A 115,343-nucleotide genomic window follows, 5' to 3' on the forward strand; every position below is an offset into this window, starting at 1 on the left:
CCGCAATGAAAGCAATTGAGGAGACCTATCAAGCAATTGGCTACCACGTGATCACGTCAAAAGCAGAAGGCGAAGATCTATTGGAACTTCAACGGTACTTTCCTGAGCGGATCACCGTATTTATGGGACAATCCGGTGCTGGAAAGTCGACATTGCTGAATCGGATCGTCCCAGAATTGGCATTGGAAACAGGAGTGATCTCAGAATCTCTCGGGCGGGGGAAACATACGACCCGTCATGTGGAGCTCTTGCCGATTTGTGATGGATTGGTTGCCGATACACCAGGATTTAGTTCGATCGACTTTTTGGAAATCGAAGCGGTGGAGTTACCCAAACTATTTCCTGACTTTTTAGCGGTAGCTGCCAACTGTCGTTTTAGGGAATGTAGGCACCTTAATGAACCTGATTGTGCAGTTAAGCAGGGGGTTGCAGCAAATGAGATTGCCGAGACTCGTTATAAGAATTACGTGCAATTTTTAGAAGAGATTGAAAACCGACGTCCGGTTTATAAAAAGAAGAAAAAGTGAGGGAAAAGCATGATAAAACTAGCACCATCTATTTTAAGTGCCGATTTTGCAAATCTTCAAAGAGACATTGAGCTGGTAGAGCGCCATGGCGCAGATTATATTCACGTAGACGTGATGGACGGTCATTTCGTCCCTAATATTACCTTAGGCCCAAACATCGTTAAAGCGATTCGCCCAGTTACCAAACTGCCGTTGGATGTTCACCTAATGATCACCGAACCAGAAAAGTATATACATGCCTTCGCAGAAGCTGGGGCAGATATCATTGGGATCCACGCGGAAGCAACACCTCATATCCATCGTGCGATCCAAATGATTGTGGCAGAAAATGTCAAAGCAGAAATCGTCATCAACCCAGGCACACCAGTATCAGCCATTGAACATGTTTTATCCATGTGTGATCAAGTGTTAGTCATGACGGTCAATCCAGGGTTTGGTGGGCAATCCTTTATTGAAGAATCACTAGAAAAAATTGCGGTACTGGCTGCTTTAAAAGAAGAAAAAGGCTACCATTATGATATCGAGGTAGATGGCGGGATCGTTCCTGAGACAGCCAAACGTTGCCTGGAAGCAGGTGCAAATGTCTTCGTAGCAGGAAGCTATATTTACGATGCCGATGAACCTGCAGCACAAATCAGAGCCTTGAAAGAAGCTTTGCAATAAATGAAGATTTTGTTAGTAGCAGGGGGGCGCCCTGAAAATTGGCCACCGCTGATGACGTATGACAAATACATTGGGATTGATCGCGGGGCATTGTTTTTGCTTCAGCACCAACGGCCAGTCAATCTAGCAATCGGTGATTTCGACTCTTTGACCGCAGGCGAACTGCAAGCAGTCAAACAACAAGTCAACACAGTGATCCAAGCCCCTGCTGAAAAAGATGATACAGATACCCAATTGGCATTGGTGGAGACGTTGCGTCGCTATCCAGAAGCGCAAATCGACTTGATTGGTGCAACAGGAGGACGTCTCGACCATCTTTTAGCCAATCTATGGCTGCCTTTAGAAGATCGGTTTCGTCCATTTGCCCCAAATCTGCGTTTTTTAGATCGTCAAAATGTCGTTCAGTTCTTTTTACCAGGCACCTATCAATTAGAAAAAGAACCCGAGATGCAGTATTTAGCGTATTGCTGTTTGACGCCGGTAACAGATTTGACGTTGACAGGTAGCAAGTATTTATTAGAAAACGTCCAAGTGCCGTACCCAACTTCTTATGCCAGCAATGAATTTCTGACACAAACAGCAGGTTTTTCCTTTAGCAGCGGGATGATAGCAGTCATTCAAAGTTGTGATTAAGAGACGGAACGTCTCTTTTTTTTGTTGAAAATTTCAGAAACTTAATTACAAAAAAAACATTAAGACGGTCAACTTAGCTTTTGTTTGCAGGGTATTAATGGTAAAATTGGAATTACAGTTTGGAATTATTTGAGGTGTCTTTGTGAAAAAGTTTAATCCTAATAAAAATATTATCATCACATTGATTATTGTGATTTTAGTTGTCACCGTATTAAGCGTGACGATCGCCCGCAGAGCTGCGGGAAACTCCACCAATGTTGTGCAATCAACGGTCAATGACTCCGTTGGCTTTATCGATAAAGTGATTACGGCGCCTTTTCGTTGGATCGAAAATGGGGCGAATTCAGTCAAAAACTTGTTTGTGACGTATGAAGAAAATGAACGTTTAAAAGAGAAATTGGACAGTTTTGATGAATTGGAACAAGCGAAGGACAATGCGCAAAGAGAAATAGATGCCTTGAAAGAAGAGCTAGAGCTGAATGCGACCTTGACGAATTATGAACGGATCTCCGCCAATGTCATCAATCGGTCACCTGATACTTGGCAAGATATGCTGATCGTGGATCGAGGCTCAAGAGACGGCGTTGAGGTCAACATGGCGGTCATGTCGCAAAAAGGCTTGATTGGTCGTGTGATAGAAGTCAATGCAGCTTCTTCTAAAATTGAACTTTTGACTTCTGAAAACCAGAATTCTAACCACTATCCGGTTCGGATCAGCGGCGAAGATGGGTCAAACTTTGGGATTCTAAGTAGTTACGATCAAAAAGAACGTTCCTTGGTCATTACCCAGTTGACAGGGGACAATGAGCTGAAGGAAGGCGATGTCGTGCAGACCTCTGGATTAGGCGGAAACTCGCCTGCCGACTTAGCGATCGGAACAGTGATCCGTACCACCAAAGATGAGTTTGGTCTTGATACCCAAGTGTTTGTAAAACCGTATGCCCAAATGTATGATATTCAAGCAGTAACGATTATCAAACGCTTGGCAGGTGAGGAATAGCCATGAAAAAGCATGACTACATCAAATACCTGGCAGCGGGCGTCTTCTTTTTGATGATGTTGGCAGATGGACAACTGACGCGTTTTTTAGAAAAATGGACCCAAGACAATTATATCGCCAGTGCGCATCTTTTATTGATCGCCCTTTTATGTGGCGCGAAGTATTTGCCGAAAAACTTTTTGATCACCACGGCGCTTGTGATCGGCTGCCTCTATGACGTGTATTATGTCGGTGTGATCGGCATCTACACGGTGGCGTTTCCCTTGATCGTGTGGATCATGTATATTTTGCAAAATACGCTTTATCAAAATGTATTTACCATGTTTTTCGGAATGATCATCTTTGTTACAAGCTTAGAAGTTGTGACGTTGGGCGTCCAGTTGCTATTTAAGATCGCATCAGTTAGCACGTCATTCTTTGTTTCCCGCTTTCTAGCACCAACGCTTTTATTGAACATCATTTTGTTTATCCTTTTAGTCGTTCCATTCATGAAGCTATTCAAAGACGAATAGCTTCATTTTTTTTGCGTTTGACTGTATAAAAATAACAGCGATTGAAATGTTTTTGTAATATTCCTTTTATCTCTCTGACATACGGCTGTGTTACAATCACACTATCGTGAAGGACTTTAGGTATTCTTAAGCATTTATACATAAAAAAACCATATTAGGGGAAGCAACAGCCGGAGGAATGAAGAGTGAAAAAGCGAATTTTATCTTTATTGTTAGTAAGTTCAATTGTTCTTACTTCTGCAGCAGCACCGACACTTGTCTTTGCATCAGATTTTGACAATAAAATTGAAGAAAAAAATAAAGAGATCTCTGACTTGCAAAACCAGCAAGCGAGCATCCAGTCACAAGTAGCAGCACTTGAAAGCGACGTGGCTGCAATCAATGAAAAAGCCCAAACTTTGTTGCAACAACAAGGTGATTTGCGTGCGGATTCTGAAAAGTTGAAGCAAGAAATTGCTGATTTGAAAGTCAGGATCGAAAAGCGTGAAGAAGCGATCCAAAAACAAGCCCGTGACGTTCAAGTCAATGGACAAAGCACGAACTTTATTGATGCAGTATTAGAAGCTGACTCTTTAACAGATGCTATTGGCCGTGTGCAAGCAATGACGACGATCGTCAATGCTAACAAAGATCTTGTGGATCAACAAAAGGCAGACCAAGAAGCAGTTGAAGCGAAGAAAGCAGAAAACGACGATAAATTGGCAGAAATCGCAGCGAACCAATTTGAGCTAGAAACACAATTAGGGGATCTACAAGCCAAACAAGCCGATTTAAATGTTTTACAAGCGGAATTGGCTGTTCAACAAGCATCTAAAGAAGATGAAAAAGCTGATTTAGAAAAACAAAAAGAAGAATACGAAGCAGAACAAGCACGCATCGCTGCAGAAGAAGCGGCGGCAGCAGCCGCTCGTGAACAAGCAGCACAAGAAGCAGCGGCTCAAGAAGCGGCAGCAGCTGAAGCAGCTACTCAGGAAGCAGCAGCGTCTAGTGAATCTTCAACGTCAAATTCAACAACACCAAGCGCTACAACAAATTCTAGTTCTACGACTAATAACACACAAGGAGATTCATCACAAGGTGGCGATTCAACAAATACGACACCATCGACTCCTGCCAACAATAACAATAGCAATAACAACCAAGGATCGAACAATAGCGGCAATGGTGCAAGCAATACTCCTGCACCCGCACAAACGGTCAACGGTTCAGCAATCGTAGCAGAAGCAATGAAATACATTGGTACTCCTTATGTATGGGGTGGTACGACACCAGACGGCTTTGACTGTTCTGGCTTTACACAATATGTATTTGCTAAAGTTGGGATCTCATTACCACGGGTAACTTACGCACAAGAATTTTCTGGTACGGTGATTTCGATCAATGAAGCAAAAGCTGGTGACTTGTTATTCTGGGGTAGCCGCGGAAGCACACACCACGTGGCGATCGCTATGGGTAACGGACAATACGTTCATGCACCAACACCAGGTCAAAATGTTTCTGTTAGCAGTTACTCTTATTACTCACCAGATTTCGCGGTACGCGTAAACTAAATCAATTGAAGCTATTTCAAAAGCTGGCGTTTTACGTCAGCTTTTTTTGATTTCTGTTTTAAAAAACGTATGCTTTTTTTGTTTTCAGTCTTGCCAGAACATCTTATAATAGAGAAGAGAAAGGAAGCGGATAAAATGAACAAGACCTCGTCTTCCAGAGAAAAAATGATAACGGTTAAGTTTTATACGAATTATCTTTCTCGCATGATGATGCCGAATTTAAGTATTTTTATTGCGTGGATGCTGATTTCATTCCTGCTGCCTTTTTTCTCAGTCGATCAACAAGTGATCCAGCAAATGGAACAAGGGGTCTTGACTGTGCTGCTGCCCCTCATGATCGCCTATACAGGTGGGCAGATGTTGGCGCCTGAACGAGGTGGGGTCGTAGGAGCAGTGGCGATCTTAGGGGCTATTCTCGCAACGGATATTCCCCAGGTCTTTGGGGCGATGCTTCTGGGACCGCTAGCGGGCTGGCTATTGTACCGCAGTGATTCGATCGTGAGCAAAGTCAAAAGTGGCTATGAGATGCTGGTGCGCAATTTTATTGCAGGTGCGTTTGGCGGACTCCTCTTTTTAGGAAGTTACTTCCTATTGGCGCCGCTTTTTAATTGGTTCAGTCTCGGCAGCTATCAGCTGGTTGATTATTTTGTTCAGCAAAACGTCTTGCCCTTTATCCATATCATTGTAGAACCATTGAAGGTTTTGTTTTTTAATAATATTGTCAACCATGGTCTATTTACACCGCTAGGGATCGAAGCAGCGGCACTCAATGGTCAGTCGGTTTTATTTTTGATCGAGGCCAACCCCGGTCCAGGATTAGGGGTCTTAGCGGCGTATCTTTTTTTTGGTTCAAAGCGAAACCGAACGAATGCCGCAGCATCCGTTTTTGTGCAGGCTATTGGTGGGATTCATGAAGTGTATTTCCCGTTTGTTCTGCTCGATCCTTGGGTGTTGCTCGGTCCGATCGTTGGTGGTTTCAGTGGCACGCTGATCTTCCAATTTTTAGGGGTAGGCTTAAGAGCGCCTGCGTCTCCGGGCTCGATCTTAGCGATTTTACTCAATACACCGCCGTCTATGATCCTAGGTGTCTTAGCTGGGATTGTCGTCAGTACGGTCGTATCGTTTGCGATCGCTAGTGTGCTGTTAAAACGGAAGTCCAATACAGAAAATGAGGAGCGTAAGATGCCGAAAATGAAGAAAGTCACGGAGATCGTCGTGGCCTGTGACGCAGGGATGGGGTCCAGTGCGATTGGTGCCAGCATACTAAAAAAACAGTTACAAGAAGCCCAGCTAACGTTTCCTGTCCGCTATCAATCGATTTATCGTGTGATCGATGATCCCGCGCTTTTGGTGATCACCCAACGGGAATTAGCAGCTATTGCCCAAAAGCAGACACCACACGCACAGCATTATGTGTTAGATAATTTTTTGGCGGCTGATGAGTATGCCCCGCTGATCCTAGAATTACAAAGAAGAGAACAGGATCCGCAAAAATCGCTGCAAACCGAGGCAGCAAGTTCGTTAGGATTTTCAACGATCATCTTTTTGTATACTGGAAAAAAACGCGGTTCACAAACGATGGCAGTGGAGATACTAAGCAAAATGGCCCGCCAACAAGCGCTGTCTTTGACCATCAAAAAAATGGCGTATGAAGGACAAGCTCTTGACCCTACGGCAATCTATATCCTCCCGAAAGAACTTGCAGAAAAGTGCCTGATCCCAGATGTTCCTTTGCTGGTGGTGGATGATTTATTGACGACAGATGCGTATCGTCAGTTACTGACAGAAGGAGTCGACTATGTTTTTGACCAATCGTGAAACACTTTTATTAACGGAATTGATGAATAGTACCGGTCCAGTTTCTTTAGATCGCATGATGCAAGTCTTAAAAGTCAGTAAACGAACGGTGTACCGTGAACTGGCTAATTTAGAAAAATCGCTGGAAACAGTAGGAGCTACCTTAGAGAAGGTCGGTCGTGGTCATTTCCAAATTTTTGCATCAGAAACGAGCATTCGCCAATTGCAAGAAGCCATTATGGCAGATACCGATCAAGAATTCGCGGCTAGTGAGCGACAACATCGTATTTTGCTGCAACTGACTACCGCCACGAAGCCTGTATCTAGTCATTTCTTCTTGGATCGCTACCAAATCAGCAATACGACGTTTTTTTCAGATATCAAACAGCTAGAAGAAAGTCTCGCACGGCTGCCGTTAAGGATCGTGCGCAATCAAGGGTATGAGATCGAAGGCTCCGAAAAATATCGGCGGTTGATCACAGCCAATACACTAGTGATGGAGATCAATGAGTACCAATTTTTCCATTTACTGGAAACCGATGATGAAGCCCCGTTTATTTTTCAATTTCTGTCCCGTGACCATCTATTGCTAGCCCAGCGGCTGATTCGAGAAACCATCGAGCCGCAGTTCAAGGAACTTAGTGACCGCAAATTGGCGTTTATCGTCTTGATGCTGGCGCTAGCCATGGATCGGGTAGCTTTGGGCTACACGGTGGAAGAAGAGACGTACCCGAGTCAGATCAACAAAGACTTGCTGAAGGTGGCGAAAAAGATTTTTGCTCAGATCGCCGAAAAGACGAAACTGCTTTATTCCATCAACGAAATCGTCTTTTTTGCCGTGTTACTAGGTGATTTTGCTAATTCCTTTGATCGTGATTTTTTTGATGACAATTTTGATACTGACTTGGCTTATCGTGTGAAACGCTTGATCGAATTGGTCAGTGAGCAAACGGAAGTGGCGTTTTATGAAGATACGAACTTGTATAAAATGCTGCTGACCCATATCTCAGGAGTGATGACGCGGGCTATTTTAGAAGAAGATCATTTGAACAACCCTATCCTAGAAAAAATCATGAACCAGTATGTCGAGATCGCCAGCGGGATTCGCAATCATCTGCCGCAGGTCTTTCCGCAGCAGCAGTTCTCGGAAGAAGAAATCGCCTATATGGTCCTGCATTTTGCCAATTCGTTGGAAAAAAATCCGAAAGTGTTAGAAGTCAATATTGCAGGGATCTCTCCTAGCGGATTAGCCTCCATCAGTTTATTAGAGATGCAGCTGCGGAAACATTTTCCCTTTATCAATCAAATCACCTTCTTTCGAGTGGGAGATGTCAAACGGGAAAATATCGAGGAGACCTATGACTTGGTGATCTCGACTTCCTTGCTGCCAGGGTATCAAGGAGAGTACAAACTCGTTTCACCGATCCTGCTAGAAGAAGATATTCAAGAGTTGAAGAAGGCCTTCCAAGCCATTAGTCAGAAAAAACGTTCCGCAAAAAAAGCACCCTCTGCTTTGGTCAAAGAGGAATCCTATGAAGCGGTCTTGGCTTTTATCGAAGCCATTAACCAGCTATTGGCGCTGTTTCAAGTGCAAGCCATTGATAACCCAGCGGACTTGGAAGAAACGTTGCAGCTGGTGCTGACGTCTTTTGATGAACATGTTGTTTTGGATCGTGAGAAAGTCGTTGATCGTCTCTTACGGCGCTACTTCCAAGCGCCAGTGGGCATTCCTGACACTCACTTTGCTTTGTTTCACGCGGCGAGCTCGGCGATCCTGCAACCAGTTTTTCGTATTTTCGACTTGAAACAACCTTTGCCCCTTTTAGCGATGGATAAAAAAGAAATCGCTGTTACCCGTTTATTAGTCATGCTTGCGCCGTATCCTATCAATGAAACAAGCTCTCAGATGTTAGGAAAAATCAGTGGTTCGATCATTATGAATGATCTAAATACGGAGATTTTTAATTCGGGTAATGATTCGATTATTTATCAGTTGCTCTCTTCGCTCTTGATTGAAGAAGTAAAACAATAGGAGGGATCAGCGATGTATATTCCACAGGAGAGGATTTTGTTGGATCAACACTTTACCGATGCCACAGAGGCCCTGAAAAAAATTGGCGAGTACTTAGTCAACCAGGAGATCGTTTCCTTCCCCTATGTCAAAAGCCTTTTGCGGCGCCATCAAAAAGCAGGTGTTTACATCGGCAACTTTGTGGCATTGCCCCATGCGGAAGAAGAAGCCCAGCAATGGATCAAGGAAGAAGGACTCTTTTTGATCCAAGTGCCTGATGGCGTTGACTTCGGCACGAAGGAGCAGCCCAAAATCGCTACGATCCTTTTCGTAGTCGTCCTAAAAGAGCAGCAATTAGCTGTTTTGCAAGAAATCGCCTTTTTTTGTTCTGATATGCAGAATGTTCGGGCGCTTAGTGATGCCGAATCGGTTGAAGAGATCCAACAGATTTTGCTGGCAGAAGAATAAGCGATCAGCAGCAGGCTGGCTTGCAACAAGAGCAGCGAACGAAATACATGAATGAGCTGCCTCCGTGTACTTGCTCTTTCTACCTTGTGTAGAAGGAGTGAGTACACGTTTTTTTTTTGCGTTTTGGCAAAATCCAAAAAAATGCTCCACGTGAAACATAACAAAAATAAGCGAGTGCAGGGGCTGCTCGCCTTTTTTTGTTCTATCCGTTTGGCTACAAGTTTTGGCACAGTTTTTTGTGCCAAAGTACGACTTTCGAGCTTTTTGGGAAGCGCCTACAATAAGGGTGTAAGCAGACGAGAGGAGAGAAAAAAATGGAACAGACACAAAAAGTAGCCAAATCATCAGTCAAAGCAAAAGTTCAAAAATTAGGCAGTACGTTGTCGAGTATGGTGATGCCGAATATCGGCGCATTGATTGCATGGGGTGTATTAACGGCATTATTTATTCCAGATGGGTATTTACCAAATGAAGCCTTTGCAACGATGGTCGGTCCAATGCTAACGTATTTGATCCCAATCTTGATCGGGTATACTGGCGGGAAAGTGATTGCTGGTGACCGCGGAGCCGTGGTTGGGGCGATCGCAACGATGGGGGTCATCGTCGGAACGGATATCCCAATGCTATTGGGTGCAATGATCATGGGTCCTTTAGGCGGTTGGGTCATCAAGAAATTTGACGAGATCTTCCAAGACAAAGTTCGCGCTGGCTTTGAAATGTTGGTCAACAACTTTTCATCAGGTTTGATCGGTTTTGCTTTAGCATTACTGGGCTTTGTAGCAATCGGGCCAGTTGTTAACACCTTGACAGAAGCAATGGCAGCAGGGGTCGAAGTAATCGTCAATGCCCACTTGATTCCATTAGCCAATATCTTTATTGAACCAGCAAAAATCTTATTCTTAAACAATGCTATCAACCATGGAATTTTGACACCACTAGGCACTGAGCAAGTCAGCGAATTTGGGAAATCGATTCTTTACTTGTTAGAAGCCAATCCTGGACCTGGTTTAGGAGTCTTGCTAGCCTTCACTTTCTTCGGAAAAGGAGCAGCGAAATCTTCGGCACCTGGAGCGATCATCATTCACTTTATCGGTGGGATCCATGAGATCTACTTCCCATACGTCATGATGAAACCATTGATGTTCTTAGCAGTGATTGCCGGCGGTGTATCAGGAAGCTTTACCTTCCAATTGCTAGGTGCAGGCTTACGGGCACCTGCTTCACCAGGTTCGATCATTGCGATCTTAGCAATGACGCCATTCAACTCGGTGATGAGTGTCGTTTCTGTCTTAGCGGGAATTGCCGTAGGAGCAGGCGTATCCTTTATCGTCGCTGCCGCGATCTTGAAAGCAGATGCGAAGGATACGGTGGATAATTTTGAAGAAAAAGTACAACAAACGCAAGCAGCAAAACTCAGCTCAAAAGGCTTGGCGGCTCAACCAATGACTGGCATCAATCGTATCATCTTCGCATGTGATGCAGGCATGGGTTCCAGTGCTATGGGGGCATCGATCTTACGTAAAAAAGTCAAAGAAGCGGGTCTTCCACAAAATGTCTCGAATTCCGCCATCAACAATTTGACGGACGATGCCAATACGCTGGTCGTCACTCAAGAAGAATTGCAAGAACGTGCCAAACAAAAAGCGCCAAATGCGACCTTTGTCGCGGTTGAAAATTTCCTGAACTCTCCACGGTACGATGAAATCGTAGCCACATTGTCAGGGACTAAGACAACGGGGGAGTCAGCAAAAAAGTCTGAAGCAGGCAACCAGGTAGATGTTCCTTCCGCCAATGACCTTAAGCAAGTCAGCGAAATCATTTTGGCCCACGATGATCGCAAAGGTTCGGCAACGATGGCTCAGAAAGTCTTCCAAGATCTTTTAGCCAAAGAAGCTCTGACGATGCCGATCAGAAAAAGCCATATCAATGATCTCCATGCCAACGCCTCTTCACTGGTGATCACAAAAGAAGCCCTAACGCCGCAAGCGCAAACGTCAGCGCCAGAAGCGATCCACCTATCTGTCAATAATTTGATGGGAACGACGAACTATCAACGGATCGTAGCATCGATCAAAGCAGCAAATTAAGAAAGGATGAGCCGAATGCAAGTATTAGAAAAAGACATGATTGAATTGAACAAACAATTTGCGACCAAAGAAGAAGCCATTCGTTACTGCGGCGAAAAATTGCTGGCGGCAGGCTGTGTGGAAAAAGAATACGTCGAAGCCATGCTTGAGCGTGACGAGATGCTCTCAGTCTATATGGGGAACTTTATTGCGATTCCTCACGGCACGGATGAAGCCAAAAAATACGTCAAAAAATCTGGTATCTGTATCGTGCAAGTACCTGATGGCGTGAATTTCGGTACCGCGGACGAAGAAAAAATTGTCACCGTCCTTTTCGGCATCGCGGGCAAAGGGGAAGATCACCTGCAATTGGTCCAACAAATCGCCCTCTTTTGCAGCGATATCGATAACGTTGTCGAATTGGCGGATGCCTTAGATAAAGAAGAAATCGCCCAAAGTTTGACCGTAGCATAAGGATTTAAGGAGGAGACAAGACATGAAGGCAGTTCACTTTGGTGCAGGTAATATTGGTCGCGGCTTTATCGGCGAGATATTGGCTGCCAACAACTTTGAAATCACATTTATTGATGTCAATGAAACGATCATTGACGCCTTAAAAGCAAGACAAGGGTATACGATCGAATTAGCCGATGAGACCCAAGAACAGATCCACATCGAGCATGTGACGGGATTGAACAATGCCAAAGAACCAGAAGCGGTGATCCAAGCGATCGCCGAGGCAGACATCCTTACGACCGCCATTGGTCCCAACATTTTGCCGCATATCGCTGAGCTGATCGCCAAAGGCTTAGAAGCACGTCAGCAACACCCAGACAAGCCAGCCATTGATGTGATCGCCTGTGAGAACATGATCGGCGGATCGACCTTTTTAAAAAGCGAAGTGCAAAAATACGTTGCGGATTGGTCCGCGTTAGAAGCGACGGTTGGTTTTCCAGATGCAGCGGTGGACCGCATCGTACCGCTGCAGCACCATGAAGATCCTTTATTCGTTCAAGTAGAACCTTTTTGCGAATGGGTGATCCAAGAGTCAGGGATGAAATCCTCGATCCATCTGCAAGGGGTCCATTATGTGGCGGACCTGGAACCGTATATTGAACGGAAATTATTCAGTGTCAATACGGGTCATGCTACGGTAGCGTACACAGGCGCCCTCCAAGGCTATCAGACGATCGATGAAGCGATGCAGGACCATTTAGTGGTGATCCAATTAAAATCCGTTCTCGAAGAAACTGGGCGGCTTTTAATTGAGAAGTGGGCCTTTGATCCCGAAGAACATGAACGGTATATCGAAAAAATCATCCAACGCTTTAAAAACAAACACATTTCCGATGCTATCACTCGGGTGGCACGGACACCTGTCCGCAAATTAGGGACCGAAGAACGCTTTATCCGACCAGTCCTTGAGTTAGAAAAACGCAACATGCAGCCAGACCATCTCTATGAAACGATCGGCATGATCTTCAACTACAAAGATCCGGAAGATGAGCAAAGCCAACAGTTACAAGCACTTTTGGATGAAAAAGAACTGCCAGAAGTCATTGCAGAAATCACTGGCTTACAAGATGAAGACATGATTGAAACGATCCGACAAAACATTGAAAAATATGCGTATGTTGCCGCATAAAAACGAGTAACACACAGAACAAGCAGATAAATTGCCGCATCCGTAAAAGCTAGCCCAACAAGCGAGCTTTTGCGGATGTGTTAATTTCTTTCAACGCTTGTTTTGTATTTTTTTGCTCACTGATTGACCTTTGCTGCTAACTTGACGATAATAAGAAAAGAAATGAGGGAGAGCGATGGAACGATGGTTTGAAGAAGCCCAGCTTCAAGTAATTGAGTTGCCGATCGAATGGCAGGAAAACCGCCCCGTCTATCGGGCCTTTATCCGTGAATTGCCGACGATCCAAGCAGAAGGAACTTCGCGGCAAGCTGTTTATCGGCAGTTGGCAGAAGCCTATGCGGCTTACCTTGCCCAACTTCGAGAGGCTAATGAGACACAGGAAGAAATGACGTCTTCCTTATTATCGACGGAAGAATTATTGCGCTACTATGATGGCGAGACTTTCGATGGTTTTGAGCTGCCCTCTGACGAGTAACGGGGAAAGAGCCATTCACTGAAAACTGAAAAGCTACGCAAGAAAAAACCGCTCAGCTGCAGCTCGATCGATACGAAGGATCGAACGCTGCAACTGGCGGCTTTTTTTCTCTAAGAAACCAAGTCTTATTCGTGGTTAATTCAATGCCTCGGTAATGGCTTGATTGAAGGCATCTAGATCATCTGGGTTTCGGCTGGTGATCAACCGATAGGTTTCGTCGATCACGACGGGCTCATCTTTGACGGTGGCACCTGCGTAGGCTAAATCTGGTCGCACAGAATCATAAGCCGTCAAGGTCAAATCTTTTGTCAGTCCTGTTTGGATAAACAGTTGTGGGCCGTGGCAAATGGCAAAGACGGGACGATCAGATGTCAAAAAGTCTTTCGTCAATGACACATAGCGCTCATCGGTCCGTAATTGGTCAGGGGAGAAACCGCCTGGGATCAACAAAGCATCAAAACTTGCAGGATCGATCGTATCAATGGCCGCATCGACGGTAAATGTTCCACCTTGTTTGCCTTCGACGGTCTCGGCGCCTTCATTACTAATAACGACTACTTCGTGTCCAGCCGCTTCCAGTGCTTCTTTTGGTGACGTCAACTCAACATCTTCAACTAGATCAGTGACAATAACAGCAACTTTACTCATTCGATCTCCTCCTTATTACTTGATGAACAATTTGTTCACCTGCTATTATTTATGCTAACGAAGATTTTCGCTGTTGACAAATCATCTGTTTGTCCGCAGCTTGAAAAAGAAAGAAGGCAACGCCATGGCAACGATCCAACTATTTATCTCTGATACCCCCCTTTGCTTTGAAAAAGCGGAATTCACTTTTATGGAAGAAACATTTGTCATCGAGAAACAGCAATTATTTGAAAAAGTTGATGCGGTGATGCATCAGGAAGTATCCTCGGCCTTGGTTTCATTGGTAGAAAAAGCCCTTTTGACGCTAGAAGCGATCGGGGAAGAAGAGGATTATTTCGACCTGCTTTATTTGACCTATGAGAATACCAGCCATTCCCTCAGCGGACAGCAATTACTCGCACAGCCTTTTCCAGCTGTAGAAGCAGCCTTGCAGCCAGTCTTTGATGAGTTGGCAGAACCGATCGTAGAAAAGTTTTATGAAGAGCTGACCAATCAGCTAGAAGAAGTTGCTGATGATGAACTGTTTAGTTCTTATTATCTGGATGAGGAAGAAGCGGTGATCCAAATCGATGCCCCGATCCTACATGAAGAAGTGATCGCTTTGCCCGCCCTTTTACGGGATTACCATGGCACGTTGCGGCTGACCTTTGAAAAGTTTTATGAATACCTTGTGTAGCGGCGGCAACTGCCGTCGTTGTATTTTTGTGAAAACAGTTACATGTTTAGTTTTTTTTAAATCCTGCGACAGAAGCCTCTGGAATCTTGACCCTTTTGTCAGAAACGATTATAAAGGTAAGAAGAGGCTGAAGGAACCGAGGCTGTCAATGGGCAACATCGGGTAAGAAAAGGATGAGAATCATGCGAAAAGTCCCGCCTATTTTAAAACCAATTGCACTTTTAACGATATCAACGATCATTGCCACTGCCACCGGCGTGGTGAATTCAGGCAGCTACCGCCAACCAAGTCGTGCGACGGAAACGACAGAAACGACCGAACAAGCACCAAGTGAAAGCACACCGTCTTCGATAACGGAGGACAGTCAAAATCAAACACCTGCTAGCACGGACTCACAACCGACGAACGATGACCAGCAGACAACACCGTCATCCAGCAGTGAAGTAGTAACACCAGAAACGACCCCGTCTTCTTCGGTGCCTGCAGAAACGACGCCATCAAGCGATGCCAATGTTTCACCAGCACCATCGGAAAACAATCAGGAAACACCTTCTTCAAGTGAAGAGACCACGCCAGATCCACAAGGGATCATGGATGAGAATCAAGGAAATGAGTAGGTGAGAAAATGACGCTTATTTTAGATTTAATCAACGGCATCCATAAATTTTTGGGCTATCTCGATATCAGTCCTAAATACTTGAACCGTGCCTATACCATCCTCAGTATCATTCCAACGGCGTATATTTTGCGGATCGTCTACGGGATGTTTGCGAACCAAAACTATTTTCAAGCGATCCTTTATACGGTCGGCTTTTTGGTCTTAGTCTACTTCTGGGTACTAAATATCTTCTATTATTTCTTAAACAAAAATATGAAGTTCGATGTCACGCAGGCCTTTGTCAAAGTTTTACCAGACGAAGTCTTCAATATTGAAGGAGAAACCATCAGCACCACCGACATTGATCGTTTGACGACTGAAAAAGCGGTGATCCATTTTGAAGAAGACTATCAGCTGGTATTGGCGAATCATTTGCAGACCTTGATCGCTCAAGAAGAATTGGCGATCAAACCGTCATCCAACGGCTTTACGATCCCGAAAAACACCTTGTATCCTTACTATTTTGTCAAACAGCAAGGGGAAAATGAGTACGCATTGCAGATCGGTACTAGCTACACGGAGATGACGAAAGTCGGCACGATCCAATGGACAGGCAAACAGCCCTTAGAGCCAGTGGGCTTATTTATCACTGGCGGTGATTTTGTCAAAAATGATGTAAAATACCATGAACCATACAGTTTGAAATTGTACGTCAAAAAAGAGATTTCTGAAGAAGAACTACAGACCTCAAGACAGGCGTATCGACGACAAGCACGCAAATAAGAAAAGCAGTCCTCCCAGAGCGTTCTCTGAAGGGACTGCCTTTTTGGTATCTCGGTTATTCGATCGGAATATTTTTTGCGGGTGCATCTTTGTAGCTGGCTTTTGGTAACGTCAGGGTCAAAACGCCGTCTTCAAACACTGCTTTAATGGACTCGTCATCAATGTCTGTGATGGTGAAGGTCCGTTGATAGGCACTGCTAGAGCGTTCTTTGCGCAAATAATGTCCGAAATCCTCCTCGGTTTCCGTGGTCTCTGTTTGAGCCGCTGAAATCGTCAGCGTGTTGTTGACGTAACTGACGCGGATGTTTTCTTTCTTGATGCCGGGTAAATCTGCTTGAACGAGATACTTGTCTTCGTACTCTTTAATGTCCGTGTTCATTTGCCGTTCTTGCCAAAAACTGTTCATTAATTTGCCTAATAGTTCTTCGCCGCCTGCGAAATCTCTTGGAATCAAATTTGCCATGTGGTTCCCCCGCTTTCTTTTATCTATTGAGTTGGTACTTCTATTTTACGAGGAACCAAGCCAAAGGGCAACCAAAATGGCAACAATCATAAAAACAAGAGAAATCACTCAACTATCTTATAAGAATCTGCTATGATAGAACTAAATAACTATCAGATGATTGGATGAATGAAGATGGAGATTATTGAAAAAGCGCCAGCTAAGATCAACCTCGGTCTCGATGTGTTAGAGAAAAGAACAGACGGCTACCATGAGTTGGAAATGGTGATGTCTAGTGTTGATCTAGCCGACCGTCTGATAATGGAAGAGATAGCAGAAGATAAGATCATTATAGAAACCAACAAAGCCTTTTTGCCGATCGACAAACGCAATAATGTCTATCAAGCCGCCAGTATCTTAAAAAAACGCTATGGTATCAAAAAAGGCATCCGTATCCGCATCACCAAGAATATCCCGGTGGCAGCTGGGTTAGGTGGGGGCAGTACGGATTGTGCGGCAGCGCTGCGGGGGATGGTTCGCCTCTGGCATTTAGACCTTTCCATGGCAGAGCTGATCGATATTGGTATGGAAGTCGGCACCGATGTTCCCTATTGTCTTTATGGGACCACTTCCCACATTGCAGGAAAAGGGGAGCTGGTGACGCCGCTGCGGCCGATGCCGCAATGTTGGGTCATCTTGGTTAAACCTCGTTTGAGTGTTTCAACGGGGAAAATCTTTCAAGAAGTTGAGCTAGACCAACTGCACCATCCAGATATCGCGGCATTGTCGGCCGCCGTCTTAGCCGAAGATTATCCAGCAATGATCGCTGCCATGGGCAATAGCCTAGAAGCCATCACGATCCCGAAGTATCCGATCGTCCAACAGATCAAAGATCGCATGATGAAATATGGTGCCGATGTTGCCTTGATGACCGGCAGCGGACCGACTGTCTTTGCTCTTTGTCAAAAATATTCGCGGGCACAGCGGGTCTATAATGCCTTAAAAGGATTCTGCGATGAGGTTTATCTTGTACGTACATTGAAATGAATGAGTCAAGGACACAGGCTGAATTCGCCTGTGTTTTTTTGTATGCCTTCTATTTCAATAGTAAAGAAAAAGGCAGCTGAAGTGGGGAAGGAAGCATCTAGAAGCTGCCCTACACAAAAGTCCCTGACGAAAATAAGGCGTCGGGGTCTGATTCTTTACGTAAAGCAAAGGCTATTCTTTTTGGTGCTGCTTCTTTGCGGATTTTTTCTTTTTGTCTTCTTCATACAATGGTTTGTCGATCGTTTTGCGGATTTCTTCGGTTTGCTGCGATGCAGGATCTTCTGGTAAGACGATTCGAGTCAACAAGTCGCTGTTGTTTACAGTTGGCGGCACAGTTACAAATTCGTTCATCTTCGTTTCCTCCAAGTGCTTTTAGGTTATTATCCTACATACTCTCTAATTTTTCAAGCTGGTACAGCAGGGGCGCATGGCGAATGGCGTAAAATATAGCTAAGTTCCTGAGAGAAGAATCCGCTTCAAATGAACGTTTTCTCCTATGTTTTCCGATTTATCTCGAAATAAAAGTTTTAAATCGTAAAACGTACGATTTGTCTTGACGAACCGGAAATCATTTGATAGAGTAACTTTTGCTAACAAAACGGAGTTGTTCCGTTTTAAAATAAAAAGAAGAGCCAGCAAATGGAAGGGGAAATCCCGATGAAAAAAATCTTACTTACTACAGCACTCCTTTTAGGGGGCGTGCTTCTTGGCGCTTGTGGGCAGCAAGAAGCGACAAGCCAATCGAGTGACACAGAGAAGCTGTCGATCGTCACGACGTTTTATCCAATGTACGAATTTACGAAAGAAGTCGTAGGCGACGCAGCAGAGGTCTCCTTGTTGATCCCTGCAGGAACCGAACCTCATGACTATGAGCCAAGTGCCAAAGATATGACCAAAATCATGGATGCAGATGCCTTTGTCTACAATAGTCCTGAGCTAGAAACTTGGGTCGCTAGTTTGACGGATTCCGTCGATCCTGAGCAAACAGCCGTGATCGAAGCGGCCAAAAACATTCAGTTGGTGGAAGGCACAGAGGAGGAAGATCATGACGCGCATGATCACGAAAGCGAAGACAGCCATGAAGGCCATGATCATACGTACGATCCTCATGTTTGGACCGACCCAGTCTTAGCGATCCAAGAAGTAGAAACGATTCGCGATGACTTGATTGCGAAGTTTCCTGAGCAAAAGGCAACTTTCACGGAAAATGCAGCTGCCTATATCGAAAAGCTTTCTGCTTTAGATGAAGCCTACCAAGCGGCGTTAAAGGATGCGACCCAACGAACCTTCGTTACGCAGCACGCAGCCTTTGGCTATTTGGCACGGCAGTATGATTTAGTCGAAGAATCGATTTCGGGCATTTCACCCGATCAAGAACCAACACCAAGTCGGTTGGCTGAGCTGAAAGAATATGTAGAAGAAAAACAAGTCAAAGTTATCTATTTTGAAGAAAACGCGTCATCGAAGGTGGCTGAGACCTTAGCGTCTGAAACAGGAGTGGAGCTGGCGGTCTTGAATCCATTAGAAAGCTTGACGCAAGAGCAGATGGATAACGGCGAAACATACCTGTCTGTAATGGAAGACAATTTGGCAGCATTACAAAAAAGTATTCACTAAGGAGGCGCCTGCGTGCGTTATATCGATGTAAAAGATTTGACCTTTTATTATGATGATGAGCCCGTCTTGGAAGACATTTCCTACTTTGTCGAAGACGGCGAATTCGTGATTTTGACTGGCGAAAATGGGGCGGCAAAATCTACTTTGATCAAAGCAACCCTTGGTTTGTTGAAACCTTCTAAAGGAGCAGTCACCTTGGCGACCAAGAATGCTGCTGGTGAAAAATTAAGCATCGGCTACATTCCTCAGCAGATTGCTTCCTTTAACGTCGGGTTCCCCAGCACCGTTTTGGAATTGGTCCAATCGGGCCGCTACCCAAGAGATCGCTGGTTCAAGCGCTTGACGAAACGAGACCATGAACATGTCCGCCGTGCATTAGATGCCGTCGGTATGTGGGACGTGCGTCATAAACGGATCGGCGAGTTGTCCGGTGGCCAAAAGCAGCGGATCAGCTTGGCACGGGTCTTTGCCACGGACCCTGATTTATTTATTTTAGATGAACCGACTACGGGGATGGATGAACAATCCCGCAATCTGTTTTATGAACTGCTACGGCACAATGCTCATGACCACGGCAAGTCGATTTTGATGATCACCCATGATCACGAAGATATCAAAGAATACGCGGACCGTCAGATCCGTTTAGTGCGGAAGGAGGATTCACCATGGCGTTGCTTTCATATGAATTCATGAGAAGAGCTTTTCTTGCGGCGATTTTTATTGCTGGTATCGCACCGATGCTGGGGGTCTTTCTAGTGATTCGGCGACAGTCATTGATGGCTGATACGCTGTCCCATGTCTCTTTAGCAGGGGTGGCACTGGGCTTCTTTCTAAATCTAAATCCGAGTTTGACGACGCTATTGATCGTAGTCATTGCCGCAATCATTTTGGAATACTTGCGAACACTGTACCGCAGTTATTCAGAGATCTCGATCGCCATTTTGATGTCTGGCGGCTTAGCGTTAGCCCTCGTCTTGATGAACCTTAGCGGGGGGAACTCCGCAACGAGTATCCAATCGTATTTGTTTGGGTCGATCGTTACGATCACACAAGAACAAGTCTGGATCTTAGGCTTTTTGTTTTTAGTCGTTTTTGCTTTATTCTTCTTATTCAAACGGCCCATGTACATTTTGACCTTTGATGAAGATACCGCTCATGTCGATGGCTTGCCTGTGCGAGTGATGTCGATGCTCTTTAATGTCTTGACGGGGGTGGCAATCGCCATGATGATCCCGATTGCGGGTGCATTGTTGATCTCTGCGATCATGGTTTTACCAGCTGCCATCAGTATGCGTTTAGGCAAGAGCTTCAATGCCGTGATTTTGATCAGTGTCGTGATCGGCATGATTGGGATGATGTCTGGTTTGACCAGTTCCTTTTATTTGGACACACCACCGGGAGCGACGATCACGCTGGTTTTTATCGCTCTTTTCTTAGTGATCAATTTGATCAAACGCATCGTGATCCTCGTGCAACGAAAACAACGCCTAAAATAAAGGGCTTTATGAAAAAGAAACGAAGAATTTTCGTTTCTTTTTTTTAAACTCTAATCAAAACCGAACAATATAAGCAATATTTTAGATAATGCTCGCATTTATCCCGAAAAAGCCTTATAATAAGGCGAATAAACTAAAGGAGTTGTCCGGTGTGAAAATACGTCGAAGTGAACGACTGATCGATATGACACATTACTTGTTGAATCATCCCCATGAATTGATTTCATTGTCCTTCTTTTCTAAACGATATGCCTCTGCAAAATCATCGATTAGCGAAGATTTATCTATTATCAAAAAGACCTTTAAAGAACGAGGAACAGGCATTCTTGATACCGTGCCAGGCGCTGCTGGCGGTGTTTTTTTTGTGCCTGAAATTTCTGAAGAAGAAGCGTATGCGTACGTCGAAGGGCTGGCAGAACGCTTGTCTGAGCAAGATCGTTTGCTGCCTGGCGGCTATGTCTATCTATCTGACTTATTGGGCGAACCGGAATTGCTGCGTCAAGTCGGCCGCATCATCGCTTCCAAATATTTAGGCGAACAAATCGATGCGGTGATGACCGTTGCTACTAAAGGAGTGCCGATCGCTCAAGCAGTCTCTTACTACTTGAATGTTCCCTTCGTGATCGTTCGTCGTGATTCCAAGATCACTGAAGGCTCGACCGTGAGTGTCAATTATGTCTCTGGTTCTTCAGAGCGCATCGAAAAAATGGAATTATCCAAGCGCAGCTTAAAGCGCGGCTCTAGAGTATTGGTGGTCGATGACTTTATGAAAGGCGGCGGCACGGTCAATGGGATGAAGAGCTTGATTGAAGAATTTGAGGCCGAATTAGTCGGTATTACGGTTTTTGCCGAAACGAAATTCAAAGGCAAGCGGGCCATCAGCGATTACAGTTCTCTGCTGTATGTTGAAGATGTCGATACCCAGACCAAAACGATCTCGGTAGTACCGGGAAATTACTTTGAGAAAAAAGCCTGATTTTTGTGGCTCTTAGACTGGCGCAAGCAGCTGTTTTTTAAACGGCGGCCGCCAGTCTTTTTTGATTGGTCTAGGTGGGGATTCCTTAAATCGTTGAAATTTACAAGTACTTGGGCTAAACTGTTTATAGGAAATTCAGTGAACAAAAATCGTTCAGATTGATAGGAGTGGAATACGTGGACGCACGTTTTGCAATAATTTTAGCGGCTGGAAAAGGCACGCGCATGAAATCGAAGTTATATAAAGTGTTACATCCTGTTTGTGGCAAACCAATGGTGGAGCACATCATGAATCGAGTGGTGGAAACAAATCCTGAAGAGATCGTGACGATCGTCGGTCACGGGGCAGAAATGGTCAAAGAGCAACTGGGGGATCGCACCAACTATGCCTTACAAGCCGAACAATTGGGTACTGGCCATGCTGTCGTTCAAGCCGAATCGTTTTTAAAAGGCAAAAAAGGGACGACCTTAGTGATCAGTGGGGATACACCGTTATTGACGACGGAAACCTTGAATAACTTGTTCGATTACCACCAAGGGAAAAATGCGTCGGCGACAATCTTAACGGCGCAAGCGGCAGACCCAACAGGCTATGGCCGAATCGTGCGGGATCGTGTCGGTATCGTGGAGAAAATCGTTGAGCAAAAAGATGCGTCGATCGAAGAAGCGCTGATCCAAGAAATCAATACAGGGACGTATTGCTTCGATAATGAATTGTTATTTGACGCCTTGGCAAAATTAGATACGGACAATGCCCAAGGGGAGTACTACTTGACTGATATCATCGAGATCTTAAAGGAAGACGGCAAAATCATCGCTGCTTATCAAACCGAAGATTTTCATGAATCATTAGGAGTCAATGACCGCATCGCCTTAGCCGAAGCCAATCGCTTGATGCGTCAGCGGATCAATCGTCAGCACATGCAAAATGGCGTGACCTTGATCGATCCGGCAACGACTTATATCGACGAAGGTGTTGTGATCGGATCAGATACTCTGATCGAAGCCGGTGTCACCATCAAAGGGAAGACGACGATCGGAGAAGACTGTGTCATTACGGCAGCTTCTGAAATAGAAGACAGCAAGATCGGCAACCAAGTGACGATCAAGGCATCGACGATCGAGGAGAGCATCATTCATGATGGCGCCGATGTCGGTCCCAATGCCCATCTTCGTCCCCATGCGGAAATTTTGGCCCATGCCCATATCGGGAACTTTGTGGAGGTCAAAAATGCGACGATTGGTGAAGGCACCAAAGTCGGACACTTGTCTTATGTTGGCGATGCGACCTTAGGCAAAAACATCAATGTCGGTTGCGGCGTAGTCTTTGTTAATTATGACGGCAAGAGCAAATTCAAAACGACTGTCGGCGACAATTGCTTTATCGGCTCTGGCTCCAATCTAGTTGCACCATTGACCATCGAAGAGGAAACGATGATCGCTGCTGGCTCAACGATCACCAAAGATATTCCTAAACACAGTATGGCGATTGCCCGCGCCCGTCAGGAAAATAAAGCGGATTACGCGAAAAAGTTGCCTTATCTAAATTAGAAATAGCGAAATGACTTGATTTCTTAAGGAAAAATGACTACTATTTATTAGGAAGAAGATTCTAGTAAAAGGAGTCATTTTTTTCTAGATGAACGCAAAGAAAGTGGAGGTTCTCATGTCAAATCATTATTTTGATCCAAGATTGAAGATTTTTTCTCTGAACTCAAATCGTCCTTTGGCGGAAAAAATCGCAGCTGCAGTAGGTGTTGAATTAGGTAAGTGTTCAGTCAAACAATTTAGCGATGGTGAAATCCAAGTGAATATTGAAGAAAGTATTCGTGGTGCCCACGTCTACGTGATTCAATCAACCAGCAGCCCTGTAAACGATAACTTAATGGAATTGCTGATCATGATCGATGCTTTGAAGCGCGCCAGTGCGAAGACGATCAATGTAGTAATGCCTTATTATGGTTATGCAAGACAAGACCGCAAAGCGCGATCAAGAGAACCAATCACCGCAAAACTTGTAGCAAACATGATCGAAAAAGCCGGTGCGAACCGCATGGTTACACTGGATTTGCATGCCTCACAGATTCAAGGGTTCTTTGATATCCCAGTTGACCACTTGATGGGTGCACCATTGATCGCCAACTACTTCTTGGAAAGAGGCATTCAAGGCGATGACGTCGTCGTCGTTTCACCAGACCACGGGGGCGTGACTCGTGCCCGTAAATTAGCTGAGTTTCTTAAGTCACCAATCGCGATCATCGACAAACGTCGTCCGAAAGCCAACGTAGCAGAAGTCATGAATATCATTGGTCATGTTGAGGGCAAAACTTGTGTCTTGATCGACGATATGATCGATACTGCTGGTACCATCACATTGGCTGCGAATGCGTTGAAACAAGCAGGTGCTAAAAGTGTTTACGCCTCATGTACCCACCCTGTTTTGTCAGGACCTGCCTTGGAACGGATCGAAGATTCTGCCATTGAGCATCTAGTTGTGACAGATTCGATTCACTTGCCAGAAGACCGCAAGTCGAAAAAAATCGATGAGATCAGTGTCGGTGCCTTGATGGGCGAAGCGATCAAACGAATCCATGAGAACAAACCAGTCAGTCCACTGTTTGAATCAAAATTATCAATTTAATCGTGTCTCATAAGCATGAGAACAACAGCCAATGGTCGGTCTTTAGCCCCTCATTGGCTGTTTTTTTCTGAGGAGTTTCAGGATGTTTTTAGAAAAAACGATCGCAGTCATGTTTCTTTTCACCAATTTATGGTATTCTTGAAAGTGACTTGCGAAATGCAAGCAAAAAATAAAATAGAATCTAATCACAAAGGGGAGTCTGCAAAGGCTGAGAATGAGAGTACTCTAAACCCTTCGTACCTGTTTCGATCATGCGAACGTAGGAATTGTGACGAGTTGAAGTGTCCAACACTTCTCCTTTGTGAATTGTGATGATTCTAAAGGAGGAGTTTTTTTTGAAACGAAAAATGTCGCTGCAGGTGTGGACGGAAGGAACGATGATCGCTGCAATTGGGGTCGTCTTGTCGTATATCCCGATCCAGACAGCCAATTCCAGTATCGACTTGTCTCTAGGTCTCGTGCCCTTGGTCTTGTATTCGTATCGTCGCGGAGTGCTGCCGGGAATGACGGCTGGATTTATGTGGGGCTTGCTGAATATTTTGATTGGTAGCGCCATGCGTAACTTTATCACCGTTCCACAGATCATCTTTGAATACCCCTTTGCCTTTGCTTTTGGCGGGATGGGCGGCTTGTTTGCTAATAAAATCCAGCAAGCGATCCGTCAAAACAGCAAAACCGTTACGTGGTATGTCGTCTTAGGGGGCATCGTGGCGGTGATCAGCCGTTGGTTTTGGCATTATTGGGCTGGGGTCTTTGTCTGGGGAATGTATGCACCGCCAGGACAAAGTCCGTATCTGTATTCCTTGATCTTCAATGGGACATCGGTCATTATCAATATCGTTTATGTAGGGGTCGTCCTAGGTCTCTTAGTCAAGGCAGCCCCGAAATTATTTGTCCCGAAAGCTTAGTTTTAGAAATGGAACCATCAAAAAATGTCTTGATGCTCTTTGAGAAAGAGAAGCATCAAGACATTTTTTTGTCGATAAAGCCAAACGCTAGATCTTCTTGGTCGATTTCCAACGACCAGCTTTTTTTGCTGGCTGAATAGCGTAAAACAGCGATTTGATCCAGCTCTTTTTGATTGACCAGCGTGTTTTTTAAGCCAGCATCTTCTGACAGATAGATCGGGATCGTATAGGTTCTGTCGATCAATTGTTCTTGTGTCAGACAAAAGACGATGCCTTCTTGCATGATTCCCCGCAATTCTTTCAGCAAATTAAAATCGAGCTTTTCCACCGGTGTTGCTTTTTTAAAAAAGGAGAGGCGATCATTGATTTTTTCTAAGACGATGCGGGTGATCCGATCCGCCAAGATCCGATAATATTCATCTAAATAGCGATAATAAATGCGGGAACGTGCATCTTTTAAGTCAAAGAAAACAAAGTTATTTTGCAGTTTGTAAAAGAAAGGGGAGTGGAGGTGTGTCTTCATGTGGCCAAAATATAACAACTCGGAGATCTCTAAAGGCGTCAATTCTTTGACCATCTCGTAATCATTAAAATCGATCCACTTCATTTCTTCGGCAACACGACCTTTGTTGATCTGCTGAAAAAACAGTTGGACGTCTTCCATTCCGCGTATCACTTTTAAGCCTGTATGACCGTCGAATTCGCCGAAATCACTGGAAGGATCAAGTAAGAGCAAATTCTTGGGCTGATGGACGATGCTCTTGTTAAAATCTTGGGGGGCAAGCCCGCGGGTCAAGACGGCATTGCTGGTTGTATCAATATGTACGTAAATCGTGTTAGACATGCCGATCGATCCCTCCTATATACTAAGTTCATTCTACAACAAAGCGCTGAAAATTGCTTGTATCTTTTCGTTTAAAGTTATATTACAAAATAACAGAAAAAACAATTTTTAAGTTCCCTTTTTCGACAAAAAAAGGCAAATCTTGTCTTTTCGTAAAAAAACTGGCCAAAATTGGCGTCTTTATGAGGATTTTGGTATGATAAAAGAAGAAACTAATGGAGACGAAAACCTATGAGAAAAAAGAAACGCAGACTTTCGAATTGGCTGAGCAATCTCTTTTTGCTTTTGCTGTTATTGATTGGTTTAGCATTGATTTTTAATAATCAAATCAAAAATTATTTTATTAAGCAAACAGGTGAAGCTTACGCAGTCGGCACCATTGATCGCAGTGATGTGGAAAAAAATATGGAAGCGGAAGCGACCTTTGATTTTGATGCCGTGGAGCCGGCGAGTTCAGAAGCAGTCTTACGGGCGCAGCTGAGCAACAAAGCCTTGCCAGTGATCGGCGGCGTGGCGGTTCCTAGTGTGGGGATCAATCTGCCGATTTTTAAAGGCTTGGCCAACGAGGCCTTGCTGTATGGTGCTGGTACGTTAAGTCCCACCCAAAAAATGGGGGAACGCAATTACGCACTAGCCAGCCATCGCGCTCAATCGCCAGAGCTTTTGTTTACGCCATTGGATGATGTCGCCATCGGAGCGGCTATCTATGTGACCGATCTGGAAAATATTTACACGTATACCGCGACTTCTTCTGTGCGGGTCGACCCGACCGATGTCTATTTGCTTGACGAAGTGGAAGGCCGTAAAATGATCACGCTGATCACCTGTGGCGAAATGGGCGGTGTCACCCGTCGTGTGATCCAAGGGGATCTGGAATCTGTAACGCCTGTCGACGAAGCAACGGATGAGATGCTGGCGGCATTCAACATGGCACAACGAACATTTTAATCAAAAGAATAGCTCGAGTGGTACGGCAGCTGGCGTGTCATTCGTCTATTCTTTTTTGCTTGAGGAGGCGTCTTGATGAAAGTGAAAAAACTGACTTCGATCGATTTTCTTGCACAAAGGGCAGGGTTTCAAGAAAGCCGACTCGTCTTTTCCTTTTTTGAGTCGCATTCAAAAGCGCGACGAGCCTTTCTAGCCGATATAGCGCAGCAGGGCTGGCAGATCGACAGCCGTTACGGACGTTTTTACTTTGCTGGGCAGTTTGATTTTGACCAAAAGACACTGACTATCACCAATCTGCTGGTGGAAGCAGCCGCCGATTTTACTTGGAAACAACTGCTAGCCGTGACAGAAAGCTTTGCTCGCAGTCGTTTTGTAGCAGCTGTCTTGTGGCAGCTTCCTCATCGAACCCCCTTGGCTGAGTGGTTTATCCAGCAAGGGTATCAGGTGGTCCCTCAAGGGTATCAAAAAGCGCTAGCTTATCAGACGGCGCTGGTTTTAGGCGGTGGCGGTGCTCACGGGGCGTATCAAATCGGTGTTTGGCAAGCGCTGCAAGAACGGGGCATCACCTTTAAATGGATCACGGGAACTTCCGTCGGTGCCTTGAATGGCGCCTTGATTTTAATGAACGATGTGGAAGCGGCCGTCGATTTATGGGCAAATATCTCTAACGAGCAAGTATTGCACTATCCGCTTGCTTCGGTACGTGCCCAAACGCTGCGAGATTTGATGAATCAAGCCAATTCGCTGGTCCGCGAAGCGGTCAAAAGCAACGGTGCCAGTACCGAACCGTTGGCAAAGCTTTTGCAAAAGACCTTTGATCAAGAAAAATTCAGCCAAACTGCTTGTCGCTTGCTGATCTGTACGACTCGTCTGCCCGATTTCAAGGAGACGGTTTATGCCTTTGATCCATCCGCAGTAGAGGAAAATCTGCATTGGTTGTTGGCATCCGCTTCATTTTATCCAGCGATGCAGGCGCAAAAAATTAACGACGCTTATTACATCGATGGCGGCTACCGCAACAACCTGCCCATCGATGTCGCTGTCCAGCAAGGGGCAACGGAATGTATCACCGTGGATGTCCAAGGACCTGGCATCAATAAAAGGACGGTTGTGACGGAAGAAACTGCGCAGCTTTCGTTGGGGTCTCCTTGGTCCTTAGGCAGCTTTTTGGTTTTTGATGCCCAGCGTTCGCTGGATAATATGACCTTAGGCTATTTGGAAACCTTGAAAGTGTTCGGCAAATACCAAGGCCATTGGTATACCTTTGAAAGGACGGTTGATTTTCAGCCGTTATGGCGGGGCTTTTTGAAAGAGCTGCGCCAGACAGACCCGCTGCTTTATCAGGAACTAAAGAAAAAAGAATTTTGGAAAAAAATGCGTAAATTCTATCAACAGGATGTGCCATTTGAGCAGTGGGGGCGTATACTGATAGAGTGTACCGCGAAAGTATTGTATCTAGCGCCTACGGTGATTTATGAGGAGGAAACGATTCTAACGGCTTTAGCTGAAAAAATTGCGCTAAAGGCAGTGGAAGAAGCCGATGCCTGGTCGATCACCGAGTGGCTGAGCTATTATCGCGACCGTTTTTTTGTCTTGTCCGAGCAAAACCGCTTTTTCTTTTTTTATCGGACGCAGCAATTGAATCTGCCCGCCCTTCAGCAGATTCGTCGGCGTTACCCGCTGACCGCTTTAATGGCAGCGTATAGTCACTATCTTTTGAAAGGAGCAGAAAATGGATAAATTTTCGTATGAAATCGTTGAAGAGATCGCCGTGCTTTCGGAAAATCAAAGAGGCTGGCGCAAAGAATTGAATTTGGTGAGCTGGAATGGGCGTCCGCCAAAATTTGATCTGAGAGATTGGGGCCCAGAGCACGAAAAGATGGGCAAAGGCGTGACCTTATCCAATGAAGAATTTGCAGAACTTAAAAAAGCCCTGCTTTCCATGTAAGAAAGCAAAACGGTGAGGAGTGATCAAATGAAAAGTATGACTGGTTTTGGCAAAGGCAGTGCAGAAACGCCAGATGTGCAGATCGAAATTGAGATCAAAAGTGTCAATCAGCGCTTTTTGGACCTGCAGCTGCGAATGCCCAAACAATTGAATCCTCTAGAAGGTGCTTTACGGCAGTCGATCAAGCAGACCCTCCAGCGAGGACGAATCGAATTGTATGTGACGTTAAAAGAAAAAACCACAAATACGAAACAGATCGAGATCCAATGGGACTTGCTGGAACGTTTCATGCAGGAGATCGATACCGAAGCCAAAGACCGTTTTGACCTAGCAGAGCTGCCAAAAGCAGCATTGCTAGAACAATTCCTGCTCCATGAGGCCTTTCTAACGATCTCTGATCAAGAGCCAGAAGAAAGCACCTTGGCCGATGGCGTGATGGAAGCATTAGATCAAGCGCTGGCAGCGATCGATCAAAGCCGCTGGGTGGAAGGGCAAGGTATTTTGCAGATCTTGCAAGAAAACCAGCGACAGCTGCAGGAAAAGCTGACAGAACTCAAACAATTCGTGGCCCTCTATGAGGCGGACTACCAAGAACGCTTTGAAAAGAAACTGACTGCTTATTTAGGGGAAGAAGTCGATCGCGATCGTTTACTGACAGAGTTAGCGATTTTATTAGAACGCGGCGATATCCACGAAGAACTGGATCGTTTAAGTATCCATTTAACGACGATGACGGAGCTGCTGGCAGCTGAGACACCGATAGGTCGAGAGCTGGATTTCTTGATTCAAGAGATGAACCGAGAAGTCAATACGATTGGCTCAAAATCAAGTCCGATCCAAATCAAAAACAGTGTCGTCCAAATGAAGACGATCATTGAAAAAATCAGAGAACAAGTTCAAAACATCGAGTAGGAGGAATGAACCAATGAAATATTACGATATCACCTTTCACGAACTAAGCGGAAAAAATGTCATCAAGCGCAGTATTCCTTCTGACAAAGAGAATTTCTCTGCGTGGGAAGATGCTTGCGTAGCCATCGAGCCAGATTTTCTCCATCTATTAGTTGATGGCGTAGCTGTTTCTTTAAATCGTCGGTACATCGTACGTATCGATTGCCAAGAAGTGACGGATCCTACTGAAAAAGCGATCACCGCTAAAGACGAATTGGCAGGGGTCATCAATACCTTAAGCAACATGGGCTTTTAAGAAAGCGGCCAAAGTGTAGACTAGCAATTTCATGAAATTCCCATTATAATAAAGTAGTTCTTGAAAGTTGCTGAAAAAAAGTGCAAAATAGACGTTAAGCAAATGTCAGTGAAAGGACGTCATTATGTCAGAGCGAGGATTACTTATAGTTTTATCAGGACCTTCCGGAGTAGGGAAAGGGACCGTGCGCAAAGCAATTTTTGAGAGTGACGACAACGATTTTCAATATTCCGTTTCAATGACCACTCGTCAAAAACGCGAGGGGGAAGTGGAAGGGGTCGATTACTATTTCCGCACGCGTGAAGAATTTGAAGCCTTGATCGAAGCCGGTGAAATGCTGGAATACGCCGAATATGTCGGCAATTATTATGGAACCCCATTATCTTATGTCCAACAGACACTGGATCAAGGAAAAGATGTGTTTTTAGAGATCGAAGTGCAAGGGGCAAAACAAGTAAAAGACAAAGTTCCCGATGGTGTGTTTATTTTTCTGACGCCACCTGATCTGGCAGAATTACGCTCTCGTATTACAGGAAGAGGAACCGACTCTGCCGAAGTGATCGATGAACGGATGCGTGTCGCCCGTGAAGAAATCGAAATGATGGCTTTATATGATTATGCCGTTGTCAATGATGAAGTACCTAAGGCAGTCCAACGAATTCGCGAAATTATTTCAAGTGAACATTTTCGCGTTGACCGAGTGATCGGAACCTATATCAAAATGTTAGAGGAGCTGTAAGAAATATGATGTTAAAACCTTCAATCGATTCTTTGTTGGATCGTGTCAATTCAAAATATTCATTAGTGATCTTAGCAAGCAAACGGGCGCATGAACTTGATGCCGGTGCGCAAGCAACACTAGAAAACTTTGATTCAGTGAAAAGCGTGGGTCAAGCACTTGAAGAAATCGAAGCGGAATTAGTCGTTAATGATCCGCATCCAGAAATCAAGCGTGCCCGCTTGAAAATGGAACAAGAAGAGCGCAAAGCGCAAAAAGACCAAGAACAAAAAGAATTAGAAGCGCGTATCCGCGACGAACAAAAGCTATAGACAAAAGCAAGCTAGAGCACGCCTGTGTTCTGGCTTTTTCTTTTGAATGATGATGGTTAAATTTTTGTAAGGGGTACAGACAAACCCCCACCCATTTAGTAAAATAGAACCTAAAAGGAGGAGAAGAAATGGCGTACATAGCAGAAGTGATCGTGGATGTTCCCACGATGCAGACCGATCAGCCTTTTACCTATCTGATCCCATCAGAATTACAAGCCGCCATTGAGACAGGGATGCGGGTCGAAGTGCCATTTGGCAAGGGCGACCGCCATATCCAAGGGTTCGTCGTCGGCCTTTCAGAAGTTGCCGAAACGCAGCAGACCTTAAAACCAATCGTTCGTTTGTTGGATTTGTCGCCTGTCGTCAATGAAGAACTTCTCCAATTAGCCGACTACATGAAGGAAACGACCTTTGCCTTTAAGATCACTTGCTTGCAGACGATGCTGCCTAGTGTGATGAAAGCCGAGTACCAAAAGCAGATCGTTTTGCTGGAAGGAAATCATCCCATCAAAGAATATTTTCCCGAAAACGGCATCCTCAGCTGGCAAGACGCCGAAAGTGCAGGGCTGTTGCCGCAGTTGAAGCCTTTGCGGGAAGCCGCAGTAGTTGAATTGCAGTATCTCGTGAAAAATAAAAACAAAGCGAAAATGACCCGTTACATTGAACGCAAGATCGATCCAGCAGAAATCCCCGCCGTCCAGCAACAGCTGCGCAAAGGGTCCAAACGCAAGCTGGAAATCTTACAGATTTTGACAGAGGAAGCCCGCTTGCCGGTTTCCTTTTTTACCGAACAAGGGATTTCCACCGCGGCTTTGAACCAAGCGCAAGAAGCTGGTTGGCTGACCTTTACGGAAGTTGAAGCCTACCGTGATCCTTATAAAGACCGTCAATTTCAAAAAACGGTCCCGCTTGAATTAAATGAAGAACAGGCAGCTGCAGTAGCGCAAATCACTGCTTGTGCGGATAACCAAGAGGCACAGACTTTTTTACTGGAAGGGATCACCGGCAGTGGAAAAACAGAAGTCTATCTGCAAGCGATCGCCCAATTGCTGAAACAAGGCAAAACCGCGATCATGCTCGTGCCAGAGATCGCATTGACCCCGCAAATGGTCGAACGCTTTAAAAGCCGTCTCGGCGACGCAGTGGCTGTTTTACACAGCGGCTTGTCCCAAGGTGAAAAATACGATGAATGGCGTAAGATCGAACGCGGGGAGGCGCAGGTGGTGGTTGGCGCCCGCTCGGCGATTTTTGCTCCGTTGAAAAACATCGGGGTCATCATCGTCGATGAGGAGCACGAAGCCTCCTACAAGCAAGATGAAGCCCCTCGTTACCATGCGAGAGATTTAGCGATTTGGCGCAGCCAGTACCATCACTGTCCAGTGGTGTTAGGCAGTGCGACGCCGTCATTGGAATCTCGTGCCCGGGCGCAAAAAGAAGTCTACCGCTTATTGAAATTGAATCAGCGGGCAAAAACCAGTGCGCAATTACCGCAGATCGAAGTCGTGGATATGCGTACCGAATTTGCCAATAAAAAGTATCAAACCTTTTCTCGTCCGTTACAGGAAAAAATTACAGACCGCTTGGCCCGCAAAGAACAGATCGTCTTGCTGCTGAATCGGCGCGGCTACTCTTCCTTCGTGATGTGCCGCGATTGCGGGTATGTTTTGCCTTGCCCAAATTGCGACATCTCCTTGACGCTGCATATGGATACCAAAACGATGCGTTGTCATTATTGCGGACATGAAGAACACATCCCCCATCGTTGCCCCAACTGCAATGCAGACAAGATTCGTTATTACGGAACGGGTACGCAAAAAGTGGAAGAAGAGTTGAAGGAACTGTTTCCCGAAGCGCGGGTCTTACGGATGGATGTCGATACCACCCGCAAAAAAGGCGCCCATGAAAAAATCTTGACCTTGTTTGGGGAGAAAAAAGCGGATATTTTGTTAGGGACTCAAATGATCGCCAAAGGCTTGGATTTCCCTGATATCACACTGGTAGGGGTCTTGAATGCCGATACCGCCTTGAATTTGCCAGATTTTCGTTCAAGTGAACGGACGTTCCAGCTGTTGACTCAGGTCAGTGGTCGAGCAGGTCGGGCGGAAAAAACCGGCGAAGTGGTGATCCAAACATTCAACCCTGAGCACTACGCCATCCAATTGGCGCAGTCGCAAGATTACGAAGATTTCTATCAAAAAGAGATGTGGATGCGGCACCAAAGCGGCTATCCACCGTATTATTTCACCGTCAAAATCACCTGCAGCCATCCCGAAGAGCAAGTCGCAGCTCAGAAGATGTTTGCGATCGCGCGGGATCTGCAGCAGGAGCTGTCACCGCAGAGTATTTTGTTGGGGCCGGCACCCAGTGCGATTTTACGGGTGAAAAACCGTTATTACTACCAATTGATCATTAAATACAAAAATGAACCGCAGCTACCTGCTTTGTTGACCCGTCTGTTGGATCAAAGTCAAATCGATCAGCGCAAAGGATTGTACGTGTCGATTGACCAAGAGCCGTTGAATTTTATTTAGAGGAGAAAATATGCGTTATCCTATTATTATCACCCCCGATGAACGTCTTCGTCGGCAAGCAAAACCCGTCAAAGTTATTACCGATGAGCTCGTTCAGCTACTAGACGACCTTTATGAAACGATGGTCGCCCACGACGGGATCGGTATTGCCGCACCGCAAGTCGGCAAAAACCTGCAAGTGGCGATCGTGGAAGTCGAAGAAGACGACCGCTTTGAAATGATCAACCCTGAGATCATCGCTTCTTCTGGTGAATCCCTTGATGTGGAAGGCTGCTTGAGTATTCCCCACACCTTTGGGACCGTCAAACGAGCAGACGAGATCACTGTCCGCTATTTCGACCGAGAAGGAGAGGAAATGGAAGTGGAAGCATTCGGCTACTTGGCGCGTGCGATGCAGCATGAGATCGATCATTTAAATGGCGTGCTGTTTGTCGACAAGCTCGTCGAACGCATTCCTGAAGAAGACTTAGAAAAGTATATGGAGGAACATGAAAATGACTAAAATCGTCTTTATGGGTACCCCGGCGTTTTCCGTCCCAATTTTAGAAGGCTTGCTTGAAGCCGGCTATGAAGTGGCAGCAGTCGTGACACAGCCGGATCGTCCCGTCGGTCGCAAAAAAACCATCACTCCGACCCCCGTTAAAGAAGCGGCGATGAAGCATGGCTTGTTGGTTTTACAACCAGAAAAAATCAGTGGGTCACCAGAAATGGAGCAGATTCAAGCTTTAGCACCTGATCTGCTGATCACGGCAGCTTTCGGCCAATTTTTACCTAGTGCTTTACTAGAAGTACCAAAGCATGGCGCTATCAACGTTCATGCGTCCCTACTGCCGAAATACCGTGGCGGAGCACCTGTGCATTATGCCATCATGGAAGGTGAGCAAGAAACGGGTGTAACCATCATGGAAATGATCAAAAAAATGGATGCTGGCGGTATTTTTGCTCAAGCTCGTTTGCCGATCACGGCCCAAGATGATGTGGGGACGATGTTTGATAAGTTGAGCCTATTAGGCAAAGACTTGCTGCTGGAAACTGTGCCGAAAATCTTGTCGGGAGAGCTGCAGCCTGTCCCGCAAGAAGAAGCAAAAGTCACCTTTTCACCAAATATCAGCCGTGAACAAGAAGCCATCGACTGGCAGAAAACGGCGGTGCAAATCGATGCCCAAGTCCGAGGCATGCGACCATGGCCGATCGCCTTTACGACACAAAATGGCAACCGCTGGAAACTTTGGCAAGTAACACCGCTGGAGCAAACGACGACAGCCGAACCAGGAACGATCATTGAACGGACGAAAAAAACGTTGCTGATCGCTTGTGGGGAAGGCACGGTATTGGCTATCGATGAATTGCAGCCAGCTGGAAAAGGCCGACAAGACATTGCCGCATTCTTAAACGGCAGTGGACAACAGATTCAAAAAGGGGATCAGGTAGGTACCTATGAAGCGTAATCTTGGAGACATACAATATACAGTGCGTTTTGTGGCACTAGAAGCGTTGTTGCGAATCGAAAAAGGCGGCGCTTATTCCAATCTACTGCTGCGGGAATTGATGAATCAAGGGCGTTTAAATGACAAAGACGGTCGCTTGCTGACTGAATTGGTGTACGGCACCATCAGTCGTCAGCTTTTATTGGATTATTATTTGGATCGGTTTATTAAAAATGCCCGCAAAGTCGACCCGTGGGTCAAAACGCTGCTGCGGCTTTCCTTGTATCAGATGCTGTATCTCGATAAAGTACCCGCCCATGCCATCATTCATGAAGCCGTGGATATTGCGAAAGCCAAAGGCAATCCGGGAACTGGAAAATTCGTCAATGGCGTCCTGCGCACGATCCAACGACAAGGAGTGCCAGACTTGGCATTGATCAAAGACCCAATGGAACGTTTAGCAACGGAAATCAGTTTGCCCCTGTGGCTAACGAAGAAACTAGTCAAACAAATTGGGATCGAAGAAACCAGTGAGCTGGGCTATGCCCTATTTGAACCCAATCATGCCAGTGGTCGTATCGATCTGCAGCGCATCTCGCAAGCAGCAGCGATCGAACGGCTGCAAGAAGAAGGCATCGACGCACGACCAAGTGAGCTTTCCCCCTATGGGGTTGTGGCTGACAAAGGCTTTATGGCGGGCTCGTCCCTCTACAAAGAAGGTTTACTGACGATCCAAGATGAAAGTTCGATGCTGGTTGCCCCCGTTTTACAAGTAGCCCGAGACCATCAAGTACTGGATGCCTGCGCAGCACCAGGAGGCAAAACGACCCATATCGCTGCCTTCTTGTCTGCCGCAGAGGGCGGCAAAGTGACAGCATTGGATATCCATGCCCATAAGGTTAAGCTGATTCAGCAAAATGCCCAACGTTTAGGCGTCGAAGCAGTTGTGGAGACCCGCGTGATGGATGCGCGGGAGACGGCTCAAACCTTTGCACCCGAACAATTTGATCGCATCTTAGTGGATGCCCCTTGTTCTGGATTAGGGTTGATGCGCCGTAAACCGGACATCAAATACAGCAAGACGGAAGCCGATTTCCAACGCTTGCCGCAGATTCAGCGAGAGATTTTGGAAAGTGCCGCCCCAACCTTGAAAAAATCGGGTATAATGGTCTACAGCACATGCACGATTCTAGCGGAAGAAAATCAACAAGTCGTGGCAGCGTTTCTCGCTGACCATCCTGAATTTGAGCAAATGCCTCTTGCGGTAGGACCGCTGGCAGCCGAAGCGGTTCAAGAGGATATGTTGACGATCTATCCGCAAGATTTTATGACAGATGGCTTTTTTATCAGTTGTCTACGCAAAAAGTAACGAGGTGAAAGAAATTGGAGATTCGTTTTCAAACAGATGTCGGCAAACGTCGCAACACAAACCAAGATTTTGCAGCAACCTATGTAAATAAAGCCAATGTGACATTGGCCTTGCTTGCCGATGGCATGGGGGGCCACCGGGCCGGAGATGTCGCTAGCCGTCAAGCAGTCAGTGAGATCGGCACCGCTTGGGAACAGACAGAGCTGACAGACAGTGAAAAAACTGCCCAATGGCTGATCCAAAAAATCCAAGCGGAAAGCCAAGTGATTTTCCAAAAAGGACAAGAACAAGAAGAACTTAGCGGCATGGGTACCACGATCATTGCTGTGGCCTTATTAGGCGACCAGTTTACGATCGCCAATGTCGGGGACAGCCGTGCCTATCTTTTACGCAATCAAGTGCTGACTCAAATCACAGAGGACCATTCACTGGTCAATGAATTGGTGAAGTCGGGACAAATCACGGCAGAAATGGCCTTGAATCATCCTCGCAAAAACGTTTTGACCCGCTCGATCGGTATGCCAAGCGAAGTCGAAGTCGATGTGGCGATCCACTTTATTGCAGACGGGGATTATTTGCTGCTGTGTTCAGATGGATTGACCAACATGGTCTCAGATGAAGAGATCACAGCAACGATCCAAGAAACCCCTGTGCTGGAAGAAGCAGTGCAATCATTGATCGATCAAGCCAACGAACGCGGTGGTGTCGACAATATCACGGTATTATTGATTAAAGTTGGAGGAGAGCGCCCATGATCGAAATTGGGAAGAAGATAAACGGCCGATACAAAATCATCGGCAATATCGGCAGCGGCGGAATGGCAAATGTGTTTTTGGCGCATGACTTGATCTTAGACCGTGAAGTGGCAATCAAAGTGCTTCGTTTTGACTTCCAAAACGACCAAAGTGCGATTCGGCGCTTTCAACGAGAAGCCTTGGCGGCGACTGAGCTGGTTCATCCAAACATCGTAACCGTTTATGATGTCGGCGAAGAAGACGGCATGCAGTTTTTGGTGATGGAATATGTCAAAGGGATGGATCTCAAGCGCTATATCCAAACGCACTATCCCGTACCTTATTTGCAGATCGTTGATATCATCCAACAAATTTTATCAGCGGTGGCATTGGCCCATCAGCACCGCATCATTCACCGGGACCTAAAGCCCCAGAATGTGCTGATCAATGAAGACGGCGTGGTGAAAATCACCGATTTTGGGATCGCGATCGCCCTATCAGAAACATCGATCACCCAAACCAACTCGATGCTAGGCTCGGTGCATTATCTTTCACCAGAACAAGCACGAGGCAGTATGGCCACCAATCAATCAGATATTTATGCGATTGGAATCATTCTCTATGAAATTTTAACGGGCAAAGTACCCTTTGATGGCGAATCAGCCGTAACGATCGCCTTGAAACATTTCCAAGATGAGATCCCTTCGATTCGGATCTATGACAAAAATGTTCCGCAATCGCTGGAAAACGTCGTATTGAAGGCGACCGCCAAAGAACCGGCGGATCGGTACAAAACCGCCGATGAAATGCGAGCGGACCTTGATACCGTGTTGTCTCCTGACCGACTCAATGAACCGAGATGGGAACCTCATGCTCTGATGGATGAAACGAGAGTGCTGACTCCTGTGGAAGCAGCCCAAGTCGAAACGCCGCCAGTAGAAGAACCCGTAGAAGATAAGGTTGCGGATCAAGCTGAAGAACCAGCGCAGCCGAAAAAGAAAAAACGCAAACGGTGGCTGCTGCTGCCCATCATTATGGTGATCGCACTGCTAGGCATAGGCAGTTACTTCCTATTCGGCGGTGGTCGGGGAGATGTGGCAATTCCTGAAGTCAGTGGTCAAACAGAAGCAGCTGCCCGTGCCGAGCTGGAAGCTGCTGGTTTGCAAGTGGCAGACGAGGTAGAAGAAATCGAAGACGATGAAGTCGAAGCAGGCAATGTCGTCAAGACCGATCCGCCAGAAGGCAATGAAGTCAAAAAGAATTCCGTCGTGACTCTTTATATCAGCAGCGGAGCCAAGAAAATCACTCTTGATGATTATGAAGGTCGCTCCTTTGATGATGTCAAAAAAGAGTTGATCGATTTGGGCTTTGATGAAGACAGGATCAAAGAAGAGCTAGAGTCGTCAGATGATGTCGATGAAGGGGATATTATCAGTCAATCACCAGCAGCAGGGCGGGAAGTTTCCCCAGCAGAAGATGAAATCACCTTTAAGGTCAGCTCCGGACCAGATAGCTTCGCAATGGACAACTATTATGGCATGACAGAGGCAGATGCACGAGCAGCATTGACTTCTCGTGGGGTAAGCCTCTCACAAATCAATGTCACTTACGAATCCAGTAGCCAACCGGAAGGTACGATCATTGGTCAAGCACCAGCGAGTGGCGAGTCCGTTGTGACTTCCAGAACCATCATTACATTAACTGTCAGCAGCGGGCAAGAAATGGTCAATGTACCAAGAATCGTTGGCAAAAGCCAAGCCGATGCAGAAGCAGATTTGAATGAAGCAGGACTGCAGTATACGATAGAACAAGAATCTGATTATAACGACTCTGTGCCTGCTGGAGAAGTAGTGCGCGTTACGCCCGGAGCAGGTACTTCTGTAGCAGTAGGAAGTTCTGTTACCGTGACGGTTTCCAGAGGTCCTCGACCACAGGATTCTTCTTCGTCAAGCAGCTCATCCTCCTCAAGCAGCAGCTCGTCAACGAGTGAAAGTAGTTCAGAAAGTACGCAATAAGACGAACGTTTATGTTAGAAGAACAAGCAGCTCGTCGGGGACCAAAGAATTTTCTTTTTGTTCCCCGACGAGCTGCTTGTTTCTTTTTGTAGCTAAAAAAGCTGAAGCGAGGGATAAGTGTCTTTAAAATTTCCTTTAGACCTTCCTTTTGTGCAAGCGTACATCTTTCCAAGGATTCAAAAATTGGGTATAATGAAGGTCAGAATTAGTCAAGGGAGGGAATGAATTGAGTCATCACAACACTTCCGATTTGATTGAAGCATATTTGAAGAAAATTCTTGAAGACAGTGAAACCATTGAGATTCGTCGCGCAGAAATGGCAAATTTGTTCAACTGCGTGCCCTCACAAATAAATTACGTGATCAATACCCGCTTTACCGTTCAAAGAGGCTATGCGGTTGAAAGTAAACGCGGCGGGGGCGGCTATATTCGGATCGAGAAAGTCAAAATTACTGACAGCCACCACTATTTAAAAGAAATGAATCAACTATTCGATGAAACCATCTCGGAAAAAGATGCGTATGCAATAATCCAGAAACTTTATGAGGAAGGAATCCTGTCCAAGCGAGAAGGCAATTTATTGTTGACCGTCATCGCGAAAGCAGTTCTAGGACGTTCTCCTTATGAAAATAGAACACGAGCAGATTTGCTCCATGCAATTCTAGAACGATTAAGTTACGAAGACAGGAAGTGAAAGAGATGGATGAATTATTCACCCAACGCGCGAAAGCCGTTTTGGCTATCGCCCAAGAAGAAGCAAAATACTTTAAGCACCAAGCGGTAGGTTCTGAACATATTCTATTGGCACTGGTCATTGAACAAAACGGGATCGCTGGCAAAACGTTACGGGAAATGAATATCACAGAAAACGATATTCGTGAAGAAATCGAACATTTAACAGGGTACGGCACCGTTCGTCAATACCCAGAAAACGCCTATCTCGCGTATTCACCACGAGCAAAACATACATTTGCTTATGCAGGGGATGAAGCCAAGCGTTTAGGGGCTCCACAAATCGGTACCGAACATCTATTATTAGGCTTATTAAGAGACGAAGACATTTTGGCTTCACGAATCATGCTGAATCTCGGCTTGAGTCTCGCGAAAATGCGTCAGCTTTTGAAGAAAAAAATGGGCTTCAATGAAAGCAAAACCAACGGAAGTGCTGGTCGTCGTCGTCCAGCCCAAGCCAAAGCGCAGCAAGGAACACCGACCTTGGATTCCTTAGCCCGTGATTTGACCAAATTAGCCCGTGAAAAACGACTAGATCCTGTTGTCGGTCGTGCCAAAGAAGTCAAACGGCTGATCCAGATCCTTAGCCGTCGGACCAAAAACAACCCTGTTCTCGTTGGGGAACCTGGTGTTGGGAAAACCGCGATCGCCGAAGGCTTAGCCCAAAAAATCATCAATGGGGAAGTCCCAGAAGACATGCAAAACAAACGTTTGATGATGCTGGACATGGGGGCTTTAGTTGCTGGAACGAAATACCGTGGAGAATTTGAGGACCGAATGAAAAAAATTATCGATGAGATCTATCAAGATGGTCAAATCATCTTATTCATTGATGAATTGCATACACTGATTGGGGCCGGCGGAGCCGAAGGGGCGATTGATGCCTCGAATATCCTGAAACCAGCCTTAGCCCGTGGAGAATTGCAAACTATCGGTGCCACGACATTAGATGAGTACCAAAAATACATTGAAAAAGATTCTGCGTTAGAACGCCGTTTTGCCCGAGTGCAAGTCGACGAACCAACACCAGAAGAAGCGGAAGAAATTTTACGGGGCTTGCGTCCTCGTTATGAAGAACATCATGGGGTGGAAATTTCTGATGATGCGTTACACGCTGCTGTGCAATTGTCCGTACGTTACATCAATTCGCGCCAATTACCAGATAAAGCCATCGATTTGATGGATGAATCAGCAGCCAAAGTGCGTCTAGACAAAACCGATGAAAGTTCGGAATTGGCAGATCTACAAAACGAGATCGCTAACTTGATCGAAGAAAAAGAAGCAGCCATTCGCCAGCAAGATTTTGAAGCAGCAGCTCGTCTGCGGATCAAGGAAAAGAAATTGACCCAACAACTGACGGAAGTGGCGTTTATGGAAGTCAAAGAAGCGTCAGGCTATGCCGATAGTGTTACTGCAGAAGATGTTGCTACGGTCGTTTCCCAATGGACTGGTGTACCTTTGCAACAGATGGAGAAAAAAGAAAGCGAACGCTTGTTGGATCTTGAAAAGATCTTGCATCAACGGGTAGTTGGTCAAGAAGAAGCGGTCAAAGCAGTCGCTCGTTCAATCCGTCGCGCCCGCAGTGGGTTGAAAGACCCCAACCGTCCAATTGGTTCCTTCATGTTCTTAGGCCCGACTGGTGTCGGGAAAACCGAGCTTGCTAAAGCCTTAGCGGAAGCGATGTTTGGTAGTGAAGATGCCTTGGTTCGTGTCGATATGTCCGAATTTATGGAAAAATACAGCACGAGCCGTTTGATCGGTTCACCGCCAGGCTATGTCGGCTATGATGAAGGTGGGCAATTGACGGAAAAAATCCGTTCAAAACCTTACTCCGTCATCTTATTGGACGAGGTGGAAAAAGCCCATCCCGATGTCTTCAATATCCTCTTGCAAGTGCTAGATGATGGACATTTGACGGATGCCAAAGGTCGGAAGGTCGATTTCCGCAACACGATTTTGATCATGACCTCTAATATCGGTGCCCAACAAATCCGCGAAGAAAAAAGCGTTGGATTCAATGTCACTGATTTAACGAAAGATCACCAAGCGATGCAAAAACGGATCTTAGAAGAGCTGAAAAAAGCCTTCCGTCCAGAGTTCTTGAACCGTGTGGATGAAACAGTGGTCTTCCAATCCTTAGGTGAAGGGGAGATTCACGAAATCGTGAAGATTATGAGCAAAGCGATCATCAAACGGTTAAGCAACCAAGACATCCAATTGAAGATCACGCCATCTGCCATCGATGTGATCGGTAAAGCTGGTTTTGATCCAGAATATGGGGCACGGCCGATTCGTCGAGCATTGCAAAAAGAAGTCGAAGACCGTTTAAGTGAAGCACTCCTATCAGGACAAATTCATTTAGGTGACAAAGTGACGATTGGTGCTTCCAAAGGATCGATCACTCTCAATGTCAAAGAGGGACAAGCACGGGTCTTGCAACAAGTTTAAGTCGAGCCAATAACGGCAGCGGCGTTTCTATGGTCGAGTAATCGGCACCCATAGAAACGTCGCTTTTTTGTCTTGCTATGTCTAGTAGTGATCAAGTGATCTCTATTAATTATGATTGATGATTCACAAAAAAATATCCTTCTAAATAGCTTTATGACAACGGTTGATTAACGGAAAAAGCGATATTCGTGAAAAAAAGAGTAACGAGACCTCTTGGAAAGAATTCTGCTGTGTGATACTATGAATGAGTTGAAAAAAGGAGGAGTATTATGGTTGAGATTATCGCCACGGTGGAATCGATCGAGCAAGCACAGCAGCTCATCCCTTATGTTGATACATTGTTTTTTGGAGAAGAGACATTCGGGCTGCGCCTACCGGCCTCTTTTTCTCGTGAAGAGCAAATCAGACTGATCGACATGGCCCACGAAGCTGGAAAGAAAGTGACGATCGCAGTCAATGGCATCATGCATCCAGAAAAAATGAAGCGGATTCCAGAATACCTAGCATTTCTGAAGACCAATCAAGCCGATCAAATCGCTCTCGGAGATCCTGGGATCATTTACCGCATGAAGCAAAATCCAGAATGTGCCTTGCCATTTATCTATGCAGGGGAAACCTTAGTAACGAGCGCTCGTCAAATCAATTTTTGGGGACAAAAAGGAGCAAAGGCAGCCGTTTTAGCGCGAGAAGTTCCTTTCGAGGAAATGAAAATCATGGCACCGCAACTAAATATTCCTGTGGAAGTATTGGTTTATGGTGCGACCTGTATTCACCAATCGAAGCGTCCGCTTTTACAAAATTATTATAACTATACCCAACAATCGGAAGAAAAGAACCACGACCGTGGGTTGTTTTTATCTGAACCGAAAAAAGAAGAAACTCACTATTCCATTTATGAAGATAGCCACGGCACGCACATTTTTGCCAATAACGACATCAATCTGATGCTGCAGCTGGGGGAATTAGCCGCAACAGGCTTTCAAACCTGGAAGCTGGACGGAATCTATACACGAGGGGCTGCCTTTGTGGCAATTGCTAAGCTGTTTGCCCAAGCCAAGGCCCTTGTAGAAAGTGGGAAGTGGCAAGCAGAGCAAGCAACTGTGCTAAGTGAACAAGTTGCCCAACTTCATCCAGCAGAACGTGGGTTGGACACTGGATTTTATGCCATCGATCCTGACGATATCAAGTAAGGAGCAAGAACAAATGACCGTTAAACAAGCATTGAAACGACCAGAAGTGTTAGCACCAGCTGGTACGTTAGAAAAATTAAAAACAGCGATCCACTATGGCGCTGACGCTGTCTATATCGGCGGCAATGCCTATGGTCTACGGAGTCGCGCGGGAAACTTTACCTATGAAGAAATGGCGGAAGGGGTGGCTTTTGCCAAAGCCCACAACGCAAAAGTCTATGTAGCAGCCAACATGGTGACCCATGAGGGCAATCAAGAAGGTGCAGGGGAATTCTTTCGGGAATTGCGAGATGTCGGTATTTCGGCAGTGATCGTTTCTGATCCCGCTTTGATCCAGATCTGCGCAACAGAAGCGCCAGGTCTACCGATCCATTTGTCCACCCAAGCTAGTGCCACGAACTATGAAACATTGGAATTTTGGCGGGAAGAAGGCCTAGAACGGGTCGTTCTCGCCCGAGAAGTGTCCATGGAGGAAGTCGCTGAGATCCGCAAAAATACTAGCGTGGAGATCGAAGCCTTTATTCATGGCGCCATGTGTATTTCTTATTCTGGCCGTTGTACTTTGTCCAATCATATGTCGATGCGAGACGCCAATCGCGGCGGCTGTTCGCAATCTTGCCGCTGGAAATATGATCTGTTTGACATGCCCTTTGCAACGGAACGAAACAGTTTGACTAAAAACGGGACAGTGGAAGAAGAGTTTTCCATGAGTGCCGTGGATATGTCGATGATCGAACATATCCCTGATCTGATTGAAAACGGCGTGGATAGTTTCAAAATCGAAGGCCGCATGAAATCGATCCACTATGTTTCAACTGTGGCGAACGTTTATAAAGCAGCCGTGGACAGTTACATGGCCGATCCAGAGAACTATGTCTGCAAACAAGAATGGATCGATGAACTGTGGAAAGTTGCGCAGCGCGAGCTTGCCTCAGGCTTTTACTACGATACCCCAAGTGAAAATGAGCAGTTGTTTGGTCCGCGTCGGAAAATTCCGCAATACAAATTTATTGGGGAAGTCATGGCGTATGATCCGGCAACGAAAACAGCTACGATTCGGCAACGGAACCACTTTTCCGTTGGCGATGAAATCGAATTTTACGGTCCCGGATTCCATCACTTTCACCAAACCGTCGAAGTCATGTATAATGAAGACGGTGAATCCATCGATCGTGCACCAAATCCTATGATGCTGTTGACGATGCCGGTCAAAGAACCGGTGGAAGTCGGAGACATGATTCGGAAGAAAAAATAAGGTCGAGAGTTTCTCTCGGCTTTTTTTGTTGAATCAATCCAGCCAAAAAGGATCGATGAGAACATAGACAATCTTAAGGAGGAAACAACAAATATGGAAACCTACGACTACATAGTAATTGGTGGCGGCAGCGGCGGAATCGCCTCAGCCAATCGGGCAGGGATGCACGGCGCCAAAGTATTATTGATCGAAGGCAATGAATTAGGCGGCACCTGTGTCAATGTCGGTTGTGTACCGAAAAAAGTCATGTGGCAAGCTAGTGAGATGTTAGAAATGATCAAACGGGACGCAACTAGCTACGGCATTTATCCACATGTGGATAAATTTAATTTTACTGAGCTTGTGGATAACCGTGAAAAATACATTGATTTTTTACACACAGCCTATCAAAAAGGCTTAGACAGTAACAATGTAGAAGTTATCCACGGTTATGCACAGTTTGTGGATAACCACACGGTTACCGTCAATGGGGAAAACTACCATGCAGCAAACATTTTGATTGCCACCGGTGGAAAACCTAGCGCGATGAATATTCCCGGCGGTGAGTACGCCATTGACTCGAATGGTTTTTTTGCGTTGCGAGAAGCACCAAAGCGTATGGTCGTCTTAGGGGCAGGCTACATCGCAGCCGAAATCAGCGGTGTCAGCCAACAGCTGGGCAGCCAAGTGGCTTGGGCGTACCGCAAAGAGCGGCCATTACGAACCTTTGACAAGATGCTTGCGGATAATCTCGTGGAGATGTACCAAGAATCAGGAATCGAAACTTATGCAGGCTACGTGGCCTCTCGTATCATTAAAGAAGGTGACGAGTATCTCGTTCACTTTGAAAATGGCGAAACCTTGACCGGCGATTGCGTCCTTTTTGCTGGTGGTCGCGTGCCGAATACGGATAAGTTAGGTCTGGAAAACACCGATGTCCAATTGGATGAAAAAGGGTTTATCATTGTGGACAAATATCAAAATACCACAGCTGACTCGATTTTTGCGGTGGGGGATGTCATCGGAAAATTGGATTTAACCCCGGTTGCGATCGCCGCCGGTCGTCGCTTGTCTGAACGCTTGTTCAACGGTCAAAGCGATGCGTACTTGGATTATCACTTAGTACCGACGGTCATCTTTACTCATCCACCGATTGCCACGATTGGTTTATCCGAAGAAGCAGCCTTGGCAAAATACGGCCAAGAGCAGATAAAGGTGTATCGCTCGCGCTTTACACCGATGTACTTTGCTTTAAATGAGTATCGCCAAAAATGTGAGATGAAATTGGTGTGCTTAGGAAAAGAAGAAAAAATCATCGGTCTGCACGGCATCGGGATCGGTGTCGATGAAATGCTGCAAGGCTTCGCTGTAGCCATCAAAATGGGTGCTACAAAAGCAGACTTTGATCAAACCGTTGCCATTCATCCGACAGGGTCAGAAGAATTTGTGACGATGCGTTAACTAGTAAATAGAAGAAAAAACGAGCAGGGAAAAACGAATGGATCGTTCTTCCCTGCTCGTTTTTATGAAAGGAAGGGGCTGTATTGTTCAGCCGCTTATCTTGAAGCACCTAGGTTCTTTATTTTTCGACATCGTAAGCGATGTAGTGAGTGTTTAAAAGCTGTGCGACATGGATATTTTCTGAAGTACTGCCGCCTCCATGGGACCCGCAACCTAGAGTCAAGGAAGGATTTAAGTTCGTGGTGCCTCCAATGGCTCCTAAAGTTGCTTGGGTATTGACTAAGATTCGGGCAGAAGGGATCGCCAGCCCAAATTCACGAACAAAGGTATCGTCTTTGGTATGAACGACAGCGGTGTGTCCAGCACCTTGGATCTTTAGCAACTCTTGGCAAAAACGAATGCCTTCCTCGGCATCAGCCACGGTATAAAACGCGAGGATCGGCGAAAGTTTCTCCCGCGCATAGGGATTGTCTTTAGCGATGACCGTCTGTTCCGAAACGAGGATTTTCGTATCACTTGGGACCGATAGACCGCTCATTTCGGCAATTTTAACTGCTGGCTGACCGATAATCCGGGGATTCAGACCGCCCTCAGCCGTGGTGATAAAATCAGCCAGCCTTTCAGACTCTTCTTGATTCAAAAAGTAGCCGTGATTTGCTTTCAATTCAGAGATCACTGTATCTTTGATCGATTGCTCAACGACTAATGCCTGTTCAGAGGCGCAGATCGTCCCATAATCGAAGGTTTTGCTACGGATGATCTGATCAACGGCTTTCGCGATGTCTGCAGATTTTTCTAGCAGTGCAGGGGTATTACCAGGGCCGACACCGATTGCTGGATTGCCCGAAGAATATGCGATTCGAACCATCGCTTTACCACCAGTAGCCAAGATTAGATCGGTATCGGGATGTGCCATCAATTTTTGGGTATCCTCAATTGTCGGTTCTTCTAGTAATTGAACCAAATCGATCGGCAATCCGCATGCTTGCAGCACCTCTTTAAAGAGGGACACGGTCTCCTTGATTGCCTGCAGCGCTCGGGGGTGAGGGGACAAGATGATTGCATTTTTCGTTTTCAATGCCAAAAGTACTTTGAAAATCGTGGTGGATGTAGGATTGGTGGAGGGGATCAAAGCAACTAAGACCCCCAATGGCGCAACGATTTTTAGCATCTTTTTCTCAGGAATTTCTTCTACGATTCCAACCGTCGGCATATCTTTGATACTGTTATATAATATTTCACTGGCAAATAAATTTTTGATGTTTTTATCTTCTGCGTTTCCAAAGCCGGTTTCTTTCTGTGCCAATTTTGCTAAGTGCATCGAGTGGCTGGTCAGTTTCTCTGCAGCTTTTCCCACCACGTAATCAACCGTTTCTTGCGAGGCAGTACGATAAAGTTCTTGGGCGTCTGACGCTTGTTTCATTAAGGAATCAACCAGTGTTAAGGGACTGTGCATCTTTGTCTCTGTCATCATATCAATCATCCTCCTTGTTTTTTATACTTTAATTATATGCGAAAGTAAGCGTTTTCTTTAGGAGGGTTCTATGCTGTTTCAGGACAATTTTATCCAAGATTGTTATATTTTTAACATGTGTTGTTATTGTTCATAAAAAGCAATGAACTTAATGATAAATGATTAAATATGGTATAATTTGAAAAAGAGAACAAGGAAAGGAGCTGCTTTCATGTGCTACATTTTAGTTTCTACCCCAGATGAAAAGGAACGAAATCAGATAAAACAAGTGGTCAGAAAAGATTTTTTTAACGCCACGCTCTTGCAAGATGCTTGGACAATGGCTGAAACGGTAGCGATCGCTGGGAAAGTACACGTTGATATCCTCATCTTGTCAATCTCTAATGAGGCCGAAGATCCTTTTTATTGGACAGCCGAAGTCATGAAAAAACAGCCGAACATCAAACTGATTTTGATTGACGAGACGAAGAACTTCGACAATCTTCATCGCTCACTGCGCTGCGGAGCCATTGATTACTTAGTGCGGCCTTTAAGCAAGCAAGAGCTTCAGCACAGTATCCACCGTAGTATTCTCTCGTTGAATCAAATTTCCCTATTGCACTATTCCACGTCAGCGATCACTGATAATATTGCTGAACAAGTTAATCAGATCATTGAATACATCCATCTCAACTATCAAGAGCCGATCACCTTAGATGTCCTTGCTGCTTTCAGCCACATGCATCGCAACTATATCAGCCGGATTTTTAAAGAAGCCACTGGGATGACTTTTACTAAATATTTGACGTTTTATCGAATAGAACAAAGCAAAAAGCTGCTGGTTACTACGGAGGATTCCATTGCTGCTATCGCTGAACAAGTGGGGTATGATGATGCGGGTTATTACGTCCGGATCTTCAAACGTGAAACCAGCTATACACCAAACCAATACCGCAAAACCTTTACCTCTTCCTATGTTGCTGCAGATTTAGTGTTTGCCCAAAGAGAAATGAGTTCATGAGGGATTCCCTTGCTCAACTAAAAAAGCATGATCGCTTTTGGCAGCGACCATGCTTTTTGGTGTTCGTTCATTAGATCAATTGCTTCGCCCAAGGATCTGAGCAGTGATCTGGTAAAGATACGTTTTGGTTTCATCTTTGGTCTCAGGTAATTTCTGGATCGCCTGCAAAGCTTTTTTCGTATAGTCGGCTGCGAGTTTCTTGGCTTCCTCGATCCCAGCACTTTCTTGGACGATCCGATAGACTTCGTGGGTGTCGGTGTCCGTCATGGCGTCTTGTTTTTCCAGCAATGGGAGCAGCTGTTGGCGGTCACTTTTCAGTGCCATTAACAGCGGCAGGGAATAGACGCCTTGCCGAACATCTTCCAATACTGGTTTTCCTAAAGCAGCCGCATCTTGGCTGTAATCCAAGACGTCATCCATGATTTGAAAGGCAAGGCCAATGGCTTCACCGATCTCACGGGCTTGATTGGCAAAGCGCAAGGAGGTGCCGCTTTCGTAAGCTCCGATGAAGCAGCTTAAAGCAAACAATTCAGCGGTTTTGCCGCGAATGTTTTCTAAGTAATCCTCGACAGTGACGGACAAATCGTATCGTTTGCTCATTTGTCCTAATTCGCCGGCCAGGATTTTTTCCATACTACGGGAATTCATCTGCAAGCTTTTCATGGAGCTGGCATAATCCGCCATCAATTTAAAGCAACAGACGAAGAGGTAATCACCAGCATAGACAGCGACATCATTGCCAAATTCGGAACGAATGGTCGGCAGCTTGCGGCGGATGTCCGCATGATCGACGATATCGTCGTGGATCAACGAGGCAGTGTGGAGCATTTCGATCGAGGCCGCCAATGCGACAGCTTTTTCGCGACCTTTGTCGCTGCCATAAGCAGAAAAGAGCAGCTGATAAGCAGGACGCAGCAGTTTCCCACCTGAATGGATCATGGACAGGATCGCTTGTTCGACCTCTTTGTTTTTTAGTTTTAATGATTTTTCCATCAATTGCAAGGAGGCAGATAAGTCAGCTTGCAGTGCTGGATACTCTTGCCACATGGAATGAAGTTTCATAATTAACTCCTTTATTCTGAATCCGAGCGCCATTTGACTTTGGTCTGGCGTTCATAATCAATTTGAAAACGGCGCAGTGTTTCGACACGGCGCAGCAAGTAGTTGGCGGCGATTCCGATAGCGATCCCGGACAAGATCCCAAAGAAAGACAGGACCGGCAAGTAGAGCATCACGCTCCAAGATTGAGCGATCCATGAGGCAGTGATCAACTGTCCGACGTTGTGTAAGAACCCGCCGGCCGCACTAATGCCGATGATACTGACACGCTTAGGCCCCAACTGTTTCACCAAAGACATCCCAAAGTAGCTCAATAAGGAACCGCTCATACTATATAAGAAGGTCGAAACCGTTCCTCCTAGTAACGTCGTTAAGATCAGTCTTAGCCAAATCAAGAGAAAGCTGTCTTTTTTTGGCATGGTGAACAAAGCAATAATGGTAATTAAATTTGCCAAACCTAGTTTCGCACCAGGCGCAAAGGCAAATGGATAAGGGATCATATTTTCAACTAAACCAATCACGACCCCTTGGGCGACCAGCAGTGAGATGAAAATTATTCGTTGTAATCGACTCATAAGCAAACGATCAATAGATTAGATCGTCGGTCTCACTCCCATCTGCGGCTTGGATTTCGATCACCAATTTATGAGGCAGACAGACGATGGTTTCCCCATTTTTACTAGCCCAGCCACGGCGGACACAAATCTGGTCGCCGCAATCGGCTTCCTTGATTCGGATCCGATCCCCTTCGATCTCCAGTAAATTGGTATCGCCATCTTCATCTTCATAAAGAAAGGTGTACGTTTTTTGACCTTCAACTAAGTCAAAACGCTTGATTTCTGTCCCATCGACCCGCAAGACGGCTTCTTTGTCCGCTGTTTGCGCCTGGCCAAAAATAAAAATCGGTAAAAAAGAGCTGAGGATCAAAACAAGTATGATGACGCCATCCCATGGTTTTAAATGGGCATCGCGGATAAATTCTTTTAATTTCATCAAAAAAGACTCCTGTTCTTTCATGTGATGTGTCTCATTCTAGCATAAGAAGACAAGATTCTACTAGCTGAATCCTCAATAATCCACCGATTTCTGTGCAAGGACGATCAAGAAAAAGTTCTGTACTTGGAAAGAGACCAAGACACTGATTGAAAATCAGAATGTCTTAGTCTCATGAAGTCGTACAGGTATTCTATTTTGCTGGCTTATTTATTGCCGTATAAGGAGCGAGGGGTACCGTACCACCATTTTCCAAGGGTACGTTGCAACCATGGGATTACCCAACGGTCTAAACCGACTGCGCGTCCTGAACCGTTCATCAAGGCAAATGCAACTGGAATGAACCAGATGTTTACCCAGTAGAACATACCAGACATACAGAAAGTCAACACTAAAACGATAGTCGTTGCGTTTACTAACCAAGTGAAGAGACCAGCCATCAATGCAAGAGCTAAAGCAATTTCAAAGAAGACCATGAATTTTTGGAAGAACATTGCAACGTCGTTGTTTGGCATGATAAATTGCATAACTTTTGTGAACCAGTCAGGTGATTTTTCAATCACGATCATTGGTTGCTCACCGTAGGCATAGCTCAAACCGAAGTGTGCGGCTTGTGTCGCTGCATCGGCTGCTTCACCGGCACCACTAGCGGCACTTGCTGCATCGGCTGCTTCACTAGCACCACTTGCTGCATCAGCGACTGTTTGATATTCCCAAGTCCAAGGGAATACGCTGTTGCCTTGGAACCAAGAACCTTCACCGAACCAAGTACCAGGTTTGAAGACTTCCCCATTCGTACCTAAAATTTTCTTGAAGGCTTCAACGAACCAGACAAGACCATAGAAAATACGAAGCGGAACACTCCACAAGACGTTACCGTAACGAGACGTATGACCACGAGCGACTGTCCGGTCATCTTTGATGTGGAAGATTTCATGCATCAAGTATTGGAACATGTAGTAACCAGAACGAATATCAAAGAAGTATTTCAAGTTAACGATGTGTTTCATAATGATCGCTAAGAAACCGCTCAGGTGAATCTTATTGAATAAGTTCGCCACGCCCCATTTGGCACCGATGGAAACCATAAATCCTTGGTAGTTTCCTTTGAATTTATGTTTTTCGCCGCCTTTGATGGCTGAAACGATGTTCGTTGCTGCAGTGTGACCTGTTTGTTCAGCTGCTTGCACGATTTGTGGTGTTGGTGTATTCGGGAATTCTTCGAAGTAAACCAAGTCACCAATAATATAGATGTTTTTGTCTTCGTAGCCTTTTGCTTCCATGTACTCATTGGCAACTAGACGGAAACCACGGGCTGTTTCTAAACCGAAATCAGCAGCATCACTAGTTCCTTTGACACCGGCAGTCCAGATCAATGTGTGGGTTGGGATCGTTGAACCATCTTTTAGTTTGATGTGGTCAGGTGCCACTTCAACGATTGGTGCATTCAAGACAAGATCAACATTGTTTTTCTTCAAGTAGCGTTCTGCTTTGGCTGCATCGTTACGATCAAGCATGTTCAAGATCGTTGGCATTGCTTCAACGACTTTCAAGCTGATTTCACTTGGGTCCAATTTATAATCGGAAGCTAAACGATCTTTCCAATCGATCAGTTCACCGATCATTTCGATCCCGGTAAATCCAGAACCACAAACGACAAAGGTCAACATTGCTTTGCGTAATGCTGCATCTGGTTCGATCGCTGCTTTTGCGACAGTTTTTTCAATGTGTTCGCGAATGCGGACAGCATCGTCAAATGACCATAGAGTAAAGCCATTTTCTTTGACACCAGGTGTACCGAAGTCATTCGGTTCGCCACCCATCCCTAAGATCAAGTAGTCAAATGAATAGCTGCCTAATTTTGTTTGGACGGTTTTATTTTCTTTATCGATCCCAGTTACTGTATCGGTTACTAAACGAACATTTTTCTTGCGTGAGAACAAGCGCTGCAAGTCATATTGAATTGCGGTAGGTTCTACACGTCCTCCAGCGACTTCATGCAGTTCAGTCATCATCGTATGATAAGAGTGACGGTCGATCAATGTTATCTCAACATCATTGTCTTTTTTCAATTTCTTTGCCATGTACTTCGTAGCAGAAACGCCTGCATAACCGGCACCGACAACGACAATGTTTTTCTTTGCCATTGCAAATCTCTCCTTAATAAAAATAATCTATGATAATAATTACACAATCGTTCCTATTATATAGACAAATGGTTCATTTGTCTAACGATTCTGATGAAAAAAACGCATATTTCCTGAAATTCGTGAAAACTTGCGAAAATCAAAAAATAAGTCATTTTTTATTGAAAAAGCGGAAAGGAAGCGGTTGACATCTCGTAAATTTACTTTACAATGTTAGATGTATCACAAACTTTTTTGTGGGGAAAATAAACAAGTAAAAGGTGGATAATTATGAAAGCAAAGAAATTGATTGTAGGTATGGCGGTATTTTCATTCGCAGCATTATTGTTAGGGGGATGCGGAGCAGACGACAACAATACAGGTTCTTCGTCAACTAGTGAAAGTACATCACAAACTTCTGCAAGCGATTCTGCAACTACAGAAAGCTCAGAAGCAACCGTCGTTGCAGGCGAGCCAATGCAAGATGGTACGTATCGTTTAGAAGAAAAGAACTATAAAAACGACTACCGTGTCACATTTGAGATCACAGTCAAAGACGGCAAAATTGTTGAATCAAAATATGACAACGTCAATGCGGATGGCGAATCAAAAACAGAAAACACTGAATACAATGAAACAATGAAAGAAAAAGCAGGCATCAGCCCAGAAGAATTTATTCCTAAATTCAATGAAGAGTTAGTTGCCGCACAAAGCCCTTCTTCAATCGAAGTAGTTTCTGGCGCGACTCATTCCTTTGATTCCTTCCAAAACTATGCACAACAATTGATTCAAGCGGCGCAAGCAGGCAACACGGAAACCATTGAAATCGACAATGGTGCAGACTTGAAAGACGGAACCTATACATTAGAAGAAAAGAACTACTCAAACGGTTACCGTGTAGTCTTCTCAATGACTGTGGCTGACGGCAAAATCTCTGAATCAAACTACGACTACCTAAACGAAGCAGGCGAGTCGAAAAAAGATGATGCATCATACAACGAAAACATGGAAGCAAAATCTGGTACAAGTCCAGAAGAGTTCATTCCAAACTTCAATGAAGCCTTTGTTTCTGCAGTCAATGCCGAAGACGGCTCTGTGGCAGACATGGATGTTGTTTCAGGGGCAACCCACAGCTTCCACAGCTTTGTTATCTATGCACAACAATTGTTGAATGCCGCTGAAAAAGGCGACCAAACAACAATCGAAGTGGATAACTTCGTTACTGAATAATCACAACTTCTTTCCATTAAGAGGACAGCATTCGTTTTGAGTGCTGTCTTTTTTTCGTGGGCAACAAGGTCACAAAAGCAAGTTCGTGCAAAAGGAAGCAATCTGGTGGGAAGGTTTTTTTAAAAAAGAACTGTTTTTTACAAAGAAGAAAAGGTTCGATTAAGGATTCCTAAAATACGTTGAGGAATCACGGAATGCCCCTTTTCATTCTGCCAAAAAAAGGCTATTATATGAAGGTTGAAGACAATAGAAAAGAGGAAAATCATGAAAAAGAAAGTAACGTTTTTTCTGATGTTTGTTTTTTTAGGCACAATGTTGGCAGCCTGTGGCAGTGATCAGGAAGCAACGACGCTGCGCGAAGAACCATATTTTCAAGAAGAATTTTTATTAGGTACTTATACTCGGATTCGCATTTATGATGAAGGCAAAGAGGACGCTATGAAGCCTGCCTTTGACCGTATCAGAGAGTTAGGCGATAAAATCACCATCAACCAAGCAGGATCAGAGATCGATGAAATCAATGCGCAAGCTGGCATCAAGCCAGTGAAGGTCTCAGATGATATCTATTATTTGTTGAAAGAAGCCTATGATTATAGTGTGAAATCAGAAGGCGGCTTTAATATGGCTATCGGTGCGATCACCCAATTATGGCGAATCGGCTTTGATGATGCCCGCAAGCCAGAGCAATCTGAGATCGATGAAGCGTTGAAACATATCAATTATGAACAAGTCGAGTTTAACGACGAAGACCACACGGTGTATTTAAAAGACAAGGACATGATCCTTGACCTTGGTGCGATCGCCAAAGGCTACATCACGGATGAAGTCGTCAAAGTGCTGAAGGACAATGGCGTGACTTCCGCGATCGTCGATTTGGGCGGGAATGTCTATGTGTTAGGTCATAGCAACCGCGGTGCAGATGAGCCATGGAATGTCGGAATCCAAGATCCAAACAAATCTCGCGGCTCGATTATCGGCAGTATCAAAGAAACCAATAAAACAGTAGTTACTTCAGGGATCTACGAACGCTACTTAGAAGTAGACGGCAAAACGTATCACCATATTTTTGATTCTGAGACTGGCTATCCTTACGATAGCGATGTAGCAAGTGTGACTGTGATCACTGACAAATCCATCGATGGTGACGGGTTGACTACGGTGGCGTTTGATAAAGGAGTCAAAGAAGGCTTGGCTTATATCGAACAGCATACCGAAAAGGGAACCGATGCGATCTTTATCACAAAAGAAGATAAAGTGTACGTAACAGACGGCATCAAAGATACCTTTGAGCTGTCAGAGGAATCAGGCTACACGATGGGTGATCGTGCTGATTTAGAATAGGAGGAGTGAAAGATGTCTCTTTCAGTGTTTTTAGAAGTGGTGGAGATCCGCACCAAGGTGGCGAGTGTCTTCCCCTTCATTATGGGTGTGTTGTTCTCGTTGGTGTATTTTCATGAATTTCATCCGTTGAATACTGTAATTTTTTTTCTGGGGATGCTGCTGTTTGATTTGACGACGACGTCCATCAACAATTATATGGATTTCAAAAAAGCCAAATCAGAGACCTACAAATACCAGCACAATGTGATCGGGCGCGAAAACATCTCAGAAGCTACTGTTCGCAATCTGATTTTTGCGATGCTGGCAGGAACCTTACTGATCGGTCTTTACTTGACCTTTGTTACCGGCTGGCTGCTGCTAGTGATGGGGCTGGTGGTTTGTTTTATCGGGGTCTTTTATACCTTTGGCCCCATTCCGTTATCGCGGATGCCTTTAGGCGAGGTATTCAGCGGTGTAACGATGGGATTAGGGATTTTTGCCATCACGATCTATATCAATACCATTGATCAAAAAGTGTTTTATCTGGCACTTGATTTTGCGAACGGAACCTTTGGCTTAGTAGGGAACCTCTGGGCTGTGTGTGCCATCGTGTTGGCATCTTTGCCATTGATTTTCACGATTGCTGACATCATGTTAGCCAATAACTTACGGGATCTGGAAGCCGATATCGAAAACCATCGCTACACGCTGGTGTACTACATCGGTCGCGAAGCAGGTATCCGTCTGTTTCAAGGCATGATGTTGGCGTCTTATGCCGCTATTTTATTGGGCCTCTTGTTTGGACTCTTTCAATGGCCGATATTGCTCGTGTTTCTGACACTGCCAAAAATCCGCCAAAACTTGAAGGAGCATCAAGCCAGCCTGCCCCACCCACGTAGCTTCGGCTATTCGATTAAGAACATGATTTTATTCAACAGCAGCTATGCCTTGGGCTTACTTTTGTGTCTGCTGTGGCAATTGCTGTAAAAGAAAAGATCGACCCGCTCTTGAAAGAGCAGGTCGATCTTTTTTATGTGGGGAATGAAATAGCGCATAAAAACTGTAGAAAAGACATGATAAAAGAACGAGCATCCTACTTAGTATGAAAAGATGAGGCTCGCTTTCTCTGCGATCCTGATTGCAACAGTAAAGTTTTAGTGACGGTGGCTAAACCCGATAGAAAGGGGAGCTGCCTAGGTTGTTCTTTTGTATGACCCCTCGGAATAAGCAGATCTGTTTATGGAGCATTTATGCTTGACTGATTCCTTACGAAAGCAGCGAATCAGCAAGCGGATTTGCGACTTTTTGCAGCATCAATACCGTTCCAAACTGATTTCTCCAGAAGAAAGCACCTTGCGCTCCGTTGCTGTTTCCACCACTAATTCACCGGTGTTAGTAATGTCTTTGGCGATTCCTTCATAGGTCACACCTTGTTGTGTAAACCGAACGGTGCGGCCCAAAACGAAGGATTTCTGCCGATAGCGGGCCATATAATCCATGTCAGGCAGCTTTGCCAATAATTGGAAGAAACGGCGCCAAATTTCTTGGATCAAGGTTGCCCGAGAAAAGGTTGGATACTCTTCACCAGGAAAGAGTGAAGTCGCTTTTTCCCGAATCTCTACTGGAAACTGCTGTTGCGGAATCGAAAAACTGATGCCGATACCGATCACAACCGAGGTAATGCGGCCTGTTTCAAAGTCACTGGTTGCTTCAGACAAAATACCGCAGATTTTTTTTCCATCTAAGTACAGATCGTTGACCCACTTAATGGCCGTTTCCTTCATTAGAAGGGCATCGATGGCTTCTGCGACTACCACCGCAGCCAAAACGGTATATTGCGGCAATTCTTGAAACGCTTGGTTGGGTTTTAAGAGCAAGCTCATGTAGATCCCTTGTTTTTTCGGTGAGAAAAACGGTCGTTCGAAGCGGCCATGACCGCCTGTTTGCGTTTCGGTCAAAAAAAGGGCGGGGGTTGCCAGTCCATTATCCAAAGCGGCGATCTTGGCTTCTTTCATGGTGGACTCAACAGCATCCTTGATTTGAATCGTGGGGATCATCGGCAAGGCGGCTGCAAGTGCTGCTTGATCGTAGCGGTCAGCGGAGACAAAGCGATAGCCGTTGGCCAAGTGTTCGAAATGATAGCCTTCTTTCTCAAGTTCTTTAATGGCTTTCCAGACTGCTGTACGAGAGATCGACAAGGCTTGGGCTAGTTTTTCTCCGGACAGTACAGTATCTTCTTTTTGTAATAAGGTCAGTATTTTTTCTTTTGTCGTCATAAGGATATCCTTCCTAATGTTTCACGTGTAACGTTTTCGTTAGCATAGCAAGAAATCGGCAAAAAGCAAAGTAGTTTCTTACGAAAAACAGTCCGCACTCGGTTCATTTTTTTCTTTAGAAAATCTTAGGAAATGGGTGCGTCAGAAAAGCATTGTAACTTCCAATGAAAGCTTGACAGAAAAGTGCTTCATCTGTATAATAAGGAGTTGCAAAAACTATCTGAACGAAAAAAGCAGAAACGAAATATTGTCCGTTTCGGCTTAGGAATAAGGAAACAAAAGTAGAAAATGCCCAATGCATCCGTTCTATTTTTGGTTTTTTTTTGCCTAAAAGCCGCAAAAAATGCTTTCTGTAACCTATATTTAATATTTGTTACAGTTTTGTAAATAATCGGATAGCCTTTTTGAAAGACTTTATGAAGAGGTGAAGAGCTTGGCTGGACACGTAGTAAAATACGGAAAGCATCGCGAACGTAGAAGTTTCGCACGGATCAGTGAAGTATTAGAATTACCGAATTTGATTGAAATTCAAACCGACTCTTACCAATGGTTCCTAGATGAGGGCCTAAGAGAAATGTTTGAAGATATTTTGCCAATCGAAGGATTCAACGGTAACTTGTCCCTAGAATTTGTGGATTATGAATTGAAAGAACCAAAGTATACAGTAGAAGAAGCCCGTGCCCATGATGCAAACTATTCGGCACCATTACATGTTACTTTGCGTTTGACGAACCGTGAAACTGGGGAAATCAAATCCCAAGAAGTATTCTTTGGTGATTTCCCATTAATGACTGAACAAGGAACCTTTATCATCAACGGGGCAGAACGGGTTATTGTTTCTCAGTTGGTCCGCTCTCCAGGTGTATATTTCCATGGCAAAGTCGATAAAAACGGCAAAGAAGGCTTTGGTTCAACTGTTATCCCTAACCGCGGTGCGTGGTTAGAAATGGAAACTGATGCCAAAGATATCTCTTACGTACGGATTGACCGTACCCGTAAAATTCCTTTGACGGTCTTAGTCCGTGCCCTAGGGTTTGGTTCTGATGACACGATCTTTGAAATTTTCGGCGACAGTGAATCATTGCGCAACACGATCGAAAAAGACTTGCATAAAAACGCAAGCGATTCTCGTACCGAAGAAGGATTGAAAGATGTTTACGAACGTCTTCGTCCAGGCGAGCCAAAAACAGCAGACAGCTCACGCAGCTTGCTGAACGCACGTTTCTTCGATCCAAAACGTTACGACTTAGCAAATGTTGGTCGTTACAAAGTAAACAAAAAATTAGACTTGAAAACACGTCTATTGAACTTGACCTTAGCAGAAACCTTGGTTGACCCTGAAACAGGCGAGATCATTGTTGAAAAAGGCACTGTTTTGACTCACCAAGTCATGGAAACACTAGGCGCATTTATCGATAATGGCTTAAACAGTGTAACGTACTATCCATCAGAAGATGGGGTCGTGACCGAACCAATGACCGTCCAAGTCATCAAAGTCTTTTCACCAAAAGATCCAGAACAAGAAGTCAACGTGATCGGTAATGGCTATCCAGATACTGCTACACGTACGGTTCGTCCAGCAGACATCATTGCTTCAATGAGCTACTTCTTCAACTTGATGGAAGGCATTGGCAATGTCGATGACATCGACCACTTAGGAAACCGTCGGATTCGTTCTGTTGGTGAATTATTGCAAAACCAATTCCGGATCGGGCTTGCTCGGATGGAGCGTGTCGTGCGTGAACGGATGTCGATCCAAGACACCGAAACCTTGACACCGCAACAATTGATCAACATTCGTCCGGTTGTCGCAAGTATCAAAGAATTCTTTGGTTCTTCTCAGTTGTCACAGTTCATGGACCAAACAAACCCACTGGGTGAGTTGACCCATAAACGTCGTCTATCTGCCTTAGGACCTGGTGGTTTGACCCGTGACCGTGCCGGCTATGAAGTCCGAGACGTTCACTATTCCCACTATGGCCGTATGTGTCCGATCGAAACGCCTGAGGGACCAAACATCGGGTTGATCAACAGCTTGGCCTCTTATGCCAAAGTCAACAAGTATGGCTTCATTGAAACACCATACCGTCGAGTTGACCGCGAAACAGGCCGTGTTACTGACAAGATCGATTACTTGACTGCCGATACCGAAGACCACTACGTTGTGGCCCAAGCAAACAGCTTGTTAAATGAAGACGGCTCTTTCGTAAACGACGTTGTTATGGCGCGTGCTACTTCTGAAAACTTGGAAGTTTCGATCGATAAAGTCGACTACATGGACGTATCACCAAAACAAGTAGTCGCAGTCGCAACCGCATGTATTCCTTTCTTGGAAAACGATGACTCCAACCGTGCCTTGATGGGTGCCAACATGCAGCGGCAAGCTGTACCATTGATCAATCCGAAAGCACCTTGGGTTGGTACTGGTATGGAATACAAATCAGCACATGACTCAGGAGCTGCTTTGTTATGTAAACATGATGGGATCGTAGAATACGTGGATGCAGCCGAAGTGCGCGTTCGTCGTGACAATGGCGCATTGGACGTTTATTCTGTTACCAAATTCCGTCGTTCAAACTCAGGAACCAGCTACAACCAACGTCCATTAGTAGCACTTGGTGAAAAAGTCGAAAAAGGCGACATCTTAGCAGATGGCCCATCTATGGAACAAGGCGAAATGGCACTAGGACAAAACGTCTTAGTCGCATTCATGACTTGGGAAGGGTACAACTATGAAGATGCCATCATCATGAGCCGTCGTTTGGTGAAAGATGATGTTTACACTTCTGTCCATATTGAAGAATATGAATCAGAAGCCCGCGACACAAAATTAGGACCTGAAGAAATCACTCGCGAAATCCCGAACGTTGGGGAAGACGCATTGAAAGACCTAGACGAAATGGGGATTATCCGCATTGGTGCGGAAGTCAAAGATGGCGATCTGCTTGTTGGGAAAGTCACGCCAAAAGGGGTAACGGAACTTTCAGCAGAAGAGCGTTTATTGCACGCAATCTTTGGTGAAAAAGCCCGCGAAGTGCGTGACACTTCTCTACGCGTGCCTCACGGCGGCGGCGGAATCGTCCACGATGTCAAAATCTTTACCCGCGAAGCTGGCGATGAATTGTCACCAGGTGTGAACATGCTGGTTCGCGTTTATATCGTTCAAAAACGGAAAATCCATGAAGGGGATAAAATGGCCGGACGTCACGGAAACAAAGGGGTCGTTTCTCGCATTATGCCAGAAGAAGACATGCCTTTCTTACCAGATGGCACACCAGTCGACATCATGCTGAACCCATTAGGGGTACCTTCTCGGATGAACATTGGACAAGTATTAGAGTTACACTTAGGAATGGCTGCGCGTCAACTAGGCATTCACGTGGCAACACCAGTCTTTGATGGTGCCAGCGATGAAGATGTTTGGGCAACGGTTGCTGAAGCAGGAATGGCCAGCGATGCCAAAACAGTGCTTTACGACGGACGTACCGGCGAACCATTTGATGGCCGCATCTCCGTTGGTGTCATGTACATGATCAAATTGGCCCACATGGTCGATGATAAATTGCATGCCCGTTCCATTGGACCTTACTCATTGGTTACTCAACAACCATTGGGAGGAAAAGCCCAATTTGGTGGACAACGTTTCGGAGAGATGGAAGTTTGGGCACTGGAAGCATATGGTGCTGCTTACACCTTGCAAGAAATCTTGACCTACAAATCAGATGACGTGGTTGGTCGTGTGAAAACATACGAAGCGATCGTCAAAGGGGAACCAATTCCAAAACCAGGTGTACCAGAATCATTCCGCGTATTAGTAAAAGAATTGCAATCACTGGGTCTAGACATGCGTGTCCTAGATATCGATGATGCAGAGATCGAACTACGTGATATGGATGATGACGATGATGATTTGATCACCGTTGATGCCTTAACAAAATTTGCGGAGCAACAAACAGCCCGCGAATTAGAACAAAAAGCACAAACAGAAGCTAAAAATGCCGCCGACGCGTTGAACCAACAAATCGAGACAGCAGAAGATCGCTTGCAATAATAGACGGCCCTCGCTATTTCCGCCACTAGCGGAAATAGCCCCCGTTCTATCGGATATGTCCATGAAATGAAATGGAGGGAACCTTTTTTGATCGATGTAAATAAATTCGAAAGTATGCAAATCGGTTTGGCTTCTCCTGAAAAAATCAGAAGCTGGTCTTATGGTGAAGTAAAAAAACCAGAAACCATTAACTACCGTACGTTAAAACCTGAACGCGAAGGGTTGTTTGACGAGCGTATTTTCGGTCCAACCAAAGACTGGGAATGTGCTTGCGGCAAATACAAACGGATCCGCTATAAAGGCATCGTTTGTGACCGTTGCGGCGTGGAAGTAACACGTTCAAAAGTGCGTCGTGAACGCATGGGACACATTGAATTAGCAGCACCAGTATCACACATTTGGTACTTCAAAGGCATTCCTTCACGGATGGGTCTTGTCTTAGACATGAGCCCACGTGCATTGGAAGAAATCATCTACTTTGCTTCATACGTAGTGATTGAACCAGGAAACACCAGCCTTGAGAAAAAACAACTATTGACTGAACGGGAATACCGTGAAAAACGTGACCAATACGGTCAAGAATTTTCAGCAGCGATGGGTGCCGAAGCCATCAAACAATTATTAGATGGCGTTGATCTTGAAGGCGAAGTTGCTGAATTGAAAGAAGAATTGAAAAACGCAACTGGTCAAAAACGGACGCGTGCGATCCGCCGTTTGGATATCTTAGAAGCATTCCGTGCTTCAGGAAACAAACCAAGCTGGATGGTCATGGACGTTATCCCAGTTATCCCGCCTGATTTGCGCCCAATGGTGCAATTAGAAGGTGGACGTTTTGCCACAAGTGACTTGAACGACTTGTATCGTCGTGTAATCAACCGTAACAACCGTTTGAAACGCTTGTTAGACTTGAATGCACCAAACATCATCGTTCAAAATGAAAAACGGATGCTGCAAGAAGCAGTCGATGCCTTGATCGATAACGGTCGTCGCGGCCGTCCAGTCGCAGGGCCAGGGAACCGCCCATTGAAATCTCTTTCTCACATGTTGAAAGGGAAACAAGGTCGTTTCCGTCAAAACTTGCTAGGAAAACGGGTCGACTACTCAGGTCGTTCAGTTATCGTCGTTGGTCCATTCCTGAAAATGTACCAATGTGGTCTGCCAAAAGAAATGGCGATCGAATTGTTCAAACCATTCGTGATGCGTGAGCTTGTTTCTCGTGAAATCGCGTCAAACATCAAAAATGCCAAACGCAAAATCGAACGTCAAGAAGACGAAGTTTGGGATGTTTTAGAAGATGTTATCAAAGAACATCCAGTGCTATTGAACCGGGCACCTACGCTTCACAGATTAGGTATCCAAGCATTTGAACCAGTCTTAGTTGAAGGCCGTGCCATTCGTTTGCACCCACTTGTTTGTGAAGCCTACAATGCCGATTTCGATGGAGACCAAATGGCCGTTCACGTACCATTGAACGAAGAAGCGCAAGCAGAAGCACGTATGCTGATGTTAGCAGCCCAAAACATTTTGAATCCAAAAGACGGAAAACCAGTTGTAACACCATCTCAGGATATGGTCCTAGGGAACTACTACTTGACGATGGAAGAAGAAGGCCGTGAAGGGGAAGGCATGATCTTCCGTGACATGGACGAAGCAGTTACGGCATGGCGCAATGGCTACGTGCATTTACACACACGGATCGCCATCAATCCAAACACTTTAGGGGACAAACCATTCACGTCTGAACAAAAACAACGTTTGATGGTAACAACGGTAGGTAAAGTGATCTTCAACTCGATCATGCCGCCAGAATTCCCATTCTTGAACGAACCGACTGACTACAACTTGACGGTTCAAACACCAGACAAGTACTTTATTGAAGCTGGTACAGATGTGCCTGCCTTCATTAAAGAACAAGAGCTTGTGGGCCCATTCAAGAAGAAAAACTTAGGAAATATCATTTCAGAAGTCTTCAAACGTTTCCGCATCACTGAAACGTCACGCATGCTTGACCGCATGAAAGACTTAGGATACAGCCATTCAACAATGGCAGGTATCACCGTTGGTATCGCTGATATCATGAACTTGCACGAAAAACATGACATCATCGACAATGCCCACAAACAAGTAGAAACGATCACGAAACAATTCCGTCGTGGTTTGATTACCGATGACGAGCGTTATGAACGAGTTATTGGTGTTTGGAATGCAGCCAAAGATGAAATTCAGTTAAAACTGATGGAATCATTGGAAGCGAAAAACCCAATCTTCATGATGTCTGATTCCGGTGCCCGTGGTAACATCTCCAACTTTACTCAGCTTGCTGGGATGCGTGGATTGATGGCCGCGCCTAACGGACGAATCATGGAATTGCCGATCATCTCAAACTTCCGTGAAGGTCTATCTGTCTTGGAAATGTTTATCTCGACCCATGGTGCCCGTAAAGGGATGACCGATACCGCCTTGAAAACAGCCGATTCCGGTTACTTGACACGTCGTCTAGTTGACGTTGCCCAAGATGTCATCATCCGTGAAGACGATTGTGGCACTGACCGTGGTTTAGACATTCAAGCAATTCGCGAAGGAAACGAAATCATCGAATCCTTAGAAGAACGTTTGATTGGACGTTACACACGTAAATCAGTGATCCATCCTGAAACTGGCGAAGTCCTTCTAGGGGTCAATGAATTGATCACTGAAGATTTAGCTAAAGCCATCGTGGACGCTGGTATCGAAACAGTATCCATTCGCTCTGTCTTTACATGTAACACCAAACATGGTGTATGTAAACATTGTTATGGCCGCAACTTAGCCACTGGTTCTGAAGTTGAAGTTGGGGAAGCAGTCGGTACCATCGCTGCCCAATCAATCGGTGAACCTGGTACTCAGTTGACCATGCGTACTTTCCATACCGGCGGGGTTGCCGGAGACGATATCACGCAAGGTCTCCCTCGTGTCCAAGAAATCTTTGAAGCCCGTAATCCGAAAGGACAAGCGGTCATTACCGAAGTTACCGGAGAAGTCATCGATATCTCAGAAGACCCTTCAACTCGGACCAAAGAAGTGACCATCAAAGGGGAAACCGATACGCGTACGTATACCGTTCCTTATACTGCCCGGATGAAAGTAGCAGAAGGCGACTTTATCCATCGTGGTGCGCCATTGACGGAAGGATCGATCGATCCAAAACAACTGTTACAAGTTCGCGATGTCTTGTCTGTTGAAAACTACCTATTACGAGAAGTTCAACGCGTTTACCGGATGCAAGGGGTAGAAATCGGCGACAAACATATCGAAGTAATGGTTCGTCAAATGCTGCGTAAAGTCCGCGTCATGGATCCAGGTGATTCAGGCATCTTGCCAGGAACATTGTTGGATATCGCCGACTTTAAAGACCGCAACTACGACACATTGGTAGCCGGCGGCGTTCCTGCAACTAGCCGTCCAGTCCTATTAGGGATCACGAAAGCATCCTTGGAAACCAACAGCTTCTTGTCTGCTGCGTCCTTCCAAGAAACCACTCGTGTGTTGACCGATGCAGCGATCCGCGGCAAGAAAGATCCACTTCTTGGATTGAAAGAAAATGTTATCATCGGTAAGATCATCCCAGCTGGTACTGGTATGCCTCGTTACCGTGAAATGGAACCAAAAGAAGTAACAGTTGCCAGCGAAAATGTCTACAGCATCTCAGACATCGAAGCACAAATGGCTGCTGAAGACGCATTGAACAGCCAAAACTAATCAATGCCCAGCACCTGATTAACTCAGTGTGACGGAAAAGCTTGTCATTCTTCGGAATGGCAAGCTTTTTTTGTAGTTATATAGGATCAAATGTTGAACGCTCTTGGCATACTAAAAAGCCCCGCCAAAAGTGAAACGAAGCTTGTATCCTCAGAAGTTGCTCTAACTTCTGAAGGGATAGCACTTCAATAGCTCCTTTTGAGGGGCTTTTTTGTTTTTCATCGGTCTTCCTGCCGTTTTTGTAAATTGGCGATCCCTTTTTCCTGAATCTGCTGCGCAATAAAAGCCAAGTCATTTGAAGTCAGATTGATATCCGCATAATGAAACACATTTTTTCTGCTTGAAGGTGTCAGATTGCCGATGATCAGATCATAGGTCTCATCCAGCATAGTCAGTGAAAACGAGTCTAGAGGATTTAAAATCGTGATCGTTAGCTGATAGGGAATAAACTGTTGAATTTTCGTCTGGATAAATTCCGTATGGTAACTATTCGTATCATAGAACAAGGCTAAGTGAAAGTCAGCATTGGCGTCGATGATTTCTTTGGCAAAATTGGGAAAAGAAGTATGAAAAATATAAATCAGGTAATTGATCGTACTTGGTCGAATGATCGGTAAACTCGAATGGGTCAAAAGCTGAATGATGTCTTGGTTGACTGCTTGCTGAACAAAATCACAATTAGCAACAAAGCGGTCGAAGCGATCATCCAAAATGCAGTAAGGAACCTGCAGATTGATCCCAAGAAAATAGGAAAAGACGACGGCATCCAGCTTTTCTTCAAAATTGCTTTCACGGTAGTTGTATTTTCGAAACAATTGCTTCGTCAAATGATAAAATTCTTGTTTGGTTTTGTGAAAGACAGCGGGGTCTTGCCCAATGTGCGTCGTGACATAGCCAACCATTTTTTCTACATAGGCACGGGTGTAGCCAGTAAATTCACTCAAGTCGATTTTTTCTAAAAAATACTCGATATGATCCGCATTGGTTTCAGAGGCAGCAAAACGGTCACGCTTCGTATTGATATAGATGACAAAAGCGATCTTTTTGATATCGGAAAAATAGAGATTTAAGGGCGTCGCTGCTGCCATAATATGGGCGATTTTCAAAAATTCCTGTTCTTGATTGATGTTGGCGTCGATAAATTCATATTGGTATTTCTCCAAGAAGAAAATCAGAAAAAATTGGCGAATATTCTTTTCATTGCCTTTTAACTGGATAGGTTTGGTTGCGATAAAGAAATCAAAAGGAGCCAGAATCAAGTTGATCCTCTTAATTAAACGAATAATCGATGATTTGCTTAAATTTAATTCCAGCGCCAGCATATCATAACTGGTAAAACTGGAAGAAAACAATAATTCCAGTAATTGAAACGCAGAAGAACGGTTCAAAAAGTGGCTGTAAATATCCAAACGAGTAGCAAAGGGATGTAAGTGCAAGCGAACCGCTGAAAAATCATCAAATTGTAAGTCCAGAAACGAAAATTCATTGTCAATTTCTGCGATATAGGTTTTTGCTGAGGACATGGAGATAGAAAATTTCAGTGCTAAATCGTGAAGACTGGTGCCTTGATCGTCCAATAAATACTCAATCAGCTGTAGTTTCTTTTGTGAAGTGGATGATAACAATTTCCGTAACATATTTTCCTCCAAGCCTCCTTTTGACTAAATAGTATCATGTTTTTACATGTATTCAAAAAAATTACCTGTTGAATTTTTTTTGAATACATCACCACGTGATAATTTGGGAAAATAGAAGTGTGGGATAGTAGTAACACGTTTGATGCAAGTAGCAAAGACCTAAATCGTAGAATCATGGGGAGGGGGAAAAAAGCAGTTGTTTGTTGGGATATCTTGCTCACTGTTGAACAATTTTATTCGTGGAGCACTTCCGAAATCAATTGAATAAAAAAACTTTATACAAAAGGAATGAATAATCATGAAAAAGCCATTTTCTATCTATATATGTTTGCTGGTGTTGCTTGGTTCAATTGTTTGTGAACCAACGATCATATTGGCGGAAGCACTTAACGCAACCGATAGCACGCAACGGACGACAGAAACGCTAGCAAGTAGCGAAGCAGAGAGCGAAACGATCGATTCGGAAAAAGCACCGACGGACTCATCTGGGACAGAGGAAACACAACCTACGACTACTCAATCTACAGAAGCACCAACTACCGTCCCTAGCGAGAGTCAAGAAACCCAAGCATCTTCGACATTGAATCAAAACAGTATTCAACCGCGAGCACCAGATGCTGAGACGGAAACGGAAGCTTCGGCTACCGCGGAGAATCTTAGTGCCAACCTAAATGAACGGGGCGTGCAGCTATTTGATAATGTTCGGATCACTGACTTAAACGATCAACCCTTCACTGCCGAAAATCCACCGATGTATAACGGCAACATCAAAATCCATTTTGACTGGTCGTTAGCAGACACGGAAGAAATTCGCGCAGGCGATTATTATACGTATCAATTGCCAGACTATTTTGCCATTCATAATACCGTTAGCGGCGAATTGACTCGTTCTGGCGGACAATCGATCGGAACCTTTACCTTGGATCATGATGGTACATTGACCGTCACGTTTAATGAGGCCGCACAGACATTATCCAATCGTTCGGGGACCATTGATCTAATCACGGAATTAAGTGTGAGTACTGTTACTGAAGAAGTGACGATTCATACTGGGATCTACGATGAAGATGGTCATGAGATCATCATTACATTGCCGATTTATGAAGTCGATATCATTAAGACTGGTAATGTGACTTCCAGCGGTTCAGTGGTTTGGGAAATTATTTTTAACCAAACCAGTCGTGAATTGCACGATGTGGTGATCACCGATAAGATGCCTCAAGGCTTATCTTATAGTACCTCGACGGGCTACTTGTACGATGAAGCTACCAAGGAGTGGGTTTGTACCGATGGCTTATATACCTTTAACAGCGTCAACAACACGTTTACCTTCAATCAAACGGTTAATCAACCGGTTCGAATCGTGATCAATAGTGCAGTCACCGATCCAACGGCTTCTTCTTTCAAAAACACGGCAACAATCAACGGTAGCGATTTTACAGAAAAAACCGCAGAAGCAACGGTTACCTACGATGAACAATCAGAATACAAACGATTTAAAGGCTACGATCCAGAAACGAAACGAGCATCTTGGGAAATTTCCGTTACATTGGACAAAGATCAAGCCAGAGTTTTGGATCAGACCTACTCGGGAACAGATCCTGAAAAAGCCTTGCACTTTTTTGTTCCAGAAACTTTGGTGATCACTGACAAAGACGGTAATCCAATCCCTTCAGAGGACTGGTCCTTTGATGGGACAGAACAACAGAATAAAGAGGGGGAAATCGTACGCTTTGGCATCACGTTTGCCAAAGCTGGCTACTACAAGATTCAATACGATACCCAGCTGTATGAATCGGTTTTAGCCGATACCCGTATTTACAACTACGCTTCGGTCCGCGACAATCAAAATACCTCGTTGACGGGCAGTGGGATCGTGACGCCAACCAAAACGATCGGTGTCGTGAAAACAGCTGGCACCAAAGATTATGAGACGAAGACTGTCGCATGGAAGATTGATGCCAATACCAATCAGCAAACAGTTAGCGACCTGATCATCGAAGACCGCTATCAATTGATCTCTGGCGCAAACAGCAGCGCACTGGCCTTGTTGGCGGATACGCTGGTAGTGACGGCGAGCGGCGTGACCGAGCCTTTGGTTCTTGATACCGACTATACGCTGGAGCTGATCAAAGAAACGAAAACACTGACGGACGGCACAACGAAGGAACTTGAGACGGGTTTTCGCATCAAGCTGCAAGGGGCGTACCAAACGACTTCAGCAACGATCACTGTCAACTTCAAAACCAGCTTTGATATCGTGCAACAGGGTACGTTACCGGGCAGCTCTACCGGACGTTTTAGTAATGCAGCGTTTGTCCATTATAAAGACGAAGCTGGCAATACGTTCACGGAAGCTTCTGAAACCAATACATGGATGGACACCAGTTGGTTAAAAAATGCCTTGAAATACGGCCTATTTATTGGTGAAGGCGAAGATGTCGCCACCGCGATTAAAACCGTATTTAATCGAGACCTAGGAACTATTTTTGATGAGCAGACCGCTTCTAGCGATCAAGTCTATTGGATGGGGCTATTCAATACGTACAAAGAAAAAATCAACAAAGATGCAGTCATCACTGACCAGCTGCAAGAAGGCCAAACCTTGAAATACTTGGCGCTTTACACGGTCACAGTAACTGGGTATACGACGCAAGTCAGAGCGCTGAAAGAACAATTGGTGGAGAATGAGGATTACATCTACACCTATGATCCTGATACGAAGAAAGTTACGATCACCTTGCTGAAAGAAACGTCTGAAACACTGGCGGTCTTCTTGGCAACCGAAGCAGCTGAAGAGGTATTTACCTACAAAAATACCATCACATTGACGGACAATGACACAACCTTGACTGCCGATGGCCAAGTCGACAAGTCCGCAAAAACGGACTGGTTGATGAAAAACGGCAGCCAGAATGCCGACAACAATCGGTTGATCGATTGGGAAATCATGATCAACGCTGACAGTCGCAAAATCCACAATGCGGTAGTCACCGATACCATCAACTACAATCAGCACACCTTTTTACGCGATGCCAACGATGCCGTGATCGTAGACGTGTATGAAGCGGTCTTAAACAATGGCACGTGGGAAAAAGGAGAAAAAGTCACCTTCACCAACGAGGACAATCCGAAAATCACCTCGGATGTGGTAGCAGGTACGCAATCGTTAGTGATCGCTTTTGAAGAAATGATTGATAAACCGTACTTTATCGTTTATCAAACACAGCTTGATCCTGGGATTTTGAACAATGAACGGGTGGCCAATAGTGTCAATTTAACGGGTAGTGAGATCGAGATTCACACAGTGACCAAAGAAATCACCATCAAATCGACAGACGGCAGCGGAACCTCTTCTGGGACGAACGGCTCCTTGACGATCGTGAAATACGATGCCGATGGCACCAAAGAACGAGGGATCGATGAAGAAGCAGTTTTCCAATTAAGCCGCAAAAATGCGCAAAATACCTATGAAGTCATCTTGTCGAATCTGGTGGTCAAAAACAATCAAATCATGGAAAACGGCAACGCCATTGATCGGATCGATAATCTGCGTTACGGCGATTATATGATCCAAGAAATCACCGCACCAGAAGGATACGAACGAGATGCGACTCAGTACACCTTCACTATCTCTGATAAAGAAGTCAATTATGTCTTTGAGCTAGCCAACAAGCGAGAAATCAAAGAAACGACCCATGCTTTGAATGTCCAGAAGCTGCTTCATGGACGCGAGCTGAAAGACGGCGAATTTACTTTCTACCTGGTGGATGAAGCTGGCTCTGTGATTCTAACCCAAACCAATGACGGTAACGGTCAAGTCACCTTTGACGACATCACTTACAATGAGCCTGGCGAGTACCATTACACGATTCGGGAAAAAGCCGACAGCGATCCAACCATCACCTATACAGACAAAGAACTAAAGGTAACTGTGACAGTGACAGAAGAAGATAATCAGTTGATTGCGACAGCAGTCTATGAAGGCAATCAAGTCTTTGAAAATGACTATACACCAAAAGCTGGCAGTGTCGTTTTGAATGCTGAGAAAATTTTGACGGGTCGAAGCTTGCAGGCAGAAGAATTTGACTTTGAACTAGTTGATGAAGCAGGAACTGTGCTTCAGACAAAAGCCAATGATGCCACTGGCAAGATCTACTTTGACGCTCTTCCTTACGATAAAGCAGGTGAATACCGCTACACCATCCGTGAGAAAGCAGGAACTGACGACACCATCACCTACGATGAAAAAGAACTTGCAGTAGTTGTGACCGTCACCGATGAGGACGGGCAGTTGATTGCAGTAGCGGAATATGAAGGCAATCAAGTCTTAGAAAACAGCTATCAACCACAAGCAGGCAGTGTCGTACTAAGTGCCGAGAAAACCTTAACTGGTCGTACGTTACAGGCAAATGAATTTGATTTTGAACTAGTCGATGAAGCAGGCAACGTACTTCAGACAAAAGCCAATGATGCCACGGGCAAGATCTACTTTGACGCGCTCCCTTACGAGGAAACAGGTGAGTATCACTACACCATTCGTGAGAAAGCAGGAACTGACGGCACCATCACTTACGATGCAAAAGAACTTGCGGTAGTTGTGACCGTCACCGATGAAGACGGACAGCTCACGGCAGTTACCGAATACGAAGGCAATCAAGTCTTTGAAAATGACTATACGCCAAAAGCTGGCGGTGTGGTCTTGAATGTAGAGAAAGTGTTGACGGGACGCGCGTTAGAAGCCAACGAGTTTGCCTTTGAACTAGTCGATGAAGCAGGCGATGTAGTACAGACGAAAACCAATGATGCAACTGGCCAAATCTATTTCGATGAATTGACGTATGACGAAATCGGCGAATACCGCTATACGATTCGAGAAAAAGTTGGCGCAGATAGTACCATTACCTATGACACGAAAGAAATTGGCGTTGTTGTGAAAGTCACCGATGAAGACGGGCAACTGGTGGCAACAGCAACGTATGAGGGCAATCAAGTCTTTGAAAACGGCTATACGCCACAAGCAGGCAGTGTCGTACTAAGTGCCGAGAAAGTCTTGACCGGCCGCACCTTACAAGCAAATGAATTCGACTTTGAACTAGTGGATGAAGAAGGGAACGTTCTTCAAACAAAAGCCAATGATGTCACTGGCAAGATCTACTTTGATGCTCTTGCATATGACGAAGCGGGCGAATACCGCTATACTATCCGTGAACAAGCTGGCAGCGATGGTACGATCACGTATGATACAAAAGAGCTTGCAGTAGTTGTGACTGTGACGGATGGAGCTGGACAGCTCACGGCAGTTGCGGAATACGAAGGTAATCAAGTCTTTGAAAACAGCTATCAACCACAAGCAGGCAGTGTCGTACTAAGTGCCGAGAAAGTCTTAACTGGTCGTACGCTACAAGCAAATGAATTCGATTTTGAACTAGTGGATGAAGAAGGGAACGTTCTTCAAACAAAAGCCAATGACGCCACTGGCAAGATCTACTTTGACGCACTCCCTTATGAGGAAACAGGTGAGTACCACTATACCATCCGTGAGAAAGCAGGAATCGATGGCACGATTACGTACGATAGGAAAGAACTGGCGGTAGTTGTCACTGTAACGGATGAAGACGGACAGCTCACGGCAGTTGCGGAATACGAAGGCAATCAAGTCTTTGAAAACAGCTATCAACCACAAGCAGGCAGTGTCGTACTAAGTGCCGAGAAAGTTTTAACTGGTCGTACGCTACAAGCAAATGAATTCGATTTTGAACTAGTCAATGAAGACGGAACTGTTCTTCAAACAAAAGCCAACGACGCCACTGGCAAGATCTACTTCGATGCTCTTGCATATGACAAAGCAGGTGAGTATCACTACACCATTCGTGAGAAAACAGGAACTGACGGTACCATCACTTACGATACAAAAGAGCTTGCGGTAGTTGTGACCGTGACGGATGAAGCTGGACAGCTCACGGCAGTTGCGGAATACGAAGGCGATCAAGTCTTCGAAAACAGCTACCAACCACAAGCAGGCAGTGTCGTACTAAGTGCGAAGAAAGTCTTGACGGGTAGAAACTTGCAAGCCAACGAATTCGCATTTGAATTAGTGGATGAAGCTGGAAAGGTTCTGCAAACCCAACACAATGACGCAAACGGAACGATTACCTTTGATGCATTGACGTATGACGATGCTGGGGAACATCGTTACACGATTCGTGAAAAAGCTGGCAATGACGCCACGATCATCTATGATGAAACCACCTATCAAGTAACGGTCACCGTCAAAGAACAAGCAGGAAAATTAGTAGCTGAAGCGGAGCAAACGGCAGAGATGGTATTCAACAATCATGTCAAAGAAGGCAAAACACCGAAGCCGGGAACTGACAACTTACCGAAAACCAATGACACTACGACCGCTGGTTGGGTCGTCCTTGGACTGTTGTTAGTAGTGATCGCAGTAGGCATCTACCTTGATCGCAAAAAACGGACGCCGTTATCATAGGCAGGGGAAGCAACAGAGCAGAAAGAGAAAGCGGGATGAGGCCAACTTGTCCCGCTTTTTCCTGTCCCGTTTTTCTTCACTTCAAAGAAAAAAACCGTCAAAAGTATGAAACGCTAGAAAGCGAACAATCAGCAAACCCAGACTCAAGCAGGGGACGAAGGGCAACTGCGCCAATCGTTTCTTCCAGATGCCTTGATAGCTAAAAAAAGCGAGGAGACCGAGACTGCTGGCTACCAGTAAGAGGGCCAAAAGGGTCTTTGGCGCTAGCCAAGTGCCCCAGCCTGCCAGCACTAAGAGATCGCCGCCGCCCATTTTTTCCTGCCAGACAAAAAAGACCAGTGGAACCAGCAAGCCTAAAGACAGCCATTGAAAAGAAGCGCCGCTTCTAAACTGTGCCAGCGCTAGCAGTAGGTGGGCGGGGTACAGCAGTTGCGGGTAGACGCTATAGTCTATCAAGTCGGTCAAGCTGAGTAAAAAGGCACTGGTCAGCCAGACAAAAGCCAGGAAGCTTTCTGAATCATGAAAGGCAAGCCCGCAAAGTCCGCCATAGCATATGCAAGCGAAGACCCAATAAAGCGGGGGTGAAAGCCATCTTGTAGGAAGGAGAAGAAACCAATGGTTATCCGAAACTTTGTTCACTTTCTGGTAGTGAGAACGAGAATCACTTTTTGGCAGATTCCAAAACAGAGTATGTAAGAGCAAAAGCCAAAAGAAGCCGAGTAAAGCGCCTAAAAAAAACACGAAAATCGTCATTTTTCGTACCCCCTCATAAAGAAATACGTAAGAGAGTGAGAAATTTTCTCAAATAGATGATTTTGTTGTACTTTTTAATTGTTTCGTATTATCCTTAAAATAGATAATTTAGAGGAGGAATCGTTATGAAATTTGAACAAACAAAAGAAGTATTAAACCAACTTGTTGCTGATTTAAGCCAAATGGCTATGGTCGTTCACCAAACACACTGGTACATGCGTGGACCTGGCTTTTTGACATTGCATCCAATGATGGACGAATTCATGGATGATCTAAATGAGCAATTGGATGAAGTTTCTGAACGCTTGATTACATTAGACGGTTCACCATATTCAACTTTGCGTGAAATGGCAGAACACACTCAAATCCCTGATGAAGTGGGTAACTGGGACCGCACGATTCCAGAACGCTTAGCTACATTGGTGGAAGGCTACCGTTATTTAGCGGACTTATACCAAAAAGGGATCGAAGTATCTGGTGAAGAAGGCGACGATCCAACCCAAGATATCTTCATCGGCTTCAAAACAGCCATCGAAAAACGTATTTGGATGATCCAAGCGCACTTAGGCGAAGCGCCATTGATCGATCCAGCGAAATCTCGCGTACGTCATTAATCAACAAAAAACCAGCGAAGAATTTTCTTCGCTGGTTTTTTTACTTGCTTGTTAATAACGTTTTGGCGGCTTCAATTTGCTGTGCCACTTGATCAAAACCGGTGCCGCCATACGAATGACGATTTTTGACGGCGGTATAGGAGTCAAGCTTTTCAAAAATATCGCTGTCGATGGCAGGATGGATCGCTTGGTATTCTTCCAAGGAAACATCTTGCAGATAGATGCCTTTGCTCAAACACTCGCTGACAAGTTTGCCGACGATCTCATGGGCTTGTCTGAAAGGCACGCCTTTGCCAGCTAAGTAATCCGCTAATTCTGTTGCGTTGGAAAAATCCTTTTCAGTGGATTCTTGCATCCGTGCTTGATTGACCTTCATCGTTGCGATCATGCCCGTCATGATCTGCAAGCTTTTCGTGATGGTTTCGGCACTGTCAAACATGCCTTCTTTGTCTTCTTGGAAATCTTTGTTGTACGCCAGCGGCAAGCCCTTCATGACCGTCAAAAGACCAAAGAGGTTCCCATAGACACGTCCTGTTTTTCCACGGATCAGCTCCGCCATGTCAGGGTTTTTCTTTTGAGGCATGATGGAACTGCCAGTGGAGAAGGTATCGGTCAGTTCCACGAATTGGTACTCGTGGCTGCACCAAAGAATCAGCTCTTCACAAAAACGAGACAGATGCATCATCAATAAAGAGGCGTTGCTTAAAAATTCCAAGATAAAATCGCGATCGCTGACCGCATCTAGGCTGTTGCTGTAAATATTGCTGAACCCTAACTCTTGAGCGGTGAAGGCACGATCGATAGGGAAGGTAGTTCCTGCCAAAGCGGCACTGCCTAAAGGCATCACATCGATGCGGCTCAAACTCTCACTGAAACGCTCTTGGTCACGCGTCAGCATGCTGTAATAGGCTAAGAGGTGATGGGCAAATGAAATCGGCTGAGCATGCTGCAGATGGGTATAACCGGGCATGATGGTGTAGATGTTGGCTTCGGCTTGTAAAACCAGCGCTTCTCGCAATTCAGCGATCAAAGTGATCACGTCTTGCACGACTTCTTTCAAATACAAATGCATATCGGTCGCCACTTGGTCATTACGACTACGGGCAGTATGCAATTTGCCTGCCACTGGTCCAATCAATTCATGCAAGAATGTCTCGATGTTTAAATGGATGTCCTCATTTTCAATCGTGAAGGTCAATTCGCCAGCGGCTAATTGCTGCTGAATCGTGGTCAAGCCGCCAATGATCGCTTCGCCATCGGGTTGACTGATGATGCCCGTATGGACCAGCATTTTGACATGTGCCAAACTGCCAAGAATGTCTTGCTTTGCTAACTTTTGATCAAACGTGATGGAAGCCCCAAAAGCATCGATCCATGCTTCATTTTTTCCATCGAAACGTCCGCCCCATAATTTTGCCATATTCTCACCTCAAAAAAAGATTACGGCTGAAGCGGCAGCTTCAGCCGTGCATACTTAAATCAATGTTTCTGTTAGTTGCTGTTGTGCTTGGATCTCAGCGTGCACTTTGCTTGGCAGTCCCCATAATTTGATGAAGCCGATAGCCGCATGCTGATCAAAGGTATCTGCAGACGTGTACGTTGCTAAGTTTTCATCGTACAAGCTGTTTTCAGATTTCCGTCCTTCACAAATGACGTTGCCTTTGAACAATTTCAAACGCACGATTCCGTTGACGTAGACTTGCGTGCTTTTCAGGAAGGTAATCAATGCTTCCGTCAATGGATTGAACCATAGGCCGTCATAGATGACTTGGGCTAATTGCTGCTCAATGATTGGCTTGAAATGCGCCAATTCCCGCACGAAGACCAAATCTTCCAATTCTTTATGAGCCGTCATCAAAGCGATCGCTCCCGGACATTCATAAACTTCCCGTGATTTGATCCCCACCAGACGATTTTCGATATGGTCGATCCGACCAACGCCATGCTCGCCAGCCATCCGGTTTAGTTTCATGATCAATTCTGCTAGATTCATCGTTTCGCCATCAATGGCGGTCGGTACCCCTTGATCAAAAGTGATCTCAACGATCGTTGGTACGTCAGGAGTATCTTCTAATTCTTGCGTGATGGCGTAGGCCCCTTTTGGCGGCGTTGCCCAAGGATCTTCTAAGACGCCACACTCACAGGCACGTCCCCATAAGTTTTGGTCGATGGAATATGGATTATCCAAGTCAGCGGGAATCGGCACCCCTTTTTCAGCCGCATAGGCAATCTCTTCTTCCCGAGACCATTTCCATTCCCGAACCGGTGCGATGACTTTCAAGTGAGGCGCTAAAGCGGCGATCGCTACTTCAAACCGAACTTGGTCGTTGCCTTTACCGGTACAGCCGTGGGCGACGGTCGTTGCGCCAGTCGCTAATGCCAACTCCACCAATTTCTTGGCGATCAATGGACGAGACAAAGCGGAAACAAGAGGATAAGAATTTTCATAAAAAGTATTGCCTTGTAAAGCGATCAAAGCAAAATCTTGGGCGAATTCTTCGCGGGCATCGATGGCATAAGATTCAATCGCGCCAACTGCCAAAGCTTTGTCTTTAATGGATTGGGTATCGCGACCTTCACCGATATCTAGGCAGCAAGCCACTACATCATATCCTTGGTCCGTTAACCATTTAATTGAAACGGAGGTATCTAATCCTCCAGAATAGGCCAATATTACTTTTTCTTTCATACTTATTAACTCCTTTTCCGCGTGTTTTCAAGTGATTGAAGCTATCTTATCAGAATAAAAATAATAAATCAAGGGTAAAATTAAATATTTATACATAAAAGTGGTGATTATCAGGTTTTTATACTATTATTGGTGATTGAGGAAAAGAAGTGGATGCTCACTTCGTTAATGAAAGTTTATACATAATATTCATTTTGGTATTCAGTTTTAGAAGTCTGCAACAACAAGTTTCATTTTTCAGAGAAAATGGCAGAAAACGAATGGAGAAAATTTTCAAAAAGAGGCGGAATTACGTTGACATTAGGCTTTATAGAAGGTATTATGTTATATGGTATTGTTTGCCCCACAAGAGCCCCGGAAACTCAAGTGTATGTCAAACATTCGTGAAATTGAATTGGAGGAAAAAATTGTGCGTACAACATATATGGCCAAAACAGGCGAAGTAGAACGTAAATGGTACGTAGTAGATGCAACAGATGTTCCTATGGGTCGTCTTTCAGCAGTAGTAGCATCTGTCTTACGTGGTAAAAATAAACCAACATTCACACCTCATGTGGATACAGGCGATTTCGTAATCGTCATTAATGCAGAAAAAATCAAATTAACAGGTAACAAAGCAAGCGATAAAATTTATTACCGTCACTCAAACTTCCCAGGAGGATTGAAATCAGTCTCTGCTGGAGAATTACGTGCTAAAAATTCTCGTCGTTTGATCGAAACTTCTGTAAAAGGCATGCTTCCTAAAAACACTTTAGGCCGTAAACAAGGAATGAAACTTCATGTTTATGCTGGCGCTGAACACCCACATGCTGCACAACAACCAGAAGTATTGGACATTACAAACTTAATCTAATAGGAGGGAATTTCATTGGCACAAGCTCAATATATCGGCACTGGCCGTCGTAAAAATGCAGTAGCCCGCGTACGTTTAGTACCAGGTACTGGTAAAATTACTGTTAACAAAAAAGATGTTGAAGAATACATCCCACACGCAGACTTGCGTGAAGTAATCAACCAACCATTCGGTGTTACAGAAACTAAAGGTTCATACGATGTTTTTGTAAACGTAAATGGTGGTGGATACGCTGGACAATCAGGTGCAATCCGTCACGGTATCGCACGTGCATTGTTACAAGTTGATCCTGATTTCCGTTTAGCTCTTAAACGTGCTGGCTTACTTACTCGTGACGCACGTATGGTTGAACGTAAAAAACCAGGTCTTAAGAAAGCTCGTAAAGCTTCTCAATTTTCAAAACGTTAATATATTCTATATATCAACATTTCAAGACATTTTCCATTTATTTGGGAATGTCTTTTTTTTGTTTTGTGGTAACATATAGTATAAAAAATAGAAGGAAGTTAAACAAATGAGGTGAGTTCGTTTAATTTTGAAGAAATGGAAATTATGGATAACAGTGATTTCGAAAACTATTTAATACCTTTGGGACTTCCATCAGAAAATATACTAACTACAAAGTCGTAAAAGAATCAAATATCAGGCAGCTTTTAAACAATAATCCAAAGCATAAATCTCAAAATTCAAAAAATGCAATATAACTTTCGAAATTTAATTGGAAGATTTGTCTCAGCGTTAGATGACTTATGGAATGAGGTTGCTATTAATTTATATAACAAAAATAATAGTGTGTTGTATGAAAATTTTTTTGTGATTCAGCAGTAGGAGATAATTTAAGAGAAGATTATGTTGATATAAATGACTTAATTGATATTAAAGATAGAGTTTTATTAGATAATTGTTTAAAGATTGAGATAAAAACTGATATTGTTCATCAAAAATTAGTTCATATGTTGAATAAGAGGAATAATATTAGTAGCGCTCATCCAAACGATGGACAAATCAAACTTTTTGAATTATTTGGATGGCTTTAAACATGTACCGTGAAAGTAAGATAATTTCAAAAATGCTGACTTGGTTAACAAGTTCTTAAGAAAGCTCGTAAAGTTTCGCAGCTTTCAAAATGCCAATATAGCAACATTTTCAGACGCTTCGCAATTTAGTTTGGTAAATGCTTTTTTGAACTGACAAAAAGCATAATGATCTCAACCTGAAGACTATATGGTTAAGAGATAATTGTAGACAGTTTAGTGAATGACCAAAATATATGAGGAAATTATAGTTTGCATACGCAGTAAATCAATACTCCAAGAAGTCTGGGAAAATATAAATGAGTCAGACCTCAATTATATGAAAATTCACGCTGAATGGTGTTACATATAAAGTAAAGATGGGGTAAAAATGCATCAAGAACTGTAATACTGATCCAAACAAGTTTACTATACCAAAACGCATATTCACGTTAAATTCATATATTCGTAATATATACTTATAGAGTTATTTCGCTAGGATAAGTAGAAAATGGAATAAGACAATACTATATATAAATATATATATAAATGATTGAAGTATTATTTTTAACAAAACTTGATTTTTAGGTTATAAGAAATGCCATAACCTTGTATAATTGGTTAAAAGGAAAGCTATTTTCTATACTAAATAAGAACGGAGTGATTTCATGGGAACAAACAAAGCTAGAGTTGATAAATCTATTAGAAAAATTCTCGCAGGAAAGTCTATTGACGAGGCCAAATCGAGTTTGCCACAAATAACTAGTACGATAAAAAGTAATTTTATTGGCAAAGAAGTTTCTGAAGAAACTTATCAGAGTATTGTAGGTGTTGTAGGTGTTGTAGGTGTTGTAGGTGGAAAGCTTTCAAAACTTTATGCATTGGAAGAAGATGAGTGTGAAGAAATAGCACATAATTTGTTAAAAAGAGAACAATGGATAAACGAGGTAATGGAGCTTGTTGAAGATAATCTGAATGTGGAAATGTCTGAAATATTACTAAAATCATTGCGAATAGCTTTAGCAGAAACTATTAATGAAGAAAAAGATGAAAGGTATTTTATAGAGAAATTGTTATACCGAATTGTGTTCCTGTCATTAGAAAATACAATGCAAGGAGCATTAGAAGGTTTAGATGAAGGATTAACTATCCCGCAAATTAGAAAGGAATTCATTGAACCTCTTGCTGATAAGTTATTTGAAGATGATGTGAGAGAAAATATTTCGAACTTGATTGATGGTAAAATAACGTTGGCTACAGTAAACGAACAGATTGCTGATAAACTTAAAAATTTTGGTGGATTCTAATGGAAACAAATTCTTACTTTCAAGATTTTATTGATGAAGCTACAGATTACTATTATATGAGTGAACATGAACGATGTAATGCCTGTGACATAGTTAACGTAATGCTTGCAGCTTTTGATGGAGATATTTCTACAGGTGGAGATTCAAATAATAAAGCCCCTAGAAAAATAGCTGTTTCAGCAAAAGTATATAATATTGAAAGATGGGAAAGTTCAAAGGATCAATTGATTGAACTTCTTAATTGGGTATCTGGAGATCTGTTTAATGTGATGTTTGAAAAAAACACAAAAATATTTAATATTTTACCATTAGAAATTCCTAGTTCTCAAAAAAAGTGTATAACTCTTTTTTCAGGACGACTAGATTCTCTAGCAGGAGCATATCATAATTTTTCAAGTAATATTCTAAGTGATTACGTGGGATACGTCAATAAGTCAGAAGAGCAAACACACCAAGTATTATTACAATCTTTTTATAATAAGATTTTTTCTGTCCACGGAAGTGAGATTGATATTAGGAATAAATATCAAAAAGCAAAAACATTTCACTTTCAGTCTACACGATCTTTATTGTATCTTTCATTAGCGATATCGAAAGCAATATCTAACTCTACAAGAGAGATTAGAATGTATGAGAATGGCATCCTATCTTTGAATCCAGAATTTGGAAGATTTACTACAAAAACCACTCATCCTAAAACAATATTTCTTTACAATGAACTTCTTACTGCTCTTGGCTATGATATTCGAATTTTAAACAAGTTTGAGTATAAAACTAAAGGAGAAGTTATTGCAAATATGAATTTTGAATTTAAATCACAAATAAAAAATACTTTTACATGTGGTAAAAGCAGAGCTGGAAGACATTACAAACATAAAGGGCAATGTGGTACTTGTATTCCATGTATACTTAGAAAAATATCTTTAGCTTCGCATGATAATGAGACTTTTGATACTGAATATTTTGTTGGGTATGAAAATATCACTTCTGCGCCAAAGAATTATTTGAAAGATTACAATAACAATGTGGGATATTTTGAAGCATATGTCGAAGCTATTAAAAATGATACAATCTTTGGTGAAATATCTAACAATAAACCGAAATTTCATGAGGATGAAAGTTACTTACAAAAACAAAAAATAATGTTTGATAAATTTGTCTCTGAATACGAAAGGTTTATTGAAAAATATGGGATATATTGATTTGCATGTTCACATTGATTTTTATTCAAAACCATTAGAGTTAGCTAAAGAGTATGAAGAATTGAAGATATACGCTATTTTTGTCACTTACTTGCCGGAAATATTTTTGAAAACTCGATATGAATATGAGAACTATAAGTATGTACGAATGGCATTAGGGTTTCATCCAGATATGGTAGGAGAGTATATTTTTAGTAGGAATGAGTTTGAAAAAGGATTGAAGTATACTAGATATATTGGAGAAGTAGGACTTGATTTTTCTGGATCAAATCAACGATTAAAAAAAGAGCAAGTTGAAATATTTCAACAAATAACTAATCCTAAGTACAACAAAGGTAATATTTATTCAATTCATTCTAGAAAAGCAGAAGTGGAAGTTCTTGAGATACTCAAAAAAAATAATGTGAGAAATGCAATTTTTCATTGGTATACTGGTGGAAAAAAAACGTTGAAAGATATTGCTGAATCGGGTTATTTTTTTTCTGTAAATCATAAAATGCTTTCTTCAAAGAATGGGTTGGAAATCATTCAAAGCATTCCTAAATCACAACTATTGTTTGAAACGGATGGACCATTTGCAAGAAAGGATAAAAAGATTGTTTATCCCCGAGACTTAAAAGAAATTTATGATGATTTTGAGAAGGTAATCCCAGGTTTTGAAAAGATAGTTTTTTCTAATTTTAAAAGGCTGTTATTTCAGAAAGATATTGATCGAATTAACTAAGTCAAAAATTTAAGTATAGTGAAACTTTAGAGTGTTGATTTAAAGTTATTTATTGATAATAAATATTTCATGTTGAACATATTGTAAAAAACAATATATAGGTTTGTGTAATTATAAAATGGAAAAATTCATTTAAAGGAATTACCAAGATATTTTTTTCTGAGGAAATTTAAGGAGGGAAACTGATGAATTATATAGAATTTAGAGATTATTTTTGTGAGTTCTTTAGATTTGATATAGTGGAAAAAGGAAATGAGACATATTTTACAATACCAAGATTTTCTGATGCTAAGAATTGGTTCTCTGAAAAAAATATGAGAGAAATATATGATAAATTAGAAAATTTTTCTTTTGATCAGGCGACTATGTATAATAGTAAATATATGGAAGTGATCCTAGAGAATGATTCACGTAATTCTTTATTATTCAATTTCAGAAATGATCAAGATGATGAATGTCTAAAATTGAATGATGACCAAAATGGGATTTTATACGAGATATCTACCATTTCTCCCGAATTACTAGTATATCTGATAAAAAGAACTATTGAGAAAATCTTTTTAAAAAAAAGCAAAAAAAAAATGGATTCTCGTTTTTTCAATAGTTTAAGATATATGAGCATACATTCTTCTTATAGCGAAAGAAATAGTGAAGAATTTGAAAATTTATCAATAATTGATTTTCTTTTTAAATCTTTAAGAGGGAGATTTGTTTCGCTCAAAATTGCTTCTGATAAAAATAAATCTTTTGAGTCTTTTGTTAATTTAAAAAATGGTTATATCTTCAATACGATGTATTCAACAGATAAAGCATTGAATGACTGTGTAGAATTTGACTTAGTTCTCTTTTATTCTAGGACAAAAATTGATAGGACAATACAACAATTAGAAGTTGCCCCACTGAAAACATACAATGGGGATATTATTAATTATTATAAAAAAGCTATGTCATCAATAGATCCATATATTCAATATATTTCTTTTTACCATGTTCTAGAGTATTTTTATGATGAAACTTATTTTCGATATCTTGTAAAAGACATGAGAGAGAAAATAACACATCCTGATTTTTCCTACAAGAGTGATGAAGAATTACTTAAACTTGCTAAATTCGCACAGAACAGGCTACGTCAATTTGGTGAAGATGGTCAGGGAAATGAATTAGAATCTTTGAAATATGTATTAAAAGAATTTATAGATATTTCAGATTTAAAGAATAAATTAAGTGTGGACGATGTTAATTACTATTCATGCAGTAAAGTAACATTTTCTGATGGTCCTGTAGTAACTTTTGAAAATGAGAACGGATTTGGACCTATTGCAAAACGAATATACTTTACTAGAAATTCTTTAGTTCATAGTAAAAGTGGAAAAAAAGATTTGACATATCATCCTTATAATCATGAGGTGATATTGAAAAAAGAAGTTCCATTAATAAAAAAAATAGCAGAGATGGCTATCATAAATTCTGCTAGTTTGATTTAAAAATAAACAACTATTTAAAAGATTTTATAGAAAAAGCTGCTCAAACTAGACTATAGAAAGAAGTAAAGTATTTAATGGACTATACAAAAGTTGTTAAGACTATTTCAGAACTTCATAACGTTCCAAAAATGGACAAAGAATATGAACTTTACTATGATGAGACTAATAACTCACGTGTTTTTCGTTTAACAGATGATGGTTTTAATTTTAATGAGAAAGCATATTTCATATTAGGAGGACTTGCATTTGAGAAAGGAAAGTATCCAAGTGAGGATAGTTTAAAGAATCTCGTAGAAAAGTTGAAAGTTCAGCAGAATTCCATGGAAATAAAATTTAAGCATATTCAGCAGAAAGCTAAAGTATTTTTGGAATTGATTTCTAAAAAACGTGTTAGAGATTTTATTGAGTGGCTGTATGATAATAAATGCTGGATTCATTATTCCTATAGAGATAATTTTTATTATAGTATAGTTGATATTGTAGATTCACTTGAAGAATCTTCTTTTGGAGGTTTCGAGTTTAATAGAGGGCTAAAAAGTACTTTATATGACTGTATTACTAAAGATAAAGATTGGTTTATTCATTTGATGATTTACTTTGACTATCCTAATATAAAAGATCATAACCAATTTATTGATGAAATATTGAATTGGTTTGAGAGAATAAACCCCGATGGAAATAATTTTGATATTGAATATTTGAGGCAAAGTATGAAAAGTCATAGAAAGGATATTCTGATATTTTTAGAAGGTAATACTGACAGGGTTTTGATTGAAAATTACGCAGATATCTATAGAAATTCAATCCTTATTTTTTATAATTCTATTCATGTGTTCGATGAGGAATTAGAAATACAAAAAATTTTGGATAAAAACACAATTGAAGTGTTTGGAAAAAAAGTTTCATACGAATTTGTTAAATCAGACAATTCAATATTTGTTCAATTATCAGATTTAACTGTAGGAATTCTAAGGATGTGGATGGGATTTTTAGAGAGTCACAGTATTTCTGAGTTAAACGAATTATTCTTAAATTTACCAGTTGCACAAAAACAAACCATAATTCAGTTTCAGAGCTTAATGTACAATTCGCTTTTAGAAAGTTTTGGTTTCAAACATGGCTCTGGTAGCAATCAATTTGAAGAGAAAATAAATTATTTTATGGAATATAATTTCTGATATTTAGAAAATATTTATTGTATCTGTTTCGGCTCGCATATTTTTGTTTAAAAAGTTGACACCATTGATTTCAAATTTCTTGAAACCCACTGAAATTTTCAAATATGAATCACGCTGTATCCATTGATGCTAAAGGGTTTTGAAACTCATTCAAATTCCAATAATCGAACCAGGTCTTAAGAAAGCTCGTAAAGCTTAACAGTTTTCAAAACGTTAATATTCGCTTTATATCAACATTACAAACGCCTTTTGGTTACCACCATCTGGCGTTTTTTTGTTGATTACGAGAAAAGTTGACCCTATAATTCACTCCATTTCCACACAAATCGTTTTTTTTATTTCGATAGGCGATTTCGCCAACAGTTATTGGAACGACATTAGAGACGTTTACATAGGTTTTAGTAGTGCTTGTAACGCTATGTGTCAGAGCTTCTGACATCTTTTCAAGTGACACACCTGATTGACGTGCTAGTGTCGCTACAGTGTGTCTCAATTTGTGTGGAGTCGCATGTTTCAGCTCTGGATGTCTATTTCTAACAGCCTTCATTATACTGTTTAAATAGTCAGCATGTAAACGACTTTTAACATTTTTTTTGGTATCAATATAGGTAAATACATATTGTTTGTTCGTTTGAATGATATTAACATGTGCTAGTTCTTTTGGCTGTTGCAATTTCTAAGAGTGAAGCAGAGTAATCAATTCATTTGGGACTGAGAAGACGGTTTTTTCATTTCCTTATTTTCAATAGTTACATCAGAAGGAGGCTTATCAGTCGAAGTAGTTTGACCAGCTTTATAAGCTTCCCACCAAACATTTTTGTAAAAGTCAGAGAAAAGAATATCTGTATCCACCTCATGAACAGATAGATAACCACCATTTAAGATTTTGTCTATTTTATTACGTGTCTCAAGCTCGAATTTTTTTCATCTCCACTTATTTTAAAACGTTTTTCTAAAGTCTTTGAAACAACCCCAAAAGAAGCTCAGGCTTCTTCGGAAAGATACACTCTAAGTCTGTATATTTCATTTTTGTTTTAGTTATTGTCATGATAAAGCTCTCCTTTGCTTCTGAGCTAGAATGTTATCATATACTAATTATAAAATAACCAGGCATGCTTCTCTAATCCTTTAATCCATTTATGGATTTCGTGTCTATCGAATATAGCAGTTTTGCTAATTTTAATCACAAGCTTGTTCTTTATTTAAGTAAGGCCCTTATAATCCGCCATTGTGTAATTGGTTGTTTAGCTCTTGTTTTATAAGTTCAGTTAGCAACAGTTGAATTTCCTTTATTTGTTCAGCTGGTAGGATTACTTTCATATGAATTACCTCTTGATCCATTTATTGTATTTTAAAATAATAGAATTGAAGAATAGTTTATTATTACTACTTCTTTGATTTCATAGACTTTTTTCCATTGCTTTGGCCGGTGCTAGAAGCAAGTCTTTTGTCATTTTCCATTTCATATTTGTTTTAAATATATCCATGATTTTAACGGGATCATCTTTTTTTGAACAGTAGATTAATAATTATTGTGATTTTATTATATGAAAAAAAAGAATTATTGGGTAAGAATAGCCACGATAGAGTTACAAAAAGCGAATCAAATTTTTAATCAAGAGGTAAATAATTCAGAGTATATCAATGGAAAAATGGTTTTCCAGAAAAATTTTATAACTATTCTGATGTTTATCGTCTTTGGAGACTAATTGATGAAGGCAGTGGCAAGACTCTAAAAGAGGTATACAACCTTCTAGAACAACAGCAATTTTATGAAGATCAATTATCAATTCAAGAAGAAATAAAATATCTACAATAAGATATTGCTTCATCTGCACGAATGTCTGCGATAGCATCTACATCTGTTAATACAGCAAAAATGTATTCAAGGGTAAAATAGAGGAGTATAGTGGAATTATAGTCTGAAAAACTAGCTTACGATTTTCGTGAGCTTTTTTGATTATTAGGTTTAAAATAATGCTATCTAAAGGCATATTCTATGATAAAATCAAATCAGATAATATAAAGTGAATGGTGAATATTTATGGATAGACAAACAAAATATATTTGTAGATTACGGTTTCAGAACTTAATTTACTCATCTGATGCCCAAGCCTTTGAAGATTTATTTGTAAAGATAATGAGCAAAACGTATCCAAATTTTCATTCTGTAAAGCCGCAAGGTTCTCATGGAGACATGAAAAATGATGGTTATATCGGAGAAGAAGGCATTTATTTTCAGGTTTATGGACCAGAGAATATAGAAAAGAGTATATCTGATGCTAGAAAAAAAATAGAAACTGATTTTACAGGTTTAATTAAACAGTGGGATGGTGTCAAAGAATTTTATTTTGTAGTAAATGATAAATATAAAGGTGTAGGCGCAAAGATACACAAAGAGCTTCAAGGATTGAAAGATATTCTAAAAGAAATAGGTCAAGATAATGATATCAAAACAAATTTAATGGGGCCAAGAGATCTTGAGAATTTGATTTTAGAATTGGATTTAGATACAGTGTTTTCAATAATTGGCTATTTACCAGAAAGCATTGACGGAATTGATCTTGATTATGCAGCTTTAACAGAAGTGATAGATTTCATTTTGAAGCTTCCTGTCAGTAGTGGAAAAGATAAGTTAGCTGTTCCAGATTTCAATGACAAAATACTATTTAACTTTGGCAATAACGATGGTAAAATGATTAGTTCAGCAGTCGCTGATAGAATAAGAAGATATAGCGAAAATTATGGAGACATAGAAATTTTCTTTATGAACCAAGGAAATCTTATTCGATCTGAGCTCCAAAAAAGATTTTCAGAATTATATTCTGAGTCCAAAAAAATAATTTTAGATGATAGTGATAATTATCCTGATTTAAGGTATATGTATATGTTAGAGGAATGCCTTCCTTCAGAAGATAAAACTTTTGGAAACATGGTAGCTGTAGAGTCGCTATTTGCATACTTTTTTGAGACTTGCGATATATTTGAGGAACCTAAATGAATTTTACATAAAAAATATAGGGGGGTGAAAGGATTGATTTTACCAGAGAAACATATTTATTTATCTGAAACATTATATGGGTTAGGTGGTCTAATTCTTTCATCATTTAGAAGCTCAGATACTCACTTAACTGTCGATGAACTTTGGGTAAAGCTTGAAAAAAAAAATAAAACAAAAAATTTAATTGTAGATTTAACATTTGATAAGTTTATTTTAAGTATAGATTTTTTATTTTTAATGGGAGCATTAGATTTAAAGGAAGGAGGTAAGCTGAATTTATGCACTTAGTATGGTTGTCTGCTAATAAGTATTCATTTCATGATATTAAATTTAAAAAAGGTATTAACTATATAGTTGGGAAAAAATTTGATAACGAAGTTTTTGATAAAAAATCCACTTACAATGGGGTTGGCAAGTCCTTAATTATCGAATTAATTCATTTTTGCTTAGGGAGTAATAAGATTACTTCTTTTGAAGAGAATCTGAATGAATGGGAGTTTATTTTACAATTTGAAGCTAAGGGTAGTCAGCATACTGTTATTAGGAGCTGTAAAAATCAAAATGATATTTATTTAGATGGTGAAATATATGGATTGAATAAATTTAAATTGAAAGTCATGGAACTAATTTTTGATTTTTCATCGGAGACAGCTATTAGTGAAATTACTTTTAGAACATTAATTTCAAGATTTATTAGAAGAAATAGAGCATCGTACACTTCATACAAAAGTTATGTAAAAAACGAATCGGAATATAGCTCTTTAATAAATAACAGTTATTTATTAGGATTAGATGTAGGATTGATAGAAGCTAAAAAAGATAATAGAAAAAAAGAAGAAGCTCTGAGAAAGACGCAAGCGACTTTGGAGCAGGACTCCATAGTCAAACAATATTTTCAAAACAATGATGATACTGATTTGCAAATATTAGAGATCAAAGACAAAATTGCTGAATATGAACAAACGATTAAAGAATATAGAATTGCTGAAAATTACAATGATTTAGAAGAAGAAGCTACGCAGCTTCAAACTAAGAGAAGAGAACTAGAGAATAAAAGAGTTTTACTTCAAAAGAGATTAAATTCAATAAAAAAAGGACTTAAGTTATCACCTAATTTAACTTTAAATGAAGTTAGTAAGATGTATGAAGAAGCTAATGTTTTATTTCCAAGTAATGTGCTAAAGCGATTGGAAGAAGTGACTACGTTTCATGATCAACTTATATCTGTTCGTAAAAATAGATTGTTACAACAACAAAAGGAAACCTCTGAAAAGATAGAAATTTTAACTAAAGAGATAACGTCAAAAGGTCATCAGTATGATGAAATATTGAAAACTTTAGATACTCATGGTGCATTAGATGAGTATAACGCTGTTATCCAACGTAAGGGAGAACTAGAAAGACAGTATCAAAAATTGTCAGAATATCGTGAAATGTTATCAGAAATTGAATTGGAGCTTTCCAAAACTAAAGAAATTTTTGAAAAAGAGAATACAGATACTTTAAAATATATTCATGATAATCAAAACCTTATTGATAATATTAGAGGGACTTTCAGAGGATTGGCTAAACAATTTTATAATGACAAGCCAAGTGGTATAGAGATAAAGCTAAACAATGGTGATAATCAAAAAAGATTTAATATTGAAGCCAAGATTGTAGGAGATTCGTCTGATGGTATTAATGAGGTTACGATTTTCTGTTTTGATTTAACTCTATTATTACTACGTAATACAGAAATAAGAATGATTTTTCATGATAGTAGATTATTAGCTAATATGGACCCTCGTCAAAGACTAGCTTTATTAGAAGTATTGGAAAATGAAATTGGTTATTCAGATAATAGTGAGTTTCAATATATAGTATCACTTAATCAAGATATGATTACAAGTTTAAAAGAGGTTATTAAAGAAGAAGAATATGAAGTTGTCTCACAGTTGATAGCTGATAATACTATTCTTGAGTTAACGGATGAATCTAGTGAAACTAAACTTTTAGGTATGGATATAGATTTAAAATATGATTAAAAATGATAAATTTTTAACAAGAGATATTTATATAACAAAGTCGAATGACGGTGTGAATTTTTGGTAATTTCTAGCTCAGAATTATATTTTTATGTTAAAGTTTACACTATTCACATGAAAGGGATTCAAACTAGTTGAAATATTAGACTTTGAAAGTTCCGAAAAGCACTGTTTTTAAAGCTTTTTGATGTTCATTCAAACAACCGTTGTTTGAACCAGGTATTAAGAAAGCTCGTAAAGCTTCACATTTTTCGAAACGTCAATTGCCGGATGCGTTGCGAATTTATTCGCTTATAAATCCAGTAAAACTAGCAAAGAGTAATAGAAATCTAAACATATAAAAAGAAGTACTCAAAAATGAAGCGACCCCCAAAAGTTAGACCAAAAATCTAACTTTTGGGGGTCGCTATTTGTATGGCAAAATATCCTTTTGAATTAAAACTAAAAATCGTTAAAGAATATCTTAGTGGTGTGGGTGGATATCGGCATCTTGCCAATAAATACGGTATTTCAAGCAAGTCTCAAGTAAGTGATTGGGTGAATGCCTATCGTGAATACGGAGAGGAAGGTCTATTGAGAAAGCATCAAAATCAGAAATATTCTGTTCAATTTAAGTTAAATGCGATAGAGTTATATCAAACAAGTGAGATGTCCTATCGAGAAGTTGCCAGCACTTTAGAAATGAACAACCCTGCGCTTATTGCCAATTGGATGCGTAATTTCAGAGAAGCAGGTATTGAGGGGATCTCAAAAGAGAAAGGACGACCACTTACTTTGGCTAGAAAAAAAGAGAACAAAAAAGAAAATACAACAACTGAAGAACGCGATCGTATCAAGGCATTAGAAAAGCAAGTCCGATCCCTTCAAATTGAGAATGCCTTTTTAAAAGAGTTGAGGAAGCTGCGAAAACAGGAAGCCCAGCAAAGACGCAAGAATCAATCGCACGAATCATCGCCAGCCTCCGAGGATCATTCAAACTAGTTGAGCTTCTTGAAACATTGAAATTTCCTAAAGCAACCTATATGTATTGGCAGAAACGGTTTGACAGACCAAACCCAGACCAAGAAATTGAAGAAAAAATGATTGAAATTCGCAAGGAGCATAAAGACTATGGCTGTCTGCGACTAAAAAAAGAATTAGAGAATCAAGGGATTCATGTCAATAAAAAGAAGATTCAACGTCTGATAAAAAAACTAGGTATCGAAGTAAAGTCTTACACTCGAAAATCTCGACGGTACAATTCTTATCGTGGGAAGGTTGGCACTGTCGCCAAAAATCGTATTCATCGTCGGTTTTATACAAATATCTGTCACCAAAAAATTACAACTGATACCACAGAGTTTAAGTATTATGAAGTAGACACCACAGGTGTCGTTCGTCAGAAAAAGCTGTATTTAGATCCTTTCATGGATTTCTACAATAGTGAAATTCTATCTTATCGGATTTCTGAAAAACCAAACGCACTAGCCATAATGGAAGGATTAGAAGAAGCAATCCAGATGACAAATGATTGTCCATTTCGTAGAACCTTCCATTCAGATCAAGGATGGGCCTATCAAATGAATGCTTATAAGAATAAATTGAAGCAGCATAAAATCTTCCAGAGTATGTCTCGTAAAGGGAATTGTTTAGATAACTCACCTATGGAAAACTTCTTTGGTTTATTAAAGCAAGAGATTTTTCATGGAGAAGTCTATCGGAGTTTAGATGAATTGAAAACAAAAATTGACCAATATATCTATTATTACAACCATAAACGCATCAAAAAGAAATTAAATTGGCGAAGTCCAGTTCAGTTTCGAGAAGCTGTAAAAACAGCTGTTTAACAGTTAATTTTATCGTACAAAAAAGGAGTGGATTTCTCCACTCCATAAAAGTCTAACTTTTTGGGGTCACTACATTAGTCTACTTTTTTCTTTGTGGCTTTTGACTGCTGATTGGTTGTATTATTTCCAACTAAAAGGGACGCCTGATCTTTTTACCGTAGGCTTAGTAATTTGTACGTTCATGTGGCTTCAGTTTTTCCAAGTTTCGTTTTTCTTACTCGCACGTTACGATAGCGGAATCAAAACGATCCTTTTGAACAGCATCAAAGTCGCCGCAAAGCACCCTTTTAAAATGCTTAGTCTTCATCTTCTGACTGCAGCCCCTATTGTCATCATGCTTCTTTCACCCTATGCGCTGGTTTTCAGCATGTACATTGCCTGCTTTTTTGGTCTTAGCTGTTTTTTGTATGTACGCTGTCAGTTATTGTTGGCAATTTTCAAGAAATATGAGAAGGTAGAAATAGCAGAAAAGTAACTGGGTTTTATAGTTAGCAACATTGAATGGAGGAATTTTGATGGGACAAAACACGCAGTATGGAGAAAAAAAGATTGCGATCGATCGCAGGATCGGTTTTTTAGAAGAACATACGTATCACGGGAATGATCTTGGTGTGACTTTTCAAGGACAGCAAACCACGTTCAAATGCTGGTCACCAGAAGCAGAGGCCGTTTCAGTATTGATTTATCAAAGCGGTGTCGCTGGGGCTGACGATCGCCTGCTGACGCTGCCAATGGTCCAAGAAGACAACTGTTGGCAAGTCACGACGGAAGAAACCGTCAAAGAGCTGTTTTATACGTTTGAATTTCAACGAGACGGTCAAAAAGTCGAAGCGGTGGATCTTTATGCCAAGGCAGTAGGGATCAACGGGAACCGTGGGGCCATCATTGATTTAAAGGAAACAGATCCTGAAGGCTGGCAGGAGACTCACGGCGTCGGTCAGCAATCGATCACAGATGCCTATATTTGGGAATTGCATGTCGAAGATTTCAGCAGCGCCGAAAACAGCGGGATTTCACCAGAAAATCGCGGAAAATATTTAGCCTTCACTGAAAAAAAGACCCATCTGGTGGGAGATGAAAGTCAACCAACTGGCATGGCTTATTTAAAAGAGCTGGGGATCAATTATGTTCATCTGCTGCCGATCTTCGATTTTGACAATGATGAAACTTCTTCTGCCTACAACTGGGGCTATGATCCGAAAAATTACAATGTACCTGAAGGACGATACGCTTCTGATCCTAGTGATCCCAAGGCGCGGATTCGTGAATGCAAGCAAATGATCCAATCGTTGCATGAAGAAGCCATCGGCGTTGTGATGGATGTGGTCTTCAATCACACTGCGATCACAGAAGAATCATGGTTTAATTTGACGGTGCCTGATTATTACTACCGCCAAGATGATGCGGGGAATTTTGCGGACGGTTCTGCTTGCGGCAATGAAGTGGCTTCTGAACGGAAAATGATGCGCAAATTTATCATTGATTCGGTTTTATATTGGGCGCAAGAATACAAAATCGACGGCTTTCGTTTTGATTTGATGGGCTTGATCGATGTGGAAACCATGAACCAGTTGCGGCAACGCCTAGATGATGCCGGCTTCAGCCATGTGATTCTATACGGCGAGCCATGGGATGCCGGCAGCAATCAAATTATTCAGCCGAATATCCCAGCGAATAAAAGCAATGTTTGGGCACTGTCAGAAGGCGTTGCGGTTTTTAGCAATGATTTAAGAGACAGTATTAAAGGCGATGTCTTTGAAGAAACAGACGGCGCGTTTATTCAAGGAATGAATGGTCAACCGCAAGTCAAGCAAACCTTTTATGCGGAAAATTTGGCAACGGCGATTCAAGGAAATACGAAAGTTGCTGGGCAAGAAGGCGCCGAGCGCTGGGCAAAATCACCCCGCCAAGTGATCGCCTATGCGTCAGTCCATGATAATTTGACCTTATGGGACAAACTGGTGGCAACCATGCAGGCTTCAGCGAAGGAAAGAAATTATGATTTTGATCCTGAGCTTTTAGCCCGTAACAAACTAGCAGCAGCCATTTTGTTTACTAGCCAAGGAGCCGTGCTGACCCAAGCTGGGGAAGAATTTGGCCGTACCAAAGAAGGCGATGAAAATTCCTTCCGTTCGCCACTGACAGTCAATCAGCTGGATTGGGCACGTGCCAAAACCTTCAAAGAATTGCGCGAGCTGTATCGGGGCTTGTGGGCATTGCGGCAGTCCTATGCACCATTGAGAGATGCCACGACCCAAACGGCTGAAAGCATGGTCTTTTATGAGACAAAGGATGAAAATCGCTTGGCGTATCAAGTACCCAATCGTGACGAACAGCATCCATGGCGTTCCTTGTTCGTTTTATTCAACAGCACGGAAGAAAGCTGGTCCTTTGACTTACCGACGACAACAGAAAATGTCACATGGCACCTCGTTGCTGACCCCAAAGGAGCTGGGATCGCTTCTCGCGGCGTAGCAGCGCCAAGGATAACCATCGACCCATTGTCCTTCAGCATTTTGGCGGAACAAAGTAACTAATCAAAGTAGAAGCTAAAACAAACTAAAAATTTTAGTTTGTTTTAGCTTTTTTGGTAGTAAAAAAACAATTCTTTTGCTATACTTTTAACAGAATGAGAAGCAGAAAGCGGTGAGCAAATGAAAGTTGTGATCTCTGATATTGCCCGAAAAGCTGGCGTTTCCAGCGGAACAGTCTCTAATGCGATCAACAATCGGAAGGGGATCAGTGAACAAAAACGGCAAGCGATCTTGAAGATCGCTCGTGAGATGGGGTATTTTGATCAGCGAGAAATTAAAAAAACGGAAAGCCAAAAAATCAAATTTGTCATAATGAACAAACAAGGAAATGTCGTAGGGGATACGCCTTTCTTTTCTGAATTGATCCGAGGAATCGAAATGGAGTGCAGTGCGTTAGGCTATGAACTGGTCATTTCCCATATCACACTGGCACCAGAAGAAGACCCGATCGAAAAGATCCGTCCAGAGTTAGCAGATGGTTTGCTATTGCTAGGAACGGAATTGGAAAAACAAGATTTAGCAGTCTTTCGCCATTTGGAAGTACCGTTAGTGATTTTAGATACGGTGTTTAATTCGCAGGACTTTGATTTTGTCGCCATCAATAATCGTGACAGTGCCTATGAGATCGTTGAAAAGATGATCGAAAAAGGCCACCGTGACATCGGCATCATCAATTCAACCTTTCAAATCAACAACTTTCGGGAACGCAAGCAAGGGTTCATCCAAGCGATCCAAGAGCATGATCTGATCCATTATGAAGAGACGGAAGCCTTAGTAGAACCCACCTTGGAAGGCTCCTATCAAGACATGAAGGTCTATTTGGAATCCTTGCGTGCCGATCAGCGACCGTTGCCAAGCGCTTTTTTTGCGGTCAATGACAATATCGCCATCGGTGCCATGAAAGCCATTCGCGAAGTGTTTCCCGATCATCCGTTGACCATTGTTGGGTTCGATGATATTCCTTTGGCGGAATTTTGCAACCCACCACTGACCACCGTCAAAGTAGATAAAGTGTACCTTGGTCGCCAAGCCGTGCGACGCTTGATCGAGAAAATCACGAGTGAAGATGAAAACCATCTGAAAATGCTGGTCGCCACGACGATCGTCGAACGCGAAAGCATCAATTAAGAATAAAAATAATATGAAAAATAAGAAGAAGGACAAAACGTTTAGCAAGCGTTTTGCCCTTCTTTAGTTATTTAACAAAAATATTTATCTAAAACTATTGCAAAATATTTAGCTTGTGCTATATTTAAGGTGTAAAAAGTAAGGGATTACATTTTGAGGAAGTGAATAGATGACACAGATCGGTCTTTTTTGTGCCACTGGGCTCTCCAGTGCACTGCTCGTCAAAGCGCTCAAAGAACAACTAGCGGATGATCAGCATTACCAAGTCAATTCCGCGCCTTTTTCAGAAATATTTATGGTGGGGAATGACTATGATTTTTTGATTTTAGCTCCTCAAACCCGCTTCAATCAAGCGAAAGTCGCAGCAGCCTTTCCTGATAAAAAAATCGTTTTACTGACGGATGAGGAATTTCTGAGCAAAAATGTAGCACGAATCGTCGAAGAAATAAAAATTTAGCTAAATATACTAAAACGCAAAGGGTGGTTTTATGGATAAAGTAACCATCGGGTTCGCCCCGACTAGAAGAAATTTGTTTAGTGCAGAAGCAGCCATTGAGTACGCCAATCTGACACGACAAAAAATGGACGAACTCGCCATTGATTATGTAGATATTTTAGATATCAATGAAGACGGCTTACTATACGATGATGAAGGGGTTGAAAAAATCGCCGAAAAATTCAAAGCAGCAAAAATCGACGGTCTTTTTCTAGCCAATGAAAACTTTGGTACGGAATATGCCTGTGCTCGTTTAGCCAAAAAACTAGATGTCCCCGTCTTACTGTGGGGACCTAAAGATGAGACGCCAGCCGCCGACGGTTCACGTTTGCGGGATACGCAATGCGGTCTTTTCGCTATTGGGAAAGTCTTGCGCCGTTTCAAGGTACCTTTCACCTATGTCAAAAATTCTGATATTGATTCACCAGAATTTGCCCGCGGCTTGCAAGACTTTATCAAAGTCTGCAATGTCGTCAAGACCTTCAAACAAACACGAATCTTGCAAGTTGGCCCACGCCCCTTTGATTTTTGGACCGTGATCTGCAACGAAGGCGAACTATTGGAGCGTTTCAATATTTCGCTTTCGCCAGTACCGATCCAAGAAGTAGTGCAAGAAATCAAGAAAGTCAAAGAACAGCAGCCAGATAAAGTGCAAGCAGTCATTGATTATTTTGAAACCAATACGGAAGTCCAAATTTCGGCGAAAGATTTGGAGATGGTGGCAGCCCTTAAAGTGGCTTTGCAAAACTTATGTGAAAGCTACGGCTGCAATGCAGGAGTCATCCAGTGTTGGACGGCCTTACAAGACGAAATCGGTATTTTACCGTATGCCTCCTTGTCGCTGCTACAAGAAGAAGGCTTGCCTTTTGTCTGTGAGACGGATGTCCATGGGGCGATCTCGGAACTGTTGGTCGAAGCCGCTTCGTTGGGGGAACACCGTGCGATCTTTGCGGATGTCAACTGCCGCCATCCAGAAAACGAGAATGGCGAATTGTTGCAGCACTTAGGAGTTTTTGCTTATTCCACCGCAGAGACCAAACCGATCTTGCCGCAACGACATTTTGTTTTTGACTATCCAGGATCAGTCGCTTTTCGGGCAATCAAAGACGAGTATACGCTGTGTCGCTTTGATGGGGACAACGGCGAGTACTCCCTACTGATGGGTACTGGTAAAGGGATCGATGGCCCATACAATCAAGGGACCTATCTCTATCTGGAATTTGCGAATTTGAATCGCTTGGAATTCAAACTCGTTGAGGGCCCTTATATTCATCATGTTGCGGCGGTCAGAAAAAATGTGGTGCCGATCTTGTACGAAGCGTGCAAATACATCGGCGTGCAGCCAGATTTTTATGATCCAATCGAAGAAGACGTCAAAGCATACTTGAGAGGGGATCAATCATGGAAATAAACGAGCTGGAGATGAAGGCTTTAACGATTCGAAAATCCGTGTTAGAGCTGATCTATCAAGCAAAAACGGGTCATACTGGTTCGGATCTTTCTTGTACCGATATTTTAGTGGCCTTGTATTATCGGATAATGAATGTCGATGCGAAAGATCCTCAAAAGCAAGATCGTGACCAGTATATCCAAAGTAAAGGACATGCGGCAGAAGTATTATGGGCCGTTTTAGCGGACAAAGGTTTTTTGCCGAAAGAAGAATTAGCCACCTTTTCGCAATTTGGTTCAAGACTGATCGGTCATCCAAACAATAAAGTAGCTGGTGTTGAGATGAATACTGGTTCACTAGGTCACGGCTTACCTGTCGCAGTAGGGATCGCTTTGGCAGGCAAACTGGATCACCGCACGTATCAAACCTATACGTTGTTGGGAGATGGCGAATTAGCAGAAGGCTCGGTATGGGAAGGAGCCATGGCGGCTGCCAACTACCAGCTGGACAATTTGACCGCCATCATTGATCGCAACGGCTTGCAGATCACTGGAGCCTCGGAAGATGTGATGGCAGTGGAGCCGCTAGATGAAAAATGGCGTGCCTTTGGTTGGGATGTGCATATCGTTGATGGCAATGATATGGCTGCCTTGGTGGCTGCATTAGAAAAACCGCATCAGCCCAATCAACCGAAGCTGATCATTGCCAAAACCATCAAAGGCAAAGGCTATTCTGCAGCCGAAAATCAAGCGCAATGGCATCATAAAGTGCCAACGGCAGAAGAGCTTGCACAAGCCATTGCCGAACTTGATCAGCAAATGGAGGTTTTGACTCATGGGAAAAAATAATATTGCCAATCGCCAAGCAATGTGCGACGTATTGATTGAAGAAGGAAAAAAGAATCCTGCGATCACGGTGTTGACCAGTGATTCTCGTGGTTCCGCTTCGTTAGCACCTTTTGCCAAGGAATTACCGACACAATTGGTGGAAGTAGGGATCGCAGAGCAAAACATCGTCAGTATTGCGGCTGGCTTAGCCCATATGGGCAAACGCCCTTTCGTTGCATCTCCAGCTTGTTTTCTCAGCATGCGCAGTATCGAGCAGATCAAAGTCGATGTCGCGTATTCGAATAAGAATGTCAAACTCGTAGGCATCAGCGGCGGTGTCAGTTATGGGGCATTAGGCATGAGTCATCATTCCTTGCAAGACATCGCAGTGGCACGAGCGATCCCTAATTTGCAAGTGCTGTTGCCAGCAGATCGCTTTGAAACGATCCAAATGTTTAAAGCCTTAGCGGCATCAAATGAACCAGCCTATATCCGTCTCGGTCGCAATCCTGTTGAAGATTGTTATGATTCTGCAGATTATCCTTTTGAGATCGGCAAAGCCATTAAGCTGAGAAGCGGTCAAGATGTCGCATTGCTCGCCACTGGCGAAACCGTGCGCCAAGCGTTGGATGCTGCGGAGCTATTGGAAAAACAAGGCATCACTGCTACCGTTTTAAATGTTCATTCCTTGAAGCCCTTTGATTCAGAAACGGTCAAACGAGTGGCGAAAGAAACAGGCACCGTGATCACTGTGGAAGAACACAGCCAATACAACGGCTTAGGAGCTGCCGTGGCGGAAACACTGACAGAAGAAACGGACATTCGACAAAAAATCATTGCTTTTCCGGATGAAGCCTTGATTACTGGTTCTTCGTCAGAACTGTTTGCCCATTATGGATTAGACGGTGCCTCCATAGCGAAAACAGCGGTTGCGTTTCTAGGAGCTTAAGATGGACAAGAACTATCAGCTGGTTTTAGATCAGAGTACATCCGGTACCAAGCTCTTACTGTTTCAAGAAGGGAAAATCCTGCAGCGTTACGATAAAAAACATCGCCAAATTTATCCAAAAGTCGGGTGGGTCGAACATGATCCCCTCGAGATTTGGCAAAATGTCCAAGAATTGCTGGCACAAGTGTTTCAAGAACAAGCGATCACTGCAGGTCAAATCGTTTCCTTGTCCTTGACCAATCAGCGAGAAACGATCGTTGCATGGGACCGATTGACTGGTAATCCCTTGTACAATGCGATCGTGTGGCAATGCAACCGCAGCGCCGCGATTTGTGAAGAATTGACGGCACAAGGCTGGGAAAGGACGATCAATCAAAAGACCGGTTTACGCTTAGACCCGTATTTTTCTGGCACCAAAGTGAAATGGCTGGCACAAGAATTATCGGCTATCAAGGAAAAGTCGGGAACTGGCGAGTTGGCGATCGGTACGATGGACAGCTGGCTGTTGTGGAATTTAACGCAAGGGAAGGTATTTGCGACAGAAGCCAGCAACGCTTGCCGAACATTGTTTTACAATATTGAAGAGGGCCGTTGGGATGCAGAACTCGTCAAACTTTTTGGCATCCATTTAGCAGACTTGCCAGCGATCAAACCTGCTGATACGGTTTTCGGTAACTATCACGGAATCCCTATCAAAGGAATCTTAGCCGATTCACAAGCGGCATTATTCGGGGAAGGTTGTCAAAGCCTTGGGGATGTAAAAATCACGATGGGTACCGGTTGTTCGATCATGATGCAAGTGCAGCAGGAGCAGACGTTGCGAGATCGCCGCATTTTGACGACGGTCGGCTGGCAAACTAGCCAGGAAACAGCGTTTGCGCTAGAAGGCATCATCCGTTCCTGTGGTGACGCCATCAACTGGTTCAGTGAGCAAGTGGCTCCGCTGCCAGATGTAGCTGAGATTTGTCAAGAAGTGCTGACCAATGACAGTCAAGAAGACATCTATTTTATCCCAGCATTGCAAGGAATGGGTGCCCCTTTTTGGGATAATACGATGACTGCCAGCTTTGTCGGCATGAAACGCACGACGACGACTCATGAGCTGTTGAAAGCCGTTTTAGAAAGCATCATTTTTCAAATCAAAGCAGTGATCGATGTGATGGAAGAAGTCGCTGAACGACTGATCAATCAGGTAATGATCGATGGCGGTGTTTCGAAAAACCGCGCCTTGATGAGCTTATTGGCGACTTTGATCAATAAACCCGTCATCGTCAGCGAAGTCGAAGAATTTTCAGCCATCGGCACAATGCTTGTTGCCAATCCAACCATGAATGAACCAGCTATTCAGCAAACCACGATCGTTCCGCAAGCCGAACAGGCCGTGATCCGTTTGAAATATGAAAAATGGAAACGGTTCATTGAGAAATCAGCTGCTTTTAGTGAAGGATAAAGGAGGAACTATATGGAGACCCAACGAATCCAATTGAATCAAACGGCTTACGTGGATACCTATTTATTGCACCAATCCAAAGAGTACAATGTCGGCAAGAAACGACCGCTAGTGATCGTCTGTCCAGGCGGCGGCTACGCATTTACCAGTGATCGAGAGGCGGAAGTCATTGCCTTGAAATTCAATAGTATCGGGCTAAATAGTGTTGTTTTATGGTACACCACCGGTGACCAAGTGAAAAACGTTCCCCACAATGCCTTGATGGAAGCCGCCCAAACCGTCAAAACCATTCGTGCGCATGCTCAAGAATGGTTGGTGGATGAGGAGCAAATCATCGTTTGCGGTTTTTCAGCAGGCGGACATCTAGCGTTGCAGTTAGCGACGCGCTGGCACGATGCTGAGCTGGCAGAAGCGTTGGGCGTTAGCAGTGACTTACTGAAAGTGAATTTGGCGATCGCCGGCTACCCATTGGTTTATCAAGAGCATGCCTTCCCAATCGATGAGCTAGGCTTTGCTGCTAGTCTGATCGAAAAACCTTTAACTGCCAACGAACGCTTTTTTGGGAGTAAACAACCGACGGAAGAAGCCATTCAATCCATGAACATTTTGCATCATGTCGATCAGTGGACACCTCCGATGTTTCTCTGGCATACGACGGAAGACGTCTTAGTCGATGTGGCGCACTCGTTGAAGCTGGCGGTCAAATTAAGAGAAGCCGAGATTCCATTCGAACTGCATATTTTTGAAAAAGGCGAACACGGACTGGCATTAGCGGATCGAACAACGGCACGCAAGCCAAGTCACCACAATGCCCATGTCGCTAAATGGTTTGAGCTGTGCGAAGGCTGGCTCAGTAGTTATATTGATTAAAAAACCGTCGGTGCACAACTTGTGCCGATGAAAGGAGAGCACCACTGTGAAAATCACCGTAAGCCAAAACAAACGCACCTTATTGCGAGACGGACAGCATTTCTTTTATTTAGCTGACACTTGTTGGAGTGCCTTTACTAGTATTCAAGAAAATGACTGGATCACTTACTTAGACAAACGCAAAGAGCAGGGCTTCAATACCCTTCAAATCAATGTGTTACCGCAATGGGATCGCAGCCGTGGTCAATTTGACTGCTTGCCGTTTCCTCTTGATGCGGGCGTCTTTGATTTTACTGTTTGGGAGGATGCCTATTTCGAACGGGCTCAGCGTCTTTGTAAAATTGCCGACGAGAAAGGCTTTACTTTAGCGTTGGTCGTCTTGTGGTCAAACTATGTCGCAGGCACGTGGGCTAGCCAGTTGGACAAAGAACGCAACGTGTTGCCGGAGGATTGCCGCCAGGCCTACTATCAAAAAGTGATTGCGACTTTTGATGCCTTCCATCCGATCTACTTTATTGGTGGCGATACGGATTTCCCAACACAGCCAACCATCGATACGTATCTAGAAGCCTTTGCTTTCTTTGAAAAGCATTCGCCCAATACTCTGAAAACGATTCATATAAAGGGACGTTTTGAAGAGATTCCCGCAACGATCGTCGAACATTTGGACTTATTTTTATACCAATCAGGTCATAACAGTGCCTTTTTGAATATGCCTTATTATTTGGCAGAGCGTTTTTATCAAAGACAACCGCAGCTGCCGATCATCAACTCAGAACCTTGCTATGAACAAATGGGCTATGCCCGTCACGTATACGGCCGATTTGGTCAAAAGGATGTCCGCAAAGCGGCATGGCAATCACTGTTAGCCGGCGGCGCGGCTGGGATCACGTACGGTGCCCACGGCATCTGGAGTTGGCAAACCCCGACGGCGACTTTTGCGGAAGAAATCGGGGAAGCGTTTGATCGTCCGATGATTTGGCCAGAAGCTTTATCTTTTCCTGGGGCAGATGACTATGGCTTTATCAAGCAATTATTCGAATTATTAAATATTCAGGAGCTTGTGCCTTGCCAAGAGCGCTTGATCGATGCAGATGAACAGATTCGTATGGCAGCCATCGCAGGATCGAAGGATGCGTTGCTTTACTTGCCAAGCAATACAACAGTTCGTCTGCAAGGAGATCTTTCTACAGCGACCGTCACATTGATCGATTTGAATACCAATCGTTTCTTGAAACCAAAACTGACAGTTACCGATGGTATCACTGTTTTCCATCCCCACAATTGTCATGAAGATGTATTGTTTGTCATCCAAATAAAGGAGTGAAAAGAAAATGGATAAGTATATGGATAAGGTGTTAGTATTTGCAGATAAAATCTCCAACAATCGGTATTTAAAGGCAATTTCAAACGGGTTGATGGCGACGCTGCCGATCAACATTATTGGTTCGATCGCCTTATTGTTAGCAGTTTTGCCGATTCAAGGATGGACAGACTTTATCAATTCGATCAATATTGGCGGCTATTTTTCCGTCGGTTACAGTATGACCGTCGGGGTTATCTCAGTGTACGCTTCCTTTCTGGTCGGTCACCGTTTAGCGACAGAATTTAAGCAATCGGCGGTTCCTGCCGGCATCGTTTCACTGTTTGCCTTTTTGATGATGACGCCAATGGTTACCTTAGAGGAAACAACGACCCTCGACATGAGCAAACTCGGTGCTCAAGGCTTGTTTACCGCTATGATCTGTGGCTTAGTCTTTGCTCGTTTGTACTGCTTTATTTTAGAAAAAAATATCGCCATCAAAATGCCAGCAGGCGTGCCGCAATTTGTGACGGATACCTTCGCCGGTTTGATTCCAGCAATTATTTCTGGGTTTACCGCGATCGTCATTAGCTGGGCATTCAGTTTTACTTCTTATGGCTCATTCTCAGATTTCATCTATCAAATCTTGGCAATGCCGCTGCAAAGCTTGTCTTCTAGTGTAGGTTCGTTGTTATTTATTGTACTGATCCAAATGGTGCTATGGTTCTTCGGTATCCATGGTTCGTTGGTGGTGGGTAGCTTTGTCACCGCTTTGTACTTACCAATGGATGTGGAAAATATGGATGCTTTGGCTAGCGGCGTTGCTCGTTCCGAGTTGCCGAATATTTTGAGCAAGTCGTTTTATGATTTGTTTGCTGGTATTGGTGGGGCTGGGGGAACATTGTCATTGATTATCGTTATTTTGCTGTTGGCGAAATCAAAACAATCACGGACAGTCGCTAACCTGAGTGCCGTTCCTGGATTGTTCACCATTAATGAGCCGGTGATTTTTGGCTTACCGCTGATTTTGAATCCAATCATGGCGATTCCGTTCATATTAACACCATTGGTTCAAGTGCTTGTGGCGTACCTAGCGATCTGGAGTGGGATCGTCCCACGACTTAGTGGCGTACAAGTTCCCTTTGGCACACCGATTTTTCTAAATGGGTTTCTAGCTGGAGGCTGGCAGGTCGCAGTTCTACAAGTCGTTTGCGTTTTGGCAGGCTGCTTGCTGTACATTCCTTTTGTCAAAATATTAGATAAAGGAAAATTAAAAACAGAAGCAGAAGCAGCGCAAGCAGAGGTTCAAACTGAAAGTATCGATCCAGCTGGAGAAACCGTCTGACTTCAGGGGAACAATGCGTAAAAGGCAGGACCTTGTTCTTCTTCAACAAGGGACAAGGTGAATTTTTGCACACTTGATTTCTTAAGACGGTGAATCCAGTCAATGATCGGCCATTCCCGAAAGCAGATAGGCTCTGATTGATCTACTTAGTAATCGAATGGTTCGGGGAAACGCCGATGATCCCAATGCAAATGTGACACAAATAGATTTTTTAATTTTTGATTTTACTCAGTATGGGTCTTTTTAAAAAAAGACCAGCTGCTCCCCCACAATTGCTATCAAGACGTTTTGTTTCTCGGACACAGATCAAAAAGGAGTGTATTATATGACTTTCGCAGAGAAGTTCACCGAAAAAGGCCAGTACTACGCAAGTAAGATTCAGCAAAATAAGTATATGCAAGCAATCTCAATTGGATTGATGACCCTACTGCCAATCATGATCATCGGCGCATTCAGTACACTGTTGTCTTCCATGCAAATCGGGGTTTATCAATCAATGATTGCCCCGTTTCGCGATATTATCGCCTTACCGGCTCAATTTACGACAAATGCATTGGCTATTTATGCCGCTTTTTCCATCGCTTACAAATTGGCAGGCTTATATGGAAAAGAAGGCTTGATCCCTGGGTTTGTTTCCTTGTTTTCCTTTTTAGTCTTAACACCAATCAGTGTTTTTGAAGATGGAGAGCTTGTGATCAATGCCTTGACCTTTGACTGGCTGGGGGCTAGAGGGTTGTTTGCGGCGATGATCGTGGGTGTCTTAACTGCCCGTTTGTATGTGTTTTTTGTCGATAAAAACTTGGTTATCACGATGCCGGAGGGGGTACCACCAACGATTGCCAAAACATTTTCGGGACTGGTTCCAGCAGTGTTAGTAGCAGTCTTATTTACGATAACAGCCGGTTTGTGGAAGATGACGGAATTCGGTAGTTTCCATCAATTTGTATACACGATTCTACAAATTCCACTGCAAAGTCTAGGAGGTTCGATCTGGTCTCTTTGTATTGCATTATTGCTGATGCAACTACTTTGGGTGTTTGGCATTCATGGCGCAGCAGTCGTTTTTGGTATTATTCAGCCAATAATGACGGTACTTAGTCTAGAAAATTTAGCTGCTTATGAAGCGGGAGAACCTATGCCCAATATAGTAACTGGTGCATTTTGGAGCATCTATGCCAACTTTTCAGCGATGCTTGGTTTAATTGTTGTCCTGTTGTTTTTATCAAAAAGCAAACAATTTAAAACGATTGGTAAATTAGGAGCGCCAGGGGCAGTTTTTGGGATTCATGAGCCACTAATTTTCGGATTGCCTATCGTGATGAACCCGATTCTGGCGATCCCCTACATTTTAAGCCCAGTTGTGTGTGTTATTTTAGGCTATATCTTAACCATCACGAATATTTTACCGATTCCTATCGGGATGCAAGTGCCTTTTGGAGCTCCAGTTGTTCTTTCGGGAGTTTTACAAGGAAGTTGGAAACTTGCGGCGGCTCAATTACTGATGATTCCTTTGTGTGCCTTGATCTATTACCCATTTGTCCGCATTTTGGATAAGAAAAATGCCGAACAAGAATTGGCGCAAGAAACGCAAGAAAAAGCAGCAGAACAAAGCATGGATCGAGTGATTTCTTGATGGTTGAAGATCAAAGGGAGTTGCTTAAACGTATAGAAAGGGTCAACAGTAATTGTTAGGAAATTGTTTAATGGCTACTCATAAAAAACTCTTTAAAAGAAGCTAATTTGACAGGGTTTACTGGTTAAATTTCCCCTTTTTTCAAAAGATCGCTGGTTAAAAGAAACCGATTTTATGGTGACAAGCCAATGAGTTAGTGCTATAGTTAAAGAAAGAAAACCCACGTGGATTGTTACTGACTCGATCAGGCAAGACCTAAATAAGAAAGCGCTCTTCTCGTTTTAGCAGCGGCTCTTATTTAGGTTTTTTGTTTTTTATCGGAGATTTTTCAGTAACCAGCTAGGTAGGTTTATCAAAAGAAAACAAAAGGAGAACGAGCAAATGGCAAAATTTCCAGAAAATTTCTTATGGGGCGGCGCGACCGCAGCGAATCAATTAGAAGGGGCGTTTGATCGCGATGGCAAAGGCTTGTCAGTGGCGGATGCAATGCCTGGCGGCAAACAGCGTTTAGCGATTTTAGGCAGTGATACGTTTGATTGGACGATCGATGAGGACAAATACACCTACCCAAATCATCGCGGGATCGACCATTATGACCGTTTCAAAGAAGACATTGCGTTGTTTGCAGAAATGGGCTTCAAGAGCTATCGTTTTTCCATCGCATGGACACGTATCTTTCCAAAAGGCGATGAAACGACACCAAACGAAGCTGGACTGGCATTTTACGATGCGCTGATCGATGAATGTTTGAAATACGGGATCGAGCCAGTGGTTACGATCTCTCACTATGAAATGCCCTTGCATTTAGCCAAAGAATACGGTGGCTGGAAAAATCGAGCATTGATCGATTTCTATGAACGTTTTGCAAAAGTCGTCTTGGAACGGTTCCACAGCAAAGTCAAATACTGGATGACCTTCAATGAGATCAACTCTGCTTTCCATTTCTCCGCATTGAGTCAAGGAATGGTCAACAGCACGGGTGCCAGCGACTTTACAAACGTGATCCAAGCGTGGCACAACCAATTTGTTGCCAGCAGTAAAGCAGTCAAAATCGGCCATGAATTAAACCCAGAGTTACAGATCGGTTGTATGATCATTTATGCAACGACTTACAGCATTGATGCGAACCCAGTCAACCAAGTGGCGACGATGATCCATAATCAAGCCTTCAACTACTACTGTGCCGACGTGCAAGTACGTGGAAAATACCCATCCTTTACGGATCGTTTGTACAAAGAACATGGCGTCAATAAAGAGGATCTTGAGATTACCGAAGAAGACTTAGCCTTGATCGCTGAACATACTGTTGACTATGTTGGCTTCAGCTACTACATGTCTTCTGCCGTGGATATCACCACAGAAGAAGCCGATGAAGTGCAAGGAAACTTGTTGGGCGGCGTCCGCAATCCATTCTTAGAAGCAAGTGAATGGGGCTGGCAAATCGACCCAGAAGGGCTTCGCATCGCGTTGAATGAACTGTATGATCGTTACCAAAAACCGTTGTTTATCGTGGAAAACGGCTTAGGAGCCATTGATACCTTTAACGAAGAAGGAAAGATCGAAGATGATTATCGTATCGATTACTTGCGCCGCCACATTGAAGCAATGGGCGAAGCGATCGCTGATGGCGTAGACTTGATCGGTTACACCCCATGGGGCTGTATCGACCTTGTCAGTGCTTCAACAGGCGAAATGAGCAAACGCTATGGCTTTATCTATGTTGACTTTGATGACGAAGGCAACGGCACGATGGATCGTTCCAAGAAAAAATCCTTCGATTGGTACAAACAAGTCATTGCAACAAACGGAGAAGAGTTGGCCTAAGTGTTTCGTTAGACTCACGGATGACACAGGATCCGTTATAAAAGAAAACCGATCAACGGTGCTCCTATATAGGCGCATCGTTGATCGGTTTTTTGGTGATATTTGGGTTTAACGGGTACGTTCATAGCTGTCTCGTAACAAAGATTGGAGTTGTTTTTCTGATACAGAGCCATCTAGTAATGCGGTGAGCCAATGGTTTTTATTCATGTGATAAGCGGGTAAATAGCCGCGACTTTGATTGATGATCGAAACCATTTCGGGCGCTGCTTTGACATCTAAAATTTCGATCATTTCCGTTCCTTCCAAGCCTAATTTTTGCTTTTCTACAGTCATCAGCAAGCCAAACCATTTACCGCTTTTACGGTGCCGCAAGACTTGGTACTCGGGAAACTTTGCAAATGGATGGTCGATCTGAACATCATTGAAGGTCTGAGCGAAGGCGATCAGCCGGTTTTTAAGATCCATGGGTATCCCTGCCTTTTTATAATAGAAAACTACTTATATTATACCACTGATTCCTTTTACCTAGCGTAACCGTTTCTGATAAAGCATTCGTGCCAAGAACCAGCTCACCACTACGATACCGCCGCACCAGCTAAAGGCACTGATCAAGGTGGTATCTTTCAAGTTTAACAAAAGCCCGCGCAAAGAATGGATGATCGGCGACATTGGTTGGTATTCAGCAAAAATGGCTAACGGACGCGGCATGGTTTCCGTAGGGACGAAACCAGAGCTTAAGTAGGGCAAAAGGGTGATCAAGACAGTAAACAAGGTCGCTGTCTCGGGGCTTTTGGCGATGAGACCAACCAGAACGGAGACCCAAGTAAAGGCGAAGGTGAAGCAAAAGATCAATAGGAAGGCGAGTCCCCAGCCTGTAACTGTGGCTTGGGGGCGAAAACCGATGATCATGGCGACGATCAACACGACCAAGGTGCTGATCAAGCTCCGAAGGGTCGCGGCGAAGACATGGCCGTTTAAAAAGGCTGAGTTAGAGATGTTCAAGGTCATCAGCCGTTCCACCATGCCGGATTTCAAATCTTCCGTCACCGTTACCCCAACGGAGGAGGCGCTTTGGGCGATACATTGGACGAGAACACCAGGAACGACAAAATCGACATAAGAGGTATCGCCGACGTTCATGGCTCCCCCAAAAACATAGACGAAGAGGATCATTAAAATCGCTGGGGTCAAAATCCCACTTAGCAAAGTCTCCATACTGCGAATCGATAGCAAGAGATTGCGTTTGAATAAGGTGTTGGTTTCTATAATTGCTTTCATTGGTTTCCTCCTTGGACAAGTGTTAGAAAAATATCTTCTAACGAAGCATTCTTTTGATTAAAACTGGTGATAGTGATCGGTAGTTGATTGAGTTCCTGCAACAGCGTGAAGGAATGCTGGAAGTCTTGACTGACGGGAAATGCCAGAGAGAGACTGGACTCATTGACTTGCAGCGGAAAATCAGACAGATGCTGACGCACGGTCTGTAAGTGTTCTTTCGTCAATACGCTGATTTCCATCGTTTGTGAAGGGTGCAGTGCTTTGACTTCCGTTGGTGTTCCTTGCAAGATGATTTTCCCTTCATGCAAGATGGCGACTTGGTCTGCTAAAAATTCAGCTTCTTCGAGGTATTGGGTCGTCAGGAAAATCGTTCGTCCTTGAGCGGCGATCTCTTTGATCATGTGCCATGTGGCTAAGCGGTTTTGCGGGTCTAACCCGGTCGTTGGTTCATCCAAAAAGAGCAGGTCAGGTTCGCCGATAAAACTCATGGCGATGTCTAAGCGTCGTCGCATGCCACCAGAATAATTTTTGACTAGTCGGTTGCTGGCATCCACCAAATCAAAACGCTCTAACAAATGTTGGACGATAAACTGTTTGTTTTTGACATGGCGCAAGGCAGCAATCATCAGCAAGTTTTCTCGTCCGGTCAGTTCTTGATCGACGGCGGAAAATTGCCCTGTCAGACTGATTTTTTCGCGAATCGCTGCTGGATCTTTGGTCAAGTCGATCCCATCGATCAGCGCGGTTCCTTGGTCAAAAGGTAGGATAGTGGACAAAATTTTGACTAAAGTGGTTTTTCCAGCGCCGTTTGATCCTAGTAAGACAAATACTTCGCCAGGAGTGACGTCAAAAGTGACCTCTTTCAAAACGGTTTTGTCTTTGAAGCTTTTTTTTAAATGTTTCACGTGAAGCATTTTCTTTTTTATATGGGTATCCATAGCTTTTCCCTCGTTTCTATAAGATAATTCAACTATAAAGGCTCTTCGGGAAAAGCAACTACTTATTTCAATATATTGAAAAAGAAGGTGAAAAAATGAACAATTATGGTGCGACAGTGAAAGAGCTTCGCAAAAGCAAAGGCTTGCTGTTGAAGGAATTAGTGGATGAACAATTGTCGATGTCTTTGCTATCGCAATTTGAAAATGGCAAAACGACGATTTCCTGCGAACGATTTCATCGCTTGCTAGATAAATTGGAAGTGAGTTTTGCCGAGTTTCAGCTGCTGCATACGGGGGAGCATCATTCGGAGGCTCAAAAGCTAATGGTTGACTATGTCCGTTCGATGGGGATCGAATCCATTGATGAAGTACCTAAATTAAAAAAGAAATATCAAAAGCTGACCACGTACTTTCAACAGCATTACTCCTTGGAGCTGGACCACTTCTTACAACTGATCCGTTTTGACTACTTGATGAAAGAGGAGCTTTTTAAAGGGGTGCCCATCGAGGAGGCTTACCTGAAACACAATTACTGTTTGGACTCTGCCAAGCATTACTTGCTGAATACCGATACATGGGGTGTTTATGAGCTGCGGCTGTTTGCCCGCGTAGCAATTTCGATGGAGCCAGCTTTGCTTTGGCGCTGCTTGACGATCGCCATCAAAAAGAGTCAGCGCTTTGCAAAAATTCCTGGCAATGAAGATATTTTGTACAACACGTTTGAGACGGTATTTTCTGTCTTTGCTGTTTTCGACGAGGCGAATTATGCGGAAAAGACCTTTCATTTATGGCGAGATCATGTTTATGAAAAAGAGCACATTGAACAAGCGATCTTTATGCCATTTTTTGAAGGCTGGACATGTCTATTAAAACAAAATAAGGCACAAGCGGCGGACTTGATGCAGCAAACGTTAGATCAGCTGGAAAGATTAGGCATGAAGAACACGTTTGCTATGTATCAATTATTAAGCACATCTGTATTGAAAGAAGAGTTTCCAGGGATTTTATTGAGTGATCCATTGCTTTCTGAAGGAACCCGTTTTGGCTGGGACTAGCTAGAATAAGCTGTATTCCGCTGATGAAAGCGCCTTATGTTTAAGAATCGGAGAGGAAGTGATTAAAAATCAGTAAATGCAAGCAATTTGCTTCTTTTTTACTGATTAGAGGAGTATATTCGAAGTTGGAATTTTTCTTTATTTAGAATTATTTTAATGTACTTTTTATGAAATAGGAGGATGTAGGATGGATATTGTGACACTAGCGCGAATCCAGTTTGCGATGACGACGATTTTTCACTTTTTCTTTGTACCGTTTTCGATCGGAACTGGTGTCGTCGTTGCAATTATGGAGACACTTTATGTGATCAAAAAAGATGAAAAATATCGCCGGATGACGAAGTTTTGGGGAAATATTTTTCTATTGAGTTTTGCTGTCGGGGTCGTGACAGGGATCATTCAAGAATTTCAATTTGGGATGAACTGGTCAGACTATTCTCGTTTTGTCGGGGATATTTTTGGTGCGCCCTTGGCTTTAGAAGCTTTGTTGGCGTTCTTCTTAGAATCGACGTTCTTAGGACTGTGGATCTTTACATGGGATCGGGTCAGTCCCAAGCTGCACGCCACCTTTTTCTGGTTGGTGACGCTAGGTTCGATGCTATCGGCGTTTTGGATCTTAGCTGCCAATAGTTTTATGCAGCATCCAGTGGGGTATACCTTGAACAATGGCCGGGCAGAAATGACTGACTTCGGTGCATTATTGGCAAATCCACAGGTGTGGTATGAGTTTTTACACGTGATCACCGCTGCCATCACGATGGGTGGGATCATTGTTGCTGGTTTATCAGCCTTTCGTCTGTTGAAGAAAGACAAAGACATTGACCGCGACTTCTTCAAAAAATCAATGCGGATCGGTTTTGCGGTGGCATTGTTCGGTTCATTCACCGTCTTGCTAGCCGGGGATGAACAAATGAAATACTTGGTTGAAGAACAACCAATGAAATTTGCCGCAATGGAAGGAACTTATGAAGATACCGGGAGTCCTGCGGCTTGGACTGTCGTTGCTTGGGCGAATGAAGCGGAACATCACCAAGTCTTCGGTATTTCGATTCCCTATATGTTGAGTATCTTAGCCTTCAATGAACCCTTCGGCTCCATCGATGGGATGGATACGGTCAATCAGCAATTGATTGAAACCTACGGCGACCGTAATTACTACCCGCCGGTCAACACACTCTTTTGGAGCTTCCGGATCATGGCTGGTTTTGGTGCGTTGATGTTGTTGGTTTCTGGTCTTGGGTTGTATTTTACGCGTAAGAAGAAACCATGGCTCTTTGAAAAACGCTGGCTGCTTTGGGTAGTGGCGATCACTTTGTTCACCCCATTTATTGCCAATACAGCTGGTTGGCTGATCACGGAGTTAGGACGTTACCCATGGACGGTTTACGGCTTGTTTACGATCGAAGATAGTGTGTCACCAAACGTTTCCGTGACCTCACTCTTGATCTCAAACATCGTTTACTTCCTCTTGTTCTCTGGCTTAGGCGGAACGATGGTCTATCTGGTGAAACGGGAAATGGATCATGGACCTGAAAAAGAAGCCTTCGGCGAAATCAGCCAAGGAGACAACCAAGAAGGGTACGAAGACCCATTTGATAAGGAGGCGTTTGAAGGATGACCGGTCTGCAATTACTATGGTTCACGTTGATTGGGCTTTTATTTTCTGGCTTCTTCTTCTTAGAAGGGTTTGACTTTGGTGTGGGGATGTCTGTGCAGACATTGGCCCACAATGAAGAGGAAAAAGACCAGATCGTTAAAACGATCGGGCCTGTCTGGGATGGCAATGAAGTGTGGCTATTGACCGCTGGCGGAGCGATGTTCGCCTCGTTTCCATACTGGTATGCTTCTTTGTTCAGCGGTTTTTATTTGATTTTGTTATTGATCTTAGTCGGGTTGATCATTCGCGGTGTTTCCTTTGAGTTTCGAGCAAACTTCCCGAAAGAACACAAAAACATTTGGAACTGGACGTTGACGATCGGCAGTACGATCGTACCGTTTTTCTTCGGTCTGATGTTTGTCAGCATGATCCAAGGAATGCCTTTGGGTGAAGATGGCAACATGACGGCAACCTTTACGGATTACGTCAATCCCTTTTCAATCGTTGGCGGGATCGCGTTGACCTTGTTGTGCTACTTGCACGGATTAAACTATATCGCTTTGAAAACGGAAGGTCCGATTCGGGCACGGGCACGCAACTATGCAAGTATTTTTTATGGCATCTTATATGCAGGCTTAGTCGTCTTTGCTGTGATGCTTTACTTCCAAACGGATTTCTTCGAAAATCATTTTGCGACAACGCTTGGTTTGTTGCTCGTGATCGTTGTACTGACACTGATTGCAAATATCGGCGTCTTTAAAGGCAAAGAAATGATGGCTTTCATTGCGAGCGGCTTGACGTTGATCGCTTTGGTGGCATTGATCTTCACAGGGTTATTCCCAAGAGTCTTGATTAGTTCGATCGATTCAAGCTATGACCTGTTGATCGCTGATGCGTCTTCAAGCCGCTACACATTGAAGATCATGAGTTATCTTTCACTGACGATCTTGCCTTTCGTCTTGGCCTATACGGCTTGGAGTTACTATATCTTCCGTAAACGGATCAGTCATACGGAGGCGTTGGAGGGGTATAAATGATTGATAAACAAATCATGAAGCTCCCAGGAATGAAACAACTTTTAGGGCTGCTTGCGGGACTTTCGTTCCTGCAGGCGCTCTTCATTATTGGGCAGGCGTATGGATTGGCACGTGCCATCACTGGCTTATGGGAAGGACGACCATTAGAGGAACAGTGGGGCTGGATTCTGCTGTTCTTTTGTTCGTTTATCGCCCGACAAGCCGTTATCTATTTCCGTTCCAAAAGACTTGATGATTACAGTTACCAGCAAGCCGCCGATCTGCGGGATCAATTGTTGGAGAAATTGTTTCGGGTCGGTCCTCAGATCGCACAACAGCAAGGGACGGGGAATGTAACAACGATGGTCTTGGAAGGGATCAACCAAGTCGAAAACTACTTGAAATTGATTCTTGCCAAAATCATGAATATGTCGATCATTCCTTGGGTCATTTTGGCACTCGTTTTTTATCTGGATTGGGAGTCGGGCTTGGTCTTGCTGTTGGTGTTCCCCTTGATCATCATTTTTATGATCATCTTGGGCTATGCCGCGCAAAGCAAAGCGGAAAAACAATACCGAACGTTTCAATTACTGTCCAATCATTTCATCGACTCCCTGCGAGGGATCGACACCCTGAAATTGTTTGGGGTCAGTAAAAAATATGGCAAGAGTATCTTTGCTTCCAGCGAACGGTTTCGGAAAGCGACGATGGCTTCATTAAAAGTCGGTATTTTATCGACCTTCGCCTTAGACTTTTTCACGACCTTATCGATTGCCGTCGTGGCAGTCTTGCTAGGCTTGCGGCTGATCAATGAAGGAATCTTGCTGTTTCCAGCGTTAACCATCTTGATTTTAGCACCAGAATACTTCTTGCCGATCCGCGACTTTTCCAGTGATTACCATGCAACCTTAGACGGGAAAAATGCGATGACTGCGGTGACGGAGATCTTGCATCAGCCCGAAGCCCAAGTACCGGCAGTAACGGTGCCTCGTTGGCAGGAAGACGCCCAGTTAACGATCGATCAGCTGGCGTTTTCCTACGAGGAAAAAGCGGCTTTGACGGATATCAACTTGAACGTGACTGGCTTCAAAAAGATCGGGATCATCGGTTTGAGCGGTTCTGGCAAGTCTACCTTGATCAATACCTTGAGTGGCTTTCTCGTGCCAGACAGTGGCGAGATCACTCTCGGAGGGGCGAAGACCACGGCCTTTCGCCAAGCAAGCTGGCAAGAACAGCTGATCTATATTCCGCAAAATCCTTATATCTATCGGTTGACCTTGCAGGAAAATGTCGCGTTTTATCAGCCGACAGCTACCAAAGAAGCCG

At 43.3% G+C, this 115,343-nt stretch carries 95 protein-coding genes, 1 pseudogene and 1 riboswitch (2 of these 97 only partly in view); of the genes and pseudogenes, 78 read left to right on the plus strand and 18 right to left on the minus strand.

Annotated elements, in window-relative coordinates; genetic code table 11:
- The 13 genes from rsgA to IGI96_RS07435 form a co-directional block, all read left to right on the plus strand.
- Window positions 1–527 carry the 3' portion of a ribosome small subunit-dependent GTPase A gene (gene rsgA / locus IGI96_RS07375; RefSeq protein WP_060791853.1) on the plus strand. The gene continues 358 nt to the left of window position 1, outside the view, so the window shows 527 of its 885 coding nt (coding positions 359–885); its start codon lies off the left edge, out of view; its stop codon occupies window positions 525–527.
- 9 nt (window positions 528–536) lie between these two features.
- The gene (gene rpe / locus IGI96_RS07380; RefSeq protein WP_015510634.1) at window positions 537–1,190 is read left to right on the plus strand and encodes a ribulose-phosphate 3-epimerase; all 654 of its coding nucleotides are present in this window, start codon (window positions 537–539) and stop codon (window positions 1,188–1,190) included.
- Window positions 1,191–1,823, plus strand: a complete 633-nt coding sequence (locus tag IGI96_RS07385; RefSeq protein ID WP_086338846.1) for a thiamine diphosphokinase — start codon at window positions 1,191–1,193, stop codon at window positions 1,821–1,823.
- A gap of 142 nt (window positions 1,824–1,965) precedes the next feature.
- The gene (gene mreC / locus IGI96_RS07390; protein ID WP_010748844.1) at window positions 1,966–2,823 is read left to right on the plus strand and encodes a rod shape-determining protein MreC; all 858 of its coding nucleotides are present in this window, start codon (window positions 1,966–1,968) and stop codon (window positions 2,821–2,823) included.
- Window positions 2,824–2,825: 2 nt separating this feature from the next.
- The gene (gene mreD / locus IGI96_RS07395) at window positions 2,826–3,335 is read left to right on the plus strand and encodes a rod shape-determining protein MreD (RefSeq protein WP_010748845.1); all 510 of its coding nucleotides are present in this window, start codon (window positions 2,826–2,828) and stop codon (window positions 3,333–3,335) included.
- 185 nt (window positions 3,336–3,520) lie between these two features.
- Window positions 3,521–4,885 carry a C40 family peptidase gene (locus IGI96_RS07400; RefSeq protein ID WP_086338845.1) on the plus strand — a complete coding sequence of 455 codons (1,365 nt, stop codon included), beginning with the start codon at window positions 3,521–3,523 and terminating at the stop codon, window positions 4,883–4,885.
- A gap of 69 nt (window positions 4,886–4,954) precedes the next feature.
- Window positions 4,955–6,703 (plus strand): PTS mannitol transporter subunit IICB, encoded by a 1,749-nt coding sequence (locus IGI96_RS07405; protein ID WP_086338844.1) that lies wholly within the window; start codon window positions 4,955–4,957, stop codon window positions 6,701–6,703.
- The gene (locus IGI96_RS07410) at window positions 6,684–8,714 is read left to right on the plus strand and encodes a BglG family transcription antiterminator (protein WP_005230244.1); all 2,031 of its coding nucleotides are present in this window, start codon (window positions 6,684–6,686) and stop codon (window positions 8,712–8,714) included. Before IGI96_RS07405 ends, IGI96_RS07410 begins: the two co-directional genes overlap by 20 nt.
- Before the next feature lie 12 nt (window positions 8,715–8,726).
- Window positions 8,727–9,161, plus strand: a complete 435-nt coding sequence (locus tag IGI96_RS07415) for a PTS sugar transporter subunit IIA (RefSeq protein ID WP_086338843.1) — start codon at window positions 8,727–8,729, stop codon at window positions 9,159–9,161.
- A 314-nt stretch (window positions 9,162–9,475) separates the two neighbouring features.
- A complete protein-coding gene (locus tag IGI96_RS07420) occupies window positions 9,476–11,248 on the plus strand; it encodes a PTS mannitol transporter subunit IICBA (RefSeq protein ID WP_438784979.1) in 1,773 nt (590 codons plus the stop codon).
- A gap of 15 nt (window positions 11,249–11,263) precedes the next feature.
- Complete coding sequence (locus IGI96_RS07425) at window positions 11,264–11,701, plus strand: PTS sugar transporter subunit IIA (RefSeq protein WP_005230254.1); 438 nt, start codon at window positions 11,264–11,266, stop codon at window positions 11,699–11,701.
- A 22-nt stretch (window positions 11,702–11,723) separates the two neighbouring features.
- Window positions 11,724–12,872: a mannitol-1-phosphate 5-dehydrogenase gene (locus IGI96_RS07430; RefSeq protein ID WP_086338841.1), complete on the plus strand. Its 1,149-nt coding sequence runs from the start codon at window positions 11,724–11,726 to the stop codon at window positions 12,870–12,872.
- A gap of 175 nt (window positions 12,873–13,047) precedes the next feature.
- Window positions 13,048–13,347, plus strand: coding sequence for a hypothetical protein (locus IGI96_RS07435; RefSeq protein ID WP_015510628.1), 300 nt, complete (start codon window positions 13,048–13,050; stop codon window positions 13,345–13,347).
- A 135-nt stretch (window positions 13,348–13,482) separates the two neighbouring features.
- On the opposite strand, the gene IGI96_RS07440 is transcribed toward IGI96_RS07435, so the two are convergent.
- Entirely contained in the window at window positions 13,483–13,995 is a 513-nt protein-coding gene (locus IGI96_RS07440) for a type 1 glutamine amidotransferase domain-containing protein (RefSeq protein ID WP_005230261.1), read from the minus strand.
- A gap of 124 nt (window positions 13,996–14,119) precedes the next feature.
- Between IGI96_RS07440 and IGI96_RS07445 the strand changes: the two genes are divergently transcribed.
- From IGI96_RS07445 to IGI96_RS07455, 3 genes are all read left to right on the plus strand, one after another.
- On the plus strand, window positions 14,120–14,671 hold the full coding sequence (locus IGI96_RS07445) for a hypothetical protein (RefSeq protein WP_086338840.1): 552 nt from the start codon (window positions 14,120–14,122) through the stop codon (window positions 14,669–14,671).
- A gap of 182 nt (window positions 14,672–14,853) precedes the next feature.
- Window positions 14,854–15,288 (plus strand): hypothetical protein, encoded by a 435-nt coding sequence (locus tag IGI96_RS07450; protein WP_086338839.1) that lies wholly within the window; start codon window positions 14,854–14,856, stop codon window positions 15,286–15,288.
- A gap of 8 nt (window positions 15,289–15,296) precedes the next feature.
- Window positions 15,297–16,052, plus strand: a complete 756-nt coding sequence (locus IGI96_RS07455) for a DUF6681 family protein (protein WP_016608332.1) — start codon at window positions 15,297–15,299, stop codon at window positions 16,050–16,052.
- Between the two features lie 55 nt (window positions 16,053–16,107).
- On the opposite strand, the gene IGI96_RS07460 is transcribed toward IGI96_RS07455, so the two are convergent.
- Window positions 16,108–16,515 carry an Hsp20/alpha crystallin family protein gene (locus IGI96_RS07460; protein WP_005230267.1) on the minus strand — a complete coding sequence of 136 codons (408 nt, stop codon included), beginning with the start codon at window positions 16,513–16,515 and terminating at the stop codon, window positions 16,108–16,110.
- 174 nt (window positions 16,516–16,689) lie between these two features.
- Between IGI96_RS07460 and ispE the strand changes: the two genes are divergently transcribed.
- Window positions 16,690–17,541 carry a 4-(cytidine 5'-diphospho)-2-C-methyl-D-erythritol kinase gene (gene ispE / locus IGI96_RS07465; RefSeq protein WP_034858541.1) on the plus strand — a complete coding sequence of 284 codons (852 nt, stop codon included), beginning with the start codon at window positions 16,690–16,692 and terminating at the stop codon, window positions 17,539–17,541.
- Window positions 17,542–17,712: 171 nt separating this feature from the next.
- Here ispE and IGI96_RS07470 read toward each other — a convergent pair whose 3' ends face one another.
- Window positions 17,713–17,892 (minus strand): hypothetical protein, encoded by a 180-nt coding sequence (locus tag IGI96_RS07470; RefSeq protein WP_005230269.1) that lies wholly within the window; start codon window positions 17,890–17,892, stop codon window positions 17,713–17,715.
- A gap of 306 nt (window positions 17,893–18,198) precedes the next feature.
- On the opposite strand from IGI96_RS07470, the gene IGI96_RS07475 reads away from it, so the two are divergent.
- The 7 genes from IGI96_RS07475 to thiT all read left to right on the plus strand — a co-directional run bounded on the left by IGI96_RS07475 (window position 18,199) and on the right by thiT (window position 25,178).
- Window positions 18,199–19,158, plus strand: a complete 960-nt coding sequence (locus IGI96_RS07475) for a metal ABC transporter substrate-binding protein (RefSeq protein WP_034696266.1) — start codon at window positions 18,199–18,201, stop codon at window positions 19,156–19,158.
- A gap of 12 nt (window positions 19,159–19,170) precedes the next feature.
- Window positions 19,171–19,851, plus strand: coding sequence for a metal ABC transporter ATP-binding protein (locus tag IGI96_RS07480; RefSeq protein ID WP_005232967.1), 681 nt, complete (start codon window positions 19,171–19,173; stop codon window positions 19,849–19,851).
- Complete coding sequence (locus tag IGI96_RS07485; protein ID WP_005230272.1) at window positions 19,824–20,654, plus strand: metal ABC transporter permease; 831 nt, start codon at window positions 19,824–19,826, stop codon at window positions 20,652–20,654. Before IGI96_RS07480 ends, IGI96_RS07485 begins: the two co-directional genes overlap by 28 nt.
- Before the next feature lie 151 nt (window positions 20,655–20,805).
- Window positions 20,806–21,630 (plus strand): pur operon repressor, encoded by an 825-nt coding sequence (purR, locus tag IGI96_RS07490; protein WP_005230273.1) that lies wholly within the window; start codon window positions 20,806–20,808, stop codon window positions 21,628–21,630.
- A gap of 176 nt (window positions 21,631–21,806) precedes the next feature.
- Window positions 21,807–23,180 carry a bifunctional UDP-N-acetylglucosamine diphosphorylase/glucosamine-1-phosphate N-acetyltransferase GlmU gene (glmU, locus tag IGI96_RS07495; RefSeq protein WP_005230274.1) on the plus strand — a complete coding sequence of 458 codons (1,374 nt, stop codon included), beginning with the start codon at window positions 21,807–21,809 and terminating at the stop codon, window positions 23,178–23,180.
- Window positions 23,181–23,295: 115 nt separating this feature from the next.
- Entirely contained in the window at window positions 23,296–24,270 is a 975-nt protein-coding gene (locus tag IGI96_RS07500; protein WP_005230276.1) for a ribose-phosphate diphosphokinase, read from the plus strand.
- A gap of 181 nt (window positions 24,271–24,451) precedes the next feature.
- Window positions 24,452–24,553, plus strand: a riboswitch (TPP riboswitch).
- A gap of 52 nt (window positions 24,554–24,605) precedes the next feature.
- Window positions 24,606–25,178, plus strand: coding sequence for an energy-coupled thiamine transporter ThiT (gene thiT, locus IGI96_RS07505; protein ID WP_280517189.1), 573 nt, complete (start codon window positions 24,606–24,608; stop codon window positions 25,176–25,178).
- Window positions 25,179–25,233: 55 nt separating this feature from the next.
- Here the strand turns inward: thiT and IGI96_RS07510 are convergent, their stop codons facing one another.
- On the minus strand, window positions 25,234–26,022 hold the full coding sequence (locus IGI96_RS07510) for a hypothetical protein (protein ID WP_438784980.1): 789 nt from the start codon (window positions 26,020–26,022) through the stop codon (window positions 25,234–25,236).
- Between the two features lie 231 nt (window positions 26,023–26,253).
- On the opposite strand from IGI96_RS07510, the gene IGI96_RS07515 reads away from it, so the two are divergent.
- The 18 genes from IGI96_RS07515 to gor all read left to right on the plus strand — a co-directional run bounded on the left by IGI96_RS07515 (window position 26,254) and on the right by gor (window position 46,316).
- Complete coding sequence (locus tag IGI96_RS07515; RefSeq protein WP_086338836.1) at window positions 26,254–26,970, plus strand: class A sortase; 717 nt, start codon at window positions 26,254–26,256, stop codon at window positions 26,968–26,970.
- 75 nt (window positions 26,971–27,045) lie between these two features.
- Window positions 27,046–28,710, plus strand: a complete 1,665-nt coding sequence (locus IGI96_RS07520; protein WP_086338835.1) for a patatin-like phospholipase family protein — start codon at window positions 27,046–27,048, stop codon at window positions 28,708–28,710.
- The gene (locus tag IGI96_RS07525) at window positions 28,703–28,918 is read left to right on the plus strand and encodes a YdbC family protein (protein ID WP_005230288.1); all 216 of its coding nucleotides are present in this window, start codon (window positions 28,703–28,705) and stop codon (window positions 28,916–28,918) included. Before IGI96_RS07520 ends, IGI96_RS07525 begins: the two co-directional genes overlap by 8 nt.
- Before the next feature lie 27 nt (window positions 28,919–28,945).
- Entirely contained in the window at window positions 28,946–29,830 is an 885-nt protein-coding gene (locus IGI96_RS07530; protein ID WP_010748861.1) for a YicC/YloC family endoribonuclease, read from the plus strand.
- A gap of 13 nt (window positions 29,831–29,843) precedes the next feature.
- Window positions 29,844–30,125 carry a hypothetical protein gene (locus IGI96_RS07535; protein ID WP_005230307.1) on the plus strand — a complete coding sequence of 94 codons (282 nt, stop codon included), beginning with the start codon at window positions 29,844–29,846 and terminating at the stop codon, window positions 30,123–30,125.
- A 124-nt stretch (window positions 30,126–30,249) separates the two neighbouring features.
- The gene (gene gmk, locus IGI96_RS07540) at window positions 30,250–30,864 is read left to right on the plus strand and encodes a guanylate kinase (RefSeq protein WP_005230308.1); all 615 of its coding nucleotides are present in this window, start codon (window positions 30,250–30,252) and stop codon (window positions 30,862–30,864) included.
- A 5-nt stretch (window positions 30,865–30,869) separates the two neighbouring features.
- Window positions 30,870–31,175, plus strand: a complete 306-nt coding sequence (gene rpoZ, locus IGI96_RS07545; protein ID WP_005232977.1) for a DNA-directed RNA polymerase subunit omega — start codon at window positions 30,870–30,872, stop codon at window positions 31,173–31,175.
- A gap of 128 nt (window positions 31,176–31,303) precedes the next feature.
- On the plus strand, window positions 31,304–33,706 hold the full coding sequence (gene priA, locus IGI96_RS07550) for a primosomal protein N' (protein WP_086338834.1): 2,403 nt from the start codon (window positions 31,304–31,306) through the stop codon (window positions 33,704–33,706).
- Window positions 33,707–33,716: 10 nt separating this feature from the next.
- On the plus strand, window positions 33,717–34,208 hold the full coding sequence (def, locus tag IGI96_RS07555; protein ID WP_005230314.1) for a peptide deformylase: 492 nt from the start codon (window positions 33,717–33,719) through the stop codon (window positions 34,206–34,208).
- On the plus strand, window positions 34,201–35,154 hold the full coding sequence (gene fmt / locus IGI96_RS07560) for a methionyl-tRNA formyltransferase (protein WP_086338833.1): 954 nt from the start codon (window positions 34,201–34,203) through the stop codon (window positions 35,152–35,154). Before def ends, fmt begins: the two co-directional genes overlap by 8 nt.
- Window positions 35,144–36,502 carry a 16S rRNA (cytosine(967)-C(5))-methyltransferase RsmB gene (gene rsmB / locus IGI96_RS07565; RefSeq protein ID WP_015510616.1) on the plus strand — a complete coding sequence of 453 codons (1,359 nt, stop codon included), beginning with the start codon at window positions 35,144–35,146 and terminating at the stop codon, window positions 36,500–36,502. Before fmt ends, rsmB begins: the two co-directional genes overlap by 11 nt.
- 14 nt (window positions 36,503–36,516) lie before the next feature.
- Window positions 36,517–37,257: a Stp1/IreP family PP2C-type Ser/Thr phosphatase gene (locus IGI96_RS07570; protein ID WP_005230317.1), complete on the plus strand. Its 741-nt coding sequence runs from the start codon at window positions 36,517–36,519 to the stop codon at window positions 37,255–37,257.
- Window positions 37,254–39,251, plus strand: a complete 1,998-nt coding sequence (gene pknB, locus IGI96_RS07575; RefSeq protein WP_086338832.1) for a Stk1 family PASTA domain-containing Ser/Thr kinase — start codon at window positions 37,254–37,256, stop codon at window positions 39,249–39,251. The genes IGI96_RS07570 and pknB overlap by 4 nt, the downstream gene beginning before the upstream one ends.
- Before the next feature lie 226 nt (window positions 39,252–39,477).
- Window positions 39,478–39,945, plus strand: coding sequence for a CtsR family transcriptional regulator (locus IGI96_RS07580; RefSeq protein ID WP_005230319.1), 468 nt, complete (start codon window positions 39,478–39,480; stop codon window positions 39,943–39,945).
- Window positions 39,946–39,950: 5 nt separating this feature from the next.
- Window positions 39,951–42,431 (plus strand): ATP-dependent Clp protease ATP-binding subunit, encoded by a 2,481-nt coding sequence (locus IGI96_RS07585; protein ID WP_010748867.1) that lies wholly within the window; start codon window positions 39,951–39,953, stop codon window positions 42,429–42,431.
- 269 nt (window positions 42,432–42,700) lie between these two features.
- The gene (locus IGI96_RS07590; protein ID WP_086338831.1) at window positions 42,701–43,621 is read left to right on the plus strand and encodes a peptidase U32 family protein; all 921 of its coding nucleotides are present in this window, start codon (window positions 42,701–42,703) and stop codon (window positions 43,619–43,621) included.
- Window positions 43,622–43,634: 13 nt separating this feature from the next.
- A complete protein-coding gene (locus tag IGI96_RS07595) occupies window positions 43,635–44,876 on the plus strand; it encodes a peptidase U32 family protein (protein WP_008381725.1) in 1,242 nt (413 codons plus the stop codon).
- A gap of 93 nt (window positions 44,877–44,969) precedes the next feature.
- Complete coding sequence (gene gor / locus IGI96_RS07600; RefSeq protein ID WP_086338830.1) at window positions 44,970–46,316, plus strand: glutathione-disulfide reductase; 1,347 nt, start codon at window positions 44,970–44,972, stop codon at window positions 46,314–46,316.
- A 118-nt stretch (window positions 46,317–46,434) separates the two neighbouring features.
- Here the strand turns inward: gor and IGI96_RS07605 are convergent, their stop codons facing one another.
- A complete protein-coding gene (locus tag IGI96_RS07605; RefSeq protein ID WP_254907869.1) occupies window positions 46,435–47,790 on the minus strand; it encodes an aldehyde dehydrogenase family protein in 1,356 nt (451 codons plus the stop codon).
- 211 nt (window positions 47,791–48,001) lie between these two features.
- On the opposite strand from IGI96_RS07605, the gene IGI96_RS07610 reads away from it, so the two are divergent.
- Window positions 48,002–48,790, plus strand: coding sequence for a helix-turn-helix domain-containing protein (locus tag IGI96_RS07610; protein ID WP_438784981.1), 789 nt, complete (start codon window positions 48,002–48,004; stop codon window positions 48,788–48,790).
- Window positions 48,791–48,865: 75 nt separating this feature from the next.
- Here IGI96_RS07610 and IGI96_RS07615 read toward each other — a convergent pair whose 3' ends face one another.
- From IGI96_RS07615 to IGI96_RS07630, 4 genes are all read right to left on the minus strand, one after another.
- Window positions 48,866–49,852 carry a polyprenyl synthetase family protein gene (locus tag IGI96_RS07615; protein WP_176324008.1) on the minus strand — a complete coding sequence of 329 codons (987 nt, stop codon included), beginning with the start codon at window positions 49,850–49,852 and terminating at the stop codon, window positions 48,866–48,868.
- An 11-nt stretch (window positions 49,853–49,863) separates the two neighbouring features.
- Window positions 49,864–50,424 carry a Gx transporter family protein gene (locus IGI96_RS07620; RefSeq protein ID WP_005232987.1) on the minus strand — a complete coding sequence of 187 codons (561 nt, stop codon included), beginning with the start codon at window positions 50,422–50,424 and terminating at the stop codon, window positions 49,864–49,866.
- A 10-nt stretch (window positions 50,425–50,434) separates the two neighbouring features.
- The gene (locus tag IGI96_RS07625; protein WP_438784982.1) at window positions 50,435–50,842 is read right to left on the minus strand and encodes a NusG domain II-containing protein; all 408 of its coding nucleotides are present in this window, start codon (window positions 50,840–50,842) and stop codon (window positions 50,435–50,437) included.
- A 206-nt stretch (window positions 50,843–51,048) separates the two neighbouring features.
- Entirely contained in the window at window positions 51,049–52,989 is a 1,941-nt protein-coding gene (locus IGI96_RS07630) for an NAD(P)/FAD-dependent oxidoreductase (protein ID WP_005230327.1), read from the minus strand.
- A 270-nt stretch (window positions 52,990–53,259) separates the two neighbouring features.
- Between IGI96_RS07630 and pplA the strand changes: the two genes are divergently transcribed.
- The 3 genes from pplA to menA all read left to right on the plus strand — a co-directional run bounded on the left by pplA (window position 53,260) and on the right by menA (window position 56,505).
- Complete coding sequence (gene pplA / locus IGI96_RS07635; RefSeq protein WP_016608361.1) at window positions 53,260–54,198, plus strand: extracellular electron transfer flavoprotein PplA; 939 nt, start codon at window positions 53,260–53,262, stop codon at window positions 54,196–54,198.
- A gap of 264 nt (window positions 54,199–54,462) precedes the next feature.
- Window positions 54,463–55,539 (plus strand): FAD:protein FMN transferase, encoded by a 1,077-nt coding sequence (locus IGI96_RS07640; RefSeq protein WP_005230331.1) that lies wholly within the window; start codon window positions 54,463–54,465, stop codon window positions 55,537–55,539.
- A 12-nt stretch (window positions 55,540–55,551) separates the two neighbouring features.
- Window positions 55,552–56,505 carry a 1,4-dihydroxy-2-naphthoate polyprenyltransferase gene (menA, locus tag IGI96_RS07645; protein WP_015510612.1) on the plus strand — a complete coding sequence of 318 codons (954 nt, stop codon included), beginning with the start codon at window positions 55,552–55,554 and terminating at the stop codon, window positions 56,503–56,505.
- A 326-nt stretch (window positions 56,506–56,831) separates the two neighbouring features.
- Here menA and IGI96_RS07650 read toward each other — a convergent pair whose 3' ends face one another.
- Window positions 56,832–57,794, minus strand: a complete 963-nt coding sequence (locus IGI96_RS07650; RefSeq protein ID WP_438784983.1) for a biotin--[acetyl-CoA-carboxylase] ligase — start codon at window positions 57,792–57,794, stop codon at window positions 56,832–56,834.
- Between the two features lie 433 nt (window positions 57,795–58,227).
- Here IGI96_RS07650 and rpoB point away from each other — a divergent pair, with 433 nt between their 5' ends.
- Together rpoB and rpoC are read left to right on the plus strand one after the other, a co-directional pair.
- Window positions 58,228–61,845: a DNA-directed RNA polymerase subunit beta gene (rpoB, locus tag IGI96_RS07655; RefSeq protein WP_008381746.1), complete on the plus strand. Its 3,618-nt coding sequence runs from the start codon at window positions 58,228–58,230 to the stop codon at window positions 61,843–61,845.
- Window positions 61,846–61,932: 87 nt separating this feature from the next.
- Window positions 61,933–65,583, plus strand: a complete 3,651-nt coding sequence (gene rpoC / locus IGI96_RS07660; RefSeq protein ID WP_015510610.1) for a DNA-directed RNA polymerase subunit beta' — start codon at window positions 61,933–61,935, stop codon at window positions 65,581–65,583.
- Window positions 65,584–65,801: 218 nt separating this feature from the next.
- On the opposite strand, the gene IGI96_RS07665 is transcribed toward rpoC, so the two are convergent.
- The gene (locus IGI96_RS07665; protein WP_086338825.1) at window positions 65,802–67,220 is read right to left on the minus strand and encodes a helix-turn-helix domain-containing protein; all 1,419 of its coding nucleotides are present in this window, start codon (window positions 67,218–67,220) and stop codon (window positions 65,802–65,804) included.
- 298 nt (window positions 67,221–67,518) lie between these two features.
- Here IGI96_RS07665 and IGI96_RS07670 point away from each other — a divergent pair, with 298 nt between their 5' ends.
- The gene (locus tag IGI96_RS07670; RefSeq protein WP_438784984.1) at window positions 67,519–73,713 is read left to right on the plus strand and encodes a Spy0128 family protein; all 6,195 of its coding nucleotides are present in this window, start codon (window positions 67,519–67,521) and stop codon (window positions 73,711–73,713) included.
- An 81-nt stretch (window positions 73,714–73,794) separates the two neighbouring features.
- Here IGI96_RS07670 and IGI96_RS07675 read toward each other — a convergent pair whose 3' ends face one another.
- Window positions 73,795–74,466, minus strand: coding sequence for a prepilin peptidase (locus IGI96_RS07675; RefSeq protein ID WP_086338823.1), 672 nt, complete (start codon window positions 74,464–74,466; stop codon window positions 73,795–73,797).
- A gap of 125 nt (window positions 74,467–74,591) precedes the next feature.
- On the opposite strand from IGI96_RS07675, the gene IGI96_RS07680 reads away from it, so the two are divergent.
- On the plus strand, window positions 74,592–75,080 hold the full coding sequence (locus IGI96_RS07680) for a Dps family protein (RefSeq protein WP_005230382.1): 489 nt from the start codon (window positions 74,592–74,594) through the stop codon (window positions 75,078–75,080).
- 40 nt (window positions 75,081–75,120) lie between these two features.
- On the opposite strand, the gene argH is transcribed toward IGI96_RS07680, so the two are convergent.
- Both argH and IGI96_RS07690 read right to left on the minus strand, forming a co-directional pair.
- Window positions 75,121–76,500, minus strand: a complete 1,380-nt coding sequence (argH, locus tag IGI96_RS07685; RefSeq protein WP_086338822.1) for an argininosuccinate lyase — start codon at window positions 76,498–76,500, stop codon at window positions 75,121–75,123.
- A 54-nt stretch (window positions 76,501–76,554) separates the two neighbouring features.
- Window positions 76,555–77,769, minus strand: a complete 1,215-nt coding sequence (locus IGI96_RS07690) for an argininosuccinate synthase (RefSeq protein WP_005233014.1) — start codon at window positions 77,767–77,769, stop codon at window positions 76,555–76,557.
- A gap of 406 nt (window positions 77,770–78,175) precedes the next feature.
- On the opposite strand from IGI96_RS07690, the gene rplM reads away from it, so the two are divergent.
- The 7 genes from rplM (at window position 78,176) to IGI96_RS07725 (ending at window position 85,530) form a co-directional block, all read left to right on the plus strand.
- Window positions 78,176–78,622, plus strand: coding sequence for a 50S ribosomal protein L13 (rplM, locus tag IGI96_RS07695; protein ID WP_303393675.1), 447 nt, complete (start codon window positions 78,176–78,178; stop codon window positions 78,620–78,622).
- 15 nt (window positions 78,623–78,637) lie between these two features.
- Entirely contained in the window at window positions 78,638–79,030 is a 393-nt protein-coding gene (rpsI, locus tag IGI96_RS07700) for a 30S ribosomal protein S9 (protein ID WP_003128901.1), read from the plus strand.
- A 1,273-nt stretch (window positions 79,031–80,303) separates the two neighbouring features.
- Window positions 80,304–80,942: a hypothetical protein gene (locus tag IGI96_RS07705; RefSeq protein ID WP_438784985.1), complete on the plus strand. Its 639-nt coding sequence runs from the start codon at window positions 80,304–80,306 to the stop codon at window positions 80,940–80,942.
- Window positions 80,942–82,144: a hypothetical protein gene (locus IGI96_RS07710; RefSeq protein WP_438784986.1), complete on the plus strand. Its 1,203-nt coding sequence runs from the start codon at window positions 80,942–80,944 to the stop codon at window positions 82,142–82,144. The genes IGI96_RS07705 and IGI96_RS07710 overlap by 1 nt, the downstream gene beginning before the upstream one ends.
- A complete protein-coding gene (locus IGI96_RS07715; RefSeq protein WP_197525958.1) occupies window positions 82,131–82,868 on the plus strand; it encodes a TatD family hydrolase in 738 nt (245 codons plus the stop codon). Before IGI96_RS07710 ends, IGI96_RS07715 begins: the two co-directional genes overlap by 14 nt.
- Before the next feature lie 185 nt (window positions 82,869–83,053).
- Window positions 83,054–84,352, plus strand: coding sequence for a hypothetical protein (locus IGI96_RS07720; RefSeq protein ID WP_438784987.1), 1,299 nt, complete (start codon window positions 83,054–83,056; stop codon window positions 84,350–84,352).
- A gap of 74 nt (window positions 84,353–84,426) precedes the next feature.
- Window positions 84,427–85,530: a DUF3800 domain-containing protein gene (locus IGI96_RS07725; protein ID WP_086338818.1), complete on the plus strand. Its 1,104-nt coding sequence runs from the start codon at window positions 84,427–84,429 to the stop codon at window positions 85,528–85,530.
- A gap of 328 nt (window positions 85,531–85,858) precedes the next feature.
- Here the strand turns inward: IGI96_RS07725 and IGI96_RS07730 are convergent.
- A pseudogene (locus IGI96_RS07730) lies at window positions 85,859–86,578 on the minus strand (tyrosine-type recombinase/integrase); the annotation flags it as partial.
- A 996-nt stretch (window positions 86,579–87,574) separates the two neighbouring features.
- Here IGI96_RS07730 and IGI96_RS07735 point away from each other — a divergent pair.
- The 17 genes from IGI96_RS07735 to IGI96_RS07815 all read left to right on the plus strand — a co-directional run bounded on the left by IGI96_RS07735 (window position 87,575) and on the right by IGI96_RS07815 (window position 108,133).
- Window positions 87,575–88,531 carry an ABC-three component system protein gene (locus tag IGI96_RS07735; protein ID WP_438784988.1) on the plus strand — a complete coding sequence of 319 codons (957 nt, stop codon included), beginning with the start codon at window positions 87,575–87,577 and terminating at the stop codon, window positions 88,529–88,531.
- 33 nt (window positions 88,532–88,564) lie between these two features.
- Window positions 88,565–88,819 (plus strand): ABC-three component system middle component 6, encoded by a 255-nt coding sequence (locus IGI96_RS07740; RefSeq protein ID WP_086338816.1) that lies wholly within the window; start codon window positions 88,565–88,567, stop codon window positions 88,817–88,819.
- Window positions 88,810–90,558, plus strand: coding sequence for a DUF2326 domain-containing protein (locus IGI96_RS07745; RefSeq protein ID WP_086338815.1), 1,749 nt, complete (start codon window positions 88,810–88,812; stop codon window positions 90,556–90,558). The genes IGI96_RS07740 and IGI96_RS07745 overlap by 10 nt, the downstream gene beginning before the upstream one ends.
- A gap of 414 nt (window positions 90,559–90,972) precedes the next feature.
- Complete coding sequence (locus IGI96_RS07750; protein WP_015509615.1) at window positions 90,973–91,539, plus strand: helix-turn-helix domain-containing protein; 567 nt, start codon at window positions 90,973–90,975, stop codon at window positions 91,537–91,539.
- Complete coding sequence (locus IGI96_RS07755) at window positions 91,509–92,384, plus strand: IS3 family transposase (protein ID WP_234976689.1); 876 nt, start codon at window positions 91,509–91,511, stop codon at window positions 92,382–92,384. The genes IGI96_RS07750 and IGI96_RS07755 overlap by 31 nt, the downstream gene beginning before the upstream one ends.
- 515 nt (window positions 92,385–92,899) lie before the next feature.
- Window positions 92,900–94,921 (plus strand): type I pullulanase, encoded by a 2,022-nt coding sequence (gene pulA, locus IGI96_RS07760; RefSeq protein WP_438784989.1) that lies wholly within the window; start codon window positions 92,900–92,902, stop codon window positions 94,919–94,921.
- 117 nt (window positions 94,922–95,038) lie between these two features.
- Entirely contained in the window at window positions 95,039–96,046 is a 1,008-nt protein-coding gene (locus IGI96_RS07765; RefSeq protein ID WP_086338866.1) for a LacI family DNA-binding transcriptional regulator, read from the plus strand.
- A gap of 169 nt (window positions 96,047–96,215) precedes the next feature.
- Window positions 96,216–96,503, plus strand: coding sequence for a PTS Lactose/Cellobiose specific IIB subunit (locus IGI96_RS07770; protein ID WP_016608966.1), 288 nt, complete (start codon window positions 96,216–96,218; stop codon window positions 96,501–96,503).
- Between the two features lie 31 nt (window positions 96,504–96,534).
- Complete coding sequence (locus IGI96_RS07775) at window positions 96,535–97,953, plus strand: L-fucose/L-arabinose isomerase family protein (protein WP_010748503.1); 1,419 nt, start codon at window positions 96,535–96,537, stop codon at window positions 97,951–97,953.
- Window positions 97,944–98,780 carry a transketolase gene (locus tag IGI96_RS07780; protein ID WP_005231740.1) on the plus strand — a complete coding sequence of 279 codons (837 nt, stop codon included), beginning with the start codon at window positions 97,944–97,946 and terminating at the stop codon, window positions 98,778–98,780. Before IGI96_RS07775 ends, IGI96_RS07780 begins: the two co-directional genes overlap by 10 nt.
- The gene (locus IGI96_RS07785; RefSeq protein ID WP_086338867.1) at window positions 98,767–99,708 is read left to right on the plus strand and encodes a transketolase family protein; all 942 of its coding nucleotides are present in this window, start codon (window positions 98,767–98,769) and stop codon (window positions 99,706–99,708) included. The genes IGI96_RS07780 and IGI96_RS07785 overlap by 14 nt, the downstream gene beginning before the upstream one ends.
- Window position 99,709: 1 nt before the next feature.
- Window positions 99,710–101,158, plus strand: a complete 1,449-nt coding sequence (locus IGI96_RS07790) for an FGGY-family carbohydrate kinase (protein WP_086338868.1) — start codon at window positions 99,710–99,712, stop codon at window positions 101,156–101,158.
- A gap of 12 nt (window positions 101,159–101,170) precedes the next feature.
- Window positions 101,171–102,028, plus strand: coding sequence for an alpha/beta hydrolase (locus IGI96_RS07795; RefSeq protein ID WP_010748507.1), 858 nt, complete (start codon window positions 101,171–101,173; stop codon window positions 102,026–102,028).
- A gap of 46 nt (window positions 102,029–102,074) precedes the next feature.
- Window positions 102,075–103,355, plus strand: a complete 1,281-nt coding sequence (locus tag IGI96_RS07800) for an apiosidase-like domain-containing protein (RefSeq protein WP_010748509.1) — start codon at window positions 102,075–102,077, stop codon at window positions 103,353–103,355.
- A gap of 7 nt (window positions 103,356–103,362) precedes the next feature.
- Window positions 103,363–104,676 carry a PTS sugar transporter subunit IIC gene (locus tag IGI96_RS07805; protein WP_086338869.1) on the plus strand — a complete coding sequence of 438 codons (1,314 nt, stop codon included), beginning with the start codon at window positions 103,363–103,365 and terminating at the stop codon, window positions 104,674–104,676.
- A gap of 325 nt (window positions 104,677–105,001) precedes the next feature.
- Window positions 105,002–106,309 (plus strand): PTS sugar transporter subunit IIC, encoded by a 1,308-nt coding sequence (locus IGI96_RS07810; RefSeq protein WP_010748511.1) that lies wholly within the window; start codon window positions 105,002–105,004, stop codon window positions 106,307–106,309.
- Window positions 106,310–106,690: 381 nt separating this feature from the next.
- On the plus strand, window positions 106,691–108,133 hold the full coding sequence (locus IGI96_RS07815) for a glycoside hydrolase family 1 protein (protein WP_005226517.1): 1,443 nt from the start codon (window positions 106,691–106,693) through the stop codon (window positions 108,131–108,133).
- Between the two features lie 108 nt (window positions 108,134–108,241).
- Here IGI96_RS07815 and IGI96_RS07820 read toward each other — a convergent pair whose 3' ends face one another.
- From IGI96_RS07820 to IGI96_RS07830, 3 genes are read right to left on the minus strand one after another with little or no spacing between them, the layout of a single operon-like run.
- Window positions 108,242–108,598, minus strand: a complete 357-nt coding sequence (locus tag IGI96_RS07820; protein WP_010748512.1) for an MmcQ/YjbR family DNA-binding protein — start codon at window positions 108,596–108,598, stop codon at window positions 108,242–108,244.
- 60 nt (window positions 108,599–108,658) lie between these two features.
- On the minus strand, window positions 108,659–109,411 hold the full coding sequence (locus IGI96_RS07825; protein ID WP_086338870.1) for an ABC transporter permease: 753 nt from the start codon (window positions 109,409–109,411) through the stop codon (window positions 108,659–108,661).
- Window positions 109,408–110,349, minus strand: coding sequence for an ABC transporter ATP-binding protein (locus IGI96_RS07830; protein ID WP_086338871.1), 942 nt, complete (start codon window positions 110,347–110,349; stop codon window positions 109,408–109,410). Before IGI96_RS07830 ends, IGI96_RS07825 begins: the two co-directional genes overlap by 4 nt.
- 95 nt (window positions 110,350–110,444) lie before the next feature.
- On the opposite strand from IGI96_RS07830, the gene IGI96_RS07835 reads away from it, so the two are divergent.
- From IGI96_RS07835 to cydD, 4 genes are all read left to right on the plus strand, one after another.
- The gene (locus tag IGI96_RS07835; RefSeq protein WP_015508714.1) at window positions 110,445–111,404 is read left to right on the plus strand and encodes a helix-turn-helix domain-containing protein; all 960 of its coding nucleotides are present in this window, start codon (window positions 110,445–110,447) and stop codon (window positions 111,402–111,404) included.
- 187 nt (window positions 111,405–111,591) lie between these two features.
- Complete coding sequence (locus tag IGI96_RS07840; protein ID WP_005226527.1) at window positions 111,592–113,022, plus strand: cytochrome ubiquinol oxidase subunit I; 1,431 nt, start codon at window positions 111,592–111,594, stop codon at window positions 113,020–113,022.
- Window positions 113,019–114,038, plus strand: coding sequence for a cytochrome d ubiquinol oxidase subunit II (cydB, locus tag IGI96_RS07845; RefSeq protein WP_005226530.1), 1,020 nt, complete (start codon window positions 113,019–113,021; stop codon window positions 114,036–114,038). The genes IGI96_RS07840 and cydB overlap by 4 nt, the downstream gene beginning before the upstream one ends.
- Window positions 114,035–115,343, plus strand: partial view of a thiol reductant ABC exporter subunit CydD gene (cydD, locus tag IGI96_RS07850; protein ID WP_005226535.1) — the 5' portion only. Its footprint extends 413 nt past the window's final position; 1,309 of the gene's 1,722 nt are visible here — the first part of the coding sequence; the start codon lies at window positions 114,035–114,037; its stop codon lies beyond the right edge, outside the window. The genes cydB and cydD overlap by 4 nt, the downstream gene beginning before the upstream one ends.

The organism is Enterococcus sp. DIV0421 (genome assembly GCF_051713745.1).
Classification (GTDB): Bacteria; Bacillota; Bacilli; order Lactobacillales; family Enterococcaceae; genus Enterococcus_D; species Enterococcus_D casseliflavus.

What these genes read in the sequence shown, in the direction of transcription:
- IGI96_RS07525 (WP_005230288.1), top strand. Translation starts at nt 28,703, where the DNA reads ATGGATAAATTTTCGTATGAAATCGTTGAAGAGATCGCCGTGCTTTCG.
- pplA (WP_016608361.1), top strand. Translation starts at nt 53,260, where the DNA reads ATGAAAGCAAAGAAATTGATTGTAGGTATGGCGGTATTTTCATTCGCA.
- IGI96_RS07605 (WP_254907869.1), bottom strand. Translation starts at nt 47,790, where the DNA reads ATGATGACAGAGACAAAGATGCACAGTCCCTTAACACTGGTTGATTCC.
- IGI96_RS07625 (WP_438784982.1), bottom strand. Translation starts at nt 50,842, where the DNA reads ATGAAATTAAAAGAATTTATCCGCGATGCCCATTTAAAACCATGGGAT.
- IGI96_RS07765 (WP_086338866.1), top strand. Translation starts at nt 95,039, where the DNA reads ATGAAAGTTGTGATCTCTGATATTGCCCGAAAAGCTGGCGTTTCCAGC.
- IGI96_RS07415 (WP_086338843.1), top strand. Translation starts at nt 8,727, where the DNA reads ATGTATATTCCACAGGAGAGGATTTTGTTGGATCAACACTTTACCGAT.
- IGI96_RS07775 (WP_010748503.1), top strand. Translation starts at nt 96,535, where the DNA reads ATGGATAAAGTAACCATCGGGTTCGCCCCGACTAGAAGAAATTTGTTT.
- IGI96_RS07470 (WP_005230269.1), bottom strand. Translation starts at nt 17,892, where the DNA reads ATGAACGAATTTGTAACTGTGCCGCCAACTGTAAACAACAGCGACTTG.
- IGI96_RS07475 (WP_034696266.1), top strand. Translation starts at nt 18,199, where the DNA reads ATGAAAAAAATCTTACTTACTACAGCACTCCTTTTAGGGGGCGTGCTT.
- gmk (WP_005230308.1), top strand. Translation starts at nt 30,250, where the DNA reads ATGTCAGAGCGAGGATTACTTATAGTTTTATCAGGACCTTCCGGAGTA.
- gor (WP_086338830.1), top strand. Translation starts at nt 44,970, where the DNA reads ATGGAAACCTACGACTACATAGTAATTGGTGGCGGCAGCGGCGGAATC.
- fmt (WP_086338833.1), top strand. Translation starts at nt 34,201, where the DNA reads ATGACTAAAATCGTCTTTATGGGTACCCCGGCGTTTTCCGTCCCAATT.
- IGI96_RS07705 (WP_438784985.1), top strand. Translation starts at nt 80,304, where the DNA reads ATGGGAACAAACAAAGCTAGAGTTGATAAATCTATTAGAAAAATTCTC.
- IGI96_RS07610 (WP_438784981.1), top strand. Translation starts at nt 48,002, where the DNA reads ATGTGCTACATTTTAGTTTCTACCCCAGATGAAAAGGAACGAAATCAG.
- IGI96_RS07450 (WP_086338839.1), top strand. Translation starts at nt 14,854, where the DNA reads ATGCGAAAAGTCCCGCCTATTTTAAAACCAATTGCACTTTTAACGATA.
- IGI96_RS07805 (WP_086338869.1), top strand. Translation starts at nt 103,363, where the DNA reads ATGGATAAGTATATGGATAAGGTGTTAGTATTTGCAGATAAAATCTCC.
- IGI96_RS07405 (WP_086338844.1), top strand. Translation starts at nt 4,955, where the DNA reads ATGCTTTTTTTGTTTTCAGTCTTGCCAGAACATCTTATAATAGAGAAG.
- pulA (WP_438784989.1), top strand. Translation starts at nt 92,900, where the DNA reads ATGGGACAAAACACGCAGTATGGAGAAAAAAAGATTGCGATCGATCGC.
- IGI96_RS07460 (WP_005230267.1), bottom strand. Translation starts at nt 16,515, where the DNA reads ATGGCAAATTTGATTCCAAGAGATTTCGCAGGCGGCGAAGAACTATTA.
- IGI96_RS07435 (WP_015510628.1), top strand. Translation starts at nt 13,048, where the DNA reads ATGGAACGATGGTTTGAAGAAGCCCAGCTTCAAGTAATTGAGTTGCCG.
- mreD (WP_010748845.1), top strand. Translation starts at nt 2,826, where the DNA reads ATGAAAAAGCATGACTACATCAAATACCTGGCAGCGGGCGTCTTCTTT.
- IGI96_RS07750 (WP_015509615.1), top strand. Translation starts at nt 90,973, where the DNA reads ATGGCAAAATATCCTTTTGAATTAAAACTAAAAATCGTTAAAGAATAT.
- IGI96_RS07710 (WP_438784986.1), top strand. Translation starts at nt 80,942, where the DNA reads ATGGAAACAAATTCTTACTTTCAAGATTTTATTGATGAAGCTACAGAT.
- IGI96_RS07425 (WP_005230254.1), top strand. Translation starts at nt 11,264, where the DNA reads ATGCAAGTATTAGAAAAAGACATGATTGAATTGAACAAACAATTTGCG.
- IGI96_RS07585 (WP_010748867.1), top strand. Translation starts at nt 39,951, where the DNA reads ATGGATGAATTATTCACCCAACGCGCGAAAGCCGTTTTGGCTATCGCC.
- IGI96_RS07745 (WP_086338815.1), top strand. Translation starts at nt 88,810, where the DNA reads ATGCACTTAGTATGGTTGTCTGCTAATAAGTATTCATTTCATGATATT.
- IGI96_RS07780 (WP_005231740.1), top strand. Translation starts at nt 97,944, where the DNA reads ATGGAAATAAACGAGCTGGAGATGAAGGCTTTAACGATTCGAAAATCC.
- IGI96_RS07815 (WP_005226517.1), top strand. Translation starts at nt 106,691, where the DNA reads ATGGCAAAATTTCCAGAAAATTTCTTATGGGGCGGCGCGACCGCAGCG.
- IGI96_RS07640 (WP_005230331.1), top strand. Translation starts at nt 54,463, where the DNA reads ATGAAAAAGAAAGTAACGTTTTTTCTGATGTTTGTTTTTTTAGGCACA.
- IGI96_RS07670 (WP_438784984.1), top strand. Translation starts at nt 67,519, where the DNA reads ATGAAAAAGCCATTTTCTATCTATATATGTTTGCTGGTGTTGCTTGGT.
- IGI96_RS07445 (WP_086338840.1), top strand. Translation starts at nt 14,120, where the DNA reads ATGGCAACGATCCAACTATTTATCTCTGATACCCCCCTTTGCTTTGAA.
- IGI96_RS07385 (WP_086338846.1), top strand. Translation starts at nt 1,191, where the DNA reads ATGAAGATTTTGTTAGTAGCAGGGGGGCGCCCTGAAAATTGGCCACCG.
- IGI96_RS07410 (WP_005230244.1), top strand. Translation starts at nt 6,684, where the DNA reads ATGTTTTTGACCAATCGTGAAACACTTTTATTAACGGAATTGATGAAT.
- IGI96_RS07715 (WP_197525958.1), top strand. Translation starts at nt 82,131, where the DNA reads ATGGGATATATTGATTTGCATGTTCACATTGATTTTTATTCAAAACCA.
- IGI96_RS07830 (WP_086338871.1), bottom strand. Translation starts at nt 110,349, where the DNA reads ATGGATACCCATATAAAAAAGAAAATGCTTCACGTGAAACATTTAAAA.
- IGI96_RS07530 (WP_010748861.1), top strand. Translation starts at nt 28,946, where the DNA reads ATGAAAAGTATGACTGGTTTTGGCAAAGGCAGTGCAGAAACGCCAGAT.
- IGI96_RS07675 (WP_086338823.1), bottom strand. Translation starts at nt 74,466, where the DNA reads ATGACGATTTTCGTGTTTTTTTTAGGCGCTTTACTCGGCTTCTTTTGG.
- IGI96_RS07430 (WP_086338841.1), top strand. Translation starts at nt 11,724, where the DNA reads ATGAAGGCAGTTCACTTTGGTGCAGGTAATATTGGTCGCGGCTTTATC.
- ispE (WP_034858541.1), top strand. Translation starts at nt 16,690, where the DNA reads ATGGAGATTATTGAAAAAGCGCCAGCTAAGATCAACCTCGGTCTCGAT.
- def (WP_005230314.1), top strand. Translation starts at nt 33,717, where the DNA reads ATGCGTTATCCTATTATTATCACCCCCGATGAACGTCTTCGTCGGCAA.
- menA (WP_015510612.1), top strand. Translation starts at nt 55,552, where the DNA reads ATGTCTCTTTCAGTGTTTTTAGAAGTGGTGGAGATCCGCACCAAGGTG.
- IGI96_RS07735 (WP_438784988.1), top strand. Translation starts at nt 87,575, where the DNA reads ATGGATAGACAAACAAAATATATTTGTAGATTACGGTTTCAGAACTTA.
- IGI96_RS07665 (WP_086338825.1), bottom strand. Translation starts at nt 67,220, where the DNA reads ATGTTACGGAAATTGTTATCATCCACTTCACAAAAGAAACTACAGCTG.
- IGI96_RS07620 (WP_005232987.1), bottom strand. Translation starts at nt 50,424, where the DNA reads ATGAGTCGATTACAACGAATAATTTTCATCTCACTGCTGGTCGCCCAA.
- IGI96_RS07455 (WP_016608332.1), top strand. Translation starts at nt 15,297, where the DNA reads ATGACGCTTATTTTAGATTTAATCAACGGCATCCATAAATTTTTGGGC.
- rsmB (WP_015510616.1), top strand. Translation starts at nt 35,144, where the DNA reads ATGAAGCGTAATCTTGGAGACATACAATATACAGTGCGTTTTGTGGCA.
- IGI96_RS07590 (WP_086338831.1), top strand. Translation starts at nt 42,701, where the DNA reads ATGGTTGAGATTATCGCCACGGTGGAATCGATCGAGCAAGCACAGCAG.
- IGI96_RS07785 (WP_086338867.1), top strand. Translation starts at nt 98,767, where the DNA reads ATGGGAAAAAATAATATTGCCAATCGCCAAGCAATGTGCGACGTATTG.
- cydB (WP_005226530.1), top strand. Translation starts at nt 113,019, where the DNA reads ATGACCGGTCTGCAATTACTATGGTTCACGTTGATTGGGCTTTTATTT.
- IGI96_RS07840 (WP_005226527.1), top strand. Translation starts at nt 111,592, where the DNA reads ATGGATATTGTGACACTAGCGCGAATCCAGTTTGCGATGACGACGATT.
- IGI96_RS07630 (WP_005230327.1), bottom strand. Translation starts at nt 52,989, where the DNA reads ATGGCAAAGAAAAACATTGTCGTTGTCGGTGCCGGTTATGCAGGCGTT.
- IGI96_RS07485 (WP_005230272.1), top strand. Translation starts at nt 19,824, where the DNA reads ATGGCGTTGCTTTCATATGAATTCATGAGAAGAGCTTTTCTTGCGGCG.
- IGI96_RS07615 (WP_176324008.1), bottom strand. Translation starts at nt 49,852, where the DNA reads ATGAAACTTCATTCCATGTGGCAAGAGTATCCAGCACTGCAAGCTGAC.
- IGI96_RS07650 (WP_438784983.1), bottom strand. Translation starts at nt 57,794, where the DNA reads ATGACGACAAAAGAAAAAATACTGACCTTATTACAAAAAGAAGATACT.
- priA (WP_086338834.1), top strand. Translation starts at nt 31,304, where the DNA reads ATGGCGTACATAGCAGAAGTGATCGTGGATGTTCCCACGATGCAGACC.
- IGI96_RS07420 (WP_438784979.1), top strand. Translation starts at nt 9,476, where the DNA reads ATGGAACAGACACAAAAAGTAGCCAAATCATCAGTCAAAGCAAAAGTT.
- IGI96_RS07820 (WP_010748512.1), bottom strand. Translation starts at nt 108,598, where the DNA reads ATGGATCTTAAAAACCGGCTGATCGCCTTCGCTCAGACCTTCAATGAT.
- IGI96_RS07720 (WP_438784987.1), top strand. Translation starts at nt 83,054, where the DNA reads ATGAATTATATAGAATTTAGAGATTATTTTTGTGAGTTCTTTAGATTT.
- IGI96_RS07500 (WP_005230276.1), top strand. Translation starts at nt 23,296, where the DNA reads ATGTCAAATCATTATTTTGATCCAAGATTGAAGATTTTTTCTCTGAAC.
- IGI96_RS07690 (WP_005233014.1), bottom strand. Translation starts at nt 77,769, where the DNA reads ATGAAAGAAAAAGTAATATTGGCCTATTCTGGAGGATTAGATACCTCC.
- pknB (WP_086338832.1), top strand. Translation starts at nt 37,254, where the DNA reads ATGATCGAAATTGGGAAGAAGATAAACGGCCGATACAAAATCATCGGC.
- IGI96_RS07835 (WP_015508714.1), top strand. Translation starts at nt 110,445, where the DNA reads ATGAACAATTATGGTGCGACAGTGAAAGAGCTTCGCAAAAGCAAAGGC.
- IGI96_RS07790 (WP_086338868.1), top strand. Translation starts at nt 99,710, where the DNA reads ATGGACAAGAACTATCAGCTGGTTTTAGATCAGAGTACATCCGGTACC.
- IGI96_RS07440 (WP_005230261.1), bottom strand. Translation starts at nt 13,995, where the DNA reads ATGAGTAAAGTTGCTGTTATTGTCACTGATCTAGTTGAAGATGTTGAG.
- IGI96_RS07510 (WP_438784980.1), bottom strand. Translation starts at nt 26,022, where the DNA reads ATGTCTAACACGATTTACGTACATATTGATACAACCAGCAATGCCGTC.
- IGI96_RS07810 (WP_010748511.1), top strand. Translation starts at nt 105,002, where the DNA reads ATGACTTTCGCAGAGAAGTTCACCGAAAAAGGCCAGTACTACGCAAGT.
- argH (WP_086338822.1), bottom strand. Translation starts at nt 76,500, where the DNA reads ATGGCAAAATTATGGGGCGGACGTTTCGATGGAAAAAATGAAGCATGG.
- rpe (WP_015510634.1), top strand. Translation starts at nt 537, where the DNA reads ATGATAAAACTAGCACCATCTATTTTAAGTGCCGATTTTGCAAATCTT.
- IGI96_RS07515 (WP_086338836.1), top strand. Translation starts at nt 26,254, where the DNA reads ATGAGAAAAAAGAAACGCAGACTTTCGAATTGGCTGAGCAATCTCTTT.
- IGI96_RS07725 (WP_086338818.1), top strand. Translation starts at nt 84,427, where the DNA reads ATGGACTATACAAAAGTTGTTAAGACTATTTCAGAACTTCATAACGTT.
- IGI96_RS07595 (WP_008381725.1), top strand. Translation starts at nt 43,635, where the DNA reads ATGACCGTTAAACAAGCATTGAAACGACCAGAAGTGTTAGCACCAGCT.
- IGI96_RS07770 (WP_016608966.1), top strand. Translation starts at nt 96,216, where the DNA reads ATGACACAGATCGGTCTTTTTTGTGCCACTGGGCTCTCCAGTGCACTG.
- IGI96_RS07795 (WP_010748507.1), top strand. Translation starts at nt 101,171, where the DNA reads ATGGAGACCCAACGAATCCAATTGAATCAAACGGCTTACGTGGATACC.
- rpoZ (WP_005232977.1), top strand. Translation starts at nt 30,870, where the DNA reads ATGATGTTAAAACCTTCAATCGATTCTTTGTTGGATCGTGTCAATTCA.
- IGI96_RS07520 (WP_086338835.1), top strand. Translation starts at nt 27,046, where the DNA reads ATGAAAGTGAAAAAACTGACTTCGATCGATTTTCTTGCACAAAGGGCA.
- IGI96_RS07680 (WP_005230382.1), top strand. Translation starts at nt 74,592, where the DNA reads ATGAAATTTGAACAAACAAAAGAAGTATTAAACCAACTTGTTGCTGAT.
- IGI96_RS07825 (WP_086338870.1), bottom strand. Translation starts at nt 109,411, where the DNA reads ATGAAAGCAATTATAGAAACCAACACCTTATTCAAACGCAATCTCTTG.
- IGI96_RS07535 (WP_005230307.1), top strand. Translation starts at nt 29,844, where the DNA reads ATGAAATATTACGATATCACCTTTCACGAACTAAGCGGAAAAAATGTC.